Origin of the sequence: Marinomonas primoryensis, assembly GCF_013372285.1 — a bacterium.
Lineage (GTDB): Bacteria > Pseudomonadota > Gammaproteobacteria > Pseudomonadales > Marinomonadaceae > Marinomonas > Marinomonas primoryensis.
Genome location: NZ_CP054301.1, coordinates 2,397,170 through 2,512,512, shown reverse-complemented (window position 1 = coordinate 2,512,512; position 115,343 = coordinate 2,397,170). Strand labels below are relative to the sequence as shown.

Annotated in this window: 104 protein-coding genes and 7 tRNA genes (2 of these 111 running past the window's edge); 66 read left to right on the top strand and 45 right to left on the bottom strand. The window is 43.1% G+C overall.

Annotated elements, in window-relative coordinates; translation table 11 throughout:
* The 8 genes from MP3633_RS11660 to sthA all read left to right on the top strand — a co-directional run.
* Nucleotides 1–956 carry the 3' portion of an NADH:ubiquinone reductase (Na(+)-transporting) subunit B gene (locus tag MP3633_RS11660; RefSeq protein WP_176335666.1) on the top strand. Its footprint begins 241 nt before the window's first position, so only the last 956 of its 1,197 coding nucleotides appear in the window; the start codon falls outside the window, past its left edge; it ends in the stop codon at nucleotides 954–956.
* Nucleotides 949–1,749, top strand: a complete 801-nt coding sequence (locus MP3633_RS11655) for a Na(+)-translocating NADH-quinone reductase subunit C (protein WP_112138009.1) — start codon at nucleotides 949–951, stop codon at nucleotides 1,747–1,749. The genes MP3633_RS11660 and MP3633_RS11655 overlap by 8 nt, the downstream gene beginning before the upstream one ends.
* On the top strand, nucleotides 1,749–2,411 hold the full coding sequence (locus tag MP3633_RS11650; protein WP_112138011.1) for an NADH:ubiquinone reductase (Na(+)-transporting) subunit D: 663 nt from the start codon (nucleotides 1,749–1,751) through the stop codon (nucleotides 2,409–2,411). Before MP3633_RS11655 ends, MP3633_RS11650 begins: the two co-directional genes overlap by 1 nt.
* A complete protein-coding gene (gene nqrE, locus MP3633_RS11645) occupies nucleotides 2,412–3,020 on the top strand; it encodes an NADH:ubiquinone reductase (Na(+)-transporting) subunit E (RefSeq protein WP_112138012.1) in 609 nt (202 codons plus the stop codon).
* Nucleotides 3,021–3,062: 42 nt separating this feature from the next.
* Nucleotides 3,063–4,289 carry an NADH:ubiquinone reductase (Na(+)-transporting) subunit F gene (gene nqrF, locus MP3633_RS11640; RefSeq protein WP_176335665.1) on the top strand — a complete coding sequence of 409 codons (1,227 nt, stop codon included), beginning with the start codon at nucleotides 3,063–3,065 and terminating at the stop codon, nucleotides 4,287–4,289.
* Between the two features lie 63 nt (nucleotides 4,290–4,352).
* Entirely contained in the window at nucleotides 4,353–5,366 is a 1,014-nt protein-coding gene (locus tag MP3633_RS11635) for an FAD:protein FMN transferase (RefSeq protein ID WP_176335664.1), read from the top strand.
* Nucleotides 5,367–5,403: 37 nt separating this feature from the next.
* Complete coding sequence (nqrM, locus tag MP3633_RS11630) at nucleotides 5,404–5,637, top strand: (Na+)-NQR maturation NqrM (protein WP_176335663.1); 234 nt, start codon at nucleotides 5,404–5,406, stop codon at nucleotides 5,635–5,637.
* A gap of 21 nt (nucleotides 5,638–5,658) precedes the next feature.
* On the top strand, nucleotides 5,659–7,053 hold the full coding sequence (gene sthA / locus MP3633_RS11625; RefSeq protein ID WP_112138019.1) for a Si-specific NAD(P)(+) transhydrogenase: 1,395 nt from the start codon (nucleotides 5,659–5,661) through the stop codon (nucleotides 7,051–7,053).
* A gap of 81 nt (nucleotides 7,054–7,134) precedes the next feature.
* Here the strand turns inward: sthA and MP3633_RS11620 are convergent, their stop codons facing one another.
* Nucleotides 7,135–7,686, bottom strand: coding sequence for a hypoxanthine-guanine phosphoribosyltransferase (locus MP3633_RS11620; RefSeq protein ID WP_112138020.1), 552 nt, complete (start codon nucleotides 7,684–7,686; stop codon nucleotides 7,135–7,137).
* A gap of 53 nt (nucleotides 7,687–7,739) precedes the next feature.
* A complete protein-coding gene (locus tag MP3633_RS11615; RefSeq protein WP_112138022.1) occupies nucleotides 7,740–8,564 on the bottom strand; it encodes a YihY family inner membrane protein in 825 nt (274 codons plus the stop codon).
* Between the two features lie 326 nt (nucleotides 8,565–8,890).
* Between MP3633_RS11615 and MP3633_RS11610 the strand changes: the two genes are divergently transcribed.
* The 8 genes from MP3633_RS11610 to MP3633_RS11575 all read left to right on the top strand — a co-directional run bounded on the left by MP3633_RS11610 (nucleotide 8,891) and on the right by MP3633_RS11575 (nucleotide 17,401).
* A tRNA-Arg gene (locus tag MP3633_RS11610) sits at nucleotides 8,891–8,967 on the top strand.
* 117 nt (nucleotides 8,968–9,084) lie between these two features.
* A complete protein-coding gene (tig, locus tag MP3633_RS11605) occupies nucleotides 9,085–10,410 on the top strand; it encodes a trigger factor (protein WP_176335662.1) in 1,326 nt (441 codons plus the stop codon).
* Nucleotides 10,411–10,483: 73 nt separating this feature from the next.
* On the top strand, nucleotides 10,484–11,116 hold the full coding sequence (gene clpP, locus MP3633_RS11600; RefSeq protein WP_112138026.1) for an ATP-dependent Clp endopeptidase proteolytic subunit ClpP: 633 nt from the start codon (nucleotides 10,484–10,486) through the stop codon (nucleotides 11,114–11,116).
* A gap of 16 nt (nucleotides 11,117–11,132) precedes the next feature.
* A complete protein-coding gene (gene clpX, locus MP3633_RS11595) occupies nucleotides 11,133–12,413 on the top strand; it encodes an ATP-dependent protease ATP-binding subunit ClpX (RefSeq protein ID WP_112138028.1) in 1,281 nt (426 codons plus the stop codon).
* Between the two features lie 213 nt (nucleotides 12,414–12,626).
* The gene (gene lon / locus MP3633_RS11590) at nucleotides 12,627–15,020 is read left to right on the top strand and encodes an endopeptidase La (protein WP_176335661.1); all 2,394 of its coding nucleotides are present in this window, start codon (nucleotides 12,627–12,629) and stop codon (nucleotides 15,018–15,020) included.
* Between the two features lie 125 nt (nucleotides 15,021–15,145).
* Nucleotides 15,146–15,418, top strand: coding sequence for an HU family DNA-binding protein (locus tag MP3633_RS11585; protein ID WP_024022860.1), 273 nt, complete (start codon nucleotides 15,146–15,148; stop codon nucleotides 15,416–15,418).
* A gap of 7 nt (nucleotides 15,419–15,425) precedes the next feature.
* A tRNA-Asp gene (locus MP3633_RS11580) sits at nucleotides 15,426–15,502 on the top strand.
* A 75-nt stretch (nucleotides 15,503–15,577) separates the two neighbouring features.
* Nucleotides 15,578–17,401, top strand: a complete 1,824-nt coding sequence (locus MP3633_RS11575; RefSeq protein ID WP_176335660.1) for a SurA N-terminal domain-containing protein — start codon at nucleotides 15,578–15,580, stop codon at nucleotides 17,399–17,401.
* 216 nt (nucleotides 17,402–17,617) lie between these two features.
* Here MP3633_RS11575 and MP3633_RS19140 read toward each other — a convergent pair whose 3' ends face one another.
* The 7 genes from MP3633_RS19140 to MP3633_RS11535 form a co-directional block, all read right to left on the bottom strand.
* The gene (locus MP3633_RS19140) at nucleotides 17,618–17,806 is read right to left on the bottom strand and encodes a Dyp-type peroxidase (protein WP_176336795.1); all 189 of its coding nucleotides are present in this window, start codon (nucleotides 17,804–17,806) and stop codon (nucleotides 17,618–17,620) included.
* A gap of 596 nt (nucleotides 17,807–18,402) precedes the next feature.
* Nucleotides 18,403–20,220, bottom strand: coding sequence for a BatD family protein (locus MP3633_RS11560; RefSeq protein WP_176335659.1), 1,818 nt, complete (start codon nucleotides 20,218–20,220; stop codon nucleotides 18,403–18,405).
* On the bottom strand, nucleotides 20,214–21,965 hold the full coding sequence (locus MP3633_RS11555; protein ID WP_176335658.1) for a vWA domain-containing protein: 1,752 nt from the start codon (nucleotides 21,963–21,965) through the stop codon (nucleotides 20,214–20,216). Before MP3633_RS11555 ends, MP3633_RS11560 begins: the two co-directional genes overlap by 7 nt.
* The gene (locus MP3633_RS11550) at nucleotides 21,962–22,975 is read right to left on the bottom strand and encodes a vWA domain-containing protein (RefSeq protein WP_176335657.1); all 1,014 of its coding nucleotides are present in this window, start codon (nucleotides 22,973–22,975) and stop codon (nucleotides 21,962–21,964) included. The genes MP3633_RS11555 and MP3633_RS11550 overlap by 4 nt, the downstream gene beginning before the upstream one ends.
* Nucleotides 22,968–23,450, bottom strand: a complete 483-nt coding sequence (locus tag MP3633_RS11545) for a DUF4381 domain-containing protein (RefSeq protein ID WP_176335656.1) — start codon at nucleotides 23,448–23,450, stop codon at nucleotides 22,968–22,970. Before MP3633_RS11545 ends, MP3633_RS11550 begins: the two co-directional genes overlap by 8 nt.
* Nucleotides 23,450–24,361 (bottom strand): DUF58 domain-containing protein, encoded by a 912-nt coding sequence (locus MP3633_RS11540; protein WP_176335655.1) that lies wholly within the window; start codon nucleotides 24,359–24,361, stop codon nucleotides 23,450–23,452. Before MP3633_RS11540 ends, MP3633_RS11545 begins: the two co-directional genes overlap by 1 nt.
* 48 nt (nucleotides 24,362–24,409) lie before the next feature.
* Nucleotides 24,410–25,378 (bottom strand): AAA family ATPase, encoded by a 969-nt coding sequence (locus MP3633_RS11535; protein ID WP_112138041.1) that lies wholly within the window; start codon nucleotides 25,376–25,378, stop codon nucleotides 24,410–24,412.
* A gap of 129 nt (nucleotides 25,379–25,507) precedes the next feature.
* Between MP3633_RS11535 and MP3633_RS11530 the strand changes: the two genes are divergently transcribed.
* The 11 genes from MP3633_RS11530 (at nucleotide 25,508) to MP3633_RS11480 (ending at nucleotide 36,317) form a co-directional block, all read left to right on the top strand.
* Nucleotides 25,508–25,729 (top strand): DUF2835 family protein, encoded by a 222-nt coding sequence (locus MP3633_RS11530; RefSeq protein ID WP_112138043.1) that lies wholly within the window; start codon nucleotides 25,508–25,510, stop codon nucleotides 25,727–25,729.
* 52 nt (nucleotides 25,730–25,781) lie between these two features.
* Nucleotides 25,782–26,822 carry a quinone-dependent dihydroorotate dehydrogenase gene (locus MP3633_RS11525; RefSeq protein WP_112138044.1) on the top strand — a complete coding sequence of 347 codons (1,041 nt, stop codon included), beginning with the start codon at nucleotides 25,782–25,784 and terminating at the stop codon, nucleotides 26,820–26,822.
* A 115-nt stretch (nucleotides 26,823–26,937) separates the two neighbouring features.
* The gene (gene rlmKL / locus MP3633_RS11520) at nucleotides 26,938–29,106 is read left to right on the top strand and encodes a bifunctional 23S rRNA (guanine(2069)-N(7))-methyltransferase RlmK/23S rRNA (guanine(2445)-N(2))-methyltransferase RlmL (RefSeq protein WP_176335654.1); all 2,169 of its coding nucleotides are present in this window, start codon (nucleotides 26,938–26,940) and stop codon (nucleotides 29,104–29,106) included.
* Nucleotides 29,107–29,205: 99 nt separating this feature from the next.
* The gene (gene purU / locus MP3633_RS11515) at nucleotides 29,206–30,066 is read left to right on the top strand and encodes a formyltetrahydrofolate deformylase (RefSeq protein ID WP_176335653.1); all 861 of its coding nucleotides are present in this window, start codon (nucleotides 29,206–29,208) and stop codon (nucleotides 30,064–30,066) included.
* Between the two features lie 182 nt (nucleotides 30,067–30,248).
* A complete protein-coding gene (locus tag MP3633_RS11510) occupies nucleotides 30,249–30,509 on the top strand; it encodes a formyltetrahydrofolate deformylase (RefSeq protein ID WP_176335652.1) in 261 nt (86 codons plus the stop codon).
* A 1,047-nt stretch (nucleotides 30,510–31,556) separates the two neighbouring features.
* Entirely contained in the window at nucleotides 31,557–31,889 is a 333-nt protein-coding gene (locus MP3633_RS11505) for a hypothetical protein (RefSeq protein ID WP_176335651.1), read from the top strand.
* A gap of 116 nt (nucleotides 31,890–32,005) precedes the next feature.
* Nucleotides 32,006–33,079, top strand: coding sequence for an SIR2 family protein (locus MP3633_RS11500; protein WP_217909005.1), 1,074 nt, complete (start codon nucleotides 32,006–32,008; stop codon nucleotides 33,077–33,079).
* A 9-nt stretch (nucleotides 33,080–33,088) separates the two neighbouring features.
* Nucleotides 33,089–34,816 (top strand): ATP-binding protein, encoded by a 1,728-nt coding sequence (locus MP3633_RS11495; RefSeq protein ID WP_176335650.1) that lies wholly within the window; start codon nucleotides 33,089–33,091, stop codon nucleotides 34,814–34,816.
* Between the two features lie 117 nt (nucleotides 34,817–34,933).
* Entirely contained in the window at nucleotides 34,934–35,656 is a 723-nt protein-coding gene (locus tag MP3633_RS11490) for a DUF4365 domain-containing protein (protein WP_176335649.1), read from the top strand.
* 104 nt (nucleotides 35,657–35,760) lie between these two features.
* Nucleotides 35,761–36,018, top strand: coding sequence for a type II toxin-antitoxin system Phd/YefM family antitoxin (locus MP3633_RS11485; protein ID WP_176335648.1), 258 nt, complete (start codon nucleotides 35,761–35,763; stop codon nucleotides 36,016–36,018).
* The gene (locus MP3633_RS11480) at nucleotides 36,006–36,317 is read left to right on the top strand and encodes a type II toxin-antitoxin system RelE/ParE family toxin (RefSeq protein ID WP_176335647.1); all 312 of its coding nucleotides are present in this window, start codon (nucleotides 36,006–36,008) and stop codon (nucleotides 36,315–36,317) included. Before MP3633_RS11485 ends, MP3633_RS11480 begins: the two co-directional genes overlap by 13 nt.
* Before the next feature lie 172 nt (nucleotides 36,318–36,489).
* Here MP3633_RS11480 and MP3633_RS11475 read toward each other — a convergent pair whose 3' ends face one another.
* Complete coding sequence (locus tag MP3633_RS11475; RefSeq protein WP_244959614.1) at nucleotides 36,490–37,578, bottom strand: DUF3549 family protein; 1,089 nt, start codon at nucleotides 37,576–37,578, stop codon at nucleotides 36,490–36,492.
* 95 nt (nucleotides 37,579–37,673) lie between these two features.
* On the opposite strand from MP3633_RS11475, the gene MP3633_RS11470 reads away from it, so the two are divergent.
* The 5 genes from MP3633_RS11470 (at nucleotide 37,674) to can (ending at nucleotide 42,548) form a co-directional block, all read left to right on the top strand.
* Nucleotides 37,674–38,015: a YqcC family protein gene (locus tag MP3633_RS11470; RefSeq protein WP_176335646.1), complete on the top strand. Its 342-nt coding sequence runs from the start codon at nucleotides 37,674–37,676 to the stop codon at nucleotides 38,013–38,015.
* Complete coding sequence (locus tag MP3633_RS11465) at nucleotides 38,012–38,875, top strand: DUF1853 family protein (protein WP_176335645.1); 864 nt, start codon at nucleotides 38,012–38,014, stop codon at nucleotides 38,873–38,875. The genes MP3633_RS11470 and MP3633_RS11465 overlap by 4 nt, the downstream gene beginning before the upstream one ends.
* A 61-nt stretch (nucleotides 38,876–38,936) precedes the next feature.
* Entirely contained in the window at nucleotides 38,937–40,946 is a 2,010-nt protein-coding gene (locus tag MP3633_RS11460; RefSeq protein WP_176335644.1) for a putative bifunctional diguanylate cyclase/phosphodiesterase, read from the top strand.
* 120 nt (nucleotides 40,947–41,066) lie between these two features.
* Nucleotides 41,067–41,909, top strand: a complete 843-nt coding sequence (locus tag MP3633_RS11455; RefSeq protein WP_176335643.1) for a putative RNA methyltransferase — start codon at nucleotides 41,067–41,069, stop codon at nucleotides 41,907–41,909.
* Between the two features lie 6 nt (nucleotides 41,910–41,915).
* Complete coding sequence (gene can, locus MP3633_RS11450; protein ID WP_112138067.1) at nucleotides 41,916–42,548, top strand: carbonate dehydratase; 633 nt, start codon at nucleotides 41,916–41,918, stop codon at nucleotides 42,546–42,548.
* Between the two features lie 84 nt (nucleotides 42,549–42,632).
* Here the strand turns inward: can and MP3633_RS11445 are convergent, their stop codons facing one another.
* Nucleotides 42,633–43,586 carry a LysR family transcriptional regulator gene (locus MP3633_RS11445; RefSeq protein WP_176335642.1) on the bottom strand — a complete coding sequence of 318 codons (954 nt, stop codon included), beginning with the start codon at nucleotides 43,584–43,586 and terminating at the stop codon, nucleotides 42,633–42,635.
* A 92-nt stretch (nucleotides 43,587–43,678) separates the two neighbouring features.
* Complete coding sequence (locus MP3633_RS11440; protein WP_176335641.1) at nucleotides 43,679–44,884, bottom strand: AGE family epimerase/isomerase; 1,206 nt, start codon at nucleotides 44,882–44,884, stop codon at nucleotides 43,679–43,681.
* A 175-nt stretch (nucleotides 44,885–45,059) separates the two neighbouring features.
* Between MP3633_RS11440 and MP3633_RS11435 the strand changes: the two genes are divergently transcribed.
* Nucleotides 45,060–46,259, top strand: a complete 1,200-nt coding sequence (locus tag MP3633_RS11435; RefSeq protein WP_176335640.1) for an ROK family transcriptional regulator — start codon at nucleotides 45,060–45,062, stop codon at nucleotides 46,257–46,259.
* 40 nt (nucleotides 46,260–46,299) lie between these two features.
* Nucleotides 46,300–47,808: a TyrR/PhhR family helix-turn-helix DNA-binding protein gene (locus MP3633_RS11430; RefSeq protein ID WP_176335639.1), complete on the top strand. Its 1,509-nt coding sequence runs from the start codon at nucleotides 46,300–46,302 to the stop codon at nucleotides 47,806–47,808.
* Between the two features lie 41 nt (nucleotides 47,809–47,849).
* Here MP3633_RS11430 and MP3633_RS11425 read toward each other — a convergent pair whose 3' ends face one another.
* From MP3633_RS11425 to MP3633_RS11410, 4 genes are all read right to left on the bottom strand, one after another.
* Nucleotides 47,850–48,014, bottom strand: a complete 165-nt coding sequence (locus tag MP3633_RS11425) for a hypothetical protein (RefSeq protein ID WP_162690150.1) — start codon at nucleotides 48,012–48,014, stop codon at nucleotides 47,850–47,852.
* Between the two features lie 126 nt (nucleotides 48,015–48,140).
* On the bottom strand, nucleotides 48,141–48,962 hold the full coding sequence (locus MP3633_RS11420) for an HAD-IIB family hydrolase (protein ID WP_112138074.1): 822 nt from the start codon (nucleotides 48,960–48,962) through the stop codon (nucleotides 48,141–48,143).
* A gap of 142 nt (nucleotides 48,963–49,104) precedes the next feature.
* Nucleotides 49,105–49,455 (bottom strand): HopJ type III effector protein, encoded by a 351-nt coding sequence (locus tag MP3633_RS11415; protein WP_176335638.1) that lies wholly within the window; start codon nucleotides 49,453–49,455, stop codon nucleotides 49,105–49,107.
* A 31-nt stretch (nucleotides 49,456–49,486) separates the two neighbouring features.
* The gene (locus tag MP3633_RS11410) at nucleotides 49,487–50,680 is read right to left on the bottom strand and encodes a Bcr/CflA family multidrug efflux MFS transporter (protein WP_112138077.1); all 1,194 of its coding nucleotides are present in this window, start codon (nucleotides 50,678–50,680) and stop codon (nucleotides 49,487–49,489) included.
* Nucleotides 50,681–50,987: 307 nt separating this feature from the next.
* Between MP3633_RS11410 and MP3633_RS11405 the strand changes: the two genes are divergently transcribed.
* Together MP3633_RS11405 and MP3633_RS11400 are read left to right on the top strand one after the other, a co-directional pair.
* Nucleotides 50,988–52,865 (top strand): ABC transporter ATP-binding protein, encoded by a 1,878-nt coding sequence (locus MP3633_RS11405; RefSeq protein WP_176335637.1) that lies wholly within the window; start codon nucleotides 50,988–50,990, stop codon nucleotides 52,863–52,865.
* Nucleotides 52,866–52,896: 31 nt separating this feature from the next.
* On the top strand, nucleotides 52,897–53,226 hold the full coding sequence (locus MP3633_RS11400) for a DMT family transporter (RefSeq protein ID WP_112138080.1): 330 nt from the start codon (nucleotides 52,897–52,899) through the stop codon (nucleotides 53,224–53,226).
* A 70-nt stretch (nucleotides 53,227–53,296) separates the two neighbouring features.
* On the opposite strand, the gene MP3633_RS11395 is transcribed toward MP3633_RS11400, so the two are convergent.
* The 3 genes from MP3633_RS11395 to MP3633_RS11385 form a co-directional block, all read right to left on the bottom strand.
* The gene (locus tag MP3633_RS11395) at nucleotides 53,297–55,057 is read right to left on the bottom strand and encodes an alpha-amylase family glycosyl hydrolase (protein WP_176335636.1); all 1,761 of its coding nucleotides are present in this window, start codon (nucleotides 55,055–55,057) and stop codon (nucleotides 53,297–53,299) included.
* Between the two features lie 70 nt (nucleotides 55,058–55,127).
* Complete coding sequence (locus tag MP3633_RS11390; RefSeq protein ID WP_112138083.1) at nucleotides 55,128–56,354, bottom strand: glycosyltransferase family protein; 1,227 nt, start codon at nucleotides 56,352–56,354, stop codon at nucleotides 55,128–55,130.
* 64 nt (nucleotides 56,355–56,418) lie between these two features.
* Complete coding sequence (locus tag MP3633_RS11385; RefSeq protein WP_176335635.1) at nucleotides 56,419–57,240, bottom strand: HAD-IIB family hydrolase; 822 nt, start codon at nucleotides 57,238–57,240, stop codon at nucleotides 56,419–56,421.
* Nucleotides 57,241–57,379: 139 nt separating this feature from the next.
* Here MP3633_RS11385 and MP3633_RS11380 point away from each other — a divergent pair, with 139 nt between their 5' ends.
* A complete protein-coding gene (locus tag MP3633_RS11380) occupies nucleotides 57,380–58,261 on the top strand; it encodes a DMT family transporter (RefSeq protein WP_176335634.1) in 882 nt (293 codons plus the stop codon).
* Nucleotides 58,262–58,420: 159 nt separating this feature from the next.
* Here MP3633_RS11380 and MP3633_RS11375 read toward each other — a convergent pair whose 3' ends face one another.
* The gene (locus MP3633_RS11375) at nucleotides 58,421–58,972 is read right to left on the bottom strand and encodes a carboxymuconolactone decarboxylase family protein (protein WP_176335633.1); all 552 of its coding nucleotides are present in this window, start codon (nucleotides 58,970–58,972) and stop codon (nucleotides 58,421–58,423) included.
* Between the two features lie 134 nt (nucleotides 58,973–59,106).
* On the opposite strand from MP3633_RS11375, the gene MP3633_RS11370 reads away from it, so the two are divergent.
* Complete coding sequence (locus MP3633_RS11370; protein WP_176335632.1) at nucleotides 59,107–59,691, top strand: TetR/AcrR family transcriptional regulator; 585 nt, start codon at nucleotides 59,107–59,109, stop codon at nucleotides 59,689–59,691.
* A gap of 142 nt (nucleotides 59,692–59,833) precedes the next feature.
* Here the strand turns inward: MP3633_RS11370 and MP3633_RS11365 are convergent, their stop codons facing one another.
* Nucleotides 59,834–60,271: a DUF3010 family protein gene (locus tag MP3633_RS11365; RefSeq protein ID WP_176335631.1), complete on the bottom strand. Its 438-nt coding sequence runs from the start codon at nucleotides 60,269–60,271 to the stop codon at nucleotides 59,834–59,836.
* A 299-nt stretch (nucleotides 60,272–60,570) separates the two neighbouring features.
* Between MP3633_RS11365 and MP3633_RS11360 the strand changes: the two genes are divergently transcribed.
* Nucleotides 60,571–61,803, top strand: a complete 1,233-nt coding sequence (locus MP3633_RS11360) for a pyridoxal-phosphate-dependent aminotransferase family protein (RefSeq protein ID WP_176335630.1) — start codon at nucleotides 60,571–60,573, stop codon at nucleotides 61,801–61,803.
* Between the two features lie 43 nt (nucleotides 61,804–61,846).
* Here the strand turns inward: MP3633_RS11360 and yddG are convergent, their stop codons facing one another.
* A complete protein-coding gene (yddG, locus tag MP3633_RS11355; protein WP_176335629.1) occupies nucleotides 61,847–62,779 on the bottom strand; it encodes an aromatic amino acid exporter YddG in 933 nt (310 codons plus the stop codon).
* 325 nt (nucleotides 62,780–63,104) lie between these two features.
* Between yddG and MP3633_RS11350 the strand changes: the two genes are divergently transcribed.
* The 6 genes from MP3633_RS11350 (at nucleotide 63,105) to MP3633_RS11325 (ending at nucleotide 69,456) form a co-directional block, all read left to right on the top strand.
* Nucleotides 63,105–64,097 (top strand): Bug family tripartite tricarboxylate transporter substrate binding protein, encoded by a 993-nt coding sequence (locus MP3633_RS11350; protein ID WP_112138112.1) that lies wholly within the window; start codon nucleotides 63,105–63,107, stop codon nucleotides 64,095–64,097.
* 100 nt (nucleotides 64,098–64,197) lie between these two features.
* Complete coding sequence (locus MP3633_RS11345) at nucleotides 64,198–64,638, top strand: tripartite tricarboxylate transporter TctB family protein (protein ID WP_112138113.1); 441 nt, start codon at nucleotides 64,198–64,200, stop codon at nucleotides 64,636–64,638.
* A gap of 1 nt (nucleotide 64,639) precedes the next feature.
* The gene (locus MP3633_RS11340) at nucleotides 64,640–66,163 is read left to right on the top strand and encodes a tripartite tricarboxylate transporter permease (protein WP_112138115.1); all 1,524 of its coding nucleotides are present in this window, start codon (nucleotides 64,640–64,642) and stop codon (nucleotides 66,161–66,163) included.
* A gap of 107 nt (nucleotides 66,164–66,270) precedes the next feature.
* Nucleotides 66,271–66,954, top strand: a complete 684-nt coding sequence (locus MP3633_RS11335) for a response regulator transcription factor (protein WP_176335628.1) — start codon at nucleotides 66,271–66,273, stop codon at nucleotides 66,952–66,954.
* A complete protein-coding gene (locus MP3633_RS11330; RefSeq protein ID WP_112138118.1) occupies nucleotides 66,917–68,395 on the top strand; it encodes a sensor histidine kinase in 1,479 nt (492 codons plus the stop codon). Before MP3633_RS11335 ends, MP3633_RS11330 begins: the two co-directional genes overlap by 38 nt.
* Nucleotides 68,392–69,456, top strand: coding sequence for an ABC transporter substrate-binding protein (locus MP3633_RS11325; protein WP_176335627.1), 1,065 nt, complete (start codon nucleotides 68,392–68,394; stop codon nucleotides 69,454–69,456). Before MP3633_RS11330 ends, MP3633_RS11325 begins: the two co-directional genes overlap by 4 nt.
* Here MP3633_RS11325 and MP3633_RS11320 read toward each other — a convergent pair.
* Complete coding sequence (locus tag MP3633_RS11320; RefSeq protein ID WP_176335626.1) at nucleotides 69,440–70,162, bottom strand: AraC family transcriptional regulator; 723 nt, start codon at nucleotides 70,160–70,162, stop codon at nucleotides 69,440–69,442. The two genes, MP3633_RS11325 and MP3633_RS11320, sit on opposite strands and share 17 nt — an antisense overlap.
* A 107-nt stretch (nucleotides 70,163–70,269) precedes the next feature.
* Between MP3633_RS11320 and MP3633_RS11315 the strand changes: the two genes are divergently transcribed.
* From MP3633_RS11315 to MP3633_RS11285, 7 genes are all read left to right on the top strand, one after another.
* On the top strand, nucleotides 70,270–70,914 hold the full coding sequence (locus MP3633_RS11315) for a methylamine utilization protein (protein WP_244959611.1): 645 nt from the start codon (nucleotides 70,270–70,272) through the stop codon (nucleotides 70,912–70,914).
* A gap of 99 nt (nucleotides 70,915–71,013) precedes the next feature.
* On the top strand, nucleotides 71,014–71,880 hold the full coding sequence (locus tag MP3633_RS11310) for a DUF3034 family protein (RefSeq protein ID WP_176335625.1): 867 nt from the start codon (nucleotides 71,014–71,016) through the stop codon (nucleotides 71,878–71,880).
* A complete protein-coding gene (locus tag MP3633_RS11305; RefSeq protein ID WP_244959609.1) occupies nucleotides 71,880–72,305 on the top strand; it encodes a group I truncated hemoglobin in 426 nt (141 codons plus the stop codon). Before MP3633_RS11310 ends, MP3633_RS11305 begins: the two co-directional genes overlap by 1 nt.
* 171 nt (nucleotides 72,306–72,476) lie before the next feature.
* Entirely contained in the window at nucleotides 72,477–73,463 is a 987-nt protein-coding gene (locus MP3633_RS11300) for a permease (RefSeq protein WP_176335623.1), read from the top strand.
* 28 nt (nucleotides 73,464–73,491) lie between these two features.
* On the top strand, nucleotides 73,492–73,722 hold the full coding sequence (locus tag MP3633_RS11295) for a thioredoxin family protein (protein ID WP_176335622.1): 231 nt from the start codon (nucleotides 73,492–73,494) through the stop codon (nucleotides 73,720–73,722).
* Between the two features lie 85 nt (nucleotides 73,723–73,807).
* Nucleotides 73,808–74,149, top strand: a complete 342-nt coding sequence (locus MP3633_RS11290; RefSeq protein ID WP_176335621.1) for a carboxymuconolactone decarboxylase family protein — start codon at nucleotides 73,808–73,810, stop codon at nucleotides 74,147–74,149.
* Nucleotides 74,150–74,541: 392 nt separating this feature from the next.
* Nucleotides 74,542–74,817: a hypothetical protein gene (locus MP3633_RS11285; protein ID WP_176335620.1), complete on the top strand. Its 276-nt coding sequence runs from the start codon at nucleotides 74,542–74,544 to the stop codon at nucleotides 74,815–74,817.
* 148 nt (nucleotides 74,818–74,965) lie between these two features.
* On the opposite strand, the gene MP3633_RS11280 is transcribed toward MP3633_RS11285, so the two are convergent.
* Nucleotides 74,966–76,444 (bottom strand): RimK family protein, encoded by a 1,479-nt coding sequence (locus MP3633_RS11280; RefSeq protein WP_176335619.1) that lies wholly within the window; start codon nucleotides 76,442–76,444, stop codon nucleotides 74,966–74,968.
* Nucleotides 76,445–76,760: 316 nt separating this feature from the next.
* Here MP3633_RS11280 and MP3633_RS11275 point away from each other — a divergent pair, with 316 nt between their 5' ends.
* The 4 genes from MP3633_RS11275 (at nucleotide 76,761) to MP3633_RS11260 (ending at nucleotide 80,712) form a co-directional block, all read left to right on the top strand.
* A complete protein-coding gene (locus MP3633_RS11275; protein WP_176335618.1) occupies nucleotides 76,761–77,960 on the top strand; it encodes a GNAT family N-acetyltransferase/peptidase C39 family protein in 1,200 nt (399 codons plus the stop codon).
* A gap of 147 nt (nucleotides 77,961–78,107) precedes the next feature.
* Nucleotides 78,108–79,157, top strand: a complete 1,050-nt coding sequence (locus MP3633_RS11270) for a threonine aldolase family protein (RefSeq protein ID WP_176335617.1) — start codon at nucleotides 78,108–78,110, stop codon at nucleotides 79,155–79,157.
* 152 nt (nucleotides 79,158–79,309) lie between these two features.
* Complete coding sequence (locus tag MP3633_RS11265; protein ID WP_176335616.1) at nucleotides 79,310–80,248, top strand: SPFH domain-containing protein; 939 nt, start codon at nucleotides 79,310–79,312, stop codon at nucleotides 80,246–80,248.
* A 2-nt stretch (nucleotides 80,249–80,250) separates the two neighbouring features.
* Nucleotides 80,251–80,712: an NfeD family protein gene (locus tag MP3633_RS11260; protein ID WP_176335615.1), complete on the top strand. Its 462-nt coding sequence runs from the start codon at nucleotides 80,251–80,253 to the stop codon at nucleotides 80,710–80,712.
* 77 nt (nucleotides 80,713–80,789) lie between these two features.
* Here MP3633_RS11260 and arsJ read toward each other — a convergent pair whose 3' ends face one another.
* The 5 genes from arsJ to MP3633_RS11235 all read right to left on the bottom strand — a co-directional run bounded on the left by arsJ (nucleotide 80,790) and on the right by MP3633_RS11235 (nucleotide 86,115).
* Nucleotides 80,790–82,016: an organoarsenical effux MFS transporter ArsJ gene (gene arsJ / locus MP3633_RS11255; RefSeq protein WP_176335614.1), complete on the bottom strand. Its 1,227-nt coding sequence runs from the start codon at nucleotides 82,014–82,016 to the stop codon at nucleotides 80,790–80,792.
* 79 nt (nucleotides 82,017–82,095) lie between these two features.
* The gene (locus MP3633_RS11250; protein WP_176335613.1) at nucleotides 82,096–83,109 is read right to left on the bottom strand and encodes an ArsJ-associated glyceraldehyde-3-phosphate dehydrogenase; all 1,014 of its coding nucleotides are present in this window, start codon (nucleotides 83,107–83,109) and stop codon (nucleotides 82,096–82,098) included.
* A gap of 32 nt (nucleotides 83,110–83,141) precedes the next feature.
* Nucleotides 83,142–83,486, bottom strand: coding sequence for a metalloregulator ArsR/SmtB family transcription factor (locus MP3633_RS11245; RefSeq protein ID WP_176336791.1), 345 nt, complete (start codon nucleotides 83,484–83,486; stop codon nucleotides 83,142–83,144).
* A 223-nt stretch (nucleotides 83,487–83,709) separates the two neighbouring features.
* The gene (locus MP3633_RS11240) at nucleotides 83,710–84,561 is read right to left on the bottom strand and encodes a universal stress protein (RefSeq protein ID WP_176335612.1); all 852 of its coding nucleotides are present in this window, start codon (nucleotides 84,559–84,561) and stop codon (nucleotides 83,710–83,712) included.
* Between the two features lie 63 nt (nucleotides 84,562–84,624).
* Nucleotides 84,625–86,115: a SulP family inorganic anion transporter gene (locus MP3633_RS11235; RefSeq protein ID WP_176335611.1), complete on the bottom strand. Its 1,491-nt coding sequence runs from the start codon at nucleotides 86,113–86,115 to the stop codon at nucleotides 84,625–84,627.
* Between the two features lie 366 nt (nucleotides 86,116–86,481).
* Between MP3633_RS11235 and MP3633_RS11230 the strand changes: the two genes are divergently transcribed.
* Nucleotides 86,482–87,936: a retention module-containing protein gene (locus MP3633_RS11230; RefSeq protein WP_176335610.1), complete on the top strand. Its 1,455-nt coding sequence runs from the start codon at nucleotides 86,482–86,484 to the stop codon at nucleotides 87,934–87,936.
* Nucleotides 87,905–95,140 (top strand): VCBS domain-containing protein, encoded by a 7,236-nt coding sequence (locus MP3633_RS11225; protein WP_176335609.1) that lies wholly within the window; start codon nucleotides 87,905–87,907, stop codon nucleotides 95,138–95,140. Before MP3633_RS11230 ends, MP3633_RS11225 begins: the two co-directional genes overlap by 32 nt.
* 97 nt (nucleotides 95,141–95,237) lie before the next feature.
* Here the strand turns inward: MP3633_RS11225 and msrA are convergent, their stop codons facing one another.
* Entirely contained in the window at nucleotides 95,238–95,897 is a 660-nt protein-coding gene (gene msrA / locus MP3633_RS11220) for a peptide-methionine (S)-S-oxide reductase MsrA (protein ID WP_176335608.1), read from the bottom strand.
* A 267-nt stretch (nucleotides 95,898–96,164) separates the two neighbouring features.
* Between msrA and MP3633_RS11215 the strand changes: the two genes are divergently transcribed.
* The 5 genes from MP3633_RS11215 (at nucleotide 96,165) to MP3633_RS11195 (ending at nucleotide 97,073) form a co-directional block, all read left to right on the top strand.
* Nucleotides 96,165–96,241: transfer RNA gene (locus tag MP3633_RS11215), tRNA-Met, on the top strand.
* A gap of 110 nt (nucleotides 96,242–96,351) precedes the next feature.
* Nucleotides 96,352–96,428, top strand: a tRNA-Met gene (locus tag MP3633_RS11210).
* Nucleotides 96,429–96,573: 145 nt separating this feature from the next.
* Nucleotides 96,574–96,650: transfer RNA gene (locus MP3633_RS11205), tRNA-Met, on the top strand.
* 140 nt (nucleotides 96,651–96,790) lie between these two features.
* Nucleotides 96,791–96,867: transfer RNA gene (locus MP3633_RS11200), tRNA-Met, on the top strand.
* A 129-nt stretch (nucleotides 96,868–96,996) separates the two neighbouring features.
* Nucleotides 96,997–97,073 (top strand) — tRNA-Met (locus MP3633_RS11195).
* A gap of 636 nt (nucleotides 97,074–97,709) precedes the next feature.
* Here the strand turns inward: MP3633_RS11195 and MP3633_RS11190 are convergent.
* The 4 genes from MP3633_RS11190 to MP3633_RS11175 form a co-directional block, all read right to left on the bottom strand.
* Nucleotides 97,710–98,600 carry a nucleotidyl transferase AbiEii/AbiGii toxin family protein gene (locus tag MP3633_RS11190; protein WP_176335607.1) on the bottom strand — a complete coding sequence of 297 codons (891 nt, stop codon included), beginning with the start codon at nucleotides 98,598–98,600 and terminating at the stop codon, nucleotides 97,710–97,712.
* A 1-nt stretch (nucleotide 98,601) separates the two neighbouring features.
* Entirely contained in the window at nucleotides 98,602–99,126 is a 525-nt protein-coding gene (abiEi, locus tag MP3633_RS11185) for a type IV toxin-antitoxin system AbiEi family antitoxin (protein WP_176335606.1), read from the bottom strand.
* A gap of 377 nt (nucleotides 99,127–99,503) precedes the next feature.
* Entirely contained in the window at nucleotides 99,504–100,508 is a 1,005-nt protein-coding gene (locus MP3633_RS11180) for an alpha/beta fold hydrolase (protein WP_176335605.1), read from the bottom strand.
* Between the two features lie 173 nt (nucleotides 100,509–100,681).
* Nucleotides 100,682–101,308, bottom strand: coding sequence for an NADPH-dependent F420 reductase (locus MP3633_RS11175; RefSeq protein WP_217909004.1), 627 nt, complete (start codon nucleotides 101,306–101,308; stop codon nucleotides 100,682–100,684).
* A gap of 96 nt (nucleotides 101,309–101,404) precedes the next feature.
* Here MP3633_RS11175 and MP3633_RS11170 point away from each other — a divergent pair, with 96 nt between their 5' ends.
* From MP3633_RS11170 to MP3633_RS11160, 3 genes are all read left to right on the top strand, one after another.
* Nucleotides 101,405–102,289 (top strand): LysR family transcriptional regulator, encoded by an 885-nt coding sequence (locus tag MP3633_RS11170; RefSeq protein ID WP_176335604.1) that lies wholly within the window; start codon nucleotides 101,405–101,407, stop codon nucleotides 102,287–102,289.
* Between the two features lie 79 nt (nucleotides 102,290–102,368).
* Nucleotides 102,369–103,292, top strand: a complete 924-nt coding sequence (locus MP3633_RS11165; protein ID WP_176335603.1) for a LysR family transcriptional regulator — start codon at nucleotides 102,369–102,371, stop codon at nucleotides 103,290–103,292.
* A 129-nt stretch (nucleotides 103,293–103,421) separates the two neighbouring features.
* Nucleotides 103,422–103,619 carry a tautomerase family protein gene (locus MP3633_RS11160; RefSeq protein ID WP_024023255.1) on the top strand — a complete coding sequence of 66 codons (198 nt, stop codon included), beginning with the start codon at nucleotides 103,422–103,424 and terminating at the stop codon, nucleotides 103,617–103,619.
* A gap of 123 nt (nucleotides 103,620–103,742) precedes the next feature.
* Here MP3633_RS11160 and MP3633_RS11155 read toward each other — a convergent pair whose 3' ends face one another.
* The 11 genes from MP3633_RS11155 to MP3633_RS11105 all read right to left on the bottom strand — a co-directional run.
* Complete coding sequence (locus MP3633_RS11155; protein WP_176335602.1) at nucleotides 103,743–105,194, bottom strand: aldehyde dehydrogenase; 1,452 nt, start codon at nucleotides 105,192–105,194, stop codon at nucleotides 103,743–103,745.
* A gap of 45 nt (nucleotides 105,195–105,239) precedes the next feature.
* A complete protein-coding gene (locus MP3633_RS11150; RefSeq protein WP_176335601.1) occupies nucleotides 105,240–106,964 on the bottom strand; it encodes a GMC family oxidoreductase in 1,725 nt (574 codons plus the stop codon).
* A 120-nt stretch (nucleotides 106,965–107,084) separates the two neighbouring features.
* Nucleotides 107,085–107,786, bottom strand: a complete 702-nt coding sequence (locus tag MP3633_RS11145; protein ID WP_176335600.1) for a fumarylacetoacetate hydrolase family protein — start codon at nucleotides 107,784–107,786, stop codon at nucleotides 107,085–107,087.
* Nucleotides 107,787–107,830: 44 nt separating this feature from the next.
* On the bottom strand, nucleotides 107,831–108,862 hold the full coding sequence (locus MP3633_RS11140; protein ID WP_176335599.1) for a cupin domain-containing protein: 1,032 nt from the start codon (nucleotides 108,860–108,862) through the stop codon (nucleotides 107,831–107,833).
* 52 nt (nucleotides 108,863–108,914) lie between these two features.
* Nucleotides 108,915–109,556, bottom strand: coding sequence for a maleylacetoacetate isomerase (gene maiA / locus MP3633_RS11135; RefSeq protein ID WP_176335598.1), 642 nt, complete (start codon nucleotides 109,554–109,556; stop codon nucleotides 108,915–108,917).
* Between the two features lie 9 nt (nucleotides 109,557–109,565).
* Complete coding sequence (locus tag MP3633_RS11130; RefSeq protein ID WP_176335597.1) at nucleotides 109,566–111,509, bottom strand: TRAP transporter permease; 1,944 nt, start codon at nucleotides 111,507–111,509, stop codon at nucleotides 109,566–109,568.
* 42 nt (nucleotides 111,510–111,551) lie between these two features.
* Nucleotides 111,552–112,514: a TAXI family TRAP transporter solute-binding subunit gene (locus tag MP3633_RS11125; RefSeq protein ID WP_176335596.1), complete on the bottom strand. Its 963-nt coding sequence runs from the start codon at nucleotides 112,512–112,514 to the stop codon at nucleotides 111,552–111,554.
* Between the two features lie 93 nt (nucleotides 112,515–112,607).
* Nucleotides 112,608–112,922: a non-heme iron oxygenase ferredoxin subunit gene (locus MP3633_RS11120; protein WP_176335595.1), complete on the bottom strand. Its 315-nt coding sequence runs from the start codon at nucleotides 112,920–112,922 to the stop codon at nucleotides 112,608–112,610.
* Nucleotides 112,923–112,946: 24 nt separating this feature from the next.
* Complete coding sequence (locus tag MP3633_RS11115; RefSeq protein ID WP_176335594.1) at nucleotides 112,947–113,420, bottom strand: aromatic-ring-hydroxylating dioxygenase subunit beta; 474 nt, start codon at nucleotides 113,418–113,420, stop codon at nucleotides 112,947–112,949.
* 2 nt (nucleotides 113,421–113,422) lie between these two features.
* Nucleotides 113,423–114,679, bottom strand: a complete 1,257-nt coding sequence (locus MP3633_RS11110) for an aromatic ring-hydroxylating dioxygenase subunit alpha (protein ID WP_176335593.1) — start codon at nucleotides 114,677–114,679, stop codon at nucleotides 113,423–113,425.
* A gap of 108 nt (nucleotides 114,680–114,787) precedes the next feature.
* On the bottom strand, nucleotides 114,788–115,343 hold the 3' portion of the coding sequence (locus tag MP3633_RS11105; protein ID WP_176335592.1) for a 2Fe-2S iron-sulfur cluster-binding protein. 431 nt of this gene lie beyond the right edge of the window; 556 of the gene's 987 nt are visible here — the last part of the coding sequence; its start codon lies beyond the right edge, outside the window; it ends in the stop codon at nucleotides 114,788–114,790.

Genomic DNA, 115,343 nt, shown 5'->3' with positions numbered 1-115,343 from the left:
CCGCTATAGATGCAATGGGTGTTACGCCAGCGGACACTTGGCGTCATGCCGTTATTGGTGGTTTGACCAATTATGACGCATCAAGCATATGGGACAACATGATTTACGGTGCAATGTATTTCTTGCCTGTTTATCTTGTTACGTTTGCTGTTGGTGGTTTCTGGGAAGTGTTGTTTTCTTCTGTGCGAAAGCATGAAATAAACGAAGGCTTTTTTGTTACTTCCATTCTGTTTGCGCTTTCATTACCTGCAACGGTTCCTTTATGGCAAGTTGCCTTAGGGATTAGTTTTGGTGTTGTGCTTGCAAAAGAAGTGTTTGGCGGTACGGGCAAGAACTTCCTTAACCCTGCATTAGCTGGTCGTGCTTTCTTGTTCTTTGCTTACCCAGCTTCTATGTCTGGTGATGCGGTTTGGACGGCGATTGATGGTTTTTCTGGTGCAACAGCATTGAGCCAGCTTGCTGCTGATGGTATTTCAGGTTTGACTGTTGGTTGGTCTGATGCCTTCTTTGGCTTTATCCAAGGCTCAATGGGTGAAACGTCTACGTTAGCGATTCTAATTGGCGGATCTGTATTGTTAATAATGCGAATTGCTTCATGGCGAATCGTTGCTGGTGTTATGCTAGGCATGGTACTAACTTCTGCATTGTTTAACTCCATTGGCTCTGATACTAACCCTATGTTCGCTACACCATGGTATTGGCACCTTGTTTTAGGTGGTTTTGCTTTTGGTATGATGTATATGGCGACGGATCCAGTATCTGCATCGATGACGAATCGTGGTAAATGGTTCTATGGCGCATTAATCGGTTTAATGGTCGTGCTTATTCGAGTTGTTAACCCAGCGTACCCAGAAGGTATGATGTTGGCGATTTTGTTTGCGAATTTGTTTGCACCATTTATTGATCACTTTGTGATTCAGGCGAACATTAAGCGGAGGATTGCACGCAATGGCTAGTAGTAACGATAGTATTAAAAAGACCATTATAGTTGCCTTATCCTTGTGTTTGGTTTGTTCTATTTTTGTTGCTGTGGCAGCGGTAGGGCTTAAGCCAATCCAAAAGGCTAATAAGGATCTAGACCGTAAGCGAAACATTTTGTCTTCGGCTGGTATGCTTGTATCTGGTAAATCAGTAGATGAGATTTTCGAAACAGTAGAAACTCGCATCGTTAATTTGCAAACAGGCGCCTTCGCAACGCAAGCTGAAATTAAAGCAGCGGGTATTAACCCTGCTACTTATGATCAGAAAGCGGCCTCGAAAGATCCGCAGTTGTCTGTTGCTTTGAGCGGTGAGAATGATCCTGCTAGCATTAAACGCCGCGCGAACTTTTCAGCTGTCTACCTTGTTAAATCAGGTGATGATATAGACCGAATCATTGTTCCAGTTCATGGTTATGGCCTATGGTCTACTATGTATGGCTTCATTGCATTGAAAAGCGATTTCAATACTGTGATTGGCTTTGGCTTCTATTCTCAGGGTGAAACGCCTGGGTTGGGGGGGGAAGTTGATAATCCTAACTGGAAAGCGTTGTGGAAAGGTAAGGAGGTCTATGACGACCAAGGCGAAGCAGTGCTTCATCTTGTTAAAGGTAGTGTAGATAGCTCAGATCCAAAAGCAGCTTATAAAGTGGATGGTTTGTCTGGTGCAACCCTGACGAGTCGTGGTGTCACTAATCTTGTTCAATACTGGTTAGGTGAGGAGGGCTTTGGTCCTTTCTTGGCAAAACTTCGTAGCGAAGGAGTTCAATAATGTCTGAATTTAGAAAAGTCCTCTTTGGGCCAATTCTTGCGAATAACCCGATTGCTTTGCAAATCTTGGGTATTTGTTCAGCGTTGGCGGTAACGAGCAGTTTAAGTGTTAGTTTGGTTATGGCGATTGCCCTAACGTTAGTAACCGCTTTTTCTAGCTTTTTTATTGCGATCATTCGTAATCATATTCCAAACAGTATTCGTATCATTGTTCAAATGATCATTATTGCCTCTTTGGTTATTGTGGTTGATCAAATTCTTAAAGCGTTTGCTTATGAGATCAGTAAGCAGCTTTCTGTGTTTGTTGGTCTTATCATCACTAACTGTATCGTAATGGGCCGCGCAGAAGCGTTTGCCATGAAAAACGGTCCAGTGATGAGCTTTGTTGATGGTATTGGTAATGGCTTAGGCTACAGTGCTATGTTGATCGTGGTTGCTTTCTTCCGTGAATTACTCGGCGCTGGTAAGCTTTTTGGTGTTGAAATATTTGCCACTGTTCAGAACGGCGGTTGGTATCAGCCTAATGGTTTAATGCTGCTTCCTCCAAGTGCGTTCTTCGTGATTGGCTTGGTTATTTGGGTGTTGCGTTCTTATAAAACGGATCAAATTGAAGAGCCTGACTTTAAGATTGCAGCCCATTCGCGTGTAAGGGAGGCGTTCTAAATGGAACATTTAATCAGTTTGTTCGTTAAGGCCGTTTTTGTTGAGAATATGGCGTTGGCCTTCTTTCTTGGTATGTGTACTTTTTTGGCTTTGTCCAAAAAAGTTGATACAGCGATCGGTTTGGGCATTGCTGTTATTGTTGTTTTGGCAATTACAGTTCCATTAAATAACCTTCTCTATCAAAACCTTTTGGTTGATGGTGCTCTTGAATGGGCGGGTCTACCTGGCGTTGATCTGAGCTTTCTAGGTCTATTGAGTTACATCGGTGTTATTGCCGCTATTGTTCAAATACTAGAAATGGCACTAGATAAATATGTGCCTGCTTTATACAACGCATTGGGTGTATTTTTACCACTTATCACAGTGAACTGCGCCATATTGGGTGCTTCCTTGTTCATGGTTGAGCGTGACTATAACTTTAGTGAAAGTCTTGTTTACGGTGTGGGTGCTGGTGTTGGTTGGGCGTTAGCGATTGCTGCGCTGGCTGGTATTCGGGAGAAGCTTAAGTATTCAGACGTACCTGCAGGGTTACGTGGTCTTGGTATCACGTTTATTACTGTCGGTCTGATGAGTTTGGGCTTTATGTCATTTTCTGGTGTTCAGCTTTAATTTGCTGTTCAGTGGGACAACCAAGAATAAGGTTTAACTAACATGGTCAACTTAGAGATTATTCTGGGTGTGGTGATGTTCACGGCTATCGTACTGGCATTAGTGGCAATTATCCTTGCTGCTCGTGCTCGTTTGGTAAGCACTGGTGACGTTACAATTCGCATCAATGGTGAAAAAGAGATAACAGCCCCTGCGGGCGGTAAGTTATTGCAAACATTGGCTAACAGCGGCGTATTTCTTTCGTCTGCTTGTGGCGGTGGCGGTACTTGTGCACAGTGCAAATGTAAGGTGACGAGTGGTGGCGGTTCAATGCTATCCACTGAGCAATCTCATTTTACTCGTCGTGATGAAAAAGAAGGTTATCGTTTATCCTGTCAGGTTTCTGTGAAACAGGACATGGATGTAGAAGTGCCTGAAGAAGTATTTGGTGTTAAAGCATGGGAATGTACCGTTGAGTCAAACCCTAATTTAGCGACTTTTATTAAAGAGCTGACGCTAAAATTGCCTGAAGGCGAGAATGTTAACTTCCGTGCTGGTGGTTATGTTCAGCTTGAAGCACCTGCGCACACAGTGCACTACAAAGACTTTGATATCGAAGAAGAGTATCGCGGTGATTGGGATAAATTCAATCTTTGGAAGTTTGTTTCTAAGGTCGATGAAACCGTTATACGTGCTTACTCAATGGCAAACTACCCTGAAGAGAGGGGTATTGTTAAGTTTAATATCCGTATCGCTTCACCGCCACCGGGTAAAGATGATCTTCCTCCTGGTCAAATGTCGTCTTATGTATTCAGCCTTAAGCCTGGTGATAAGATAAAAGTATACGGTCCTTTTGGTGAGTTTTTTGCCAAAGATACCGATGCAGAGATGGTGTTTGTCGGTGGTGGTGCCGGTATGGCGCCAATGCGATCACACATTTTTGACCAGCTTAAACGCTTGAGTTCAAAACGTAAAATTACCTTTTGGTATGGTGCTCGTAGTATGCGTGAAGCATTCTATACGGAAGAGTACGATAAGCTTCAAGCAGAGAATGAGAACTTTGAGTGGCATTTGGCGCTTTCTGATCCTCAGCCTGAAGATAATTGGGAAGGTAAAACAGGGTTCATTCATAATGTACTTTATGAAAACTACCTCAAAGACCATCCTGCTCCAGAGGATTGTGAGTACTACATGTGTGGGCCTCCAATGATGAACGTTTCTGTGGTTAAGATGTTAGAAGATCTTGGTGTAGAAAAAGAAAACATTCTATTGGATGATTTCGGCGGCTAGCACCTAAATAAAGACCCACCTTCTGGTGGGTCTTTATTTTATTGGCAACTAGAAAGACTTTTTATGCGTAAAAAAATACTATTTTCTGCTTTCATATTTATCGTTATAGCGACGGTATATCGTTTTTCCATTTTTTCTCCTGAATTGGTGAGCTTCTCTGGCCCTACAATGGGCACTACATACACAGTAAAATTTTATACTACTGAAAATGTAAAAAAAACATCGGATTTAAAAGTAGGTGTTGATGCTGCCTTGGTAAGAGTTAACAAGCTAATGTCAACTTATGATCCAAACTCAGAGCTTTCAGTTTTTAATAAGTTACCTGAAAATCAATTTTCTAACATTAGCGAAGACATGGCTTATGTTATTGATAAGGCTTTATTGATTAGTGAAATGAGTGGTGGAGAGTACGATATTACCATTGGTCCTCTGGTTAACTTGTGGGGCTTCGGACCTGGAAATCGAGAAGATAAAGTGCCAAGCGAGTTGCTAATTGACGAGGCAAAATCACGCGTGGGTTATCATTACTTAAAGCTTGATGGTCGCCGTTTGACGAAAGAAAAAAACATCTATGTAGACTTATCTTCTATTGCAAAAGGGTACGGCGTGGATATGGTTGCGCAAGTGCTTCAGAGTAAGGGGGTGCGGAGTTATTTGATTGAGGTTGGTGGTGAAATTTTATCTAAAGGTGTGAAAGCTGATGGCGAATCTTGGAAAGTGGCAATAGAAAGTCCTGCAGGTGGTCATGAGATTGTTGAGCGAATCCTGTCGGTAACTGATGTTGCTGTTGCGACCTCTGGTGATTATCGGAACTATTTTGAAAAAAATGGTGTACGCTATTCTCATACGATAAGCCCTAAAACGGGTCGACCTATTACACATCGATTGGTTTCTGTTACCGTAGTAGATAAAACAACAACCATGGCCGATGGTCTTGCGACGGCAATTACGGTACTTGGGCCTGAGAAAGGATTCGAGTTTGCTCAGAAAAATGGTATAGCCGCTTATTTATTGATAAAAACGGATTTTGGTTTTGAAGAGCGCCCATCGGATGCGTTCAAACCGTATTTACAATAAGTGGTGTTTTTGATTTTTTGATTTGAGGAGAAACCTTATGTTGACGATTGTTTTGGCATTTGCCCTGATGCTTCTATTAGTTGCTGCTATGTCCGTGGGTGTGTTGATGGGAAGAAAGCCTATCTCTGGTTCTTGCGGTGGTATGAGTTCTTTAGGTATGGAAGTCGCTTGCGATATTTGTGGTGGCGATAAAGGTAAGTGCGAAAAAGAAACGAAAGAAAGTGCCGTTGAGAAAGTTTCTGATGACACGTTTTACGACGCATCTAAATAATTGAATTGTAAAGAGGGTATTATGACAACGAGACATTATGATGTGGTGGTTTTAGGAACAGGTCCGGCAGGAGAAGGCGCTGCTATGAGCGCTGCAAAAGCAGGAAAAAGAGTGGCTGTTGTTGAGGCTAGCTCACAAGTAGGCGGAAGTTGTACGCATCTAGGAACGATTCCTTCAAAAGCATTACGTCATGCTGTTAAAGAGATAATTGTCTTTAATACTAACCCTATGTTCCGTGATATTGGGGAGCCTCGTTGGTTTTCATTTCCTAAAGTGTTAGATCGCGCAAACCGAGTGATAGACCAGCAAGTTATGGGTCGTACTGAATATTATGCGCGTAACCGAATTGATATTTACTTCGGGCGTGGCAAATTTAAAGATGCGAATACCATAGAGGTTAATACCTACGAGAAAGGGCCTGAGTTGCTTGTGGCTGATAAAGTGGTCATTGCAACGGGTTCTCGTCCATACCGTCCTGCGAATATTGATTTTTCTCATCCTCGTATTTATTGTTCTGACACTATTTTAAGTCTTAGTCACACACCTCGTTCTTTGATCATTTATGGCGCTGGTGTTATTGGTTGTGAATATGCCTCAATTTTTTGTGGTCTTGGTGTGCGTGTTGAGTTGATTAATCCGGCTAAAAAGTTGCTTAGCTTCTTGGATGACGAGATCACCGACGCCTTAAGTTATCATTTACGTGATGGTGGAGTACTTATCCGCCATAATGAAACATACGACTCTGTTGAAACGACTGAACGTGGAATTGTCATGCATATGGCGTCTGGTAAAAAGTTGCGTGCAGATGCCTTGTTATTTTGTAATGGTCGTTCCGGTAATACAGATAATTTAGGATTAGAATCCATTGACTTAGAAGTGAATGGTCGTGGGCAACTCGCCGTTAATGATACCTACCAAACGCAAGTTGAAAATGTTTATGCTGCAGGCGATGTTATCGGTTGGCCTAGTTTAGCAAGTGCTGCTTATGATCAAGGTCGTGCTGTTGCTGCTAATATGTACGGGACAGAAGGTGCGGAGTTTATTAGTGAGGTTCCAACAGGAATTTATACTATTCCTGAAATTAGTTCTATTGGTAAAACTGAGGCTGAACTTACTGCGGAAAAAGTACCGTACGAAGTGGGCCGTGCTTTCTTCAAGAATACGGCTCGAGCGCAAATTACGGGTGAAGCGGTGGGGATGTTGAAAATACTCTTTCATCGAGAAACTCTAGAGCTATTAGGGATTCATTGTTTTGGGGACCAAGCCTCTGAAATCGTTCACATTGGTCAAGCTATTATGAAGCAGCCTGGTGAGCAGAATACGCTGAAATATTTCCTAAATACGACGTTTAACTACCCAACGATGGCGGAAGCCTATCGCGTTGCTGCATTAAATGGTTTTAATCGAGTATTTTAATTTTTATTGGTTATTAAAAAAGCGCTTATCATGATTATGATGAGCGCTTTTTTTTAATTCGATTTTGCTTTGGTATTCGAATTAACTGCCTTTTATGGCATAAATGCCTTTAACGTTTCGGAAAAAGCCTTTGTAATCCATACCGTAGCCGAATAAAAATCTATCCGCTACATCGGTTCCGACATAGTTCGGTATCATATTGGTTTTTCGGTCATGCAGTTTGTTGATGACGGTTGCTGTGTGTACGCTGCTTGTTTCTTGTGCTTCTAGCCATTGAGAAATGGCTTGTAGCGTGTGCCCTTGGTCAAAAATGTCGTCCACGACAAGAATGTGTCTATCTTTAAGCCTTGTTTGTGGGTAGCTGAGCCAGTTAAGAGAAGCGCCTTCGGTTTCCATTCCATAGCGTGTTGCGTGAATGTAGTCGAGTTCTAATGGGAAGTTTAGGCGTTCTATTAAGGCGGCTGTTGGTATTAAGCCACCATTCATAACGCACAAGACGAGAGGGAGTTTGTCAGCAAGATCAATAGTGATCTGGGCTGCCATTTTATCAAGAGCTTCATTCAGTTTTGCTTCGTCGACTAAGCAATCTGCCTCATCTAAGATTTTGTTTAGGTCATTGATTGTTTGCGTCATGGTGGGGCCTATTATAGAAAATTGCGGGATTTTACATTAATCCTGACCAGATGCTAAGTTTTTATATTATGCAGCGTTGCGCAAAGGCAGATCGAGGCAAGAACTATTAGCCACGAACTTTGGAGCCATACAAGAAATATAGGGATAGCGGCGAATGCTCCATATACAACTTGGTAGCTGGTAAAAAATTGGGCGAAGGAGCTGAATATGGTGTTTAGAATATATAGACCAACGCTACCTATCAAAGCAGATATCGAAGCCCATTTGATTGAGACATCAGCGTTTGGCGTCAGAAAATTCAATGTTAAAAGCATTAAAAAATAGAGTGTAATACTGCCTAGCTCTAATAAGCTGTTAAGCCAGAGGTTTGTCTCTACATTGCGTATTTGGATGGATATGAGGGTGCCATATAAGCTTAACGATGTTGCAAAAATAATTGGTCCCAAGGTGAGTATGGCCCAGTAGGTTAATAATCGCTCTCTTAGTTTACGTGTTTTTCTAATTTCCCAGATTGACTGTACGCTGCTTTCAAAGCTATTTAGTAGAAGGAGTGCTGTGATGAAAAGTGCGACTAATCCAGCAATGGGTAAGTTTTTAGTTTGTGCTGAAAACTTAATTAGATAAGGAAGCATTACATCACTAGAGCCTGGGGCTAAGTGTTGTTCAATAAGTCGAAATAGCTGGGATTGCATCGCTTCCAGTGCTGGGGTAAAGCTTAGTATGCCAAGAATGATAGTGATGATGGGGACGGCAGCGAGTAAACTTGAGAGTGTAAGTTGCGCTGCTTTTTGTGAAAGGTTGCTATTTTGGAATCGTGTTATTGTTAGATGTCCATAGCGTTTTAGAGCTAGAAAAAAATAGATTAGAGGTTCAGGCATAGTAACTGGGCTCGGTTAGATGAGTTATTACAATATCACAGCTTAAAAAAGATTATAAAAACTTCCTTCTAATGCACATTGCACAAAAAGAGTGCAAGGTGATGCGTTTTGGCGCATATTACTTGTTTTTACAATGACCTGCTTGTATTATTTGCCGTGTTCCTTTTGTGATATTTTTTCTGTTGAACGGCGAATATTAGCTATTCTCGGCTCATCAGTTACAAATAGTCATTTTAGCCCAGTTTACTGGGCTTTTTTATGTCTATCGGTTGACGATTGCTATTCCATCCCTATAATAGCCCACCACAAGAAATGTAATGAACATAGTTCCGTTAGCTCAGTTGGATAGAGCAACCGCCTTCTAAGCGGTAGGTCACTGGTTCGAATCCAGTACGGAGCACCATTTCAGTCCATTAGTTTAATTAATTTTCATTTAGGTTTTGTTGGCAGTAATTGAATAGATGTCTTGTTAATGACGAGATTACCAACAAATTAAAGCAAGTTCCCGAGAGGAAGTTTTATGCAAGTTTCTGTAGAGACAACGTCTCCAATCGAGCGCGTTCTGACTATTAGTGTTCCAGCTGCTCGTGTTGACGAAAAAGTAAGTTCTGAAGTGGCTAAAACGGCAAAGACTATTCGTATAGATGGTTTTCGCAAAGGCAAAGTGCCTGTTAGCGTTGTTAAAAAACGCTATGGTCAGGGTATTCGTATGGATGCTGTAGAGCAAATAATGCGTGATGCTTATGTTGAAGCGATTCAAAAAGAATCTATCCAGCCAGCTGGAATGCCTTCAATTGAACCTAAGAACTTTGCTGAAGGTGCAGATCTTGAGTTTGTCGTAAAAATAGAAGTTTACCCAGAAGTTACTTTGGCTGACAATGCCAGCATTAAAGTCGATCGCGTTGTATCTGATGTTACCGATGCTGACGTTGATGTTATGTTGGAAACTTTGCGTAAACAAAACGCTGAATGGACTGCCGTTGAGCGCGTATCAGCAGATGGCGATCAGGTTACAATCGATTTCGTTGGTTACTTAGGTGACGAGGCTTTTGAAGGCGGTGCTGCTCAGGCGCACAAATTGGTTCTTGGCTCTAACACTATGATTCCTGGCTTTGAGTCTGGCGTTATTGGTGCTAAAGCAGGTGAAGAGCGTACAATCTCTGTGACTTTCCCAGATGATTACCAAGCAGAAAACCTTAAGGGTAAAGAAGCAACTTTTAAGATCACTGTATCTGAGGTTGCCGAGCAAATTTTACCTGAATTAGATGACGCTTTTGTTGAAAAGTTCGGTCTTGCAGACGCAACTATTGATGCTTTACGTGTTGAAGTTCGTAAAAACATGGAGCGAGAGCTTAACCAAGCAATAAAAGCAAAACTTAAAAATGCTTTGTTTGATGGTTTATTATCTATCAATGAAGTTGAAGTGCCTTCCGCTTTGATTGATCAAGAAGTAGATGCGCTTCGTAAGCAAGCTGCAAGTCAGTTTGGTGGTGAGGGTTTTGATGCTTCTCAGTTGCCAGCAGAATTGTTTCAAGATGAAGCTAAAAAACGCGCTAAACTTGGTTTACTGATTTCTGAAGTCATTAAGAAAGACGAATTGAAAGTAGATGATGATCGTGTTCGTGCTTTCTTGGAAGATATGGCTCAGGCTTATCAAGAGCCACAGCAAGTTATTGATTTTTACTTAAAGAACAAAGAACAAATGTCGCAAGTGCAATCTGCTGTACTTGAAGAGCAAGTTGTTGATAAACTGTTAGAATCTGCCCAAGTTACTGAAGTAACATTGGGATATGAAGACGCTATCAAGCCAAATGCCCAAGCTGAAGAGGCTGGGGAAGAAGCATAAGACTCGTCTTATCTTTTTAATAAGGTCGACATAGCATTTGTTATGTCGACCTTTTTGTTTTAAGGAATGCGATATGAAGTTGACGAATCCAACTACCGGTCCAGTTGCGATCACAAGTAATGGCCTTGTTCCAATGGTTATTGAGCAGACTGCTCGTGGAGAAAGGTCATTTGATATTTACTCGCGCTTGCTTAAAGAGCGAGTGATTTTTTTGGTTGGTCAAGTTGAAGATCACATGGCTAACCTGGTTGTGGCTCAGTTGTTATTTTTAGAGTCAGAAAACCCAGATAAAGACATTCATTTGTATATTAACTCCCCAGGTGGTTCAGTCACCGCGGGAATGTCTATCTATGATACGATGCAATTTATTAAGCCAGATGTAAGTACCATGTGTATTGGTCAAGCGGCAAGTATGGGCGCTTTATTATTGACCGCTGGTGCTACCGGTAAGCGTTATTGCTTGCCAAATTCACGAGTAATGATTCACCAGCCGCTAGGTGGCTATCAAGGCCAGGCTTCAGATATTGAAATACATACACGTGAAATTTTAAGCATTAAGCATAAGCTGAATGAAATTATTTCTTTTCATACAGGCAAGCCGATTGAACAAGTTGCTATCGATACGGATCGTGATAACTTCATGAATCCGGAAACAGCAAAAGAATATGGTTTGATTGATGAAATTTTGCAAAAACGAAAAGTTTAAGAAAAGGGTGGAATAAATGTCGGATGATAATTTTAGCCGTGGCGACCACTCCGATCGGTTATTGTTTTGCTCTTTTTGTGGAAAGAGTCAAGACGAAGTAAAAAAACTTATCGCAGGGCCTTCAGTCTATATTTGTAATGAGTGCGTAGATTTATGCAATAACATCATTACACAAGAGCTTTCTCAGATTAATGAAGACGGTGAGTCTGCTGATGAGTTGCCAACGCCGTCAAAACTGAGTGCGGCACTGGATGATTATGTTATCGGGCAAGATAAGGCGAAACGAGTCTTAGCTGTGGCGGTTTATAATCATTACAAGCGATTGCGCCATCAAGGTAAAACCGATACGAGTATTGAGCTTGGTAAGAGTAATATATTGCTAATTGGCCCAACGGGTAGTGGTAAGACGCTCTTGGCTCAAACCCTTGCTCGTGTTTTGGATGTACCTTTTACTATTGCTGATGCTACAACGCTCACAGAAGCGGGTTATGTTGGTGAAGACGTAGAAAACATCATTCAAAAATTATTGCAGAATTGTGATTATGATGTTGAAAAGGCTCAACGAGGCATTGTTTATATAGATGAAATAGACAAAATCTCTAGGAAGTCTGACAACCCATCGATTACTCGTGATGTTTCTGGTGAAGGCGTTCAGCAGGCTTTACTTAAGTTGATTGAAGGCACGGTTGCTTCTGTTCCTCCGCAAGGTGGGCGTAAGCATCCTCAGCAAGAATTTTTGCAAGTTGATACGTCAAATATACTGTTTATTTGTGGTGGTGCGTTTGCTGGTTTAGAGCGCGTTATCAGTGATAGAACGGAAAAAAGTAGCATTGGTTTTTCTGCGACAGTGAAAAGTAAAGATGAGGGGCGATCCTTTTCTGAAGCGGTTCATCGTGTAGAAACTGAAGATTTGGTTAAGTTCGGTTTGATTCCAGAATTTGTTGGTCGTTTGCCGGTAGTGGCGACGCTTTCAGAGTTGGATGAAGAAGCGCTGATGACTATTTTGAGTAAGCCTAAAAATGCGCTTGTAAAACAGTATCAACATTTATTTGAGTTAGAAGGTGTTGAGTTAGAATTTACACCTGAGTCTTTACGTGAGGCGGCTGTTTTGGCGTTAGAGCGTAAAACCGGTGCTCGAGGGTTGCGTAGTATTTTAGAATCTGCTTTGTTGGATTGCATGTATGAGCTTCCTACTCGTAACGATGTTGTGAAGGTTGTTATGGATGGTCCTTCTATTCGTGGTGATTCTCCGCCTTTGATGGTGTTAGAAAAAGAAGAGTTGGCTAAAAACGCCTAAATCTTATTTTTTCAAAGTTATTGTGTAAGGCCGAACTTGAGTTTTATAACTTGATTTCGGCCTTTTTTGTTGTGTTTCGTATTTATAATCTTGTGTAAACTAAATTGAAATGCGTCTTGCGCTTGTAATTTAGGGCTTTGCCCCTATCTCTTTCCTAATCAACGTTGAAATATAAAGTGCGCTTTTCCTGATGCGCCCGGATTGGAAAAAAATATGTCAGATTCTTTGCTCCTGCCAATGCTGCCACTTCGTGATGTGGTTGTGTATCCCCATATGGTGCTGCCGTTATTTGTTGGTCGTGCTAAATCCATCGCAGCGTTAGAGTCTGCGATGGAAAATGATAAATATGTTTTTCTTGTTGCTCAGCAAGATGCTTCTAAAGATGATCCGATATTAGAGGATCTTTATTCTATTGGTACGACGGCGAAAGTCATGCAATTGCTGCGCTTACCTGATGGCACGGTTAAAGTTTTAGTGGAAGGTGCTAAGCGTGCCCGTCTCGAAAAGATGGAAGACGCTGATGGGTTTGTTTTGGGGAGTGTTGTTGAGCTTGACCTCCAAGAAGAAGATCAAACAGAGCATGGTGTGATTCGTAACGCCCTGCTTAAGCAGTTGGACGAGTATGTGGCGGGTAGTAAACGTATTCCTGCAGAGGTCGTGGCGTCATTAAAGTCCATCGATGACCTTTCTAAGCTGATTGACAATATTACTGGTCATATGAGTTTGAAGCTTGAAGATAAGCAAAAGGTATTAGAAGTTGATTCGCTGACTGGGCGCGGAGAATACCTTATCGGTTTAATGGATGGCGAGTTGGATATTGCACATCTTGAAAAAAGCATCCGTAGTCGTGTAAAGAAACAAATGGAAAAAAGCCAGCGTGAGTATTATTTGAATGAGCAAATGAAAGCCATTCAAAAAGAATTGGGTGATATGGAAGATGGCGGTAATGAATTAGATCTGCTTCAAGAAAAAATTACAGAAGTAGGGATGTCGGAAGAGGCAAGAGAGAAAGCTGAAGCGGAACTGAAAAAACTGCGAATGATGTCGCCAATGTCTGCGGAGGCAACGGTTGTTCGAGGTTATATTGATTGGCTAACGTCCTTGCCTTGGACGAAGCGCAGCAAAGTGCGTAATGATTTAGCTTACGCTGAGAAAATATTGAACCAAGATCATTATGGCCTGCAAGATGTTAAAGAGCGCATCTTAGAGTTTCTTGCGGTGCAGCAGCGTGTAAAAAAAGTTAAAGGGCCAGTATTATGTTTGGTCGGGCCGCCGGGAGTAGGTAAAACGTCTTTGGGGCAGTCTATCGCGAAAGCGGTTAACCGAAAATATATTCGTATGGCGCTTGGCGGCGTGCGAGATGAAGCTGAAATACGTGGTCATCGCCGTACTTATATTGGCTCTATGCCCGGTAAGTTGCTGCAGAAGTTGGCAAAAGTGAAGGTGAAAAACCCTCTATTCTTGCTCGATGAAATAGATAAAATGGGCATGGATCAGCGTGGTGACCCCGCGTCAGCTTTACTAGAGGTTCTTGATCCGGAGCAAAACCATACATTTAATGATCATTATCTAGAAGTCGATTTTGACCTCTCCGATGTCATGTTTATTTGTACTGCCAATAGTATGAATATACCAGGGCCGCTTCTTGATCGTATGGAAGTAATCCGAATTCCTGGTTACACCGAAGATGAAAAGTTGAATATTGCTAAGCGTTACTTACTGCCTAAGCAAATTAAATTGGCAGGTCTTAAAGAAAGTGAAATTCAGGTTACTGATGGCGCTTTAATGGATGTTATTCGCTATTACACGAAGGAGGCTGGCGTTCGTGGATTAGAGCGAGAGCTTAGTAAAATTTGCCGTCGAGTCGTTAAAAGACAAGCATTAGGTTCTAAAAAAGAATTGAAAGCGGTCGAAGTGACGAGTGAAAATCTGGAAGATTTTTCTGGCGTTCATAAATTTAGTTATGGAAAAGCAGAAGAAAAAAATCAAATTGGTCAGGTTACTGGGTTGGCTTGGACATCTGTTGGCGGTGAATTATTAACGATTGAGGCCGCTGGCGTTGTTGGTAAAGGTCGCCATGTGAAGACCGGATCGCTTGGTGATGTGATGCAAGAATCCATTCAAGCTGCCTTAACGGTGGTTAGAAGTCGAGCAATTGGTCTTGGTATTGATGAAGATTTTCATGAAAAAACGGATCTTCATTTACATGTTCCAGAAGGGGCAACACCAAAAGATGGTCCAAGCGCTGGTGTTGCTATGTGTGTTGCTATTGTTTCAGTGCTTACTAAGATCCCCGTTAAGGCCTCTGTGGCTATGACTGGCGAGATTACGCTTCGCGGAGAGGTGTTACCCATAGGTGGGCTAAAAGAGAAACTCTTGGCTGCTCACAGGGGGGGCATAAAAACGGTGATTATTCCGCAAGAAAATGCTCGTGATTTAAAAGAGATTCCTGATAATATCAAAGCAGACATTGAGGTCATTCCTGTTAAATGGATAGATGAAGTGCTGGATATTGCTTTAGAGTACATTCCTTCACCAAAAAAGGTAGAAACCTTACCTTCGAGTGAAAAAACTGTTGATGAACAAGAAACTGTGAGTCATCATTAAGAGCATATCCTGTGTTGACAGGGAGTAGGTCGGGCTTGTATAACTTCTCGCTCGGTCTTGTCGGTAGGCATTTATACTGCGCCGAAAAAAACTAAGGATCCAAGAAAATACTGAAGGGGTACAACGTGAACAAATCTGAATTGATTGATGCTATTGCGGCGTCTGCTGATTTATCTAAAGCTTCTGCAAATAATGCTCTTGACGCTACTTTAAAAGCAATTGAAGCGGCTTTGGCAAAAGGTGACCAGGTTACACTAGTTGGTTTTGGTACTTTTGCAGTAAAAGAACGTGCGGCACGTACAGGCCGTAATCCTCAAACTGGTGAGGAAATCCAAATTAAAGCAGCGAAAGTTCCTGGTTTTAAAGCCGGTAAAGGTCTAAAAGACGCTGTAAACTAATGTTTTTGGAGCAGTAGTTCAGTTGGTTAGAATACCTGCCTGTCACGCAGGGGGTCGCGGGTTCGAGTCCCGTCTGTTCCGCCATTAGACACAAAAGGTGTATTCCAAGTGGAATGCACCTTTTTTATTTGTCATTCATTAACTCATTTGGAGGCAGTAATGCTCCAGGATATCAGAGATAAGTCACAAGGCATTGTGGTAAAGATCATCGTTGGTTTTATCGTTGTGACGTTTGCTTTATTTGGAGTAGACGCCTTAGTCAACAGCTTTATTTCTTCGGACAGTGTTGCAAAAGTTGACGGGGTTGAGATTACTCGAACACAGATGTTGCAAGGAGCAGAAACTCAACGTCGACAATTAATTTCAATGATGGGTGGGCAAGTTAACCCTGCATTACTTGAAGATAATTTACTTCAACGTAGAGCTCTAGAGGAGCTGGTTCAGCGTGTTGTATTAGCCAATCAGGCTAAAGGGTTGGGTTTAGGAGTGTCAGATGCTCAAGTAGATGCTTATTTATTACAAGCTGAACAGTTTCAAGTTAATGGTCAGTTTGACCAAAATACATATCTTAACTTCATCCGTTCTCTTGGTTTTACGCCGCTCGCTTTTAAAGAGCGCATTAAGCAAGATGTTTTGATTCAACAGCCTCGCAATGCAATCTCAGGCTCAGAATTTGTTTTACCTTATCAAGTAGACAGCGTCTCTAAGTTGCAATCACAAGAAAGAACGTATGATTATGTTTCGTTCTCTTTGGCGGATGAGTCGGAAAACACCAGTGTGTCAGATGATGAGTTAAAAGCGTATTACGATGCCAATAAAGAAAGTTTTAAAACGCCTGAACAAGTTAAAGTTAATTACGTTGTAATTTCCAGTTCGGATTTTTACAGCAAGGTCAATGTGACGGATGCGGAGTTGCAAGATGCTTACCAAGCATCTATTTCAAGTTTTGTTCAAGAAGAAAGATCGGCGTCACATATTTTGATTGATACAGCAGATCGAAGTGATAAAGACGCTGAAAGTCGCCTTGAAGAAGTTCAGGCCAAGTTAAAGTCCGGTGAAGATTTTGCAGACTTGGCGGCTGAATATTCTGATGATATTGGCTCGAAAAATGATGGCGGTAATCTAGGTTATGTTGAAAAAGGCACGATAGATCAAGCTTTTGACGATGCGTTATTTTCAATGAAAAAGGGCGAGCTAAAATCTGTTAAGAGTGGGTTTGGTTATCACCTTATTAAATTGAATGATATTACTAAGCCAGACGTACCAACATTTGCGTCGAAAGAAGCAGAGTTGAAGCAAGGGCTATTGGAAGCTAAGGCAGTCGATGCGTTGTTGACTGCACATGAAGATATTACCGATCTAGCTTACGCTAGTGACAAATTAGATATCATCGCAAAAGAATACGGCGTAGACGTTCTTCAAAGTGCGTATTTCGGGCGTGATGGCGGTTCTGATGAAGTGACTAGTAACGCAGCGGTTATTGCGGCTGCATTTGGCAATGCGGTGTTGGAAGATGGCCAAAATAGTAACTTGATAGAATTAAATGATGACCAAGTTGCTGTGTTGCATTTGAATGATCATAAACAGGAAGCTTTCCAGTCTTATGACGATACGAAGGAGCAGGTTGCTTCGATAGTGGTTCAAAATAAAGCAGTTGCTTCTCTTCGTGTGAAAGCAGATGCGGCGAAAAGTGCACGTGCTACTGAATGGTCTTCTGTTGAAGGTGCTAAGCGTGGTCAAGATGAAATGACGTCATTGGCTTTCTCTTTGCCTCACCCAAACGGTGATCCTGTGATTGAAGTTAAGGGCTTATCAAACGGTGATTTGGCTTTGATTAGGTTGAATAAAATTGATGCTGGTAGTGAGTTGGTTTCTGATGATCAGAAACTTGTCTACGAGCGTTACTTGAATCAAACCCAAGCGAGTCTTAGTACCCAGGGCCAGCAGGACTTTTTAAAAAATAAAGCTGAAATAGAGCGATAAGCTTATTTTTTGTCTAAAAAAGCCACTCATATAGAGTGGCTTTTTTATTGTTCTATTATGTTAGTTTGAAAGTGATGTTAACCAATCATTTGCAGGTAGAAAGAAAGCTTGTGCCGTTGTTGCCCTAGGGTATTTCATTAAGTGAGCGGTATTACCCTTCTGATCACCTTTTATCATGCTTTTCAGCATAGTATTAAAGGTTGTCGGCGTCTTACTTTAGCTTGCAAACATAAGGCCTTTTTCTGTCAAAGATGCAAAAGGAATACTTCGCAATATTTCCATTGCACATTCATTTTCATCTTTTAGTGAGGTGCGTTTAGTGTGCGCCTGAGCAGATTTTTTAGAGGAAGGAGGTTCTTGGTTGGTGTGTTTAGTGCGACCATATACACATTGTTGCGTTTTCAGATCCTCTTTTTCTCACCTTTCTAAATTGTAAACGAAGCGAATTAAATTTGAATATGAGCCGATTTTTTTAAATCGGGACCTTCGTTACCTACCGGCGCGATTGTTTTACGTTGTTCGCCTTCAGTATTTTCGTCCCCATCTACAAATCCAGTTAAGTCTCGGTTATTCATGTATTTAAAACGGCTGACGTCTTCCGCTAATGTGACACTTGTACCGAAAGCTGAGTAAAGCGTACTTGGTAGGTAGCGTCATGGCGAGACGATCGACCGTGAAGGGCAAGATCGACTTCATGGATTTTACTTCCATTTCTTTGTCTACAATGTGGGGAAAGCCGTAGGCTGTCGGGAGCGTATTGTATCTAACTCATCCCATATTAAGCTGCTGAGGCCTATGACTACGTGCAAGTGTGTGTCTATAACACTGGTTATGAAGCTGAGTAATAAGGGCAGGAGCGACGGCTAAAGCGGCTTTAAATGCATCTATTTCTAACCTATTAAGATTGAGCGTAATTAAAAAGGGCGTCACTTGACGCCTGGGCGATAATGCCTGACTGGAATGGTGTCGTCATGGTGGCCCTTTTAGAAAACCCGGCGAAATTAAAAGTTTGGGTAAAGTGTTTTTAGCTGACTCGCCTGAGAGGGTTTGGCTTGGCCGCTGGTGTACTCTTCTAGTGCGACGGCAAGAAGTTCGCCTTGCCACTCATGGCTGGGGTTATTGGAGTACATCATCAATTCAGACTCCATTAGGAGTTGCGTGACCTGAACGGACGTTAATCGCTTTATATCATCGACGCTACGAATTTCATCGTCTCCCCATCGATGACGAGCCCACTCCAGCAGGCTTGATCTGAGTTGAGGTAGATTATTTTGCCGGCAGCACGTTATTAGCGTTTTATAGGCGCTTTGTTCATCCATTGTGCTAAGAGGTGCGAACTCTTGCAATGTTGGGACGTGGTTGAGGGTGTCAGGCTGTGCTTTTCTGCGTTTAAACCAGATGGTTAACCAAGCCCCCATTAGAAAAATGGCTAATAGTAATAAACCAATGACAAGGTAGTGACGAAAAGAGAAGTCTTGATCTGCTTGTGTCAGCTCAATGTCTAATTCACTCGGTTCTATTGTTTTAACGATCGGTTTTTTCGCTAATGAAATAGGGGCAACTGAGCGAGTTTGTGCTGGCAAAGGTTCACTGATGGTCGCTTTATCGGCTTCTTTTTTGACGGTTTCATTTGAGCTGTTTGGCAGTGGAGCAATGTTGATTTCTTTAGTGGATGCTGTCGCTGTCCTAATGATTCTTTGCTCTGTATCCCAATAAGCAATGTTGATATCGGGTAGTGCTAAGCTGCCTTCTTCGGTTGGCACGACTTCAACGATGATGGTTTGATTGCCTGTGACGCCATTGGCTGTTTTTTGATTGTCGAATTTGGGTGGTTTTGGGTAAAGCTTATAGTTAGGTGTGCTATTAAAGTCCAGTGTTGGGATTTGTTCAGGCAGTGCGCCTTTGGCATTAATATTAATGGTCCAAATGAGAGTGTCACCCACTCTAGGGGCGTCGTTTGTCTTGCTTAAAGAGGTTGATACTGTCACTTCTTGACTAGGCAACCAGGTGTCACTTGAATAGCTGGCTGGGATAGGCAAGACTTGTAGATTAAGAGGTTCACTTTGAACCTTGATCATCCTTCTACCCGTCGAGGTGTTGATCATCGCTTGTATGCTTTGTGGCGGTATAGTCAATATGCCACTGCGTTGGGGAAACGCCAAATAGTCGCGGGTTAATACCTGATATTGTGTGCCGTTGATGGTTTCGTAGTTCATTTGATCGTCAATCAGTCTTTCGATGACAAGGTCAGGATGAGAAGGTACGGAACGATTGGCATTTTGCATAGCGACTGAGGTGTACAGTTTGATGCTTAAAATGACTTCTTGTTGTAAATACGGTTCTATTTCAGACACTTCAGTTCTCATGATGACGGGAGGGTTACCGTTGCTGTCCATGAGTTGAGGAGAGCTTTTAATGACTAATCTTATTGGTTCAGATTCATGGGCGCCAATTTTAATGGGAGGGATTTCGACCGTACCAACGGATTTTGGCATTAATGAAACGACCCAAAAATTTAATGCCGTACTGGTGCCTAAGTTAAAGCTAAATTGACTGTTTTGGCTTTTGCCTAAGATATCAAAGTCACGTTGTAGTGGTGTGAGATCCGGGCCATTCCCAGTATCAGAAAAGTCCGCTCGTAATGTGAGTTGCACAACTTCATTTTCAATGGTGACTTCTTTGTTGAGAGACGCAGTAACGCTTGCTGCATGAAGAGAGCTTGATAAGGTGATAAAAAGCAGGGCAGCCATTAATGAGTAAAACAAACGGCTGAGCTTGTTTAGCGAAGTTAATGAAAAGAAGTATTGCTTTATTACCATGGGTTTTGCCCATCCTCTTGCGTAAATCGATTTTCATTGCGTTTTTCTTGATGCAAATACCAAAGTTTGCGCTGTAGAAGCTTTCCAGGGTCGTCTTGGATTTGCTTTAGCCATTGGTTTAATGCCTGCTCTTTTTCTTTGTCTAAGGTTGTTTTAGCTTGTTCATTCTTATTTTTGCTGTCTGAGTTTTTATTTTGTTCATTATCCTCAGGTGTTTTGTTGTTGTCTTGTTTTTCGTTCTTTTTATTGTCTTTTTTTGAATCAGATGGGTCTTTTGAGTCATTTTTATCATTAGAGTCAGATTGACTTGGCTGTTTGTTCTGATCCTTCTCTTCATTTTGTTTTGTAGAAGCCTGTTCATCTTTTTCTTGTTGCTCTTTCTTTTTTTGTTCTTGCTCTTGCTCTTGTTGTTTTAAGTATTCGAGGTTTTCTTTGGCGGCTTTTAAGGATGGGTCTTGCTCTAGCGCTGTTTCATACGCTTGCATCGCTTTCTTTGTGTCGCCAGACAAGGCCAACGCGTTACCTAGGTTGTAATTTTCTGCCGCGTTTTTGTCGAGTTTATCCAGTGCTTGTATTGCTGCGGGGTAATTTTTTAACGCATAAGACGACGCGGCCTTCCAGTTTGGTTGTTGGAAAAGGCGATCGGCTTTTTGCCAGTTTCCTTGATCAACTGCGTGCTGGCCTTTTTGGTCTTGAGTCAAAAACCAATCCAGAGGCGATGCTTGCAGCTTTTCAGCAGGCAAAGAAAATAAACCGATGAAAAGCATCAACACCATGCCCTTTCTAAACTGGAACGCGAGCCAGAACAGAAAGGGCAGCGCAAACCATTGTCCTTGTTCGGTCCAGTGAATGCTTTTATTTTGGGCCTTTTGAGTTTGTTCGTTATTCAGTGATGTGCTGGTTATTTGCGCAAGCTCACGAGACGTTAATCGCCCTTGGTGAAATGTGCCTCCAAGATTTGTGGTTAGCGCTTTTAAATCGGATATAGGCACTGTTGGAATAACATTCATGCCATTTTTTTTCAAAACTTGGCCGTCAGGAAGTTTAATTGGTCCGCCTTGTGGAGTGCCTACCGCAACTATATCCAACTGTATGTTGAGGCCTTTTAATAGTGTTGGAACCTTTTCTTTATCAAGCTGGCTAAGGTCATCGGTGAAAATGATTAGATGCAAAGGAGCTGAATCGTCTTTATTGAGTGATAAGGCGGTTGCGACTCCGCTGCTTAAATTGCCGCCATACACGGGCATAATAATGGGGTCGAGCGCCAACAAAAAATGCGTGATGGTCTCTCTGTCTTGGCTAAAGGGGCTAATAATAAAGCCTTCGCCTGCGAAGGCAACTAAGGCTATTTCGCCTTCTTTACTTTGCTCTAAAATGTCTCTAACTGTTTGTTTTAATTGGGTCTGTCTATTGGGTTTGATGTCTGTGGCGTACATAGACAAAGACTGATCAACAATTAAAACGGTTTTCTGGGTGTTTTCGAACATGGTTGTTGGGTTTTTTGTCCAGCTTACGCCAGCTAAGCCAATCCAACACAAAGTAAGCGCTATCAGTCCTAGCCACATATTCAGGTTATTGGATGCGTTTTTATAAACAAGGTGGTTGAGTAAGTTTGGATCAACCACTTTATGTAAGGTATTTTTCTTCGAATTGTTTAGGCGAAAGAAAAAAGCTACTAGCAGAGTGAGTGGGATAAAAAGAAGCCAGTAGGGGCGCTCAAAATGAACGACGTCAAAAAACATCATAAGCGATCTCCTTTACGCCAATTCCTTGTTCTCAAAGAAACTTGTCGACTGGCAAGTAACGACAAAGCTAGAAAAGCAACAGACCCAAAGCCTAACCAGTGAAACAGGCTGGTTAGCGGCCGCTGCCAAATATCTTCCGCTGGAGTGGGCTCTAACGCATCTAGGGTCTGGTAGATGGCTCGTAGGTCTTCGGTGCTTTTGGCACGAAAATACTCTCCGCCAGTTTGAGCGGCAATATTTTTTAACAAAGTTTCGTCTAGATCGCTGGAGGGGTTAATGGCTTTTGGGCCAAAGAAGCTTTGCACCATCATGCTATCAGCCCCTATGCCGATGGTGTGTATGCGAACATTTTGTGAAGCGGCAAAGGTGGCCGCTTGTTGTGGTTGAACTCGCCCTGCGGTATTGGCGCCGTCTGTCATGAGAATAAGTACTTTTTTGTCGGATGGTTTGTCTTCAAGTCTTTTAATGCCCAACCCGATCGCATCGCCGATGGCGGTTTGTTCTCCAGCAAAGCCAATTTGAGTTTCTTGGACCAGCTGATTAATGGTCTTGGTATCAAAACTCAACGGCGCTTGAAGGTAGGCTTTCGTACCAAAGACGATAATACCAATGCGATCACCTCGTCGTTCTTTTATAAAGTCGGACAAGACCGATTTAGCCGCTTCGAGGCGGTTTTCTGGTTGGTCATTGAGCGTCATATCGGTGACTTGCATGCTGCCCGATAAATCCAACGCGATAAGTAAGTCACGCCCAGATGGTGTGACTTTTGTTGGTTCGCCTAACCAGACCGGTTGAGCTATGGCCAATACCAACAAAAACCAGCTAAGTGCTATGCAGGCATATCTAAGTGTTGGGTTTCTAGGAAGAACGTTACTGCCCTGATGATGAATTAGTTGTGACGTATTACCCCACCAGATGCCATCGCCTTTCACTTTGGTTTTGGGAAGGAAATACAGGATGAATGGCAAGGGTAGAATAAGCAGAAACCAAGGCCAAGAAAGCTCAAGCATGGTGTTTCCTTATCCAGTAGCAAGTGACGTTTATCATTTCTTTCCGCTGTTCAGGGGTTAACTCAATATGGTCGCGGTATAGCCCATCTACGAAGTCAGAACCCAGTGCCGAAAAGTGATGTTTTTCTGGCATGGCGCTGTCAATTTTTTGTAGCAGCGTGGCGCTAGGTAAGGCCGCTATTTCGTTTTCCCCTTCACTTATCAGACATCGACGAATCATTTCATGACACAGTAAAATGCAGGCTTTGTCTGCCAATTCACTTGATGTTGCTCTGATGGTAGAAAGTGCTTCTCGACGATAGGCGTATTTTTGATGGCGTCGATAAAAGAAAATAATGACGCCAATTATCAATAAAACAATGGCAGCCAAGACCAACCAAGTCCACCAAACAGGCGGCCACATAGGGATAGATTGAGGCAGTAAGTAGGCTTTGTTGGGCAAATCTATGGTTGCCTGTACGGGAGCGGTAGGCATCAGTGTAGCGCTCCTTGAGACAGCAAATAGCGCGCTATTTTTTCTGGTGATTCAGTGATGTCAAATAGTTGGTGGCGAATACCAAACGCGGCCAGTTTTTTACGCATCAGCGCATTTTGTTCAAAAAAATCTATTTTTGCCTGCTGCATACTGTGTTTACTAATGTTCACTTGTTTGACGCCGTGACGGTCGGCCATCTGATATTGGCCTGCGGGCAGGTTATAAACATTGCTATCGATGATTTGTATCCAATGTACCGAATTGTGTTTGGCGAGCTGCATTAGTGTGCTTTCTTCGCTGTCGCTCCACGTTTGTTTGTCCGTCAGAATAATCACGTCTTTATTGTGCATCTTATTTGTTAGCAAGGTGTTTGACCAAATACTATCAGGGCGACTCTCATTGGTTCTGTGTTCTAGGTGAGACGCCTCTTTTAGTTGGCTTAATAGCGACGACAGGGTTCCAGATTTATTGCTGGCGTGTTCTTCCGAGCCGTAGGTTAAACGGTAGGAGAGCGTGTCGCCTTGCTGTTTTGAGCGCCATGCAATAATACCTGCCAGCTGGATCAGTCGTGTGGAAATAAAAGTGTGACGTGTTCCAAAGTAGGCGCTACTAGAAAGATCTAACAATAAAAGCCGCTGGTGATCGTTTTCCTGCGCGTAAAGCCGAGTATGTGCTTGACCGGTACGAGCCGTAACACGCCAGTCGATGTGTCTTAAGTCATCGCTGGCTTGATAGGCACGTAGTTCGAGCATTTCCATGCCGTGACCCTTTTGTCGAGAGCGGCGATCACCGGCATTCGTTGCAAAGCGAATGGCTTTTGGTGCTCGCCCTAAATGCTTAGCGTAATGTGCTAATAGGGCAAAATGGGCGTCATCCAACTCAGGAGACTCGGGTGATAATAATGGGCTCATCGTTTAGGGGGCCTTGTATTGCTGTTCTTTGAGTTAGTGAGCCTTGAGTTACAACGCTGGAACGTGACTAATCAATCGTTTTAATAGATCGTCAACGGATAACCCGGCGGCTTGGGCTTCAAAGGTAGTAATGATGCGATGGCGCAAAACCGGTAACGCAATTTGACGCACATCATCGGGCGTTACAAAGTCCCGTCCATCCAATAAAGCGTTTGCCCGTGCGCAACGATCGAGAGCCAATGTGCCGCGTGGGCTAGCGCCAAACTCAATTAAGTTCGTTCCTTTACCTGCATCGCCTAAATAAAGCTCAGGCTGTCTCGTGGCCATGACCAATTGCACTATGTATTGCTCGACACTTTCCGACATGTATAAGGACAAGGCTTTTTGTTGCAGTGCCAAAATATCACTTGGTTTACATAAGGGCTGAGAGGTACTTACGGATGTTTTATGAAGATCCTGTTGTCGCACTAATCTTAGTACTTCTAGTTCGCTAGCGGCACTTGGATAACCAAGGTTAATCTTCATCATAAAACGATCAAGTTGGGCTTCTGGTAACGGATACGTCCCTTCTTGCTCAATCGGGTTTTGTGTCGCAATAACAAAGAACAAATCCGATAAAGTGTAGCTATGGTTGCCCACTGTAACTTGTCTTTCGCCCATGGCTTCTAATAACGCAGATTGTACTTTGGCAGGCGCGCGGTTGATCTCGTCGGCCAGCACGATATCGTTCATGATAGGGCCAGGGATGAAACTGAACTGTCCGGTTTCTTGTTGGTAAATATCGGAACCCGTAACGTCGCCGGGTAATAAATCAGGGGTAAATTGAATACGTTGGAAACGGCTGTCGATGGCACTGGCCAACGCTTTGGCGGCGGTGGTTTTTGCGATACCTGGTGGCCCTTCTAGCAACACATGACCATTCGCAATTAATGCGACGAGTAATTCATGGGTTAAGTCTGGTTGGCCGACGACGGCGCGATTTAGGTGGTCTTTTAATTGTTCAATTACAGCTACCATCGAACCTAGATTCCTTATACTTCTGTCAAAAAAAGTGTCAACGCAATATAATAGTCTTCATCTTATCGGATTCAAATCTTTACGCACAGAGTGATATCTGTAAGGGTAATGTAAGCACAGGAAGAAAAAATGGCAAAAGTGGTTTTAAATGTGGCTTTGCCCGCTTTTAAATATGAGGCTATGTATGCTGGTTCAGCGAAAAATCTAGTCGCGAGTAGCCTAGATGGACGTAAAGTACAGTTGCCTTTGTCCGCCTTTCAGCGCTTTGTAACGCACCAAGGGATCTACGGTGTGTTTGAAGTAGAGTTTGATGACATGAATAAATTGATTGGCGTCACTCAAATTCGATAGCACAGCTAAGATACAGCATTCACCTAATCTCAATTGTCTAGGAGCCCTAACTATGTACCAACTTGCTCGCTCGTTACTTTTTAAATTAGACCCAGAAGTGTCTCATGAATTGTCATTGGATCTTCTTGCAGCAAGCAGTCGATTGGGTTTGAATAAGCTTTTAGGTGGATTACCATCTACGAAGCCCGTTGATGTGATGGGTTTGCGTTTTCCCAATGCAGTGGGTTTAGCGGCTGGATTGGATAAGAATGCAGACGCTTTTGAAGCATTAGGGGCTTTAGGTTTCGGTTTTGTAGAAGTCGGAACCGTGACGCCTAAAGGGCAGGCTGGTAATCCTAAGCCACGTCTTTTTCGGTTACCTGAGCATGATGCGATTATCAATCGCATGGGCTTTAACAACAAAGGCGTGGATCATTTAGTATCACGGATAAAGTCTCATCGTTATCCGGGTATATTGGGTGTGAATATTGGTAAAAACCTAACCACGTCTGTGGAAGATGCCGCGGCGGATTATTTAACGTGCTTAGAAACGGTTATTCCTTACGCCGATTATATTACGGCAAACATCAGCTCGCCGAATACACCTGGGTTACGCAGTCTTCAATTTGGAGAAAGCTTGGCGCAATTAATTGCGCCGCTGGTGGCGGCTCGAGATCGTTATGAAGCAGAACATGGTAAGCGTGTTCCATTGGCCGTAAAAATTGCGCCAGATATGAGTGATGATGAAATTAAAATGGTCGCCGATACATTAGTAGAACAGGGTGTTGATGGTATTATTGCAACCAATACGACGCTGTCTCGTGATGCTGTTTTAGGCCACCAGTTTGAAAAAGAAGCTGGTGGGCTGAGCGGCGCGCCAGTACGTGACGCATCGACTCATGTGGTTAAAGTGTTAGCGGAGCATTTGAAAGACACATTACCTATTATAGGTGTAGGTGGTATTTCAAGTGGCGCGGATGCGGTTGAAAAACTTCAGGCTGGTGCGAGATTGGTACAAATTTATTCTGGCTTGATTTATCAGGGTCCAGAATTGATTAAAGAAGCGATAGCAAGCACAGACGCTTATTATCGAGAGCTTGATTTAGGCATTTAAACAGATCGAATTGAAAAACAAGGTGTCCAGTGGGCGCCTTGTGTGGCAGGCGGAAAATGATTCCGCCTTCTTTTTATATCGAATATTCATTCAAATTTAAAAAAGTAATTTTAAAATGAGCACTATATTACAGACAACGGATTCAGCAAGTCAGGTTTACGCATTAGAGATAACCTGTCCTCTTGGATTGGAAAATGTCTTAGAAAAAGAACTGCATGATGAAGGCCTAACACAAACCCGTTTTGGCGAAGGGCAGGTTAAATTAACCACCGATTTAGAAGGCATGTATAAAGCGTGTCTTTGGTCTCGTGTTGCAACCCGAGTGATGCTGCCGATCGCGAACTTTAAAATCGATTCAGCCGATGAACTTTATGACGGTGTGAAGGCGATTAAGTGGTCTGATCATATGTCAGCAAGCGATACTATTGCCATTGATTGCCACGGTACTAATCATCATATTCGCAATACTCAGTTTGGTGCGGTGCGTGCCAAAGATGCGATTGCTGACTATTTCGTTGAGCTATCTGGTGAGCGCCCAAATGTTCAAAAAGAGCAGCCAGATGTGCGTATCGCTTTGCGTATTAAACGTGAAGTTGTCACGGTAAGCATCGATTTATCGGGCGAAAGTATGCATCGCCGTGGTTATCGTCAACAAGGCAGTATGGCGCCACTGAAAGAAAACCTCGCGGCCGGCCTATTGATGCGTGCTGGCTGGGGAAGAGATTGCGGTTTAACGCAATTGATTGATCCTATGTGTGGTTCCGCGACTTTCTTGGTGGAAGCCGCGATGATGTCTTTGGATATTGCGCCGGGGTTAGGGCGTCAATACTGGGGCTTTAAGGGCTGGAAACAGCATGACCATCGTATGTGGCAACAACTGATGGATTTTGCTAAAAATCGTAAAAAAGACCCTGCTGAACTAGGGTTGCGCTTTCAAGGTACGGATCGTGATCAGAGAGCGATCGCGGCGGCTCGTGAAAGCATTAAACGTGCAGGCATGGTTGGGGTGATCGATGTTGCAATGACACCTTTCCAAGAGCATGAATTTGATATTAATCCAGAATTACCAGGTTTAGTGATTACCAACCCGCCTTACGGTGAGCGGATGGGTGACGAAATGGCGCTGATTGCTTTGTATCGCCAATTGGGTGAATGGGTTGTCAGTCATGTGCGTGGATGGCAGTTTATGATGCTGACCAGCAATGACCATTTGGCTCGTCAAATCCCGGCACGACCTGAGAAAAGTACTCGTGTTATTAACGGTGGTATTGAGTGTCGTGCTTATATTTTCCCACTGTTAGAAGGTCGAATTAAAGAAGACGTTGTGGCGCAATCGGTTATGACTCCGGGTGCTCAGATGTTTGCCAATCGTCTGCAGAAAAATGTTAAAAAGATGAAAAAATGGGTCGATAGCAACAAAATTCAATGTTATCGCGTTTACGATGCAGACATGCCTGAATACGCCGTGGCGATCGATATCTATCAAGATTGGGCCCATGTACAGGAATATCAGGCACCGAAAAGTGTTGATCCAGAAAAAGCCAAACAACGTTTATTTGAAGTGATGTCTGCGATTCCAACCGCGTTAAATATCGCAGAATCCAATGTGATCTTGAAACAGCGTCAACGTCAATCAGGCAAAGAGCAATATGAAAAACTAGACCAGTCTAAGCACGAAATGATCGTTGAAGAATACGGCTGTGATTTCATTGTGAATCTAAAAGATTACCTAGACACGGGTTTGTTTTTGGATCACCGACCAGTACGAAAACTGATTCAAGATCGTGCCAACGGTAAACGTTTCTTAAATCTCTTTTGTTACACAGCGACAGCATCCGTTCATGCTGGTCAAGGTGGTGCTCGCAGCTCATTAAGTGTCGACATGTCGAATACCTATACAGAATGGGCGCGCCGTAATATTGAATTAAATGAATTCTCTGAGCGTAATCATCAAGTTGAGCGCGCTGACTGTATCGAATGGTTAAAGCAAAGTCGTGATGTGTTTGATTTGATATTCATGGACCCTCCGACTTTTTCAAACTCGAAAAAAATGGCCGATGTGCTAGATATTCAACGTGATCATGGCGATTTATTGCGTTTAGCGATGGCTAGATTGGCAAAAGGCGGAGAGTTAATATTTTCGAATAACTATCGTCGCTTTATTTTGGATGCAGATCTAGAGCAAGAGTTCGAAGTGAAAAATATTACTCATGAGACCTTTGATCCGGACTTTGATCGTAATAGCAAAATTCATCAATGTTATGTTATTAAGCACAAGTCTTAGACTTAAATTGTGGATTTGATGTAATTAAAAAAACAGTATGAATGCAGGTTGAAAGAACGATTTAACTTGCTGAAATTTAAAGGTTTAGAAGTTTTTACTATGAGAAAAAAAACATTTCGTCTGGTTATTAGTTGTCCTGACAGAGTGGGGATTGTGGCGGCGGTGAGCCAGTTCTTGAATGAGCGCCAAGGCTCTATCATTGAGGCCAGCCATCACACAGACATCGAGCAGAAGTGGTTCTTTATGCGTCATGATATTGACGCAGAAAGTCTTAAGATTACGGTTGAAACCTTTCGGGAAGAGTTTGCGTCTATCGCGGAAGAATTTAATATGCGCTGGTATGTTAAAGACAGCGAAGATCGTCCTAAAGTGATACTGATGGCGACCAAAGAATCTCATTGTCTTAATGACATCATGCATCGCTGGCACACGGGTGAATTGAACTGCGAAATTGTTGGCGTGATTGCTAACCACGAAGCGCTTCGCTCCATGGTTGAGTGGTATAAAATTCCATATCACTGCATACCTGTACCAAAAGAAAATAAGATGCCCGCGTTTCAGCAAATTGAAGCGTGTATCGATGACGCACAAGCGGACGCTATTGTGTTAGCTCGTTATATGCAAATTTTCCCAGAATATTTGTGTGAAAAGTATCGTCATCGAGTCATTAATATTCACCACAGTTTCTTACCGTCTTTTATTGGCGCAAAGCCTTATCATCAGGCGGCGGTTCGTGGCGTTAAGCTGATCGGTGCAACCTGTCATTACGTGACGGCGGATTTAGACGCTGGACCAATTATTGAGCAAGACGTCATTCGTGTACGTCATAGTCACGCTGCAGAAGACATGGTGCGCTTAGGAAAGGACATTGAGAAACTCGTACTGTCCCGTGGTTTACGCTATCACTTAGAAGATCGAGTGCTTGTTCACGGCAATAAAACCGTGGTGTTCGCCGAATAATACTCTTTTTTTACAAGTGTTATTTAAAGGGAAGGCTTGTGCCTTCCCTTTTTTGTGTCTGTTAGGTTTTTTATTGTTTCTTATCTTTTTGTAATCTTGGCGGCGTAAAATTTTTGTTATTGGAAAAAGTGTCTATAGTTAATGACAGTGATCAAAAAAGAGACGGCTTGGTGAGGTGGATTATGAAACTCAAGTTAACGCCAACTCAAAATCTATGTGTTGGCTATTTAGAATCTGGTTTTAAATTGATTCAATTAGGTGAACAATTTTATTTTATAAAAGGAGAGCGTCGTCAAAAGGTGTTGCCCAAAACGTTAGACGCACTGGTCAACAGAGGAGCACTTGCTCACACTGAGCATGGGCATTATATGTTGAGTGATGAATTTATCGAACATCGTAAACGAATGCGCGAAACGGCTAAGCCGAAACCAGTCCATCATTAATGGTAGTGTTCTTGGTCTTATTTGGGCCCCATATCTTCTTTGCGGAAAATAATGGGGCTCTTTTTTGTGGCAAAGACACATCTAAAATTGTTGAACACCAACTTATCTTGTAGGACTGCATGAGGGAGGAACGACCGTAATCAGGCGTTAAAGACTCGCAGCCACAGCCAGCCTAGTAATTATTCCCTCCCCTTATGTCTTCCAAGGGGAGGGCGAGGGTGGGGTTATTACTTTGTGACTTCGCCGCCCTTATTTTTATCACCTTGCTCCAAGTCATATGGCGTTTCTATTCGAAACTAAACGCCTACCTCATCGAAACGCCACATAACTTTCCACGACCTTCAATTATAGGCCTGCATGAGGGAGGAACGACCGTAATCAGGCGCTAAGACTCGCAGCCACAGCCTGCCTCATCGAAACGCTAAAACAGTCTTCGACCCTGAAATTTAGGTCGAGCCTTTAGGCCGACAACGTAATTATTCCCACCCCTTATGTCTTCCAAGGGGAGGGCGAGGGTGGGGTTATTACTTTGTGACTTCTCGGCCTATATTCGAGAACACCCAAACTCAACCAAACGGCATTTTTCCTCGAAACTTGTAGGCCTGTATAAGGGAGGAACGACCGTAATCAGGCGTATGTCGTCTAATAGTAATAACTGCGTAGCCATATCTCATGGCGAATAAAATTGAAAAAAGGGCTAGAAGACATCACTCACTCCTTGTGGATAATTGACGATGACTGTACAAATATATAGTTTATTTTTTTTGGTTGCCAATTTCTGGCTTGCTTTGTCTAAAAAATCATCACACTTTTGCGCGTTTGTACTGGTGGATTATAAAAAAGTCTTTTAGTATCAATGAATAAGAATATCAGCAGCCGAAATAACGCGCTGTGGACAAATGACATAACGCGCATGCTTTTTTTCCAGTTTTAGGTTTTGTTAATAGCTTAATAAAGTTCTTATTATTCATAGTTTTATGATGATATTTAGAGGCTTTACGAAATGTCTAAACGCGCATGCGCACTATTAAACTGTTAGGTTTTAAGATGAATCTCGACGATCTTATCAATTCAATAACGGAAGTGGAGTTAAAGGAAAGCCTTCCTCATTTTGTGTTGGAGTGGAAGGCGAACGAAAAAGACGTGATGAACTTAGCCATTCTTATAGAAAGATGGCTCGGAAGTGTTTGGTTTAAAAGCACAGATGAATCAAATAGTTTCTATGTTAGCTTCAATATGTTTAAACGCGAAGCAATTGATGGAATTGGTGGTTTAACTTTTAATGAAAGACTGTATTTGTTTTCATTTTTTAACGAATGGGATTCTTCAAACGAAAAAGCGCAACAGAGAATTAGGTGTAAGCTTCAAGCAAAAACCTAACAAAACGCTACACACGGACCCATTTTGCTACGCTCGTTTGTGTATGTCGCTTTGCTCCATTTTACACAAACGCTCTCCACAAAATGGGCCGGTGAGCTCGGCGTTAGGGCGAGTAAGTGCTGCCGACAGCTGCACAGTTAACTCAAGGATGCAGAGGCAAAAATAGCGAGAATGATATGCCTGATTTGAACTACCAAAAACAAGCGCAGGAATTCTATGGAAAGGTACCTGTCATCATTATGGGCAGCGGTGCTTCGGCTGCGCACGGAATGTCAGGGATGGGGAGGCTTGCACAGCATCTCGTTGCGCACACCGACGTTTCCGATCTGTCAGTTACTGAGCTGGAGGTCTGGGAAAAGTTCTGCCAGCTTTTGTGCGACGGAGTAGACCTAGAATCCGCTCTACACCAAGTAGCAGCTTCTGAAGAGCTGACGTCGAGAATCGTTAAAGCCACTTGGACGTTAATTAATTCTGAAGATATAAAAATTTTTCAGAAGAGCCTTCAGAATAATGCGATGTTTTCATTGAGTCGCCTTCTTGAGCATATGTTCAGAAGTAGCCTCAAGAAAATAAATATTATCACTACAAATTATGATCGCTTGGCAGAGTATGCCTGCGATCAGAGGCGCATTCATCATTACACCGGGTTTACGCACGGCTTCTTTCGCCAACTTGCAGCCCCTACAGAAATCACCTCTGCGCGCAGGGTTAATATCTGGAAGGTCCATGGATCTTTGGATTGGTTCCAGTCCCCTCTGGAAGATACTGTTGCCCTCTCAAATATCCAAGAGATACCGGACAACTACCAACCGCAGATCGTGACCCCTGGCACCCAGAAATATCAAAAAACGCATCTGGAGCCATTTCGCTCCATTATTAATAATGCTGATCTAGCTATCAGTGAAGCTGGTTCTTACCTTTGTATTGGCTACGGCTTTAATGATGAGCATATTCAGCCGAAACTGATGGTGAAGTGCCTTAGGCAGAAGACTCCTGTAACCATTATCACTTATGCGCTTTCTGATTCAGCGAAAAGGCTTATTCTGGAAGGTAACGCGCAGAACTACTTGGCAATAGAACGAGGGGAAACAGACGATCAATCCATCGTTTATTCTTCTCTGGACAAGGCTCCAATTACAGTAGAAATGAATATCTGGAGTCTTGAAGGCTACTTGTCGTTAATCATATAGGAAGAAGGTATGCCGATTTTTAAATTTAAGGATGAAGAGGCGCTTGGGAAAGTTGCATCCGTCGATACTACAAATGTGATCGTAGAGGTGGAGAACATCGACCAACTAAAAAGGTTGCAGGTTAACCATCTCGCTGTTCTGCAAAGCAGCAGGCCCGGACAGCACCTCATCGGCCTCATTACCCAGGTGACCCGCAAGCGCGGCACTGAAGACATTATCAACGATGGTATTAGCGAGCAGACATCAGAACTAAATTTTTGTAAAATCGCCCTAATTGGCACGATGTTGGATCGCGACGGAGAAAGAGAAAACGTCTTCCGCCGCACTCTGGAAAGCGTCCCAGAAATTGACGCTAATTGCTTTTCGCTAGATGGCGAAAATCTTACCGGTTTTATGCGTACCCTCTCTAGTGTCTCAGCCGATGGAAATGCTCTGGTTCTTGGTAAATACACACTGGACGAGCACGCGGTTGCCTACCTCAATGGTAACAAGTTTTTCCAGCGCCATGCCTTCATCGGCGGTAGTACCGGATCAGGTAAATCCTGGACTACAGCTACAATCATTGAGCAAATGGCAGGGCTCCCTACAGCGAATGCCATTGTTTTGGACCTCCATGGCGAATACTCACCGTTGGTAGGTCAAGGCATTCAGCACTTCAAGGTGGCCGGGCCAGGAGATATTGAGGCAAAACGTACCATTGATGATGGTGTGCTTTACCTGCCTTACTGGCTGCTTTCGTATGAAGCACTCGTATCCATGTTTGTTGATCGGAGTGACCAGAATGCGCCTAACCAAGCCATGATCATGGCGCGTGAAATCAATCAGGCGAAGCAAAAATACCTGGAAGATAATGATCAGAAAGAAGTGCTAAAGCACTTCACTGTTGACAGCCCAGTTCCGTTTAATCTCGATTTCCTCATGGACGGGTTGAATGGTATCAACGTCGAGATGGTTCCCGGCGCTCGCGGTGAAAAACAAGGTGATTTCAACGGGAAGCTGTCTCGTATGATTTCACGGCTTGAGAATAAAATCTCTGATAGACGCCTCGGTTTTATGTTTAATGGCGGTGGAGACGTCCTGGATTTTTCCTGGCTTGAAAAATTCACGACCGCCGTGCTTGGCAGTGGTGAGGAAAACGGCAAAGCCGGTATCAAGATCATCAATTTTTCTGAGGTACCCTCAGACGTTCTTCCACTAATCGTTTCTCTTGTTGCTCGGGTTACGTTTTCCGTTCAACAGTGGACACCATCCGAACTGCGTCATCCGATAGCGCTTCTGTGTGACGAAGCGCATCTCTACATGCCCCAGCGAAACATGGCCGATTCTGCCGACGACATCTCGCTTGATATTTTCGAGCGCATCGCGAAGGAAGGCCGAAAATATGGCGTCAGCCTAGTGGTGATAAGTCAACGTCCCTCCGAAGTAAATAAGACGATGCTTAGCCAGTGCAGCAATTTTGTTTCCATGAGACTAACCAACGCCGAGGATCAGGGAGTTATCAAGCGTCTACTTCCAGACAGTCTTGGCGGGTTTAGCGACATTTTACCTACACTCGATACTGGTGAAGCGCTTGTTGTTGGTGATGCTAGTCTATTGCCAAGCCGGATCAGAATTGATGAACCAAAAAATAGGCCAAATAGTGGCACGGTTGATTTTTGGGATGAATGGCAGAAACCAGTCAAAGATAAGCGTTTATCAATTGCTGTTGATAACTGGCGTAAGCAGAACATTCAATAATATCGAATTTACTAAGCCATTAAGCCCTAACAAGCGCATGTTGTCGGACTGGGTTTCCGCTGCGCTCCAAACCAGCCGCAAATGCGGGCGTTAGCAGCCAAATAGTATGGAGCACTAATGAAGTACGGTAAAACGAATATAAATGGAGATGCTGGAGAGTATTTCCTAGCTTACAAATTTACAAAAATACTCGGTTGGCCATGTCGATTATACGGACAAGACTTAGGTGTAGATGCAGAAATTGAAGTACTAGATGATGATAGTATTTCCAACGGCGACATTATCAAAATACAAATAAAAGCTGTTGATTCCATCAAATCAACAAGTTCAGTTTCAGTATATGTAGATGACAGACATATTGAGTACTGGAAGAAATTTTGCCTTCCTGTAATCGTATGTTGTATTGATCTTTCTACTGAAAAAATTTATTGGAAGCAAGTCACTGCAACGGAGGCTTATGATACACAAGGTGAATCTAAAAAAGTTTCATTCTGTCTAGAGCATAATATTTTCGATGACTCCTCAAAAGAGGCATTCAGAAAGCTTGTTTCACCTGAAAAAGCTAATTCAATAGAGGGGCTATTTGTGAAAGCCAAAGAACTTACATTGCAATTGCCTCAGAATACTTCAAATTTTTATGATCATGAAACGATTAATCAAGTAGAAGATGTTTGTAATAATATAACTACTATTGTTTCTGAAATAGATGAAATTTTAAGAAGTTTTCCTTGGAAGATTAGTGCTTTTGCATTGAGAGAGCTAAATTGGATGCGCGATATGGTTAGAGTTACAAAGATTGATATCAGTAGATCTATCTGTGATCTAGCAAATGGCGGCTAACAAATGCAGGCAAGCGACGCGGAAAGCGCGCGCCTGGTACAAGCGTTAGTCCTTTTCAAATTGGAGTGATACTATAGTGATACATTTTAATCTGAGGTGTCACTATGAGAACCGAAGTTGTTACTACACTAAAGAGGCAGGCAACGAAGCTGCTTGCTGATTTGCGTGAGTCAAAAGAGCCTATTCTCATAACCGAGCATGGTCAGCCATCAGCCTATTTGCTTGATGTAGCTGATTACGAATTGATGCTGGAGCGGATGAAAATCTTGGAAGGTATCGCAAAAGGCGAGCAGTCCATCCGTGAAGGTCGAACAATGGATATGACGCAAGCCAAAGAGAAAATGAGTAAATGGCTCAAATAATCTGGACTGAGCCTGCATTAAATAATCTGAACGATATTGCTGAGTATATTGCAGTTAGTAACCCGTACGCGGCGAGGCAACTAGTAGAAAGGGTTTTTAGCAAGGTGCAGAGACTCGAACAATTTCCTGACTCAGGCAGAATCCCTGAAGAAATTTCGACTCTAAATTATCGAGAAGTTGTAGTGAATCCTTGCCGTATTTTCTACAAAGTGGATAACGATTCAATCTATATTCTTCACTTATTAAGGCAAGAAAGAGATTTACGAAAGTTTTTACTATCGACCGAAAATGAAAACTAACTAATCTGGACTTCCCAGACTTTACTAGACAAAAAATTAACTTAGATAATGTTTACGCAGTAGATTTTGCTGTGGCATAAGTTTCTATTTTCCATGAAAATCGGAGTCTGTAGCGCCTTCTTATTTAAGGCGCCCAAGACTCCAATCTATCTCATTTCAATTCCTTTCCCACTCACTGCACGGATGGCGGTGTCTCTGTGAATAAATAACTCACTGCTTGTGCCAGTTTCGGGCTGACGTGTCCGCTGCGCAGTAATGCCCATAGTGGTTGTTTTGCTTCTGGGTGCTGGCTGAGTTCTGCTGCAATTTGTTTAAAGGCGATGTAGCCGTCTTCGCGGTGGGCTAGTTTTTCCATGATGATACGAAGCAGTTGAGGGTTCTGAGCTAACCAGTGAGGGCATTTTGCGGCCAACGCGGCGATAGGGTGAAGATCGTCATCGTGACATTCTGCTAGGCTACCAAGTAAACCAAATAGCGGCAGTAATAGCGTGTCGTTTAAATCGGCTCTTGATAAGGCGCGCAAGTAACTTGCCTGCATCAATGCGTCTTGTTCTATTTGCAGTTGTTGTATCAGCGTATCTTGTAACGGGTTGGACAGTGTTTCGTGTTCTAGGGCATGACATAAGGCGCTGACAACCGGTTTGGCGGCTTGTTGGATCGCTTTTTGTATGAGTGCTTGGTATTTGTCTTCGTTTACTCTGGCGGCGAGTTCCGCAATGCCTTGAAGTCCTAGTGTCTGCCAGCTGTCGTCTTGTTTTGTTAAGTCTGACGATAGGTGTTTCACAACGTTATCAAAGTAGTTTGAAGGGGCTTTGTGTAAGTCTTTACCGAGTTTTGCATGAAGGCTTGCCATGCGCTCTTGGTCAGGTTTAAACGCATAAGGGCTGTCTTCAAATGCTTCAGATAATCCCGCTTCTTCGCCTTTGTGCAGTATTTTATCGACGATGCTTTTAATGAAGTGATCGCGTGTTCCTAGGTTTAGGCAGCCAGCTTCGTCTAGAGGCAATTTGAGAAACCAAATCACGCCTTGTTCTACGGTGTCTTCTTTTGTCGCATTTTTGCTTTTTAACAAGCAAGCTAACCAAGCATGTTGGCGAAATGGAAAAGGGTAGGCTTGCTGTTTACGATCAAATTGCACGGCTTGTTGGGGCGTTATTTTGCTAATGCTGCGGCCTAGGTCGTAGTAGGTTACATCGCAACCGACCATGTCGAATAAGTCTGAAAGAGATTCAATGTTGCTCATGATAAAGTATTGGCTCATGTTGCCGATAAGCGCTTTAGTGTGCCGTTATCGGTTTGATTTTATATGTGAGTTAAAGATACGTTATCTTACCGCTTTTTAAAGGGGAAATCAGGTTGAAAGAAGCCTTTTCTGCTCATCATGTTTTGGCCGACTTGTTGATAGATTTGCAAGTGGCGATGCAAGACTGTGGCGTTTGGGAATGTGAAGCGCCCACTCAAGCTGATATGCAAAGTAGTGAGCCTTTTTGTATTGATACGATGGCTTTTGAGCAATGGTTGAAGTTTGTGATGATTGAACGTTTTAAAACAATGCTGGAAATGGGCGCTGATTTACCTGCGAGTTGTTATATATCACCGATGGCTGAAGATGCTTTTAAGGATCGAGACGAAGGAAAAGTGATTCATATCGTGAACTGTTTGAATCGAATTGATCGGCATTTAAGTGGTAGTTTGTGATCTCGGATCAGGTTAAAAATCCGTATGTAAAAGACCTTTGCTGGTTGGTGGAGGGGCATTATATTGAGCAAGATTTTAACCTTGGGCCGCATTGGGTGGCAGACGTTAATGTAAGGCTGCTTGAATTAGATCGCGACCCCCGTGCGCTTGTTGCTGCTATCTCAGCCTGCAAGTCTCATTTTCTTGGCAGTTATTTTGAAAGTTTGTTTTCCTTCGCTATAGCGAATTTATCCGATTTAGTGATTTGTTTGGAGCATTTTCAAATAGAGAAAGATGGGCAAACGCTTGGCGAAGTAGACATGTTAGTTGAAACGCCAAATGGAGAACTCCATCAATTTGAAATTGCGATTAAGTTTTATTTAGAACGGCTCGATCTCTATCCTCATCATTGGATTGGACCTAACAAGAATGACAGTTTGCTGAAAAAGGTATCGAGAGCAAGAGAGCATCAGTTATTGATTTTACAGACACAAAAAGGGCGTGAGGCGATTAGTCATGTTGCAAAGAATCGAATACCGCATACAAATTTGTTGATATTTGGACGTTTATATTCTGCTTTGACCAGTCGTGAAAATATTGATCAGTGGCTCTCGCAAAATGAGCGTGGTGGCTGGATACGAGTGTCTGACCTTTTTTTACTGATGCCATATTTTTCTTATTTTTTAACCTTAGAAAAGCCTCATTGGATGGCGGCTCCAAATATTAATGATGATTTTTCTTTCTTTTCTCTGCAATCAACCTACAATCTTGTAAGCTATTTCCTACGTGATGATCGCCCTAAACATGTTTTTTTATGCCAGTCGCTTAATGAAACCAGTACGGAAAAACGTAGTGTGTTTATTGTCCCTGACTTATGGTGAGAGGTTAGACAGAATCTAATATCAAAATGCATCGAATATATTTTAGTAGTATTAAATATAAATGACCGATTTATCAAAATTACTCCAATGTAAAATGCCATTAGCTGCTTGGGTAATAGATGTAGAGCAATCAAGTGTTCCGTGGTGCAATGGCGCTGCAGAGGCTTTATTGGCAGACTCTTTAGGTGAAATTAAATCAGGTCAGCGAATGATAGGGGAAGCGCTAAAAGAGCGTATTTCTCTTTATCTAGACGGAGTAGAGGAAGGCAAGTCATTAACGTTTGACTGGCCCTTTATTTCCAAAGAAGGCATTCATTACAGTTGTACTGGATCCGTTATTTCTCTAGGTCAGAAGCGTAAAGGCTTATCGGTTGAAGCTCATCCGGTTATGACACCTCGTCTTTCTAGAGATGATCAAGACGTTGGTCTTTTGGCTCAATTTGAAACCCTGTCTTTTGCCATTTTTGACGAAAATGGTGTGTATTGTGATTCCAGTAAGTGTTTCAAAACGCATTTTGGCAACATAAATAATGTTCGAGAGCTGTTTGCTGCGACAGACGCGGCGGATAGCTTTATGAGTCGTTTTACTCAGCAAGAAAGCTTGTCACAAGAAATTATGCTTTCCACTCTTAGGGGTGTGCGTTGGCATAGAATTGAGGTTTCCCAGAATAAATCCACTCAAAAAATCTACCTACTTACTCATGATATCCAAGAAGATAGAGATCATGAAGTCGCTCTTTATCGTCTAAATAATTACGATTGCTTAACAAACTTACCTAATAGAAATTTATTATATCATCAGTTAGAAAATGCTTTAGTCAATGCGAGCAAGCGCCAGCGCGCGTTTGGCATTTTGTACTTAGATCTTGATGGTTTTAAGATTATTAACGATAATTTTGGTCATCGAGTGGGAGATGAGCTTATTCAGCGGGTTGCTGAGCGTATTAAAGGAAGCATTCCATCTGGTGCATGTTTGTATCGCTTGGGTGGCGATGAGTTTGTGGTGGTGCTGGAAAATATTGATTCTATTGAAGATCTAGAAAACATTGCAAAAAATATTATGCAAAATGCCAGTAATACGTACCCCGTTGCGAAAATGGAAATGATGATTACGGCAAGTATCGGTATTGCTAGTTACCCTCAGCATGCAAATGACGTCGACAACTTGCTAAAGAATGCGGATGCCGCCATGTATCGTGCAAAATCCACTGCGCACAATATGTATTTTGTGTATGAAAACAAGATGGCGGATAACATCAATGCCCACCTTACGCTAGGTGGAGGACTACGAAAGGCAATAGAAGAAGAGCAGTTTGTTCTTCATTATCAACCAAAAATACGTCTTCCTGATGAATCGGTTGTTGGTGCCGAAGCGCTAATACGATGGTCTCACCCTGAGCTTGGCATGATCAGCCCAGATCAGTTTATTCCTTTGGCAGAAGAGAGTGGTTTGATTATTCCTCTGGGTGAATGGGTTATTTGCAGAGCGTGTCGTCAGTTGCAAGAGTGGAGAGAAGCGGGTTATCGTCCGATTAAGCTGTCTGTTAATTTATCCAGCAGACAATTTATGCAAGCAGATTTAGTCGATATGGTTCAGCGCATATTAGAAGAAACTGGTGTGGATCCTAAGTATTTTGAACTTGAGTTAACAGAAAGCATGTTGATGGCTGATGCTCAACAATCGATTGAAAAGCTGCATGGTTTTCGTAAATTAGGCTTAACCTTGTCCATTGATGATTTTGGTACGGGCTACTCATCGCTTGCGTATTTGAAGAAATTTCCAATACAAACATTAAAAATCGATCGGTCTTTTATTCATGATTTAGGATTGGATTGCGACAACGATGCTATCGTTAAAGCAACGGTTGCGATGGCGAATAGTTTGAACCTGAAAGTGATCGCCGAAGGGGTAGAAAATCGCACGCAAGTTGATATATTGAACAGTTACAAGTGCCAAGAAGTGCAAGGTTACTTGTTTTCCAAACCTTTAAACAGTGTAGATTTTGCCTTGTATATGGACATTCATGGTTTTTACAATGTAAGTGTTGCAGTAGAGAATGATTCTGTATGACCATAGCGTTATAATACTCATGATCTGCATGTTCTTGTTTTTGGACATTTTTATATTGTGCTTGTCATTAGTAGGTTATCCTACAGCATCAAGTGAAAATTAATAAACTATGGATACCTTGTGTCGACGCTCGAAAACCTTTCTTGTCCGATAGATGCTGCACCGCTAAGCCGTGTTGAACGAAGCTTAAAGTGTGAACATGGGCATACCTATGATCTAGCAAAAACCGGTTACGTGAACCTTCTTCCGGTGCAAAATAAACGTTCTAAAGACCCTGGTGATAGCAAAGAGATGGTGGCCGCACGGCAAACTTTCTTAAATCAGCAGCACTATTTTCCTATTGTTAAAACAATTTTATCCTCTTGGCCGAAAGGTGATTTGTTTCATGGCGTTCGTATCCTCGATGCAGGATGTGGAGAGGGCTATTATCTTAATGAAATTGGCAAAGCCTTACTTGATCAAGATATTAGTATGGAACGCACTGGTTTAGATATTTCTAAGTGGGCTATTACCGCGGCGAGTAAGCGTGACAAAGGCGTGAGTTGGTTAGTGGGAAGTAACGCCAGCTTACCTGTGCCAAGTGAACGCTTTGATGCCATCTTGTGCTTATTTGGCTTTCCTGTTTTTAGTGAATTTTCGCGGGTACTGAGCGAAACAGGTTTGCTTCTGCTGGTGGAGTCTGGACCTGATCATCTTATCGAGCTACGGGAAATACTTTACCCCTCTATTCATGATTACAAGCAAACTTTTTCTGAGGGAGTAGAGGGTTTCGAATTGGTGTTGGAGAAGGCTGAGACTTATGTTTTTACACTGAATTCTCAAACAGAAATCGAACAATTATTAAGTATGACGCCTCATATCCATAAGGCGTCATACGACGGTCGAGAAGCCGTTAAACAACTTAACTCTATCAACCTTACCGCAGATATTAAATTCCGCTGGTATCGAAAAAAATTGGGATAGTAGATTATGTCTAATAACTTAGATGAACTTTTTAGTAAAAATAGAGAGTGGGCGGCTAAGGTTACCAAAGAAGACCCTGATTTTTTTTCTACGTTATCAAGGCAGCAAATGCCAGAATACCTTTGGATTGGCTGTGCTGATAGCCGTGTTCCTGCGAACCAAATAGTAGATCTTTTACCAGGTGAAGTATTTGTCCACCGTAATATCGCGAATGTTGTCGTACATACCGACTTAAATTGCTTGTCTGTGATTCAATTTGCTGTCGATGTGCTGAAAGTTAAGCATATTATGGTGGTGGGTCATTATGGCTGTGGTGGAATCAAGGCGGCGATGGGCACAGAAGAACACGGTATGATCGACAATTGGTTGCGCCATATAAAAGACGTTTACCGCCTCCACAGAAAAGAAATTGATGCGATAGAAGATGAGCAGGTTCGATTTGATCGTATGTGTGAATTAAATGTGGTGGAGCAAGTGGCTAACGTATGTCAAAGCAGCATTGTTCAAAACGCATGGCGTATCGGACAAGAACTGCATGTTCACGGTTGGTGTTACAGCTTAGGCAATGGTCACATTAAAGACTTAGAGGTGACCGTTTCTAGTGCAGAAGAGTCCGCTGAAAGCCTGAATAACATGTAGAGAGGCGCTTGTTAGATACTCGTTATTAAAAACAAAAAAACGAACCGAGAGTTCGTTTTTTTGATTCTGGACTATGCAGTTGGACTACAAATTGTTGTTTTCAGCAATTGTTTTCGCACACCCTGCAATGGTTGAGCGTATCCAAATATGCCCCGGATCATGCTGTAACAAAGGGCTCCATAACATTTTTAATTCCACTGGTGGAATGTCGAATGGCGGCGGTAATACCACCACGCGGTTGTTGTCTTTCATCAATCGCGTCGCCAGTGATGGCAGTGTGGCGATTAAGCCAAGTTGCTCTGTCGCTCTCATGGCAACGTTATAGTTTCTGGTGAATAAACGAATATTACGCTTGAAACCTAAATCCGCCAGAGAGCCGTCTACCCAACCTAATTTTTGCACTTCTTCGGGCTGGATGCCAACACCAACACCAAAACCGGTTTTGCTTACCCATACATGACGAGAAGCCAAGTACGTTTCTAAAGAAAAGTTTTTTGCAATGTCTGAATCGGCAGGCACCAAGCAGGAAAAATGATCAACCCAAACAGACTTTTGATGGAAGGACTGCGGCAGAGTCTCGAATCGATTGATGACCAAATCGACTTTGCCTTTTTCTACATCATGAAAGCTCACATCACTTGGATTCATGACATCCAGTATGACGTTTGGTGCTTCATCTTGAAGTTTCTTCATAAGCGGTGGGATCAGGGTCGCTTCGGCGTAGTCACTGGCCATGATGCGAAATACTCGAGAGCTTGATTCTGCTTCAAAGCTTTGTCCAAGGTGAAGCACTTCATCTACCGATTGTAAGATGCTTTGTACGCGCGGTTGTAGCTGAATGGCCAAAGCAGTAGGCATCATGCCATCGCTGGTTCTTACTAATAATGGGTCATGAAATAGGTCTCTTAAACGACGTAATCCGTTACTCATGGCTGGCTGAGTGATACCAAGTTGATTGGCGGCGTGGGTAACGTTTTGCTCCCGTAATAAGGAGTCTAAATAACGAAGTAAATTAAGATCTATTTTGTCTAACTGCATAAAGGAAGAGGCCCGTGTCCACTAACGTAGGGCCTGCATCATACTTCATTTTGTATATGAATAGAATGATCTCAGTTTATTGAGTAAGAAGATCAAGCCGATTTAGAAAGTTGCTCTATGACTTCATAGCAAGCGCCCATGGTGTGATAGTCCGTTTTTCCAGCAGGGCTTTTGCAGTCGTCAAAGGCTTGGTTGTCTTGAGTTAAAATACGAAACCAAGCACCGTATTGATGATCAACCATGTGTGACCAGCTGTATTGCCAAAGTTGTTGATATTTGTCCCAATAGTGCTGTTCTTTGGTCGTTATTGCTAACATAGCCGCTGCAGCGAAGGATTCTGCTTGTACCCAAAAATATTTATCACCGTCACAAATGTGGCCTTTAGGGTCGTAACCGTAACAAAGTCCACCATTGGTTTCGTCCCAAGATTTATCCCATGTGGTGTCGAATAGTTTTTTTGCAGTTGGGATTAGCCATTCGAGCGGTGAGCGCTGGTGAATTAAAAGTAACAGTTTTGCCCATTCCGTCTGATGGCCTGGTTGGAATCCCCAAGGGCGAAATAAATGTTTTGGGTCTGCGAGATTGTAGTTCCAGTCGACCTGCCAATCCGTGGTGTAGTGTTCCCAAATCTCACCACCCGCTAGAGCGGCTTGGCGTAAGCAAATATTGCTAGCGAGTAAAGTGGCCCGTTCAAGATAATGGGGTGCTTGTGTTGCATCATAGGCGGCAAGAAGTGCTTCACAGCTGTGCATATTGGCATTTTGCCCGCGGTAGTCTGAAACGGTTTGCCAATCGCTGGAAATTTCATCTTTGTATAAGTCAAACTCAGCATCCCAGAAATGCAACTCCATTAGATCGAAGGTTTCTTTAATCCAAGGTTTGGCTTCTTCTACGCCAGCTTTATAAGCGGTGGCGTAAGCGAGCAGGACAAAGGCAAGCCCGTAGCAGTGATTGGTCTCATCTAGGTTTTGATCTTTGTTTAGTAACCAAACATAACCGCCATTGTTACGAAGATGGCGTTCTCTCAAATAGCGCAATCCATGACGAGTTGCTTCTAGGTAGGCTTGCTTGTTTTCTGTGTGTTGCTCTTCTGCTTGATACGCTTTTGCATAATTGAAAATGAAGCGCGTGCTGCTAACAAGGTGACGAGTATCGGTGTCGTAAATGTCGCCGTTGTCTTTGAAGAATTGAAAGAATCCACCGTCAAGATCAATGCAGTTTGGGTGATAAAACGCCATAGTAGACTGAATATGGCTGTTTAAAAAATTGGCAGATTGAAACGCTGGAAAAGTGGGCATAATGTCGTCCTTTGTGGGCGGCTTTGCTGTTTAAGGCAAAGAGCCTGTTTATTTTTGCTAGCGAGATCGGTATTTTGTGAGCGCTAACTCATCTTAATGAGTTATATTATTAAATCAATTAGATTTATTAAATATCAGTCGTTAGTTTACGAGCTTAAATATGAGGGTGAGTTGTATGAAATCGTCAGGTAGTACCTCTGAACAAAGCCGTGTTTATAATGAACGGATTATTCTCCACTTGGTTCGGCAACACCCAGAAATTTCTCGGGTGAGTATTGCTGAGCGCACAGGGTTGAGTACACAGACTATTTCGGTGATTACTTCTTCTTTACTTGAACGGCAGTTACTTACTATTGTGGGTAAGGTGACCGGTCGTCGCGGACAGCCCTCCATTAAGCTGAGTATTAATGAGAGCGGCGCTTATGGACTGGGTATCAATGTTGACCGGGATCATATCAGCGCGGCGCTGCTGGATTTTAGTGGCGCCTGTGTTTTGTTATTAGAACGAGAGGTGTCTTTTCCCTCTGAGGAACTGGCTAAAAAAATCGCCCAAGACCTTATCGAAGAAGTGAAAGCAACACTGGGAGCAAGTTGGAGTAAGGTTCAAGGCATAGGCCTCGCTAGACCTGATTATATGGACTCTTGGTTGGATACATTGGTCACCGACTCAGATCAAAGAGCCAATCTTGACGGGCTAAAAGCCGCATTAAAATATTGGCAGTCAGATGCTTTTGAATCATGGTTAGCGGAATTAACCGGTGTAAGCTGCTTCTGTGAAAACGACGCGGTGGCGGCGGCAACCAGTGAGTTGCTGCTTGCATCAGGTTCGCCTAAAAGACACTTCTTTTATCTTTTTGTCAGTACTGCTTGTGGTGGTAGTTTGGTGGCTAATGGTGAATGCTATTTTGGCGCGCATGGTAAAGCGGGCAGTTTTGGTTTAATTCCAACGGCGACTGGCAAACATGGTAAATGGATTCTTGAAGCGTTGTCCCTGTCCTCATTACGTCGATTTCTAATGGCAAATCAAGTCGTGTGGCCTGACAATGAAGGTTGGCATGATGATCAGTACGCAGGGCTTATAAATCAGTGGGCGGCCGAAGTGGCATTAGAAGTCACGCCGGCGCTGGCTTCCGTCATTGCGTTATACGATCCTGAAGCGGTTCTCATAGGTGGGCGTTTGCCCGCGCCTGTTTTAGCGGCTTTAATTGACCGTCTTGAAAGTACCTTGGCGTCCCATAGTATGCTGCCTCTTCCTGAGATCCGTGTTGCTCAAACTGGCTATACCGCAGGGGTGTTAGGGGCGGCTGTATTACCGCTATATGAGACGTTTGCACCACAGCAAAATTTATTATTATTGAGTTCAAAAGAGAAATAATGCGTTCCGAATTATTCGGTCGCTGCGTGAGAGAGTAAGCATGAGGTTAGAAATACAGTGCGAAGATAGAATCGGCATGGTGCGTGAAATCCTCGACTTATTCATACCGCATCAAATCGATATGCGTTTAGTGGAAATGGATACAAAGCGACGTTGTATTTATTGTGGTTTTTTAGATATTCCTTTTCTTCAATTGCAGCGCTTGCTTGCAGAAAATCGCCGTTTGGAGAGTGTTGAAGATGTAAAAACGGTCATTTTTACTCCTTTTGAAAGGGAGCATAATGCGCTTTATACCTTATTAGAAGCCTTACCGGATGGTGTCATTTCGGTGGATCTAAAAGGCGAAATTACTATGGTCACTGAGCTAGCGGCTGAGGACCTGAATGTTTCGATTGCAGACCTATTGCATAAGCCATTACAGCAATTCATAAAAGGAATCAGTTTCTCTAAAGAGACGTGGGCGAACCCAAAAGTGGGGATGAGTAAACGGATTCGAATTCGAAATAAAACGTTACTGCTTGAGACGAAACCCTTCTTTGTGTCCGATGATGATGGTATTGAAAACCCAGCGGGAACGGTCATTTATTTAAAATCTGAATTACGCTTAGATCGTCAAACAGCGAGTTTGAAACAGGCGCCTAATGCTGAATGCCATTTAGAAATATACTTCCAACCCGCTGTCATAAAAAGCGAGTCGATGAGGCGCACTTTAGCCGAGGCAAAAGCCTTTGCGGGAATGGCGATGCCGTTGCTCGTACACGGAGAAGTGGGAACAGGAAAGCGAGATTTCATCGAAGCCTTATTTCAGTATTGGCATAAACAGCAAGTGGACCCAGAAGCTCAGCTAATTATTCGTCACGCAAGAGACATGACATGCGATGCTATTGTTGAGCTAGATGCCTTGTCTGGATGGTTTGTAATAACCGATATTGAGTATCTAGATGAACAGGTACAGGTTGATTTGGCCAATTGGCTTACTCGACAACCGAGTGTTGTCAGCAGTTTTGATGCCAGTGTGCGTTTGATCAGTCTGTCTTCCTTAAGTCGGCAACAACTGTCGGACGGTACGACATTAAATAAGAGCCTTTATTTTGCTTTAGCCACTTTGCATCTTGCTATGCCATCCCTTAGGGAGCGTAGAGAAGATATCGATGGATTGGTTCAACAAGTTATTTTGGAGCAAACTGAACGTTATCGATTACCGATACCAACCGTATCGAAAAGCGCACTGACTAAATTGGCACTGTATTCTTGGCCGGGAAATTTAAAAGAGCTACAAAATATCTGTTTACAGGCGTTGTTGACATTGAAGGGTAAGGCATGGACAGCTGATGATTTGATGTTGCCAGAGTCTTCCACTATGCCGAGTTTGGAATTAATCAATGATTCATTGGAGATAACACTAAAACAATGGGAGGCGAACCTGCTAAGAACCTTGTACCCAAATTTCCCGAGTACGAGGCGTTTGGCAAAAGCGGTTGGTATGAGTCACAGCGCGATAGCAAATAAGCTGAAAGAATATGGTATTAATACGAAATTGCCAGATTGAGTGATACATCAACCTGGCAATCTTGGGTCAATTAGAAGAATTTAGTAATGACGCTTCTGACGAGGCACAGGGCGGCGCATTTTTTCTTCACGCTCAATTTTGATCGGTTTAAGCGTTTCTTTTGATTGCGCTGCGTGTTTCTGGATATTGGCTACCAAGAAAGCAATTGCTGCACAGGCGGCAATGAAGAGTAAAAATTCAAACATGGCATTTCTCCAAACTAATTATTCTTATAACAATCATGGAACATTATGATCATTGCGTAAAGGTGATTATGTTGTCTTTTAGTTAATGGAGGAGGATAAATAGAAATCAACCCCTTCTCTTTAATGTCACAAGTTATACCTTTTTCTTAAGTACCTTGCCACACCATCTTCGTCATGATGACCGATGACATTCGTTGCGGCCTCTTTCACGTGAATCAAAGCATTGTCTGTTGCAAACGCTTCATCTGATGCTGAAAACATAGACAAATCATTGTCGCCATCACCAAACACGATTAACCTTTCGGCACCAATTTCTGCCTTTAGTTCCATCAGAGCCGAACCTTTACACACGTTACTGTGATGAATATCCAACCAGAAGGCGTCTGGATGGTAAATACCACCGCCCGAATACGCGGTTAAATGACTGTGTTCTTGGCTGTCTTTGATGATGTTGTCGATAAATTCTGGTTGTCCCATCGCGCTTATATTGGTGATTCTTGCGTTATGAGTGAGCTCGGACAAAGGGTGAAGGCTCATGTTTTTATGGTTACCTAGTTCGTTGGCGATGTGATCGCTTAGGTGACCTTGTAGGGGCGAATGGTAGACTCGATGTGATCCATCATCTTCTAAGCAAAAAATGAATGGCGTGACGTCATTTTCTTCAAACGAAGAGAGCAAGTCAAGAATGTGGCTCTGAGACAGTAGGTTTCTGTGACGGTACTGGTTTTGTTGAGGATCCCACCATTCGACACCATTTTTGAAAATTTGCCAATTTGGAAATTGATGCTCCTCAATACAAGCCATCGCGGCAAAATGAGTGCGGCCTGTGGCGACAGTATAGAAAACCCCTGCAGATTTTAAGCGATCGAGGGTTTCGAGTGTGTAATCTGAAAGCCGTTGATGCCGATTAAGTAGGGTTCCGTCTAGATCAAATGCCACTAGTTCCATAACTACCTCATGCTTATTGTATTTGGCACTATCGCATTTTTTAAGTGGGAAGTTCAACAATTAAGACGTGTTTATTAAAAGGACTTTTCGTAATGGACTTGGGTCACAAGTTTATTGTTATAAGCCTTTGTGACCCTTTTAATCAGTTTTTATTGACTAAAGCTGTTGTTGTGAAGGCAATACCATTCCAGCCATTTTCAATGAACTGTCGAATGTTTTGATGATCGTTCGCGGCTGGATTTTCTAAGACATCAACACGATAAAAGTCACCAAATAAATGCAACGTTTGTGTTTCGGTTAATTCATGCATGGATGCAAAAGAGAAAAGCTTACAAGAACCATTATTTTCATTAATGGCATTGTTTTGTTTACCATTAGTAAAAGCCGCCGCGGTGAAATCGTATTCACGCTCGATAACATCAATGACTTCTTTAAATTGGACTTGTTCTGGTGTGTGTTTGATTTTCTCAATCAGCGTTTGCGTGCTTAGCATTGGAACTCCGTACTGTAGATTATGGGTAAAATTAGTCTTCTAATGGTGGTCTAGCGTAACGTACTGTGACCTTGAAGATAATAAAGGAAATTATACCGCAGGTCGCAATAGTACCAAGCATCGGGACGAATGTACCGTTGTGGAGGATACTGACAACAGCGCCTCCTACCGCGCCCATAGCGAATCGAGACGTACCCGCTAATGCCGTGACACTGCCATTGTGGTTGCCTGCGTTTTTCAGTGCGCCAGCCATGAACCCACTGCCCAGTATTCCCATTGGGCCAATAAATAACATGCTCGTAATAATGATAAAAGGGAGTGGTGGATGGTCAAAAAAAGTCAGTAAAATCATCAACGCTGAGGCGATCAAGGGAGCGTAAATGGCATACTTTGATAGTACTTCAGTCCCTAGTTTTTCTACGTATCGTCCATTAATAGTGGCGGCCAACATCATCATGATGACATTTACGCCCACTAAAAATCCAAAATTAGCAGGATCAATATCATAGATTTCAATATAGACAAAAGATGAACCCGTAATGAAACTCATCATACCCGCGAAATAAAAGGCAGAGGAAGCAACATAGCCCATCACAGACGCGTTTTTAACCAGTTTGCCATAGTTACGCGAGGCATTTAGAAAAGAGAAAGGAGTGCGCTTTTCGGGAGGCAATGTCTCAGGGATGGTGCGTAAAAATAACACCATGGAGATAATGGCTAATATACCCAAGAAAACGAAAATATAATGCCAGCTCCAAATAGTTAAGATGGCCCCGCCTAGAATAGGCGCGGCCAATGGTGCCAGCGCCATGACGAGCATGATCATCGACATTGTTTTGGCAAACTGATTAATCGACATACCATCTTTGACAAGGGCTGGGACGCTAACGGCCACGGCAGCACCGCCGAAAGCTTGAACCGCTCGGCCAACCATGAGCATTTCATAGCTCTGTGCAATAGCACAAAGGAAGCTACCAATAGCAAAAATGCCAAGACCGCCAACAACGACTTTACGGCGTCCGATAGCATCAGATATCGGCCCAAAAAGAATCTGCAAAAAAGCAAACACCAGTAAATACATACTCAGCGTCATTTGTATCAGGCTAATATCCGTATCTAGGCTTTTTGCTATGGTTGGAATACTTGGCAGATACGCATCAATTGCTAGCGGTGTCAGCCCAGACAAAAGACCGAGAACTAAAACAATGGGAAAAGTAAGTTTCATACAATGGCTTAATTGAAGGATTAATCGGATTGTTTGCAATAAATTAGGAAGCATATTGGTATGCGGGGTAATTATAATCCGTTTGTTTATTCTCCGCGGCTTTAATTGTGCAAACACTAAGTAAAGCTTATGGCTATGCAATTTGAGATGTGGATCTTTTCTGGTGTTCAATTAGGGAACGTGGTTCAATTTTGCCTCTTTTGGTTAATCAACAATGGATCTGCTTTTTTACAGATCTCTCGCTCTATTTTCTCGTTGTGTTTTATCTTCTGAGCAGTGTCAATTTTAGGGTTTAATAAGGAATACTATGTTACGTTTTTTTGAAAAATGGGTATCGGCTTATCCGGATATAGAAGCGATACAATCCCCTAAAACATTGCTCGCATTCTGTCGCTATTATTCAAAAGGCGTAGAACTACCACTTTTACTGATGTCGGTTCTCACGGCGACTATCGCTATTCTTGAAGTAACCTTGTTTAGTTTTATGGGCCAGCTGGTAGATTGGCTGATTAACAAAGACCCAAAAACCTTTTTTGCTGAAGAAGGCTCGCATTTATTGTGGATGTCTTTGATGATTCTGGTGGCCATGCCATTGGTGACGTTTGTGCATTCCGCCATTATTCATCAGACCTTATTAGGCAATTACCCGATGCGAATTAGATGGTTGTCGCATCATTATATTTTGCGTCAGAGCATGTCTTTTTTTCAGGATGAATTTGCCGGACGTATTTCCACTAAAGTGATGCAAACCTCCTTGGCAGTACGTGAAACCGTGATGAAGCTGCTCGATGTATTGGTCTATATCGGCGTGTACTTTATTTCCATGATTGTGTTGATTGCTAATGCGGATTATCGACTGATGATTCCAATGTTGGTCTGGTTGGCTTGTTATATATTACTGCAACTCTATTTTGTCCCAAAACTCAAATTAATATCCGCAGATCAAGCCGATGCTCGCTCTACCATGACGGGTCGTGTGGTTGATAGCTACAGCAATATTTCGACGGTAAAACTTTTTTCACATCACGAGCGTGAAGCGGAATACGCGAAAGATGGGATGGATGGTTTTTTACAGACGGTTTATAAGCAAATGCGCTTAGTCACAATGTTAAGTGTAGGCGTGCAAACCTGTAACTATGTATTGACGTTTGCAATCGCGGCGTTGTCTATTTGGTTGTGGACGGACAGTATTATCAGCGTGGGTGCGATTGCCATCGCGGTCAGTTTGGCGCTTCGCTTAAATGGTATGGCGCAATGGATCATGTGGGAAGTGAGTGCCTTGTTTGAAAACATCGGCATGGTGAATGATGGCATGAAAACCCTGTCACGGCCTATTGAGATAGAAGATACGCCAAACGCACCTGCATTATCCGTAACGCACGGTATAATTGAATATGACGCAGTGAATTTTCACTATGGCAAGCAAGACAGTAAGGTGATTGAAAACCTTGTCTTATCGATTAAAGCGGGCGAGAAAGTCGGATTAGTCGGGCGTTCTGGTGCAGGGAAATCGACCATCGTGAATTTATTGATGCGTTTTCATGATATTGAATCCGGTCAAATTCGAATTGACGGGCAAGACATCAAAGGTGTTAAGCAAGATTCTTTACGTGCTCAAATCGGCATGGTGACTCAAGATACATCCTTGTTACACCGAACGGTTCGAGAAAACTTACTTTACGGCCGACCAGACGCCACTGAAGAAGAAATGATCACCGCGGCAAAAAATGCCGAAGCGCATGAGTTTATACAAACCTTAACCGATCCATTTGGCAATGCTGGTTACGATGCCATGGTAGGAGAGCGTGGCATTAAGCTTTCGGGTGGACAGCGTCAGCGTATTGCGATTGCACGGGTCTTGTTGAAAGATGCGCCTCTATTAGTGTTGGATGAAGCGACATCCGCGTTGGATTCCGAAGTGGAAGCGGCGATTCAAGACAGTCTGTACAAATTAATGCAAGGCAAAACGGTTATCGCTATTGCTCATAGATTGTCGACCATTGCTGCCATGGATCGTCTTATTGTCTTAGACAAAGGCAACGTAGTCGAGCAAGGTAGCCATGAAGAACTCATTAAGCACGCGGGTATTTATGCGTCACTTTGGGCGCATCAGACCGGTGGTTTTTTGGCTGAAGACGTTGATCTTGAGAGTATTGAGACAGAAGAAAACTTGGCAGATAAATAGTGTATTTCACTGGCCCATTTAGAGAGATTTTATGACGTATTTCTTGTTGTTCTTAGCCATACTTGCCGAAGTGATCGCGACGACGGCATTAAAAGCGTCGGACTCTTTCACTAAATTGGGACCAAGTGTCGTGCTTGTTGTTGGTTATGGTGTGTCTTTTTATCTATTAACCATAGTGATGCGCTCGATGCCGACTGGTGTTACTTACGCCATTTGGTCTGGGTTGGGCGTGGTTTTAATTTCGCTGTTCGGCTATCTATTTGCCAATGAAAAACTCGATATGGCCGCTTGTTTCGGTATGTCATTGATTGTTACTGGTGTCGTAGTGATTAATGTTTTTTCTAAAACGGTGAGTCACTAAATTATTGCTGTTGTTTGTCATTTGGTAATAAAAAAATGCGCCCTCACATAGGGCGCATTTTTTATGCGTGCTAAGCGCTGCTTTTTATTTTGCCTTTCTTATTTGCCAGCCAAACAAATTGGTAGGGCATCAAGGTGACTTTTCCTAAACGGTCTTCGTATACTTGCTCTGAGACCAAATCTGTCCAATCATCGTTGGCAATAAGGTTAAGTTCTGACAAGTTAAAATGTTGTGGCTGATCCGTCATGTTATATACCGCAAACAGGCTTTGTCTTCTGTCCAAACTTTGACGCCAAAAAGCAAATAAGTTTTCTCCCATGTGCAAAATATACTGAGTCGCATTCGGGTGGAAAGCAGGTTGAGCACGGCGTATTTGAGTTAATTTGGTGACACTCTGAAACACTTTTTGATGATGTGTTGGTGTATTTAAAACGTGTTCTAACTCTTCCATGTCCCAAATATGACGGTTGATTGAGCGATAATGGCCCGTGTTATTCACTCGATCCAAATCATTTTCTGTACCAAATAAACTGTGAATATAAAAGGCAGGCACGCCTTCTAGCGCCATCATGACACCCACTGCGCAAAGGAAACGAGCAAATTGCCATTGATCTGGGCCTTGTTGCGCGGAACCAGACAAGGCATTCCACAGGCTTATGTTGATCTCATAAGGTTTGGCTTCGCCTTGCGGTGTAGTACGCGAACTTATTTTCCCACCAAAGCGTTTCATGGTGTTGATTAACGTTTCCAGCTCCCATTCAGAAAGCAGGCCCTCTGTAGGGCGTAAACCTATACCGTCGTGTGACGCCACAAAGTTCAGGTAAGTGGTGCCTTGCTGAGCTGGTGCCATGCTCATGAGCCATTGTTTTAAATGACTACAATTTCCCGTGACAAGGCTGTTAATAAGCAAAGGCGGTAATGAAAAGTTGTAGATCAAATGCGCTTCGTTGGCGTTACCAAAATAAGTTAAGTTTTCCTGATTGGGTATGTTGGTTTCGGTGATAATGACGGATTCTGGGGCGTAATGTTCGATCATTAGCCTTAATAAGCGAATGATTTCATGGGTTTGAGGTAGGTTAATACAGCTTGTGCCAGGGACCTTCCATAGAAAGGCCACCGCGTCTAAGCGGAACCAGCGAATGCCTTTTTCTAGATACAAATGAATGATGCGTAGAAATTCCAGCAGAACGTCTGGGTTTTCAAAATTTAAATCAACTTGGTCGTGGCTAAACGTACACCAAACGTGTTTTTCACCATTTTTGGTTTGCACTTCTCTGAGTAGTGACGAGGTTCTAGGACGAACAACGGCGCTCAAATCAGCGCTTGGGTCCGCCTCATAAAAAAAACTGGCTCCGGGGTTCACACCTGCTTTGTAGTTCTCAAACCATAAACTTCGACTTGAGCAGTGATTAATGACCAAGTCGCCCATGACTTTGAAATCTTTTGAAAGATTCGACACATGGTCCCACTTTCCACACGAAGGATTGACCGTCGTGTAATCCATCACACTAAAACCATCGTCTGAGCTGTAAGGGAAAAATGGCAGCAAGTGAACCGCAGAAATGGAGTCGGACAATTTGCTCTTTACAAATTTATGCAGTGTTTCTAAAGGCGCTTCTTCTTTTCTGCGCAAGGTGTCTGCATAGGTAATTAACATAATGTCAGATTGATCCCATAAGTTTCTATGGGGTCTCGGTGATTCTGTTGCCGGATCTAGGTGAAAAGTCGTTAAGCACCTTTCAGCCAGCTCTTTGGTGTCTAAATTCGGATAAATGGTCTGCAGATGAGCAATAAGTCGCTGTTCTAGAGGCGACAAAGGTGCATTTTCCATGTTTACCTGCCTGTCTGTTTTGTTAATGGGTGAAAAACAATGCTGTGTTGTTTAGCCTAGTCGAAACCAATTATTTAGGACCGAACTCGGCCATATCTAATTCAACCGCTTGTGCCAGTTGCGTCATAACCCCAGGAAAAGCACTTACCACGCGGTTCCAGCTCGGAATAAAAGGCGTTTCCATTGGGTTCTCTAAATACTGATTACCCGCTTTCATGATGTTGCCCGCAAAAAGCTCAACCGCTTGCTCTTCGGCGTGAACATCTAGCTTCAGTCCGTTGATTTCTGCGTCATTGCGATAGGTTTCAATAAAATCCAACGCCACACGGTAGTAGGTTGCTTTGATCGTTCGGAACGTTTCTTGATTAAAAATCGTACCATTTGTTGCCAGCTTTCTAAAAATGGCTTTGGTGATGTCGATCGACATTTTAGACAAGCCGCCATCGTCATTGTCGGCTGATAAGTCTTGGTGTTTATGATCGTAAATGTCGGCGATATCGACCTGACATAAACGGTTGGTCGAATAGTTTCGGTACATTTCACTTAATACGCCAATCTCTAATCCCCAATCGCTTGGTATGCGCAAATCGGTCATCACATCGCGGCGGAAGGAAAACTCGCCTGCTAGAGGGTAGCGGTAACTGTCTAAATAATCCAAATAATCCAAATGCCCAAAGACTTTTTTGAGTGAGCACAGCAGAGGTGTCACTAATAAACGACTGACTCGGCCATTCATTTTTCCATTGGCGGCGCGTGCATAAAAGCCTTTACAGAATTCGTAGTTAAAATTTGGGTTGGCAACAGGGTAAATAAGACGAGCGAGCAGCTCTCTATCGTACGTTACAATATCGCAATCGTGCATAGCGATGGATTCCGCTTTGCCGGCGGCTAAGTTGTAGCCCATACAGAACCAAACGTTGCGGCCTTTACCTGGGTCAGAAGGAGAAAGGTGTTCACCTTTTAGGACGCTGTCTATTTCTCTTAAGCGAGGGCCATCGTTCCACAGTACTTTGTAGTTTTGTGGCAAAACACTGAAAAATTCAAGCGCGTGTTTGTATTGTTCTTCTGTTGCTCGGTCTAATCCGATGATGATTTCAGACAAGTAAGGCACTTGTTGCAAATGTTTTAAAATATTAGGCATGGCGTCTGTTTCTAGTTCCGAGTACAGACAAGGCAGAATCAGAGACATAGGTCGCGTTTTTGCAAACTCGCACAGCTCTGCTTCCATTTCTTCTAGCGGGCGGTGCGCCAAATTATGAAGCGTCGTGATAATGCCGTTTTGATGAAAATCGCCCATGATAATTCTCCTAAATATTGTTATAAAAATAATGGCTGTTTGCGTTATATTCTTTTTTTGCGTGTTACAAAATACCTTGCTTGGTTAGCATTAAATTGATCGCTTGAGCCCAGCCCTCGGGTCCATACGCGTCACTAAGCCAAGCGTCGCTGCGATTTGGAATCTCGGGAGGCGCATGAACAGGTGAGCGAATTACCACCGGAATATCGGCTCTACTCAGCATGCCAACGTCATTTTCGCCATCACCTAAGGCCATGGTGGTAATGGCTTCGTCACTTTGTGTCTCATACACCTCTTTTAACCACAGCATGGCGTTTGCCTTGTCGCAGTGTTTGCCCATTAAATGGGAAAAACGGCCGCCTTTTTGGATTTGTATATCAAACTGCGCAAGGTGCTCTCTAAAATGATTTAGCGCGAGATGAGAGTCTGTCCATAGCATGGGTTCGGTGAACTCTCGCTGCATGGCTTGTTTGGCGCTTGCTTCGCTTAAGCCTGTGATTGACATCAGTTCTTGCCACGTCATGTCGCTGAAGCGTTTAAATGTGTAGTCGTCTTGTTTGTCGTTGGTGAGTTCGATCAATCTGTCACGTTTTGGCCCAAAGGCTTTTAACCAATATTCACCGCAATCTTCTAATGGCTCGTCTATCGTCAGCGCCAAATTTTTAGGAATATAGATGGCGGAACCATTTTCAACGATAAAAGGGTCTTGGTGATTAAGATCTTTTCTAAGGGAGAGAAGCTCGCTGAATGTCTTGCTTGTATTGATGATGCAAGGAATGGAAAAGGTCTTTAGCGACAGTAACGCGGATTGTGCTGCTTTAAAGCTATAAGTGTGATGGTCGAGTAATGTGCCATCTAAATCTGTGAATATTAAAAGTCTAGTCATGTAGATTCCATTTTTAGGTCCATCATAAAGTGACTGGTGGACGTTAGTATTAGGCTTGCAAATCTGGTGCCAGTGCGTAAAAGTAAGCCTTTCCTGATGAGGTGCTTGCCTAAGGTTAACTGGGCTGTTGAACAAATTGATGACAAGTTTGCTACGTTTATATTTCATTATTCTTCTTTCATTGTTCGCCTTCGCAGCGAACTCGGTTTTATGTCGATTGGCCCTTGCTGATGGCTTAATTGATCCTGCTAGTTTTACGATGTGGCGACTGCTGAGTGGCGCAGCCACGTTGGCGTTACTGTGTTTTTTTCAGTTTTTTAAAACAAAAAACACCTCGATCAAAATGATTTGGCTAGAAGGCAGTTGGCTGTCGGCGCTTTCACTGTTTATTTATGCGATGGGCTTTTCTTATGCCTATGTCACATTGGAAACAGGCATTGGCGCCTTGATTCTTTTTGGTGCTGTTCAGCTTACACTGATCTTATTCGCTGTTTGGGCGGGTCAGAAACTGGCCGTTATGGAATGGTTTGGACTGCTGGTGGCGTTTGCTGGTTTTGCGTATTTGGTGTTTCCTACTTTGTCATCGCCTTCTCTTGTTGGCTTTATTTTGATGACGTTAGCGGGTATCGCTTGGGGCTTATATACATGGCGTGGAAAAATCTCGTCTAAACCGCTGTTTGCGACCACCTCGAACTTTGTCCGAACCATACCGATGCTATTGATTGCATTAGCCTTTATTAATACAGAAGGGCTTAAAAGTGCGAGTACAGAAGGGATTGTGTTGGCGGTGATCTCTGGCGCATTCATGTCTGGATTGGGCTACGCACTTTGGTACGCGGTGTTGCCTCACCTTAGTGCTTCGTTGGCGGCTGTGTTACAGCTTTTGGTGCCTGTGATTGCGACAATTGGGGGCGTTATTTTTGCAAACGAATCCGTCACCTTGCATTTAATCTTGGCAACGTCTGGTGTGTTGGGTGGTGTTTTATTGGTGGTTATGGGAAGAAAGAAAATCCAACGCTAACGCCTCATTATGGTGCGAATATTGTCGTGCGCATCAAAAAAGACGCGTTGATGGATTAAAATGGACGTGGTTTTTTGGGTAGTAATCCGTCCCGCAGAGGATTAATAGAGAAACGGACACCACATAGCGCGGTGTCCGTTTTTTTGATTCATACTAAGGTTAAGATTTTGTCCAAGCAAACGGTTTAAACATGTCGTCTACAGGCGTTTTAGCGACGTGGTTTACATAGTTGCTGATGACTTTTTGGGACAAGCCAAGAATGATTTCCAGAACCTGCTTAGGCGCATAGCCTGCCGCGTAGAAAGTCTCAAATTGTGCGTCTGTTGCGTTACCGCGTTGGCGAACCATAACAAGCGTGAAGTCATGCAATGCTTGAAGTTTCGCGGTTGGCATTGGCTCACTGTTACGTAGGGCTTCTGTTAGTGCTGGGTCTACTTTCATTGAATGTGCAATGGCAGTATGGGCAGGAACACAGAAGTGACATTCGTGCTCAACGTTGATCGTTTGCCAAACAACGGTTAATTCTTCTGCATCAAAAGACGTCGCTGTAAACGCTTGGTGCAATTGAGTGTAGGCTTTTAAAATTTCTGGAGACTCAGCCATGACGGCATAAAGGCTCGGGATGGTTCCCATTTGCGCAACAGCGCCTTCAAGAATTTCTTTGCTGCCTTCAGGTGTTGTTTCTAAAGTGTGAAATTTAAATTCGCTCATTGTGTGGTTCCTATCCGTTAGTGTCTTATTTAAAGAGGGTTTCTGGTTAACGAGGAACAATTTAACTGGATTTGAACGATCGTTCAAGATATATTTGAACAATTGCTCAATTATGTTTTTCAAAAGGTTATGTCATGAGTAAAAAACCTAAGTTTAATCGCGATCAAGTGATCTCTAATGCGACCAATCTTTATTGGGAGAAGGGCTATCACGCTACGTCTATGCGTAACCTTCAAGACGCCATTGATATGAGACCTGGTAGTATTTATGCTGAGTTTGGTAGTAAAGATGGTGTTTTTAAGGCGTCTTTACAGCATTATGCTCAGCTTGGTATTGGTCAGCTACATAGCATAAGAGCGGAAACATCATCACCATTAGGTACGTTAAAAACCTTTGTTAAACAAGCTGTGATAGATACACAAGTAGGTGCGCCGAGCTGTATGTGTATGCTGGCAAAGACCGTGGCAGAGCTGACAGATGAACAAGAAGACTTATTAAACGTTGCAAAAGAGTCTCTTAAATCTGTAGAAAACGAATTTGCGAGTTTGATTGTTGAAGCGCAGAAAATGGGCGAAGTAGCTGTAGAAAAAAACGCCAGTGAATTGGCGCGGTTTGTACAGATTCAGATTACTGGATTACGAATGTATGCGAAGACAAATGATGACAATTTGCCATTAGAAAAAATGATAAACGAGCTTTTTGATCACTATCCATTTTAGAAAATCCTTTTTAATAGAGGTTATTTCAAGGCAACACTTTTTTTAAAATTCATAAGTATCGTCACTGGATATTCTAATGAAAAACGGACGCAGTTGAATATTGAGTCCGTTTTTTTTGTGTCTTTTAAATGAATGCTAGAGCTTAATCTTCAGAAAAATGCTCAGACAACGCGGCGTAAGCAACGGTAAAAGCGCCTTCTTGGTATGCGCGTAACCCTGTTGCTTTGAACGGAATCGGCATGGGGTTCTTTTGCAATATTTCTTTGGTTCTGTTGGCGTGGAATAAATCAACTTCAACTGCTTCAATCAATTGAATCGCCGCTTCGATTTTAAAACCAACAGAGCCGCCAGCAAATTTTCCTTTGGTTGGGCGTTCACGAATAACCACTTTTTTGACTTTGTAATCTTCGAACAATTTTTTAAGCATAAATTGAAATTTACGCATGCTCTCAGTGTCGTTTGGGTTGCTAAGCGTGTGTCGTGTTTGACGACAGTCGGTGATTTGGAAAAGTCCGTCTTCTTTAGACAGAAGGCATAGAATGACTTCACTGCCTTTGATTTCGATACCGCAAGTAATCATATAAAGATCCTGAATAGGGTGGTTTCGCGCATTATCGCACAGTTAATGGCGATCTTGCAGAGTAAAAAATACTGGTTGTGTAAGTTGAAACGAGTCAGATCTAAGGCGAAAGTAATCGCTTGTGGTTTATTACACTCTTTTGATTTTGCTGACTCTTATTTTTAAGAGGAATATTGTACTATTTCAAAATAATATTTTGTTAAAATTCAAATCACAACATTTTCTACTGTTAAAGTGTGAATATAACCTTTTTACGGTGAGAGTGTTTTTTTTCAATACTACTTATTAGGCTGCATAAAATGACCGCTTCATCGCCAATGGGCATTCCTCGTCCCCAGGTGAAATCTCTAGACGAAATCCTCCCTCATGAACCTTTACTTATGATGGGCGCTGGTCCAGTGCCAATTCCAGAACGTGTTGCCAAAGCCAACTCGATTGTCATTAATCATTTGGGTGGTGTAATGGCGCAAGTGATCGATCAAGTTAAATCGATGGCGCGCTATGTTTTTCAAACAGAGTCAAAATGGGTATTGGGTGTAGCGGGACCCGCCTCGGCCGCGATGGAAATGGCGGTTGCTAACTTGTTGCAACCGGGTGAGCGTATTCTATGTATCAATAATGGCTTTTTTAGCCATCGCATGGCGGAAATGGCGATTCGTGTTGGCGCTGATGTGCATGAACTGCATGTGGGCGTTCATGAAGCCGCAGACCCAGAGCGAGTTCGTAAAGCGATCGAAGAAACACGTCCAAAAGTGCTAACACTGGTTCAAGGTGAAACATCGAATACTGTGTTTAACCACACATTAGAAGACATTACTAAGATTGCTAAGTCTTATGGTTGCCTAGTGGTGGTGGATGCGGTGTGCACACTCAGTACCATGCCGCTGAAAATGGACGAGTGGCAGGTAGATGTTGTGATTACTGGTGGGCAAAAAGGTTTGTCATCCATTCCCGGTGTATCGCTTTTAGTGTTTTCGAATGAAGCATGGGCCGCGGTAAAAAATCGTACGCAGCCAACCGCGCAATGGTGTTTCGATGCGCAATTGGCAGAAAATTTTTGGCACAGAGATGGCTATCATTACACCGCACCAGTGTCTGGCATTATGGCATTGCATGAAGCGTTAAAACTAGTATGCGATGAGACGCTAGAAAATCGTTTTGCTCGCCATTTGCGTTGTTCAAAAGCACTTCAATCCGGTATTGAAGGTATGGGGTTGGAATTGTTTATACCCCCAGCTTCTCGTTTGAATTCCGTCGTGGGCATTAATATTCCAAATGGGCTAACAGCAGGGCAAATTTGTCGACACATTTCGGATGTCTACCGTGTTGAAATCGCAGGGTCATTTGGTCAACCGATTGTTCGTATTGGGCAAATGGGTGAGCAATGCCGGGAACACAACTTGTTCCGTACCTTGCATGCGTTTGGTAGCACCATGCGCGATCTGGGTGTGAGAGTAGATCAACCAAATGGCATGGCGGAAATGGAATCTTACTTGCAGCGTGTTCCTCGCACGCTTTATCAAGTGGCCTAACTAAATGTTAGTGAGTTAGGTTCTTCTAATGTTAAAAAAATGATTATATGCCCTTGGTTTTATTGGAAGCCAAGGGCATTTTTTTGTTTTTTAAATTTAGGCGTGGCATTAAGCTCGCAAACAGTGCACCTGCGGTTATAAGTAGGCAAGCGATGATCTGACCTGTGGTGAGTTGCGTGTCAGTAAAGAGGCCAAGCCAAGCGGTAGAAAGCGCTGGTGCAGTATAAGACAGCACGCCAAGCAGTGATAAGTTGCCTTTCTTGACGCCCATGTCCCAGCAGAAAAACGCCACGCCCACAGGGCCAAGACCCAGACCTAAAATCGCCATCCACGTTGTTATTGGAAAAGACCAGTTAGGATCTTCAAGCGATAAGTGCGACACGCCTGCTAATAACGTGGTAATTAGGCAATACCAAAGTACGGCGCTAGAAGGAACAGTTTGAAAGCGTCGGTTCGCGACGGAATAACTTGACCAAATCAACGCGCAGGAAAACGCAGCGGCGTATCCAGTCCAATGAAAACTTGTACTGTCTAGGTTGATCGCTTGTCCTTTGGATTGCAGCATGATGCCAGTGCCTGCAAACGCGATAATCGCACCAACCAAATGTGTCCATGACAGCGAGTTGCCTTTTGTCATTCCCGCCATTAATACGATAAGTAAGGGCCAAAGGTAAGCGATCAAGCCTGCTTCAACCGGTGGCGCATGCTGGAATGCATAAAAATAGAAAAAGTGATAAAAATAAAACCCTAGCCCACCCATGAACATGGCGCTCTTTGGTGTTTGCTGCCAAGACGTTTTCAATTCATTTTTTACAAAATACACCAATAAAAACAGTAGGCTTGCCACCCCAAAGGTCAAGGTGAGTAACAGCATTGGTGGTACCAGCTTGGCTTGCGTGGTGAAAAGAGCAAGGGCGCTCCAGAGTAAAATGGCGATGTTCCCAATAAGAGTGGCTTGCAGATTGCTTGTTGTCATCTTGTTGTTTCCTAAAACCTGTCCTAGTCTGATTAGGCAACAGGTTACCTTGTCCGTGTGTGAGAAACATTGTCAAAAATGCGTGACTTTGTTTGTCAGAAAGTAGTGCCTTTGTTTGTCAGAAAGTAGTGGCTTTGTTTATCAGAATTCAGCGGGTTAATTGGGTAAAAATAGACTTTTTATCGCAATTAAGTAAGAAAAGTTGATGGGTGACAGGGTAGTGACAGTTTTGAGGGGTAAGGTTTGGTGATTCAAGTTTACTGAAAACATTATTTTTAGAGCTTGATTGGGTAACAACAAAAAAAATAACAAGCAGGAGATAACTATGCTTAATACCATTTCTTTAAAGTCTGTTCTTATTTGTGGTGCCGCGGCACTTACTATCGCTGGACAGGCTTACGCCTATGAACCAGCTCGAAGTGCAGAATGTATTGCACCAGCTAACCCAGGTGGTGGATGGGACTTTACTTGCCGTAGCGTTGGTAAAGTATTAGTCGACGAAGGTTACTTTAAGGGTAATGTTCAGACGGTTAACATGTCTGGCGCTGGTGGTGGTGTTGCTTTTGCCCACACAATCAGTAAACGCGACACGGACGATAATTTAATCGTTGCCGCTAGTACAGCGACAACCACTCGCCTTGCTCAAGGCCAATTCCCAGGTATGAATTCAGACCAAGTTAAGTGGGTTGGTACATTGGGCGCTGACTACGGCATCATTGCGGTAGGCAAAGATTCAAAATATACCTCTCTTAATCAAATTCTTGATGCCCTTAAGAAAGACCCAGGTGCGGTTAAATTCGCCGGTGGTAGTGCTTCTGGTGGTTGGGATCATTTGAAAGTATTGATGACAGCGCAAAAAGCAAACGTTGAGAAATTGCCAAAAATTCGTTACTTGGCATTTAGCGGTGGCTCAGAAGCCTTGGTTCAAGTTGTTGGTGGTCACGTAGATGCGTTCACTGGCGATATTTCTGAAGTTAAAGGTTTCATGGAATCTGGTGACTTACGTGTTTTAGCCGTTCTTTCTGAAGAGCGCTTACCAGCACCGTTTGACTCTATCCCAACAGCAATGGAGCAGGGTATTGATTCTGTTGCACCAAACTGGCGTGGATTTTACGTACCTGGTAACGCAAGCGCAGAATCTTATGATTGGTGGGTAGATACCATGAATGAGCTATACACAACGCAAGAATGGAAAGACATCATGACTAAAAACGGTTTGATGCCATTCCACAAATCTGGTGCTGATTTTACGCAATTCGTAAAAAATCAAACACTCGATATTAAAATCTTATCTCAGGACATCGGTCTAATTAAATAACCTCAGACCGCTTTTAGGAGGGGACATTTGTTTTAACACAGTGGCCCCTCCTGTTTTTACCTAACTTCACCCTTATGATTCACTGATACGGAGCAGAGACATGCGTATTAACGATCGTGTGTTTGGCATGCTGATGCTTATTCTTGCCGTAGTATACGGCTGGGAAGCAACAAAATTCCCCATTCCTTTTGGCGGGCACGAAAGTGTCGGACCTGAAACTTTTCCTATTATTTTAGCCATCATTTTAGGTATTAGTTCTATCTATTTGATTGTTCGCCCCGATCCAGATGAGAAATGGTCGCCGACTGCCATGTTGATTGAACTTGGTGTTGTGGTTCTTTCTATGCTTGCTTTTGCATGGGCTATTGAGCCGATTGGTTTTATGCCTGCAGCAGCGCTTGTTGTGAGCTTTTTAAGTTGGCGTATGGGGGCAAGTATATCGAAGAGTCTTATCACTGGTGTGACGAGCTCGGTTATTATCTTTTTCCTATTCAATAATGTGCTTGAACTAGCACTGCCTCTAGGTCTATTGGAGTTTTAATATGGATACTATGAGCTTATTAATGCAGGGCTTTGCGGTCGCATTAACGCCAGAAAGTATTATGTTTGCGGTTATTGGTGCCATATTAGGTACCCTAATTGGTGCTTTGCCCGGTCTTGGCCCCGCAAATGGTGTGGCTATTTTGATTCCCTTGGCGTTTAGCTTAGGTTTATCGCCAACATCGTCTCTTATTCTATTAACGTCTGTTTATGCGGGTGCCATGTATGGTGGTCGTATATCTTCTATCTTGCTAAACATTCCAGGTGATGAACCTGCCATGATGACCTGTTTAGACGGTTATCCTATGGCACTTAAAGGGAAGGCAGCTGAAGCCTTAGCGATCTCTGCGATTGCGTCCTTTATTGGTAGCCTTATTGCGACGATTGGTCTGGTTATTTTGGCTCCGATTCTGGCGAAGTTTGCGCTGAAATTTGGCCCATCTGAATACTTTGCTTTATTCGCACTTGCCTTTGCGACCTTAGGTGGCATTACGGGCAAAAACCAGTTCAAAACCTTGATGGCCGCTGCCATTGGTCTGATGATTGCGACAATTGGTATCGACATTTCTACTGGTGTACAGCGTTTTACTTATAACACGCTTGAACTGTTCGAAGGTGTTGATTTCATTATTGCCATTGTCGGCTTGTTTGCGATCAGTGAATTGTTGTTCTTCCTAGAGCGTCACGCGGGTGATGGGCTAAAACAAGTCGCGATTAACAAACTTAAACTGACGCCAAGAGACATCATTCGAGTATTGCCAGCGTCTATCCGTGGCGCCGTACTGGGTTTCGTTGCCGGTGTATTACCGGGGGCTGGTGCGTCTTTAGGTAGTTTTATTAGTTACACGTTAGAAAAAAAGGTATCAGATAAAGACGGCACATTTGGTAAGGGCGACCCTCGCGGTGTTGCTGCACCAGAAGCAGGTAACAATGGCGCGGCGTCTGGTGCGCTGGTTCCAATGTTAACGCTTGGTGTACCGGGCAGTGGTACAACCGCTGTGCTATTGGCGATGTTGATCTCGTTGAATATCTCTCCGGGTCCAATGTTGTTCCAACAAAATGCGGATCTTGTTTGGGGTGTTATTGCGGCGATGTTCATTGGTAACCTTGTGTTGCTGTTATTGAACATTCCTATGGTAGGTATTTTTGTTAAATTACTAAGTATTCCACCCAAATACTTGATGCCAGTGGTGACCTTGATTGCGTCTGTAGGTATTTACTCTGTCAGCCACAGCCCGTTAGATTTGTACTTCATGGTTGGTTTTGGTGTGCTGGGCTATATCTTCCGTAAAGTCGATATTCCATTGGTTCCTATCATTTTGGGCATGTTGCTTGGGCCTGAAATGGAGAAGAGTCTTCGTCATGCATTAGTACTTTCTGATGGTGATTGGAGTGTGCTTCTTAACAGTGGGTTGAGCATGGGTCTTTGGACCGTTGCTGTTCTTGGTTTGATACTCCCTGTCATTGTCGGCCCGATTGTTCGCGCTAAGATGAAGAGATCAAAAGAAGCTGTTAAAGACGTGTAAGCCCTGCAATACTAACGGTATTGCGACAAAAAATTCGAGCAACTCACGTTGCTCGAATTTTGTTGTTTTTATGATGAAAAATAAAAAAACATAATGGCTAAATACGTATGCGAATTCTGGTGGTAGAAGATACTCAGGTCTTAGGGCAAGCGATCTGTGAACGATTAACAAGCCTAGGACATGGCGTAGATTTGATCGGAGATGGTAAGCGTGCGGATGAGCTTCTTAAATATCAAGCTGTGGATTTGATACTGCTAGACCTTAATCTGCCTGGCTTATCAGGATTGCAATTGTTGCAAAAGCTGCGACAGCGTGATGACGATACTCCCGTGCTGATTTTAACAGCGCGCGATCAAATAGAAGATCGAATACGGCTGTTAGACGAAGGCGCTGACGATTATTTAACCAAGCCATTTGATTTTGGTGAGTTGGAAGCACGCTGTAGAGCGTTATTGCGCCGCAAACAAGGCTACGCCACGAATGTCACTGAACACGGAAACATCACGGTAAATCGTGACAGCCGACAGGTGTTTATTGATGGCGAGCTGACCGCTATTACCAATCGAGAATTTCGCTTGCTGGAAATATTTCTCGGCCATTTAGGTCGTGTATTGAGCAAAGACGAAATCACCGATCACTTATTTAATTTTAATGAAACACCGGGCCCTAATGCGATTGAACTGTATGTTGGCCGTTTACGAAAAAAAATGGTCAAGGGTGATTTGGCGATCAGCACCCTAAGAGGAATTGGCTATGTGGCAGAAATCACTAAATCATCGAAACCTCAGTGAAGAGGAAGAAAGAAACGCCTTAAGAAAAGCGCCGTCACTGCGTGTTCGTTTTATCGTCGGCGGGGTGTTGGTCATTGGTATTATTGCCAGTTTGGCCATCAATTTGATTTTTGATTACAGTCAAAAGCTGGCCGATTTATCCTATGACCGCTTATTACGCAGCGCTTTGCTGCAAATGGACGAGAATGTCGGCCTAATACGTAACGAAGTGAGTATCGATATCCCGTGGTCGGCGTTTGCCACCTTGGCGCAAGCAGAAGAAGACCGAGTTTTTTATAAAGTCGAAAGTTTAGAGCAGGGGTTTATTACTGGTTATCAAGACCTTGATAGCATGCCGCCTAAACCACCGGTGCTAGATCAAATACAATTCTATAACCAAGAATATTCTGGTGAATTGGTGCGTTTTGCTTGGGTTGAACGATATCTTACTGATCCAGAAACGGCGCAAACTGTGCGTATCGTGTTGGGTCAAACGCGTTTATCAAGAGAAGAAATGGCGTCCGCTGTAACGCAAAAAGCCGTGGAGGTGGTGGTGTTTATTGCCTTGGTTGCGATCACCTTGATCATCATTGGTAGCCATCTTGTACTACGACCTTTGCATCGAATCGAGCGGGCGTTAGAAGAGCGAGCCATGGGGGATTTAACGCCAATAGACATTAATACCCCGAAAGAAACTCATCACCTTAAAGTTGCCATTAATCACTTCATGGCACGACTTCAAACCAACTTAGAGCAACTCGAAAACTATACTGCGGACGCGGCTCATCAATTGCGCACACCATTGGCGAGTCTGAGAGCGTTAGCGGAAAATGCACGAGACAATACATCAGCAGACAATACGTCGCCAGAACGACAATATCAGACGCTAGAAAACATCGTTAAACAGTGTGATACCTTGAGTCAAACGGTGACCTTGTTGCTTAATCAAGCGGTGGTCTCTCATCGTTTGCAAACACACCGATTGGAGCCTATTGAACTGCTGGAGCCGATCAAAGCATCGTGTCGAGAGCAGGCTGTGACAGCCTTGCATCAAGGCGTGCATCTTTCTTTAGATTGTGAGTTGCAACAAACCTTGATATTGGGCGACAGCTTTTCAATTCAGCAAATGATGCAAAATTTAATCGAAAATGCCGTGCGCTATAGTGGGCTAGGTGTTGAACACGCCACCGAAGTGATTGTCCAAGTAAACGAATTTGAGCGTTTTTATCGCATAAAGGTGATCGACTACGGCGGCGGTATTCCAGACATAGAAAAAGAGCGGGTTTTTGAGCGTTTCTATCGAGGTCGCTATGACATTGCCGGCAGCGGTGTTGGCTTGGCGATGGTAAAAGACATTGTTGACCATCACTCTGCCAGAATCAAAATACTGGACACAGAGCCAAAAGGCACCACGTTTCAAGTGGACTTTGCCAAATTTACGTTCAATGAGGGCACAACATGAAACGGTTTTTTTTCTGCATGAGCCTAATACTAAGTGTAAGCGGCGCTAAACTATGGGCTGAGGAGCCAGTGTGGTTTGGTAAAGAGGACGCGTTGCGAGTTTTATATATTAATTCTGCGATGGATTTGGCGTCCTTTGAACCCATTTTAACCGAGTTTGTTGCCCTTCACCCTGATGTAAGAGTGGCCTATCGAGACGTCAATACATTGGAGTTGTATTACCAGACGATCAAGGAACAAAAAAAGCCGCAAGCCAGTTTAGTTGTCAGCAGCGCCATGGATTTACACCTTAAATTAGTCAACGACGGTTATGCACAAACCTACCAGTCTAGTTTTACCGATCGCTTGCCTGAAGATTTTAAATGGCGAAACCAGCTGTTCGCATTTTCGCTGGAACCCATTGTGATGTTAGTCAATAAAAAAGCCTTTCCGGGTAATTTGCCAGAAGATCGGCAGTCGTTATTGCAAACGATTCGACAGAATGAAAAAGCCGTGACTAAGCGTATCGGTACTTACGATATTCGAAAAAGCGGAGTGGGGTACTTATTGGCAAGCCAAGACGCGCGCCAAGCCGATGTGACATGGGGTCGTTTACTGGAGGCTTTTGGCAGTCACGATGTTCAAACCTATTGCTGCACTCATGAGATTATCGACGATGTTGCGTCAGGTAAATTGGTATTGGGTTATAACCTGCTTGGTTCTTACGCATCACAAAGAGCGCGAGATGATGATAGGCTAAAAATGATTCTGCCAAAGGATTACACCCTAATGTTGATGCGTGTGGCTTTGATTCCTAAAAGTGCGCCAAACGCAGAAGATGCTGGTGTTTTTTTAGATTATTTATTATCCGACAAAGCGCAAGGAATGATGCAAACGCAAGGCTTGTTGTTTCCAATTCGTCCCGATTTAAACAACCCTAATGATCCTTATGTGGTTAATGCACCAGGGCCAACGGGTGTGATTGAATTGGATCAGCAGCTTTTGGTTGGGCGCGATTATGCCAAGCAAAAACGCTTTATTCGTAACTGGGAAATGGCGCTGGAAATCAGCGAGGACGATTAGCTCGATAGTACCCAGGCGTAATCTGATAATGTTTGGTGAATAAACGCACAAGGGCGCTGGCGTTGCTTATGCCGACTTTTTGGGCGATTTCTTCCAAGCTTTTATTGCTTGATGATAGCCATAATTTTGCTTCACGAAGGCGGCGCTGTAATATGTATTGCTTTGGAGTCATACCTAAATGACGCTTAAACAAAACGGCCAATTGGCTTGGGCTTAAATGAACCTCTGACGCCAACTTCGCTAAGTGCCATGATTCTTCAAAGTGGTGGTCGAGCAGCTGTTTTGCTTTTGCTAAACGAGCGTCGGCTTTGACAATTTTTTCTTGAGGAATTGGCAATAAATGTTCGAGTAAGTTAAGCGCTTGATGTGTTTTTAAACGGCTACTTGTGTCGCTTACCAAGCTTGATAAAAAAGGCAAATACGCCTGAGCTTGCGGTGTTAAATCGATAAAACTGAATTCGCTTTCAATCTTGCTGTCCCATATTGGCAGCGCGTTAAGCACCAAACAGAGATTATCTTCTTGCGCTAAATGGGTATGTGCTTGGCTAGTGGAAATAAAACAGGCTTGGCCACATTGCACGGTTTGCTGTTTATTCTCAACGTCTAAAATCAGACGCCCAGAAAGTGGCAATACAATTTGAGTATGATTATGTAAATGCGCGTTAGCGGTGTTTTGATAGGAAATTACTTCGATTGAGTCGCGCACGGCCATTGTTCCTTGTCATCTATTTATCGATTAATAGATAATCGTGTTACAGAAAGTATCATGATTTTATAACTACTTTGCTGTCATTATGACTTAAAACAAATTGAATGAAATCAAAAGGAAATATGATGCGTTATTTGATTGCTCTAATGTGTTTTTTTACCTTGCAAAATGTCTATGCTGACATGACATTAACCATCATGGATCAAGATAATAAACCGGTCTCTGATGCGGTCATACTGTTATCTAAAGAATCCGTGAGTACTCCTGACGCCGTCGCGATAATGGATCAAATTGATGAATCCTTTGTACCACGCGTTCTGGCTATACAAAAAGGTCAATATGTTAACTTCCCCAATAGTGATGACATTCGACACCACGTCTACAGCTTTTCTAAGCCAAAAGCCTTTGAAATTAAGCTCTACAAGGGGTCAGAGATTCCACCGATAGCATTCGATAAACCGGGTCTGGTGGTGTTGGGCTGTAACATACATGACGATATGATTGGTTATATTATCGTCGCTGACAATAGTTATGTGATAAAAACCGATAAAGATGGCAAAGCCAGCTTACCTGTTAAACAAGGTGACATAGTAACGCTATGGAGTGAAAGATTTATCGAGGGTGTTAATACGACAAAAGAAATCAACATCACCAATGACACAGAGCAAACCCTCTCTTTAGAGCTTTTGCCACCCATTGAAATAATGGATCACTCAATGGGTTACGGTTTTGGAAAAAAACAATGGTAAATCCAGCGGGCGTCATTGTATAAAAGAATCATTAAAAAGAACGTTAAAAGCAATATGAAAGAATCGCTAAGCAAGAAACGCTATAAAAGTAGGAACGTGATGAATAAAGTAATGATCAACGTGCTAGGCGTCAGTTTCGGATTGCTGTTCGCACTTCCTGTCCTGGCCTCTGACGGCAAACTTCTCGCTACAGCTGGGCTTTCACAACTAGAAGGCAGCGGTGGTGGTGGACTTGTTCCTTGGGCCACATTGGCGGGATATGACAGCCAAGATGATATTGCAGCGTCGGCATTTATGACCGATGTAAACGTCACCGATTATCGATTAACGTCCATTGGTGCTGCCGCCAGTTTTTATGATCGAGTAGAGCTTAGTTACGCTCAACAAACATTTGATTTGCCTGTTGGTTTAGTAAAAGCATTGGATACTGGTGAAATCAAACAAGACGTTATCGGCGTAAAAGTTCGCTTATACGGTGATGCGGTGTATTCAGCTTACCCTCAAGTCAGTGTCGGCTTGCAGTATAAACAATTAGACAGCGATGTTGTTGCGTCTTACCTTGGTGCAAAAAACGACAGTGGTACGGATTTCTATGTTGCCGCGACCAAAGTGCATTTAGCCGCTGTGGCTGGTTATAACCTCGTGTGGAACCTTACCGCTCGCGCTACCAAGGCCAACGAAATGGGCTTGTTGGGTTATGGTGGTCCAGATAACAACGACTACCAAGTCATGTTAGAAGGCAGTGTTGGGGTGCTATTATCACCTAAATGGGTGGTTGGCATGGAGTATCGTCAAAAACCGAACAATCTATCGAGTGTGGAAGAAGACGATTGGACAGACGTTTTTGTCAGCTACCTTCCAAATAAAAATTTCAACATCACCGCTGCTTATGCTGACTTGGGCACGGTTGCTACGAAGAAAGATCAAAAAGGCATCTATTTATCAATGACGGGGTACTTATGGTAATGCTAATTAAAACATCTTTATTTACCCTGTGCTTTTTCTTGGTTGCCTGCGCAACGCCATCGAAAGCGCCAGAAAGTCTGTACAAAGAAATCGGCGGACAAGCAACGATAGAAGCCATTACCAACAATTTTATTAAAGAGGTCAGCTTTAATGAAACCATTTATCGTTACTTTGAAAAATCCAACATCAAACGCTTTCGTGAAAAATTCAACGAGCACCTTTGCGTCAGTACCGGCGGCCCTTGTACTTACACTGGCGATACTATGTTGAAAGTTCATCAAGGCCAAAAAATCAACGAAACCGACTTCAATACCACGGTTGATTTATTGGTCAGCGCCATGGCAAAAGCCGGATTAACCTACCCGCAGCAAAACCGAGTGCTAAAAGTGCTCGCGCCAATGCGCGATGACATGCTTTATAAGTAAGTGAATTAGAACGAAATAGCATTCTTTAAAAAACGACCTTCGGGTCGTTTTTTTATTTGATCCTGGTCAGCTTTCATTCAAGCATACATAGTGTTGCTGGATGCATAGGCGTAGTGTGATAAGTGATCTTTGATCATTCATTACTAGATGACGTCAAATAAGAGGAATAAAATGCTGGCTTTATTTACTGAATTGGCCGACTGGCTTACGTTTGTATTATTTGGCTTATCACCGAATTCTAAACTTGGTGATGCGGTTCATTTCTTTATTGAAGACACTACGAAAATCTTTTTTCTCTTGATCATTATGATCTACTTTATCGCGTTGCTTCGTGCCTCTTTGAACATCGAAAAAGTTCGTGATTATCTCGCTAGTAAAAACAGATTCATCGGTTATATCACCGGATCCGTATTTGGTGCCATTACCCCGTTTTGCTCTTGTTCAAGTATTCCAGTATTTCTTGGTTTTACCTCGGCGGGCATTCCTGTTGGCATCACCATGTCGTTTCTTTTGACCTCGCCGCTGATCAACGAAGTTGCGGTGTTACTGCTACTTAGTTTGGTTGGCTGGCAAATAACCCTGATGTATATCTTGGTTGGCATGGCAGTGGGTATTATGGGAGGCGTGTTTCTTGATCTCATTCGTGCAGAAAGAATGCTACAACCCTTTGCATTAAAAGCTTATCAATCAGCAACCCCGCCAACGGCAAATATCAGCGGTGCAAGTACAAAGCCAAAGCTTTCATTCAGTGAGCGACACGACTTTGCTAAACGTGAGTTGTGGGACATTTTCACACGGGTGTGGAAATGGGTATTTATCGGTGTTGGGCTTGGCGCGGCGCTTCACGGTTATGTACCGGTATCTTGGCTGGAAGGTAACCTTGGAGACGGGCAATGGTGGTCTGTGCCGATGGCCGTTTTGCTTGGTATTCCTCTGTATTCAAATGCGACGGGCGTGATTCCTATTATGGAGAGTTTAATCACCAAAGGCCTGCCAATCGGTACCACAATGGCCTTTTGCATGAGCACCGTTGCCGCCAGTTTTCCAGAATTTATCCTACTTAAACAAGTAATGACATGGAAACTGATCTCCATCATTCTCGCGTTGTTACTTTTTTCCTTCACCCTCGTGGGTTGGATTCTAAATGTCATTAACTAAACATTGAGATAGAAAAAGGAGCACTAAAATGAAAGAAGTGAAAGTACTAGGCAGTGGTTGTAACAAATGCATAAAAACGGCAGAACTTATTAAAAACATTGCGGCTGAAAACGAAGTGCCTGTGAACATAGTCAAAGAAACCAATGTAGAAATCATCATGCAATATGGTGTTTTAAGTACCCCTGCCGTGGTAATAGACGAGGTTCTCGTTCACTCAGGTTCCATCCCAGATAAGAAAAAAATACAAAGCTGGTTTTAGACTAATTCGGCTACCAGTGTTTTTCTCGTTCTGGTTGAATCTATATATTGGGTTTTACTAATGTTTATTTAAACCAAGGAGCACTATGAAAAGTTATAAAGAGATCAACAAAGAGCAAAATGCTTTTGCCCGTGAATACCACAAGTCGTCACCTGAAATTTTAGATGGCTTTATGGCAATGCATAAAGCTGCCATGGAAGAGGGCGCACTCGAAGTGAAAGTAAAAGAAATGATGGCACTAAGCATCAGCATTGCTTCACGCTGCGATGGTTGTATCGCCTCTCACGCCAAAGCTGCACTACGTGCTGGTGCTACTCGGGAAGAACTGATTGAAACCATCAACGTAGCACTCATGATGGGCGGCGGCCCAGCGGTTATCTACGGCACACAGGCATTAAGCGCAGTCGATGAGTTTTTGGCAGGCTAATATTAGAGAAATACATTTAAGATGATGAAATGACTATTATGGTTTCATTCTCTTAAAATCTGTTTTACGTTGATCTTTTTCTTTTTCTTTTTGATAGAAGTTTTCGAGAGTACCGACTTATTTTGGTGCGAAGGCGCTTTCTAAGACGAGCTAACAAAAAAGGATAGGTGGGAGAGGAAGCGGGTTTAGACCGTACTTGGTGATTGTTCTATGTCACATCCACACGATCTAAGAATAGCCTTGTTTATGTGATTTATACATTTAATCTAGCTAAGGTAAAGGCAAATCTCATTGAAAGAAAATATGCGAGAGAGCAAGGGGTTATTGAGCTTTAAAGGTAGTTTCAGACGAGTTAAAAGGTCGGCTCTTTTTTTCTAAAAAAGGTAATATTTTTGAAAATCACTTTCTCTATCAGTGCTCAACACCTTACTTGGCTAGTCGTTACCATTATTTTGGGAATGACGATTGCTTACTTGTATACTGGCTGGCCTGTTATAGCTTTGTATTTTGGTGTGCCATCCGGCATTGTGAGTGCTTTAGGGTTCTTATTAGTTGATAAGTTTTTTCTGAAATACACGCAAAACTCTTTTAAACGGTTTTTGTTAAGAGTGCTTTGTATGCTTATTATCTCGGCGGCTGTCTTTGCAATGTTTGTGCTTTTAAAGTAATAAGTGTTAAAAATCGTGTCTGCAAACAGACGCACTTGTGCAAACAAAAGAACAACCCCATCCTGCGCTTTCCCCTTGAAGAAAGGGTAAGGAACTAATACAAGAAAGGCGACCAAGTGGTCGCCTTTCAAATATCTATACTCCCAGTTTAATAAGCTGGTTTATCGCTGCGTTTCATCTGCATGCGACGTAAAAACTCCGACATGATGTGCATGTAAAGTTCGTCGCCGAGGTATTTGTCTTCCACGCCACGGTCGATGCTTGGGTTGTCGTTTACTTCGATAACGTAACCACGTCCGTTGATTTCTTTTACGTCGACACCGTATAAACCGTCGCCAATCGGTTTGGTTGCGGCAATGGCTGCTTGCAATACGCGACGTGGCACTTCAAATGTAGGTAGTGTGTCAAAGCCGCCACTTTCGCTTGAGCTTTCACTGTGTTGGTAGATCTGCCAGTGGTCTTTCACCATGTAATAACGACACGCAAAAATTGGTTTGTTGTTGAGTACGCCGATACGCCAGTCGAATTCTGTGTACAGGTATTCTTGCACCAATAACAAAGACGATTTTTTGAACAAGGTGTTTAGGCTTGCGGTTAAGGCTTCGCGATTTTCTGCTTTGATTACGCCTTTAGAAAACGCGCCATCAGGGATTTTAACGACCATTGGGTAGTTAATAACGGCTTCTAAAGCGCCTTCTACGTCTTTTTCACCCTTGTGTACGATGCGTGTTTTTGGGCAGGGTACTTTGTGGGTGTTGAATAAGTCCGCCAAGTACACTTTGTTAGTACAGCGCATGATGGATTGCGGATCGTCCATGACGACCAAGCCTGCGGCTTCGGCTTTTTTGGCGAAGCGGTAAGTATGGTGGTCGATGTTGGTGGTTTCACGAATGAATAGACCATCGTATTCCGGCAAACGCATTATGTCTTTTGGACCGATCATGTCGACTTGAATACCAAGCTGTTTGCCCGCTTGCACGAATTTTTTCAGTGCTTGCATGTCACTTGGCGGCATGGCTTCTTCTGGGTTAACCAGCATAGCAAGGTCGAATTTTGCGGTACGCAACGCACGGCCTTTGCTCCAAACCTTGGTGCTGAATGCTTCTAGCGATTCGGCGAATAAGGTTTCTTCTTCGTCGTTCAAGTTTTTGTGCGAGGTGATTTGTAAATCACTCACTTGCCAGGTTTTACGGAATTTCAATTTTACTTCCAATACTGGGCAAGCAAAGGCTTCGAACATTTTTCGGGCGAATTCCTTCATTTCTGGCTGCGCGGTTTTACCAAATACGCAATGGAAACTGAGCTCGGTTGGCGCATCTGGTGTACCAAGTTTTTGTGCCAAAGCAGGCAATAGTTGTGCGACTTGCATTTCGTACAAGGTTTTTTTGCTGATGTCGTTCAAGACTCGCACGGATGGCATTACGTGGTGACCACGGCTTTCTGCCAGCAGAGAACAGTAATACCCATCGGACAGGTATTTGCTGCTTTTACATAGGTTGATGATACGCGTGCGTCCTTGGCTTTTGGTCGCCAAGTTTAGGTATTGAGTAAAAGTGATCACTCGATCACTGGGTAAAAACGCGGACCAATCTTTGGCCTGATCAACAACAATGTACGTCTGTGACATTGGCTTTGTTTTTCCTTCTAAATAAAATCAATAAAATCTGTTTGTGTTGCCTTGTTGAAAGGCGCTTCAGCGTTTTTTATGTGCTGTGGAATTTCGCGAATAGTGCGCTTGTTTTTGTGTTTTAACAATAGTCTAAAACACAAAAGAATAATTATTTTTTGGTTAAAAAATAATCTGTAATTTTAGAAAAGTTACGCTATCTTTTTAGTTATATTCGCCCTAGAATGCGCGAAAATTACCGTCGTTATTTTTCGGCTTTTATTGCCATAGAAATAGATGACCCTAGCGATCTTTTGCCCTTCTCTGAGGCGATTTAATGACCAAAACCAGCAATGCAGCGATTCCCCTTAATCCGACGCCAAATACGGAAGTCAAAACGCCGCAAAAATTGTCTTCACCTGTCGACATTCGTTCGGCCAGTGTGGACGATTTAAAAGCCTTGTTGACGCTTGAAGACAGCGCTTTTACTGGCGACCGTTTGAGTCGTCGTAGTTTTCGTCGGACGATTACCAGTACGGGATCGGCGTTATTGGTGGCGGTGGGGCAAGATCAAAATCTGCTGGGTTATGCGTTGTTGCATCTACGACAAGGTACGCGATTGGCGCGTTTGTATTCTTTGGCAGTGTCGCCACAAGCGCGAGGCTTGGGTATTGGCAAAGCCTTGATCCAAGCGTGCGAACAAAAAGCCATTAAAAAGGGCAAGATCTTGCTGCGTTTGGAAGTGAGTGATGTAAACCAGAATGCCATCGCGTTATATAACACCATGGGTTACCGAGAATTCGGCCATTACGATGCTTATTATGAAGACCAGACTGACGCCATTCGTATGCAAAAACGCCTTCGTCATGGGGCGAGCGAGCAAACCACGCGACCTTTGCCTTGGTTGGCTCAAGGTACGCCATTTACTTGTGGTCCGGCGTCGTTGCAAATGGTGCTGTCTGCGCTGCATCCTGAGTATCAAGCGACACCAGACGACGAGCTAGAAATCTGGCGTGAAGCGACGACGATTTTTATGACGTCGGGTCACGGTGGTTGTCATCCTATGGGCTTGGCGTTGGCGGCAAAAAAACGCGGTTTATCGGCGGATGTTTGGCTGAGCGAAGAAGGGCCGTTGTTTGTCGACAGTGTGCGTAACGAGCTTAAGAAAGACGTCATTACGCGTGTGCATCAAAGCTTTGTTAAACAATGTGATGACGCCGATGTGGCAGTTCATTATTCTGTGATGCCGTTAGAGCAGTTAATTGAAGCGTTCGACTCAGGCGCGCTGGCGATTATTTTGATTAGTACTTTTCGTATGGATGGTAAAAAAGCCCCACATTGGGTGGTGATGTCGGGTTACGACGAACATTGCATTCTTGTGCATGATCCCGATTTGGACGATGACACTAAATTGGCTGATGATCCGCCAAGTCCACTTGATTGCCAATTCGTTCCTATCGCACGCAATGAGTTCGAAAAAATGTCCCGCTTTGGACAAAGTCGTCTACAGGCGACGGTTGTTCTGAAAACGCAATAATTCACTTTCTTCTTTATCTGCAATAGAAAGGGGCTAATGCTATTAGCCCCTCCTACACCGTTTTACACAAGACTCTAAACACTTGGTTTTAAATGCTGGCATGGTATTGTTCGTTGATATGAAACGGATTAATCAAGGAGTGGTGTTATGAAGGTTGCGTTTACCAGTGACAATATTGCCGGTGCGTCTGATTCTGTATGGCAAGCCATGATGAAGGCATCCCAAGGTGATGCGATGCCTTATGGTAACGATGATACGACGGCGGAAGTCACTACTATGTTGTCGGCATTGTTTGAATGTGATGTCGATGTGTTTCTGGTGTCAACAGGGACGGCAGCGAATGTATTGAGCATCAGTGCGATGACGCCGCCTTGGGGTAGTGTGTTGTGCCATTCAGAAAGCCATTTATTGAATGATGAAAGTACCGCACCGGAGTTTTATACGGGCGGCGCTCGTTTTGTTGGTATTGGTGGGGCGGACGCCAAAATAGACCCCGTCATGCTTAAAAAAATGGTAAATCAAAAGGTTGGCGATGTGCATTCTTGTCAGCCGTCTGCGGTGAGTATTTCGCAAGTCACGGAAGTGGGCAGTGTTTATTCATTAGAGGAACTTCGAGCGATTACTCATGTCTCAAAAGAAGCGGGCTTGCTGGTTCACATGGACGGTGCTCGTTTTGCGAATGCTTTGCTGTCGTTGGATTGTACTCCTGCTCAAATGACGTGGAAGGCTGGCGTGGATATTGTGTCATTTGGGGCCACGAAAAACGGCACAATGGCGGCGGAAGCGATTGTGGTGTTCAACAAAACATTATCAAAAGAGTTAGGGTTTCGTCGTAAGCGTGGTGGGCATTTGCACTCAAAAATGCGTCTATTATCGTCGCAAATGAAAGCCTATTTGACGGATGATCTTTGGCGTAAAAATGCTGCACATGCTAACGCTATGATGGCTTTGTTGCAGGCCGGTTTGGCGACCATTTCGAGCGTAAAAATCAATACGCCAGCCCAAGCGAATATGCTGTTTTGTACCTTGTCAGAAGGTATGGCGGAGTATTTGTTGGCAGCAGGTTTTGCTTTCTACGGCGGTCGCTGGGAAAAAGGAGTGGTGCGTTTGGTGACGTCATTTAGAACGCCACAAGAAGGCGTTGAGGCTTTTATTGACTGTGCTCGACAATTTGAAGCTGGCACAGATCAAGGATAAAACCTGTTTATTAATGACTTTTGACCATGAAGAGTGCCTACTAGACGTGAAATAGATCTGTCTGGTTAGGCGAGAGCTATTTCTTTTTGCTGTTTTTTGAACGCAAAAATAGAAATGTATTTTTTATTTCGAATATTAAAGGGTTTATGGTTATGGAAGAGTTACTTCAATATGTATTGAACGTACAGGTTCTGGTACTCGTACTGGTGGTTGTTCTGCTAAAGAATTCAATCAAGTTTGTGCCACAGAATCAGGCCTACGTGATTGAACGATTTGGTAAATACCAATCTACCAAAGAGGCTGGGCTGAATTTTATCCTACCTTTTATCGATCGTATTTCATCGGATCGTACGCTAAAAGAGCAAGCTGTTGATGTGCCTGAACAAAGCGCAATCACCAAGGACAATATTTCTTTACGCGTGGATGGGGTTTTGTATTTCCGTGTATTGGATCCTTATAAAGCTACCTATGGCGTGGAAAATTATGTTTTCGCGGTGACTCAATTAGCGCAAACCACCATGCGTTCTGAATTGGGTAAAATGGAATTAGATAAAACCTTTGAAGAGCGTGATGTGCTGAACACGAATATCGTTGCGGCCATTAACGATGCGGCTGGCCCTTGGGGTATTCAGGTATTACGTTACGAAATTAAAGACATTGTGCCACCACAATCTGTCATGGAAGCAATGGAAGCCCAAATGAAAGCGGAACGTGTGAAACGTGCGCAAATTTTGGAATCGGAAGGGGATCGTCAAGCGGCGATTAACCGTGCTGAAGGTGAAAAAGCCTCTGTGGTATTAGCCGCAGAAGCGGATAAAGAAGAACAAGTGTTGCGTGCCGAAGGTGAAGCGAAAGCCATCGTTGCTGTGGCATCGGCTCAAGCCGAAGCCTTGCGTAAAGTGGGTGAAGCTGCGGCAACGGAAGAAGGGCAGAAAGCCATACAGTTGGATTTGGCGACAAAAGCCATTGAAGCGAAACGTGCCATTGCCAAAGAGTCTTCTGTTGTCTTGTTGCCTGATGGCGCGACGGAAGCATCTGCGGTTGTTGCACAAGCGATGACTATTATCCAGAAAATGACGAAAGGGAGCTAAGCATGGATTTCTTTACCAATAATTTGGCCCAAAGCCTTTTTGTTGTTGGTTTGATCCTCTTGGTTGTTGAAGTCACCGTATTGGGGTTTTCAACCTTCGTGTTGTTTTTCGTTGGTCTGGCTGCCATGGTAACGGGCGCTTTACTGTATCTGGGGATTTTACCTGACAATGTATTGAGTGCCATGTTTAGCATGGGTGTTTTGACGCTGTTGGCAGCACTTTTGCTATGGAAACCCTTGAAACGCATGCAATCAAAAGTGAGCTCTAAAAAAATCAAGAGCGACTTTATAGACCATCGTTTCATCTTAAAAGAAGCTGTGTCACCGACACAGTCTCCTAAGCACCATTATTCAGGTGTGGAATGGGCTTTAATCAGTGACGAGTCGATTGCAGCGGGAACGAAAGTAGAAGTGACAGAAGCCGAAGTCGGCAAGTTGCACATCAAAGCGGTCGAATCTGAGTAGAGAGATTTATTAAATAAAAAGCGCTAGAAAAACGCCAAGCGGGAGTAATCCTGCTTGGCGTTTTTTATTTTAATGCTCTATGACTGGCTTGTGTCTTTTGGCAACCAAAGTGAAATCAGACTGGCGAGCAGTAAAAAGCCGCAAGACACCCATAAGCAGCTGATTAAACCAAACTCCTGATAGACCCAGCCGGACAATAACGTTCCGATCAATCGACCCATGGCATTGGCCATGTAGTAGAAACCGACGTCCATAGAGACACCTTCTTTACTGGCGAATTGGACGATCAGGTAGCTGTGTAAGGACGAGTTAATGGCAAAGACCGCACCAAATAGAATGAGACCACCTAGCAAAACAATCAGCGGATAAAATGCCAGTTGCAGACCAATGGCGATGGCGGCGGGCAGGGCGGTCAATGCCAATGCCCAAAGCGTAACCATTTTGGCGCTGGGAACTTGATTAGTGCGTTTGCCAGTAATGTGCGGCGCTAGACTTTGCACTATGCCGTAACCAATCACCCAAAGTGCGAGGAAACCACCGACGCTCCAGTGATCCCAACCAAATTGACTGCTTAGATAAACCGGCAGCGCGACCACAAACCACACATCCCGAGCGCCGAATAAAAAGAGTCGCGCGGCAGAGAGAATGTTGATTTCTCGGCTTTTAGAAAAAATCTGTGAAAACTTAGGTTTGTTACTGGCTTTACCTAGATCACCGCCTAATTGCCAAAGACTAAATAGCCATACAACGCCAAGCGCGAGGGCCATGATAAGAATGGCGTGGTGGAAGCCAACCGTCGTCAACAACAAACCGCCCAAAAAGAACCCAATGCCTTTTAACGCGTTTTTCGATCCGGTTAATAAGGCGACCCACTGGTAAAGTTGACCGCTTTCGCCTTTCGGTACTAAGACTTTAATCGAACTTTTCGCACTCATTTTATTCAGGTCTTTGGCGATGCCAGACAGTGCTTGCGCGATCATGACCCAGACAACCGTAAGCCAACCTGCTGGTACGAGCAACATGCCGAGGGCGACAATTTGCAGACCAAGCCCTATGTTCATTGTGCGGTTTAAGCCCCATCGTGCGCCGAGCCAACCACCAAACAAATTCGTTACCACGCCGAATGCTTCATAGAAGATAAAGAGCAGCGCGATGTCTAATGCGCCGTAACCTAACTCGTAAAAATACAGCACGACCAACATGCGTAGCGCGCCGTCGGTTAGGGTAAAACACCAATAATTTCCAGTGACGATGAGGTATTGACGAACGTTGTTTGGCAACTGTGTTAATCGCTGTGAGAACATAAAATCGCTTTTTTGTTTGTCTTATCAGGAGCTGTCATCTTGTCTGTTGTTGTTAACAGTCAAGATGGCAGCGGTTGTATTAAGCCGTTTGGTCCAAGCGTCCTACTTTACGCATGAGTTCCGCGGTGCGGTTGGCGTAACCCCATTCGTTGTCATACCAGACGTACAGCTTCACTTGCGTGCCGTTGATCACCATGGTGCTTGGCGCGTCTATGATGCTAGAGCGAGGGTCGGTTTTGTAATCGACTGATACCAGAGGGCGTTCTTCGTAGCCCAATATGTCTTTCAATTCGTTTTCACTGGCGGCTTTTAGGATCTGGTTGATCTCTACTTCCGTGGTCGCGCGATTCATTTCGAACACGCAATCGGTGAGCGAAGCATTCGTCAACGGTATGCGTACGGCATGGCCGTTCAGTTTGCCTTTTAGTTCTGGAAATATATGTGTAATAGCGGTCGCGGAACCGGTTGTTGTTGGAATTAAACTGGTACCACACGAGCGAGCGCGACGTAAATCTTTGTGCGGCGCATCAATGATGGTTTGGGTATTGGTGATACTGTGAATCGTCGTCATGGAACCGTGCTTAATGCCAATTGATTCGTGCAGGACTTTTACTACTGGCGCTAGGCAATTGGTCGTACATGATGCGGCGGTGACGATAGGGTGCTGACTTGGGTTGTAATCTTGGTCGTTGACGCCCATGACAATGTTTAGCACGCCGTCTTCTTTTACGGGCGCTGTGACCACAATACGCTTTACACCTTGATCAAGGTAGGCTTGCAAAAGTGCTTTGGTTTTCATCACGCCGCTGGCTTCAATCACTACATCGCATTGTGACCAATCGGTTTCGGCAATAGAGCGATTTTGCGTACAAACAATGGTTTTGCCGTTGATGACAATGTTGTTGCCTTCGCTGGTAGCATTGTGGCTCCAGCGACCATGAACCGAGTCAAAGTTAACAAGGTGAGCGAGTGTGGTTGCATCCCCTTTTAGATCATTGATTTGTACGAACTCGATGTCGTCCCAGTCAAAGGCGGCACGAAATGAAAGGCGACCCATGCGGCCGAATCCGTTGATTCCTACTTTAATGGTCATGTCATTGTCCTCGTGAAGTTAATAAAATAAAATTAGCAACAGGCGCCTTTTCGTTCTGGTCGGCCGCCCATGGTTTCGAGTTGATCTACGTTGTCTTTCAGCCACAAGACTTGGTTGTCTAAGGTGGTTTTTAAGACCTTTATTGCCCAGCTTGGTAGTTCAGGGTGAAGTCGATAAAACACCCATTGTCCTTGTCTGCGATCGCTCAGAACGCCGCTTTTTCGAAGTTGGGCAAGATGACGAGAAATTTTGGGCTGTGTTTCATTCAGTGCCGCCATGAGCTCGCAAACACAAAGTTCATTATATTGGGTAATCAGTAATAAGCTTCGCAAGCGAGTGTCGTCAGCGAGCGCTTTATAGAATAGATCGGGTGTCATTTCAATTTGGCTCTTTTGCTGTCTTGTTTGAAATAAGTGTTTTGTTCGGATTTCATTGGCGATGATTGTATCTTCTAGATAATACATATGTAAAATCATATATTCGAATTTTCATATATTTAATCTAATTGTAACATTGTACGAATAAATCAAGGTGGCGGGCGTGGACACAAAAAAGGGCGAACTCCGTAGAAGTCGCCCTTTAAAAAGACTTGCTAAATGGTTAGCGAAGAATCAAAAGAGGAATGTCGCTTTCGATGATCATTTTGGTGGTATTGCTACCGACAAAGAACTGACGAACTTTTGAATGAGCGTAAGCCCCCATGGCCATAAGTTCGATTTTATTTTCTTCACGGTATTGGGTGAGTACTGGATAAATCTTACCTGGTCGAATGCTTGATATTACTTCGAAGCCTTCTTCTTCAAGAATGGTTTGCGCTTCTTCCAATTTTGCACGCCTTTCCGGTGTATCATCACCCGCCATAACAAGATGGCATGGTAAGCCTATCAATAATGGGCTTTGAGCAATGCGTGCAATGGCATTGTCTGCGGCTTCGCGACCATCGTAAGCAATCATAAAGTTTTTCGGAGTGGTAAATTTACCGACGCTGATTAAGATCGGTTTGTGCAAAGTACGCGCCACGCGCTCAATGTGTGAACCAACTGTGTGAGCGTCCATCGTATGGCTGATGCCGAGTCGACCTATAACAACCAACCTAGTCTCTTCTTCAAGATCAAGAAGGTTTTCAACAAGGTCGCCATGTCGTTGCAATTCCTCTACTAGTTTAGCGCCAGCTTTATTAGCAAATGCTCTGGCGTTTTCAAGCACAATTTTTCCGTGTTCTAGTGCCAGTTTTGCGCGTTTTTCATCGAGAGCGACAAGCTCATCTAACAGATGTTCTCGGCTGCCAAAGCCGATAGAGCCAGACAAGTCGTCATCTGTTCGCACGGCGTCTTTTTCTAAAGAGTGCAGCAAAGTTAACGAACAGCCCATTTGTTTGGCAGCCCACACAGATGCGGTGGTGACATATTCTGATAAAGCAGAACCATCAATACAGGCAATAATATTTGTCATTGTTGCACTCCTTCTTTTTCTTATTTAAAAGTGTAGAAAGTATTGTTGAGCGACCACTTATTATCAGTGTCCGCCCATGACTTTCTCGACTTCTTCCGGGTTGTTATGAACACCGAACTTATCGACAACCGTCGCGGTGGCTTCGTTCATTCCAATCAGCTCAACTTCAGCACCTTCACGGCGGAATTTGATTACCACTTTGTCTAAAGCGGATACGGCTGTAATGTCCCAAAAATGCGCATCGGTTAAATCGATCGTAACCTTTTTAACCGCTTCTTTAAAATCAAAAGAGCCATTAAACTGATCTGATGACGCAAAAAATACTTGGCCTATCACTTTATAAGTACGATGGTCAGTTTGTTTATCTTGATCGCTCTTCACTACCATAAAGCGCCCGATTTTATGGGCGAAGAACATGGCCGCTAATAGCACGCCAACAAACACGCCAATTGCTAAGTTGTGTGTTGCAACCACAATAGAAACCGTCGCTAACATTACAATATTAGTTGATAGTGGGTGTTTTTTCAGGTTGATGATGGATTCCCAAGAAAAAGTACCAATTGATACCATGATCATGACAGCTACTAACGCGGCCATGGGGATTTGACTAATCAGGTCATCCAAGAAAACCACCATGATCAACAATATTAAGCCGGCCATGAAGGTAGACAAGCGACCACGGCCACCAGATTTTACATTAATCACGGATTGACCAATCATGGCGCAACCTGCCATACCGCCTAGAAATCCAGAGGCGATATTGGCAACCCCTTGGCCTTTACATTCGCGATTTTTATCACTGTTTGTATCGGTGAATTCATCGATAATGGTGGCGGTCATCATGGACTCTAATAAACCCACAACGGCCAAACCAAGAGAGTAAGGCAGAATAATTAAAAGTGTTTCTAGGTTTAGCGGAACATCTGGCCATAGAAAAATGGGTAAGGTGTCTGGTAATTCGCCCATATCACCAACGGTACGAATGTCTAAACCATACATCATGGCGAAAATGGTCAATACAACAATGCAAACCAATGGAGAAGGTAGGGCTTTACCAATGACTGGAATTAACGGGAATAGGTAAATAATACCAAGTCCTGCGGCGGTCATGGCGTAGACATGCCAGGTTACATCCGTCAGTTCTGGTAATTGCGCCATAAATATCAGAATCGCTAAAGCATTCACAAAACCGGTCACCACAGATCGAGACACGAAACGCATCAGCGCCCCGAGTTTTAAGTAGCCCGCAATAATCTGAAAAACACCCGTGAGTAGTGTGGCGGCAAGCAAATATTCTAAACCGTGATCTTTCACTAATGTCACCATCAGCAATGCCATGGCGCCAGTTGCAGCAGAAATCATACCAGGACGACCACCAACAAAAGAGATAACCACGGCGATACAGAAGGATGCGTACAAGCCAACTTTAGGGTCTACACCTGCGATGATGGAAAATGCAATGGCTTCGGGAATTAAGGCAAGTGCAACCACGGTACCAGCGAGGGAGTCGCCTTTAATGTTCGAGAACCAGTCTCGTTTTATCGAATCGATCATTTATTACCTTCTGAATTTAAAAGAAAAATAAGCTGGAATTATTGTGCCATGTTTTGGCAAATGCATGACATTGCCATAAGGGCTTATTACTTGAGTCACGAATAGACTTAGAAATAGGTCACAGGATCTAATGAGGGTTGATAAAGCTAATGCCTGCGCCCAAAATTGCGTAAATTATAAAGATTTGATGTGTTTATAGCAATCACAAGCCCACCCAAGACCAGGGTCTTTAAATGGAAATTGGTATAAATAGGCAAATAAGCACGTCGACTGTACCAAGGTACAATAGATACTTCTCTTTGATTCTTCTATCTTGTCAGTAATTATAAATTTATTACGTCTTATCTAGAGTCCAGGAGATTCACCATGAGCGACAATCAAGTTCCTTTTGCAACGTTGGGTAATGCCATCGGTTTCATTACTAAATTAGATGGTTCTGTGACGGTTCAATCTATTGACGGGCAAGAGCGAGTTGTAAAGCTAGGTGATCCGATCTTCTTTGGCGAGACGGTTCTTACTGGAGGCAGCGGTAGCGTTACTATCGCATTTGTTGACGGCACTGATGTAGTAATTGGTGGGGACTCTATTGTAGAGATGACGGATGAAATTTATAACACAGGCGATAACGAAGACCTTGTCGCGGACTCTTCATCCGAAATTGATGCATTACAAAATGCAATTCTAGCGGGTGATGACCCGACCCTTATCCAAGATGCCCCTGCAGCGGGTAACACCCTAGCAGATCAGCAGCGTGTTGATGTGTCTATTGAGCGAAATGATAATAGTGCACAAGCGGGCTTTGGTAGTGATACACAAAGTAGTCTTCCGACCTATGGCTATGATACAGATAACGGCAGTAGTGGTCAGGCGACAGGAAGTGAATATTCTGCACCTTCCTCAGTTCGTGCGGTTAATCAAGCACCTGTTGTTGACAGCGAAAGCGTATCAGTAACAGAAGATTTTACTATTAGTGGTTCTGTCAGGGCTACGGATGTAGACCTTCCTGATGGAAAAGCGCTTTCTTTTAGCACTTCATCTACGGTTACAGGACTAATATTTAATAGTAATGGTACCTACAGTTTCGATGCATCTTCTTATGACTCATTAGTCGTAGGTGAAAAGAAAGAAATTTTAATAGATATTACCGCTACAGATGATCAAGGCAGTCAAGGTACAGGACAGTTAATAATTACAGTGACTGGAACGAATGATGCGCCTATTGCTCAAGCTGCTGCTGCAATAGTGCGAGAGGATTCCACTGTGAGCGGAGTTGTTACTGCGAAAGATGTAGATCTACCTGCTGGTGCATCACTAAAATTTGCTATTGCAGAAGAAGTTAAAGGTCTCACTTTTAATCAAAATGGATCCTATAAATTTAATGCATCCGATGAAGCTTATAATCATTTAGCTGCTGGTGAAAGGCTAACACTCAAAATCCCTGTAACGGTTACTGATGATCAGGGCGCAACTGATACTACAAGACTTACTATTAATATTGTTGGTACAAATGACGGTCCAGTTGCATTAGACGACACGGCGACAGGCACAGAAGACGGCGGCGTGATCACGATTGATGTGTTGGCGAACGACACAGATGTTGATGGCGATACGTTGACGATCACAGCAGCGACGGTTCCAGCAGAGCAAGGTACGGTAGCGATTGTTGACGGCAAGCTTGAGTTCACACCAGCAGAGAACTTCAACGGTGAAGCGACGATCAGCTACACGATCAGCGATGGCGAAGAAAGCAGTTCAGCAGAAGTTGCGGTCACGGTTGATGCGGTGAACGATGGTCAGTTTGCGATGGGATTCAGATGTTGATAGCGATACGTTGACGATCTGGCAGCGATTGGTTCCAGCAGAGCAAGGTACGGTAGCGATTGTTGACGGCAAGCGAGTTCACACCAGCAGAGAGAACTTCAACGGTGAAGCGACGATCAGCTACACGATCAGCGATGGCGAAGAAAGCAGTTCAGCAGAAGTTGCGGTCACGGTTGATGCGGTGAACGACAAAGCAGTGATCGGCGGTGACGTTTCTATAGCATCTGATGAAACAGATACGGCGTTGACCTTGGGCGGCACGTTAACGTCAAGCGACGTGGACAACGCAGACAACACCTTCACAGCGACAAGCATCGAAGGCACCAACGGCACGTTCAGCATCGCGGAAAATGGCGAGTGGACGTTCGTGGCGAACAGTGCGTTCAATGATATGAATGTTGGCGACAGCAAAGTCGAAAGCTTCACGGTTACGTCGGTAGACGGTACAGAACAAGTCGTAAAAGTGACGATCAATGGCACTAACGATGCGGCTACGATCGCAGGCGACACCACAGGTACTTTACTTGAGGATGACGAGACTAGTTTGTCGGTTGGCATTGTATCTACAGGAGGTAAGTTAACAATTACAGACGTTGATTCAGGTGATAATCCTTCATTTGATACTAGTCGTGTTGAGACTTCAGACGACACTCTTGGTAGTTTAACTATCTCTGCAGATGGTACTTGGTCTTATAAAGTAGACAACGACAAATTGCAGTCACTAGCACAAGTGGCTGAGCTTGTTGAAAGGTTTACTGTGTATGCGACTGATGGTACAAGTGAAGAAATTGTTGTTAAAGTTGGTGGTGTTGATGACGTTTCAGTAATTTCTGATGACAGTATTAACTCATTGACTATTGATGAAGATGAAACACTCACTCTATCTTTGCCGCTTGAAATTACTGATATTGATAATGGAGAAAACCCTTCTTTCCCATCTGGATCTATAAATGGTGCATTTGGTGTTCTTGTTATTTCTGACACATCGACGCCTGGTAATAGTACTTGGGAGTATCAGCTAGATACGACAAAAGCCCAATATTTGAATGATGGGGAATCTGTTCAGGAAAAAATTACAGTTACTGCTAGTGATGGCACTGACTATGAAATTATTGTGACTATTAATGGTACCAATGATGCTCCTACGGTAGATGCTGTTATCAGTAAATCTGTTTTGGAAGGTGGTGAGCTATTAACTGGCTCGGTTGATGCCAGCGATGTTGATAGTGATTCATTATCTTTTAGTGTTACCGGTTCTACGCCTTCAGGCTTTACTTTAAATACTGATGGGACATGGTCTTTTGATCCTAAGGATGCTGCTTATGACTCACTCGCGGTAGGCGACATTACAGACGTAGAAGTGACCGTCCAAGTTGCCGATGGCAAGGGTGGCACAGATACACAAACGATCACCATCACCGTGACGGGCACGAACGATGCTCCAGTGGCCACAGCAGATCTTGTTAGTACTTCTTCGAGTAATGCAGTAACGATTGATGCTTTAGCTAATGATACAGATGTTGATGGCGACACTCTGTCTATCTCTGATGCTTCGGTGGCAGTTCCTTCACAGGGTTCTGTATCTATTGTTGATAATAAATTGGTATTCACTGCTACCGAAGGTTTTAGTGGTACGGCGACAATTAATTATTCAATTAGTGATGGTAAAGGCGGTACTGATACTTCAACGGTTACTGTGAACGTAAATTTAGTAACAATTGATGCGATTACTCCTGATGACGTGATCAACGCGATTGAAGCCGACAGCACGATCGCCGTGACAGGTACCGCTTCAGGTGGCGATATCGCAGAAGGCGATACCGTGACCTTGGTGATCAACGGCACGACTTACACCACAAAAGTCGCTGAAAACGGCACTTGGTCTGTGGGTGTTGTAGGTTCTGACTTGTCAGGCGATACGGCCTTCGACGCGGTTGTGACGTCTTCAGACGCGGCTGGAAACACAGTTGAGAGTAAAGCGACTTCAACTCATACGGTTGATCTTAATATTGCTACGCCAGGTATTACCTTTGAGGATGCTGGTGTTGATGGTATTTATAACGCCGACGAAGTGGGCGAAGATAACACCATCACAGCGACTATCTCGGTAGCAGGTTCCGAAGTCGGTGATAAACTGTCTTACAGTGTTAATGGAGTAGAAACTACGATCACTTTGGGTGCTGATGATATTAGTAATGGTGTGGAAATTGAGGTATCACCAGGCGCTGAAGTTAAAGCGACTTTGTCTGATGCGGCGGGTAACCGTTCAAGTGAAGTGAGTAAAACAGCGGCGGATGCGGATATTTCTGTAGCACCTCCTATCATCACAAATATCACTGATGATTCTGATAGTTCTGATTACTCTACCGTAACTCTACATGGTACTGGCGAAGCCGGTGCTGTCATTACGTTGTGGGCTGTCTCTGGTTCAACCACAGCAGGGAATAACACTCAAACAGGTGAATATACCAAGTTAGCGAGCGTTACAACGACGGTATCTGCTGATGGATCTTGGACGTTAGATGTGTCTAATCTTTCTGATACACCAGTGAACGATAATGAGTTATTTAAGGTAACTCAGTCCGATGCGGCCGGTAACACAAGTGACTTCTCTAATACTGCGCATTATTGGCATGGTGATTGGGCTGCTGTTCAAACAGAAGCTGGTGATGATTATGTGTTAGCGGGTAGTGGTAATGATTCCATCACTATCAATGTGGATGATCAAAACAATGCCCTTTCTGTGGATGGTGGATCTGGTAATGATACTGTGATCTTCCAAAATTTTGATGTATCTAAGGCCATATTTACCCTTGATAACAATGGTAATCTGCAAATTAACCGTGGTGATACCAGTGATGTTGTTCTGCTTATTGACGTTGAGAATGTGAAGATAGGCGGTACGACTTACACCATCGACGCGTTGTTTACACCGACCGTGTCTATCTCGGATGATTTGAATGACGATGGTTATTTGAATGGTGGTGAAAGCGATGGCACTGTTACTGTGATTGTTACGCTGCCGATTGGAGCTAAAGCTGGTGATACTCTTTCTATTACGACAAATAATGGTGAGTCTAATCGTGTTATTACCTTATCTGATGAGGATATTTCTTTAGGCAGCCTTTCTGTATCAGGCATAGTAGAAACGGATGAAGGGACGACTCTTAGCGTAACAGCACAACTTTCAACGGGTTCTGTTGCAAGTACAGATTCCGTTATATTGGATACCGTGGCAGAAGTAGGGACAGTTACTGTTAATTTAATCACTGATGACAATAAAATTGATGGTATTGAATTAGGTCAAACAATTTCAATCTCTGGTAAGGCTGTTGGTGGTGATATTTCGGTAGGTGATGTCGTTAAAATGACCATTAACAATACTGAATACTCTACTACGGTTAAAGCTGGCGGCATCTGGATTATTGCTGGTGTATTGGGCAGCGATTTGGCAGCTGATTCTGAGTTTGATGTGGTGGTTACATCCAGTGATGCAGCGGGTAATAAGGTCGAAAGTATTGGCACTTCTACTCATAGCGTCGATCTTTCTGCAGAGGCAAGCTTTAGTTTAGCTGAGGGTCAACAACATATTTTAACCGATCTACCCGAAGGCTTTGCGTTCCCCGACGGTACGACTGAGGTTGTTACGAACTTTGGCGGGACGATCACGTTAGGTGATGATGGTGAGTATCGATACGATGCACCTGTTAGAGATCATGGTGACGCCGTTTCTGATAAAGACAGTGTCACTGTGACGCTTGAAGATGGTCGTACCTTTACTGTGAATCTTGATATTCAAGACTCTGCTCCAGTGGCCGTAGATGATCAAGATAGTATTGTTGTCCAGCATGAAGAATTTGAAGTGTCTGAAATTGCGGCAAGTTGGGTAAGTTATACCCATGGCGAATCGGTGACGACTTTTGATGGTACTTCTGATTTGGGTGGAGTCGATAATGATTCAGCTAAAGACCAAATTCGCTGGGGAAATCCTGCGGAGTCTAAGCAGTCCGGATATGGCTTTATTGATAACGATAGCAATTTAGAAGGACGGTTTGACCTTAATCAAGACATTAGTGTCGGTACTTTTACTCACTACAACTACCCTATTAATAGTGGCGGAGCGATTACTAGTGCGGAAATGTCTGTTGAATTTTTTGTTCTTGATCACTTAGGCGTCAGTACTCCAGTTACATTGACTGTTAACTTTGATCACAATGAAACCCCTAACACTAATGACGTTAATGCATCTCGCGATATCGTAACTGTTCAAAATACACATGTTACTTTTGAGCGGGATGGGGATATATACACACTCCAAATTGTTGGTTTCCGTGAAGTTGGTAATCCTGATGGTGAAGTCGTTACTTCTATTTATACCAATGAAAATGCGGCTACCAGTTATGAATTGGTTGTTCGTGTCGTTGAGGGTGATGGTTATAGCTTGCCTTCTACAGAAGGTAATATTTTTGATGACAATGGGTTGGGAGCGGACTCTCTTGGTGCGGATAGTTCAGTCATCGTCGTAGGTGTTGCTGTGGGTGCTACTGTCTCCTCAAATGATAGTGTGGGCCATAGCATAGAAGGTCAGTATGGTAATTTGGTACTGAATAGCGATGGTAGTTATGTTTATGAAGTTACAGCGAGTGTTTCTGATATTCCAGCAGGAGCGACAGAATCGTTTGCTTACTTAATACAGGACCAAGATGGTAGTACTTCTTCTGCTAACTTATCTATAAATGTTGGGACTAATACCGCTCCTAAAGCTCAAGATGACAGCACACCTGATTCACTGTTTGCTGGTCTTGTTGGGGAATATTATGGTACGAATTCCCAGCTTAATAACATTAGTGATTTTAGGACGCTTGTCGTCAACAAAGAAGCTGACGCAACGTTTGAAGCGGCAAATATCAGTTATGGACGAGGTTCTTCTGACGTAGCGAAAGGCACTCATCTGCAGGAGTTCTTAGGTTCTGATGCAAGCACATTAAGTACTGATCCTGGTGACAATACGGATGGCGGCATTTATCTTCAAGGTTACGTGTATTTAGAAGCTGGAACGTATAACTTCAAAGTAACAGCAGACGATGGATATGAGATAACCATTAATGGCTATCCTGTTGCGACGGTTGAAAGCAATCAATCTGTTCATACTGTTACTCATGCATCCTTTACTATCAGCGAGTCTGGGTATCAGGCTATAGATATGATTTGGTGGGATCAGGGTGGCGATTATATGTTCCAGCCAGTCTTGAGTTCAGACGGTGGGGATACATATTTTGTTCTTGATGCTTCTATTCTCAGCTCAACAGGTGAGACACCGCTTGCCACTTTAGCAGATCAAGCGTTAGCAATAAGTGTTGATAGTTTGCTTGAGAATGATACCGATGCTGATGGTGATGCTCTGACCGTCACAAGCATTAGTAATGTTCAGAATGGTTATGCGTATTTAAACTCTGAGGGAGTGATTCATTTCACGCCTCTACAAGGCTTTACTGGTGTGGCAACGTTTGATTATACCATTTCAGATGGCAAGGGCGGAAAGGATACTGCAACGGCATCAATTACTGTAACGGCTGATGGGGTTTTACCGACAGTTACTGTATCGACAGCAGAAAGTGCGCCTGATTACGATGTAAACGCATGGGAAGGACATGATAGTAATTTTGAGTCCGAAGTATTGGCTAACCATGGAAACTCTCAAGGTGGAAATGATACGTATTATTTAAATGGAGATTTGAATAATTCCGCTAGCTCTGGTGATGGTAGTGATGAAATAGTAATTACAGGTAATGTTAACCGTACTTTAACGCTTGATTCAGGTGATTTTTCTGGTGATGGTGATGATAATCTACTGGTTAAAGGTGAGCTGAATTCAAACGGATCAATATATAGTGGTGCGGGTAATGACTCTGTAGAAATTCGTGGGAATGCTAATGCAGATATTGATTTGTCTGATGGAGGTGATCGTTTAGCTATTGGAGGGAGTGTTAACTCTAATTCTGAAATAGATTTAGGTGATGGAAATGACTCTGTATACGTTGCACATGACCTAAGTGGCAAAATTGATGCTGGAGATGGAAATGATACTGTTGAAATTGGTCGAAATATCAACTCCAGCGGTGATGTTAAGTTGGGTAAGGGTGATGATGTATTATTAGTACAAGGCGACATCTCTGGAGAAATTAAAGGCGAAGATGGAAATGACGCGGTCATAATTCACGGTAACGTTTGGTCTGATGCTAAGATTGATTTGGGTAAAGGAGATGATGTAATCACTATAGACGGTAAGCTTTATAGTGATGTTGATGGAGGGAAGGGAGATGATTCCATTTACTTAGCTTCTTATACTAAAAATGATTACAACAATAACGTTGATAACATTAAGTCGAGAGTTATCAACTTTGAAAATGTTATGATGAGCGATGGTATTGTTAAAGGTGATTCTAGTGGCTTTAATAATGGTTCTGCTATGTTTAGTTATAGTGTCTCTGTTGAGATAGATAATGCGAATAGCACGACAGATACCTCCACGTTGACGCTGTTTGGTATTCCTTCAACAGCGACACTTACGCTGGACGGCGCGACGTTAACCGCTAATTCTGATGGAAATTATGACATTGAAATCACCAGTGATCAGACATCTATTGAAAACCTTAACGTATTAAGTAATAACCCATTGCCTGACTTAGAAATTACGACAACCGTTTCTTATAGCGCAAATGGCTCTAGTACGGTAGACGAAGCGGCAGATGATGATAACTATCTTGTCGGTACACAAGGTGAAGACACGTTAGTTGGAGGTTTGGGAGATGACATTCTATTTGGTGGTGATGACGAAATCACGGACACGCTAACAGGTGGAGACGGTAAAGATATCTTTATATTAAATGACACGACTGATGTATTAAATATAGATACGATTACCGACTTCAATGCAACAGAAGACGCATTAGACTTGACGGATCTATTAACAGGTATAGAAGGAAGCCCTGGTAAAGATGCTGATACGGATCTGATTACTGAGTTCTTGTCACAACATGTCAAGGTAACAGATGGGAATGTTAAAGTAGATGGTGAAGACGTTGCTACCTTTATAGAGGAGACATCTTCTTTCGATTCGAATAACGATGGCCTTGTAAATAGCTCTGATAGCATTAAAGTAATTTACAATAATGAAGAATACAGCATCAATATTGATGGCTAGGTGTTGCTAACGCCTAGATAAACAAAAACCGAATTAGGCCTTTCATAATGAAGAGTCTAATTCGGTTTTTTTAACGCTGCATTTTGAGGGGGAAAGGTTAAACGCTAAGGCCTATAGGGCAACTGACGCCGGTACCACTCAAACCGCAATAACCGTTTGGATTTTTGTGAAGGTATTGCTGGTGATATTCTTCCGCAAAGTAGTAAGTGTCTAGTGGTTCAATTTCTGTGGTGATCATGCCGTGGCCAGCGGCTAATAACTCTTTTTGATACGCTGCTTGGCTTGCTTGTGCAATCGCAAAATCTTGCTCGTTTTTGGTGTAAATAACCGAGCGATATTGGCTACCGATGTCGTTGCCTTGTCTCATTCCTTGAGTCGGATCATGGTTTTCCCAGAAAACGCTTAGGACACCTTCTAGTGTGATGATGGAGGTATCAAAAATAACCTGTACTACTTCGCTGTGTCCTGTTTGACCAGAACAGACTTCTTCGTACGTTGGATTTTTAGTGTAACCACCGGCATAGCCAACAGAAGTAACAAGTACACCTTTTATATTCCATAGCTTTCTTTCTGCTCCCCAGAAACACCCCATACCAAGAATCACTTCGGACTCTTTGTTGCTAGGCTGGCGGACAAAGGACTCATGATTTACAGCGTGTATTCCAGACACTTTTAAAGGCGTGCTTCTGCCGGGAAGGGCGTCTTTGTCAGTTGGAATGGCGGATTTTCGAAGAATGTCTTCAATCTTATTTAGCATGTTCATCTCCTAACATCGTAATCAAAACTATTGGATGGCTTTCTTTTACCTTGTGATAGCGACGGATTCAAGTACTTTAACGATGGCGGCCATTTTAGTAATGGGTTGTTTGTATTAAAGTTTTTTGAACTTATCGCATGTAAATACTCTATCTCTCTTGACTCCTACTTTAATCTACCTATAATACGCACCTCGTTGACACGGGTGAAGCAGTTTTGCCAACCTAATTAATTATTTAATAAATGATTAAAGTTAACGAAGATTAGTCGCGGGATGGAGCAGTCTGGTAGCTCGTCGGGCTCATAACCCGAAGGTCGTAGGTTCGAATCCTGCTCCCGCAACCATTTAAAGAAATTTTAGATGGCAGGTCGTAGGTTCACTTTATATTAGAAAAGTGCTCCCGCAACCAACTAATCGAATGAAATTGTCAGTGATCTATATAAAATTAATTTGTCGCGGGATGGAGCAGTCTGGTAGCTCGTCGGGCTCATAACCCGAAGGTCGTAGGTTCGAATCCTGCTCCCGCAACCATTTAAAGAAATTTTAGATGGCAGGTCGTCGTAGGTTCACTTTTAAATACAGAAAGGTGCTCCCGCAACCATTAAAATTAATTTGGTCACATAATTTCTTCAGCGCTAAAAGATAAAATCTAAACTATATCAATCGTTTAGTATGGCGCGGGATGGAGCAGTCTGGTAGCTCGTCGGGCTCATAACCCGAAGGTCGTAGGTTCGAATCCTGCTCCCGCAACCAATTAGGCTATAAGTAATGGGTCGTAGGTTCACTTTTAAATACACAAAGGTGCTTCCGCAACCAAAAATCTAGCGTTTTTGGCCACACAATTTATCTTTATTTTCTGCATATAAACTATATAAATCAATAGTTTAATCTGTCGCGGGATGGAGCAGTCTGGTAGCTCGTCGGGCTCATAACCCGAAGGTCGTAGGTTCGAATCCTGCTCCCGCAACCATTTCAGTAAAGGTCGTAGGTTCACTTTTAAATACAGAAAAGTGCTCCAGCAATCAAATATCAGATTTGGTCATACAAATATTCAGAAATACATCACTAAAAAGTAAGCTATATCAATAGTTTAACTTGTCGCGGGATGGAGCAGTCTGGTAGCTCGTCGGGCTCATAACCCGAAGGTCGTAGGTTCGAATCCTGCTCCCGCAACCATTTCAATAAAAGTCGTAGGTTCACTTTTAAATACAGAAAGGTGCTCCCTCAACCATTTCAATAAAGGTCGTAGGTTCACTTTTAAATACAGAAAGGTGCTCTCACAACCATTTCTTATTTATATTCCAATCCAAACTAAAAAATTTCCTGATCAAAATTGTTGTTTATTTTTTTTACTACTTCTTTGGTTATCTACTTTTTACTTGGAAAAGCTCATGTGGCTAATCTGTGGCCATATTGTGACCAAAATACATATTCACTCCTCAAAAAAATCATCAAGTTGTAAGTAAATGTCCTTATTTTACTTAAAATGAGGGAATCTTGTCGTTCGGGCATTTATGTACTGGATGTCTCTAAGTGGATCTTTGGTCATAAACCTCCTTGATAAAAATAGACCTTAATCACCTTCCACATTCTTTTATTTATCATTTTTTATCTCTAAGTATCTGTATCTTAAGGATATAAATTCATAATGGTCATTGGTTACTCGTTTGGTTTATAGATATGGAGCATGCGATTAAGGCTCGCCGTTCGACTTGATTGCATGTATCCCTAGATACTACTTAGCATGATTGATCTGGTGGTGAACGGCTTAACATCACTTATCAGCGTTTATATGTCTTATTTAATTATCGTTTAAAAGCCCATATCAAATTTCTTTGTCTGCAAATTAGGTTTGAGTATAGGGTCTGTCATGCTTTTAATTTCAAGTTGCACGTATTGCCAATACTCTGGATTATCGATTGTTCGTTCTTTAATTTGGCTTGGAATGAAACGGCTCATTTCGTTGTTAAAGTCGGCTTTTACCTCTTCTTCGTTCAGTAATTTTTCGACCTGAAGAGTAAGCGTCTCTATGAAGTTAGTTTTTGTTTTGCCTCTTGCCGCAAGTTTTTTGTTGATCAACTCTATGGATACGTCAATACCTCTTTGTTTGATCCAAAGAATATCCCAAACATCACGAGGCTTTATACGTCTCGCACGGTATGCTAAAGCGATGAATTTATCTGCCAAGGTTTCTTCTAATGACTGTACAGGGATCAACAGTCCTTCTGTCGGTACGACGACATCATAATGATTGATTAGTGGTCTTCTCTCAATGTCGAACGAAGGAATAGCACAAACATCTATATGCATTTTTTGACGTGGTAGGTCAGGGCGGTTTGCTTCTTTTTCGATACTAATTTGCCAAGAAGAAGTATCTCCTTGTTTGTCTTGGCTCGGCTTATTTACCCAGATTTGCGTTTCATATTTTTTTTGTATGTACTTTTGAATCTCGACTTCTAAACCATCAAAATCAGCAGGTTTAAAATCGTGCCCGCCATTAAAGTCTAAATCTTCAGATAATCGAGAGCTGTTGTGACATAAGCGAAGTGATGTGCCGCCAATAAAAGTCAGTGATTGCATAACGCCCTGTTTTACCATGACCGCCATAATATCATGGTGCAATATTTCTTTTTCTATAACAGGTGTTATCCCTGCATACTCAGGATTGGTGTTAATAATTTGCTTTATGACTTCTTTGAGCATGTTATGCCTCCAACATTTGCAGGTTTCGATTACAGTTTTTTAAATCCACAATAGCTTGGGATGTTCTGGCTCGATACATTTTGATGTCTGAATCGAAATAAATATTAGGGGCGATTGACTCGATCGTTTTTTTTGTATGTGTAAACTCAATGACTCCATAAGGTGTAGAAAAAATGCCACTTCTACCTTTTGTCATCACAGTGAGTCTGTCCATAACAATTTGTGAAATATCGCCAGTGTAGCTAAGTTGGCTCTCTAGGCTGATATAGTTAAGTACGTCTCCCCTGAGCTTATTTACGATCTTGTAAATTGCCGTTGATCCATCAGGCGGAGTAATTGTACTTTCAAAAATACCCGTTGCGACCCTTCGTAATACACCTTTTTGTACGCAATCTGTGAGAAACTTTGTGAAAGAAGGGGTATGTTTTTCGCCGAGCATAAACGCTATCTCTGTAGCCGTATGAACGCCTCCACCAGCTTTAGTAGCGTGAGATAGTACAGACAGTAATTTTTCTTTTTTTCTCATAAAGGTCTACGTATTATTACTCTATTGGTGTTAAATTGTAGACCTTATAGGTTGGATTGACAATATTTAGGTCTACAAAACATTACCTATAAAGTGTTTTTTTGTAGACCTATTGCGATGAGTAGGAGCTTTTAATTGTATAAAGCTCAATGTTAATTTGAATCAAAGTAACAAATTTGTCCAAAAACATGATTTGATTCGAAGGGTGGAGGTAGGTGATTCGAATTCGCCCTAGGGAGCGTCCCTGTCATGAGGAAATTGCTAATCCATATCGAAATAAGTCAGAGTATGAAACTTATTCTCGACATGGCTTTTGGGTATTAGAGCGTTTGGTTGTCGTCACTGATTTTTAGGTATCAGATATTGGTCTATTTTGATCATTTATTTCTTTCTATAAAGCTATCTAAATCAGACGTGAATTTTTTGGGATTTTTGAACGCTAAGAAATGATCACCTTCTTCTTTCTTTGTATAAATATAGAGCTGCGAATTGGGGATCACTGAGTTGGCCCATTGCTGGCTGCGTACGTTGTGGCTGTAATCACCGCTAAAAATGGCCGTAGGCACGTCTATTTTTTTACTGACAACATCACGCCAATCATTCATCGCATGATCGAACAGTACTTGGCTCATAGAGTCGAAATTGTTCTTTATGGCAGCGGATGCAAAGGCTTCTGAGTTTTGGAAATACAAAGAATCATTTGCGATGTATCGAGCCATGACACTCATGTCGACGATGTCTTCACTCGTTGGTGCACCTGAATAGGCGGCAATCATTTTTTCAGCAGAGGTGGTCATTCCACCGGCATTGAGTCGTTCTTCTTCTGACCAATTTGAGTGTATGTAAATGGAAATAGGCTCATCAATTAATGACAGTGTTTTTATTGATTGTGTGCCAAACAAGTCAATATAACCCCATAAGACTGAGGCGCCCATAGACCAACCGCTAAAATTCACTTTTGATAAATTCAGGTGATCGACAAATTGTTTTAGATCCATTGAATATCGGCTAATGCGATTACCGTATTTCACTCTTTGGGATAGACCTTGGTTTCTCGGGTCTAAAACGTAAACATGGTATTTTTTGCTCAGCAAATACATCACGTTTATGTATTCAGCGCCATTTGCAGACCAGCCTGGAATGAAAATTATTGGTTCCCCTTCACCCGCTTCCCAGTACGCTATTTTGACATCGTCGTTTGTCGTGAAATAATTAATTTCAAGGTCTTTGAAGTCTGAGAGTTTGGTCGGTAATCCTGTTATTTCATTTGGAAAAACAAAATCGTTTTGCAGTGCTTCTACTGCGGATTTTGCTTCAACGACAGGTGCAAAAGAGTAAAGAGAAGCCACAAAAAATAGAATTATTTTTTGACGAGTTTTCATGATGTGATTCCTTGGAAATGAAAAAATTGTCTGCTGAGTGTGTTGATTTTTCTTGTGAGCCTTTTTAGTGATTTTGTTTAATAGAAGGCGGTTTTGAAAAATAGAAAGGTATCGATGTATAAGGGCGCGAATGGCATTCCGAAACGGCCCTTATTCTTGTATTTATGTCGTGATTATAAATGCTTCCATGTTGGCGCAATGTTGGTGCCTTGCCCGAGGAAGAAACCAAATTGAATGTTCATCGCGCCAATTGGCTCTAAAAATCGAGCGTTCTTTAACGGACCGGCATCAATGGCGGTAAAACTTATCGATGAAGCAATCTCAGATATGATGACTTTTGCTGGTTCATTATCAGACGCTAAAAAAACTTGTAGATGTTGGTCATGACGGGCTTCTTCGGGAAGAAGTGGGGCAAAAATAGTATTGAATGCTTTGACGACATAAGCGTTTGGTACGATGGTTTGAATCTCTTCTGCTGCAGAGGTGGTATGTCCAAGAGAAAGCTGTTGGAAATCCTCTGTCACAGGGTTGGATATATCGATCAGTATTTTTTTATCCATATTAGAAGCGGTATTTAATACGTCTTTGATGGCGGAGAAAGGCAGTGCTAGTAACACGACATCCGATACTGCTATTGCGGCCGAAATGCCTCTGGCTTCTACGTCATAGGCTGATTTTTCAGCGAGTGCCGCGGCTTTCGCTTGATCTCGAGCGCCTATTGTTACTTTATATTTAGGCGCAAGAGCGTCAACGAAGCCCGCGGCCATATTTCCTGTACCAAGAATGGCAATGTTCATCATTATTTTCTCGTTGTCAGTTAAAAATATACTGTACAACTTGAAATGTATGAGGATAAATGTCTACTTTGTAGCTTTACTTGAAACAAGGTGTTTCAAATGGATCGTTTATTAAGTATTGAGATTTTTGTTAAGTCTGTTGAGCTGGGGTCATTCTCTGCCGTTGCTGAAGCAATGAATATGTCATCGCAATTGATTGGTAAGCACATTCGGTTTCTTGAGCAAAGTTTGGGTGTGAAATTGATTAATCGAACAACTCGTAGCCAGCATTTAACGGATATTGGGATCAGTTTTTATGAGAGGTCAAAAAATATTTTGGCTGAAATGGAGGTTGTTAGCGGTCTTGTTCAGGAAGTACGCGCGGTGCCAACTGGCAAATTGAGGGTGAGCGCTCCCGTTTCTTTTGGTGTGAATGCGCTTGCGTCATTGCTGCCAGAATATATGACAATGTATCCAGATATAAAAGTGGAAATGTCTTTAACCAACCGAACGGTCGATTTAATTGATGAAGGTTTTGATGTGGCTTTTCGTGTTGGAAACCTGTCTGATAGTGGTTTAATTGCGCGTGCATTGAGACCTTATAAGTTGGTTTTATGCGCGGCGCCACACTATATTCTTGAACATCCGACGATTTCTGAGCCCACAGATTTATTGGAGCATGAATGTTTAGGGTTCTCTCATACAGAGTTGCGTACCCATTGGACATTTCTGACTGAATCAGGGCCGATGTCGGTGCCTGTCTCAGGGCGCTTAATGGTAGATAGCGGGGAGGCTTTAATGAAAGCTGCGATTGCAGGGTTGGGTGTGATGCTTCAGCCGTTAGAGCTAGTTGAAAAGGAGATGGAAACAGGAAGGTTAGTAGAAGTATTAACGAATTACCCTGTTCCAACTAGGCCTATGCACTTGCTGTACGTACCGGATCGTAGAATGACGCCCAAATTACGCAGCTTTATTGACTTTACACTGAGCCACTTTGGGTCCTGATATAGTTTATATCAACGGGTTTTATGCCATAGACTGGATGTTAAATTATCAACCATGAAGAGTCGATAGGGTTCTTAAAATGACCAATATTCCGATAGTAGCCGATTCAATACGTTCAATTATTTACTTCGTCGCCGCGGCGAAAGCTGGCAGTTTTACAACAGCGGCGGATGAATTAGGCATTTCCAAATCTGCGCTAGGCAAAAGCATTGCAAAGCTAGAGTTGCATTTATCCACTAAATTATTTCATCGGACGACTCGCAAGCTGAGCTTAACAACCGAAGGCGAAGCGTACCTAGCAAGTTGTGAGTCGGCGTTGACAATATTGGAAGCGGCGGAGCTTAGTTTGAAAAACAAACAACAGCGACCAAGTGGCAACGTGCGTATTGATGTGCCTTCCGCTTTTGGAAGGCAAGTTGTCATGCCTCTATTATTGAAAATGGCCGCGCAATACCCAGAGTTGAAGCTGACGATTACCTTTAATGACAAGTTGATCGACCCATTAGATTCTGGGTTTGATTTGGCATTTCGTTTCGGCGCTTTAAAAGACAGCGGTGATCTAATTGCAAAGCAGCTGAACGAACAGCGTCTCATATTATGTGCTTCGCCTGATTATCTGGCACAGTTCGGCTTGCCTGTTTCGTTAGAGGAATTAAACGCACACCGCTGCGTGATGGCTTGGCGAGGAGGGCGACCGCTGCCATGGTTAGTGAAATCAGATTCAGGTGATGATGTGTACTGTCACGCCACACCGCATCATCAAATAAGTGATGGCGATGCCATGGTAGATGCCTGTGTTGCTGGGGCGGGCATCATACAATTTCCTGAGTCGTTATTGCGTCCTTTTATTGTGGCGGGAGAACTGGTTCCCATTCTGCCCGCTCTTACACCGTCGTTGACGGGCTTGAACCTCATTTGGCCAAGCAATCGACATTTGATGCCAGGTGTTAGATTTATTATTGATGAGTTTGTCCGTATTTCAGCGGAAGGAAAGTTTGCTTAATGATTGTTGAATAATTCGCTACACAGAATGGAGTCAGAGCGTATTTATTCGCCAATGCTCCTCACGTTACTATGTTTTTCATCAAGTGCAGAGATGCAAAACTAAAATGTAGACCAATGAGGAGTTACCATGCCAGTTGTAAATATTCAGATGTTTGAAGGTCGTGATAGTGCGAAAGCTCAGATCGCTAAAGACGTTACAGAATCAATAGCAAAAAACGCAGGTGTTGATCCGCAGTATGTTTATGTCATTTTTAATGATGTGAAAACGGAAGATTGGGCAATTTCCGGTGAACTGTTTTCTGAGACCGTCAAGAAATCTGGTTGATTTAACCTGTGCTGATTTTGATCTAGATTCTTTATCAGTGTTAAAAAATGTGTGAATTTTCCATATGTTTTTTAAATAAAACCTTAGGGCCACTTTGTTTCGGTGGCTCTAAGGTTTTCTTCTTTAGAATGGGTATTGCTGAGAACTATCTTCTATTGTTAGCCATTTAAGTTCAGTAAACTCGTCAATAACTGCACGACCATCAAAACGTCCATAGCCGCTCGATTTTGTTCCACCATAAGGTGCACTTGCTTCATTTTGAACAGTAGGGCCATTGATATGGCAACTTCCAGTTTCAATACGTTTTGCAACATTTAGAGCCCGTACGATGTCCTTGCCATATACCGCTGACGAAAGTCCAAACTCTGTATCATTTGCCACATGAATTGCATCTTCAGTGTCTTTTACGCGAATTATTGAAATAACTGGACCAAATGTTTCATCTTTGTAAACCTTCATATCAGAGGCTACATTGTCGAGTATTGTTGCTGGATACTGTGATGTATCTGATTTGCCACCAATAACCAACGTCGCTCCCTTAGATAAAGCATCCTCAATTATTGTATTCAATCGGTTGGCAGAGTCCTGACTAATAACAGGTCCAATAATGCACTCTCCTAACGTCGCAGCAGAACCAATACTGAGTTTCTTAGCTCTATCTGCAAATTTTGAAACAAATTCATCAGCAACCTTCTCATCGACAATAATTCGATCAGTCGACATGCAAATTTGCCCTTGATATAAAAACGAGCCAAATATCGCAGCTGAGACTGCATCATCTATTTCAGCATCATCTAACACAATTAGTGGCGATTTATCGCCAAGTTCCAATAGACAGCGTTTTAGGTGTTTGGCAGACTTTTCTGCAATGATACGGCCAACAGAAGTGGATCCAGTAAAATTAATTCTTCGAATGGCTGGGTGCGAAATTAACGCTTCTATCACTTCAGGAGCATCTTCTGGCGCGGTTGTTATAAAGTTCAGTACGCCTTCAGGTAACCCTGCTTCATATACGGCATTGGCGATAAGTCGATGAGTCATTGGGCTTACTTCTGAAGCTCGAAACACAACCGTATTGCCACACACTAGAGGGTAGGCGATTGCGCGAGCGGCAAGTACGACAGGGCCATTCCAAGGTACGATGCTTAAACAGGGTCCAACAGGTTGACGAATTGTCATAGACAGTGAATTAGGCTTATCCGTTGGGATGGTCTCACCTTGAATTTGAGTAGCTAACGACGCCGCCTCTCTAAAAAGGTTAGCGGCCAACATTACGTTAAAGCCGGCCCATAGATCACTTGCACCTACTTCCGCTTTCATCGCAGCAATAAAGTCCCCCATTTTAGCTTCTATTATATCGGCCGCTTTCAATAGCAGCGCACGTCTCTCAGAAGGTGGAGAGGCAGACCAACTTTTAAAAGCCACTCGTGATGATTCGGCTACAAGCAGAGCGTCCTTGACACTTGCCGCAGCACAAGTTGAAACGGTCAAACCGGTCAGTGGATCTTTACGTTGATGTGTTCTACCGGTTTCAGAAGGCATTTCTTTATTATCGATTACTAATTGAGTATTCATTATTCACCTCGTTATTTGAATTTTTTTTAATTATTTTATAACCAGTTAAGCCAGTAAATCCGAAGCTCTTTCTCCGATAAGAACGCATGCTGGCATTGTTGGAACCGATACAATTCTTGGCATAATAGAGCTATCTGCTATTCGTAACTTCTTAAGTCCGTTAACACGTAATTCATTATCAACAACGGCTAAATCATCATTGCCCATTCGACAGGTGCCACTGGCATGAAAATAAGTAGTGGCCCCATTTCTAACAAAGTCTTCCATCTCTTTACCTTTTAATTTCTTTCCAGGTATGACTTCTCGTTTAACATATTTTTTCAGCTCTTGGGTTGAGCCAATCTCTTGACATAGTTCTATGCTTTTAATTAAAGAGGCGACGTCATCTGGATGATCTAGAAAGTTTGCATCAACAATCGGGCGGTCAGAGGGGTTGGAGGATTGGAGTGTGACTCGACCGCGACTTTTAGGTGTTACCATTCCGCCACAAAGAGCCCAGCTAGACGATGGTGGATTATATTCTTTACCAATAACGTCACTGACATATGGCAGCTCTATCTGCACAACACTAATATCAGGAAGGTCAAGAGTACTGTCACTTTTTAAGTATCCTGAAACTTCAGCACCAGAGTTACGATGACTCATTTGAACTGGAGATTCAAATAATACACCACCATGTAGAATGTGATCCTGCATATTTTTTCCGACTTCAGGGGAGTGTACTACGGTATTAATATTATGCTTTTTGAGTTCTACTTCATCACCAATCCCACTCAGCATTAAAAGTTTTGGTGTGTTGAAACCACCACCAGACAGTATCGTTTCCACGTCTGCTTCAACGATAATTCTACCTTTTGATCCTTCAAGCTCGATGCCTTGAACAGTGGTGCCATCAATTACTAATTTATTCACATGGGTATTAACCAAAACAGTCACATTCTTCTGAGCCATAACGGGATACAAGTAAGACCGAGCCATATTCTGGCGCTGGCCATCCTTTATTATGTGATTCATTAACGCGAATCCTTCTCCTGTCACTTCACGTTCACCATTCAAGTCATCTTTAACCGGTAGGCCGAGGCCTCGACATGCATCGAGCATGGCCGTCGCAACAGGTAGCGGGTTGTCAGCAGGCTGACACCATACCGGACCGTTTTTACCTCGATATTGGCTATTTTCTTTTCCGTTCCAATTTTCAATTCGTTTAAAAATCTCAAGAGAAGATTCGTAGTTCCATCGACTATCACCTGTCATTTTGGCCCAATGATCCATATCCGCTTTAAATGGCCGAGCCCAAATAGAGGCATTAATGCTGCTGCCTCCACCTAAAACGCGTCCAGTATGTTCCGCTATAGCTCGTCCATTAACCCCGTGAGAAGGAAGAGACACGTCTCCCCATTCACGTTCAGTTCCTAAATTGGTAAACCAAAGCCTGGGGTCTAGAATCGATGGCGCTGTATCCCAGTCTCCTGCTTCGATTAAAAGAATATTTTTTGATTTATCAGCAGCTAAACGTCCAACAAGAGCACAACCTGCGCTTCCAGCCCCAATTACGATGTAATCGTATTTCTTTTTAAGAGAGGCTCCTCTTTGACGTTGATTTTCTCTTATAGCGTCGAGCTCTTCAGCCCAAACCCTAGCCGCCGTTAATGACAATAAACCTGCAGCACCGGCAAACTGAATAAATTTACGACGGCTAATTTGCCCTTTTAATAAACTGGTCTCCAATTTTTCTAACATTAATCCACTTTTAATGCTTTTATTATTCATGTTAGCTATTCCTTCTGTTTTTATTTTTAATGTGAAAGTATAGGGTTACTTATTTAATTGAATTTTTTGTTATTCATTCTATATGTACGATAAATAGAATGAATAATTTAGATCTTTATTTTATATGGATATTTTCAAATCTATTTTTCCAATATTAGATATTGACCCTGTTATATGATCTCCTTTTATTACAGGGCCAACACCGTCAGGAGTCCCTGTGTAAATTAGATCACCCGGCTGTAAGTGATAGAATTTAGATAAATGTGCGATTATTTCACGTACATTCCATATTAATAAGTTTAAGTCTGAAGACTGTTTTATTTCGCCATTTACGGCCAGTTCTATTTTGCCTTCTGTTAATACTCCGGTTTTAGCAATAGGAACAATTGGGGCAAGAATAGAAGACTCTTCAAAGTCTTTTCCTAAATCCCATGGACGACCGGTTTCTCGAGCTTTTAATTGAAGATCGCGACGTGTCATATCTAGCCCACAGGCGTAACCAAAGATAAGACTTTCTGCTTGATCTTCGTTGACATTAAAACCTGCCTTACCAATGGCAACAACAAACTCCATTTCATAGTGATAGTTGGCAGTTTGTGGTGGGTATTCAATGCTGGAACCACTTGCTACATAGGTACTTGAATCCTTTAGAAAATAAAAAGGCTCTTGGGTAGATTTGTCGACAGTGACACCCATTTCAGTCGCGTGTGCATGATAATTTCGTCCAACACAAAAAATTCGATGCACGGGAAATAGGCTATCAGAGTCAGCTATTTTGGCTAAAACGGGTTCTTTAGCTGGGAATGCGAGTTTGTTAGTCATAACTTTTTCCTTTTCTTAAATATAATTAAGGGTGAATAAACAGATCAAAAAATACCGAGATAACGATGTAAGGGCGCTTCGTCGGCCGTTATGATGAAGGCCGGTTTAGTGGTTGAATGGTTGCAGAGAGATATGTCGGTATAACCTGGGGCGCTTAGCGTGTCTTTTTCTGTCCATAGAATGGCATCATTGGTATCGACCTTTAGGGAACCTTCCCCTTCAACAATATGAAACACACAAGCTGTCGTACGTTTTGGCAAGGACAAGGTTTCGCCGGGGCGCAACATCATGGCACCGAAACCAATACTCGGGAATAAACTGGCTCCGTTTTCAGGATTTACATAGGCAATGCGAATAGGGCGATCGCTATAATGCTGAGCCATTTCAACAAGGCAGGCGCGGGTTTTTGTCCATGGATAACGCAACATAGGTGAGTTTGTGCTTTCTCTATGGAAATCAAATTCAGGCACAACTCCCGCGGCACTGTATTCCGCGAAGGACTTGTCTCGCTCTAGGGTATTGGTTTGTGTTTTTCCTTCTATCGCCCAAGAGCCTTCTAATTGGTAGATTAACGGCAGGTCCAAAATATCCAACCAAATGATAGGGCCGTCGCCTTCATGTTGGTGTTCATGCCATTTTCCTGACGGCGTCAGAATCAAGTCTCCACGCTCCATCACGCAGGGCTCGCCATCCACAATGGTTGTCGCCCCTTCACCTTCTATAATGATGCGTACCGCATTTGGTGTGTGGCGATGATTGGGGGCGGTTTCACCGGGCAAAATTAATTGCAGTCCCATATAAATACTTGGAGTGGCTTGCATGTTAGTGAGTCCATGCCCTGGATTTGCCAAGACTAAAACGCGACGCTCAGCTTTTTCCATTGGTGTTAAATCGCCAGCTTCAATCAGCAATGGACGAAGCTTATCAAAACGCCAATTTAACATTTGTGTTTTTCGACTCGGGACTTTATGGGGTAAAACTGCCCGCATATTTGGCCACAGTGGGACCAGATTTAATTCTGTTAATTTGTCACGATAGGATTGAGGTAAATCCTCTAAAGTGCCTAATGATTGCATGTGGTTCTCCTCGTATTCGTTTTTATGTTTTATCTTGGCTAAGCAAGGTGATTTAACTGATGTAATCTGGTTGTCGATTTGGCGCCGCTTTCAGAAAAGCGGGTTGCTGCTGGCAATGTTCATAAATCGCCAGCACTTTGGTGAACGCGGTTAAATCACATCCAAAGCGCAAAGCATTAGCGACTTGAGGTATTAAGCAGCAATCGGCCATCGTTGGTTGATCTCCAAAGCAATAGGAACCATGACCGTATTCAGTAAGTAAGCTTTCTAGGGCAACGAATCCCTCTTCAATCCAATGCTGATACCACGCTGTTTTTTGCTCTTCTGACACATCGAGTTGTTTCTTCAAATAGCCAAGAATTCGCAAATTATTTACTGGGTGCATATCGCAAGCAATGAGATTAGATACTTCCAATACTCTCGTTCTTGTTAACAGATCATCTGGTAGCAAGCAGGGGGTTGGATAGGCCTGTTCTAGGTAATCTAGGATGGCCATTGATTGAGTGATCTTGTTTCCTTCATCGGTAATCAGCACCGGTACGCCTTTGGCAGGATTGAGCTTTATATGGTTTTCGGTCGCTTGCTCGCCAATACGAATGTTGACACCATGATGCTGGTAATCGACTTCCTTCAAAGCGAGTGCAATGCGCACTCGATAGGAGGTTGAGCTGTTAAAAAAGTTGTATAGCTGCATGGTTTTTTCCTATGGCTGAGTAGAGTTAGGTGATAGCTGTGATGTTGTTTTTTTCATGAAAGAAGCCACTAGAAGTAATGCAACTAATAACCCTAGACCCACTACTTTTGGTATGATTGATGTATCGCCGCCTTGTAAATTAGGAAACAAAAACAAGCCTCCAGAAATCACAAACCCTACTCGCAAAATGAAGTTAAGTTTGTCTTTGAAATAACCTGCAAAACCAACAGATATGGCCCAAACACCTACTAATGCACTTATTACTGTAATGACAATTTGTGATGTTTCTCCAATGAGCAAGAGTGATGGCGTTGTGACAAATAAGAAGGGAATAATGTAAGCAGTCCAACCAAGTCGCATAGAGGTAAGTGCCGTTTTCATCGGGTTTGCCTTCGCAATGCTGGCGGCAAAGAAAGCACCAATAGCAATCGGTGGCGTTACCATGGACATCATACCCAGATAGAAGATGAACAGATGAGCCGCAATTGGCTCTACGCCGACTTGAATCAGAGAAGGTGCGACTAAAACCGCGAGCAGCAGATAGACGCCAACGGTTGGCATTCCCATCCCTAGTACGATGCAAACCACAGCCGAAATGACTAATAATAAAAATAAATTGCCTTGTCCTAATTCCACTAAGAAATAGGTTAAGCCGAAGCCCAAGCCTGTGATGTTTAGAATGCCAATAATGAAACCTGCTGCCGCGCCAATCATGATGATATCAACAATGGAATGCCCGGTTTCTTCTAGACTGCCTAAGATATCTTTGGCCCCCATGCGTTTGCCCTTATAGCCTTTCAATACGCCAACAATCAGTGCTCCAAGAGCCCCCCAAAGGGCGGCCGTTTCTGGACGTTGGTTAAAGCTAAAGAGGGCTAAAATGACAGCTGCAAAAGGAACTATGAAAATCCAACCCTGTTTGAGAACCTTTCTTTTAGAAGGAATAAGTGCTGGGTCAATCGGCATAATTTGTTCTTTAGCCGCTTCAAGATCGACCTGAATATACAGCGCTGCATAATAAAGAATGGCAGGGACTAAGGCAGCTAATACGACGTCGCTATAGCTAATCTGTAGGAATTCAGCCATTAAAAACGCTACTGCGCCCATGACCGGTGGCATAATCTGTCCACCTGTCGACGCTACTGTTTCTATGGCAGCGGCGGTATGTGGTTTAAAGCCGCCTTTCTTCATCATTCGTATGGTAACGACCCCCGTCGCTACTATGTTGGACACAACGACACCAGAAATGGAGCCAAACAGCGCCGAAGCGATAGTGGCAATTTTGCCTGAACCGCCTTTTCTTTTGCCCATCAGTGAAAGGGCAACATCATTGAAAAAATCAGCTCCGCCTGAGCGCAGTAAAAGTTGTCCAAATAGAATGAAACCAATCACGATTGTAGCGGCGACGTTTAGGGTTAACCCCAGCATTCCATTGGTATCAACACCGAGATAAACGAAAAGTCTATCTAGACTGATTTCACGGGTTTGTAAAGGTCCAGAAAGATGATTACCAATGAGAGCAAACGTCATAAAAAGTAAGACGACAATCACTAAGGTAATACCCACCACACGTCTTAGCCCTTCTAGTACAAGAGCAAATAGAATGGCTGAAACAGTTAAAGAATCTAAAGTAAGATCAAGTTGTCGCTCAACAAGATCAGGATATTGCACAGCTAAATATAGACTGGTGATCAAACCCAGTAGCGCAAGTAGCCCATTTAGGCTTCGTTTTAGTTGACTACTTTGAGGTTTTATAAAAACCAGCGCCAAACTGATTCCCAAGATCGCTGCTAAATATTGCTCGGTATAAATGGCTATTCCTAAACGGCTGAATAGGTCAGCAGCAAAGGCAATGGCAGCCAAGGTGATTAGTACCCCAAGGCTATTTCTTAATGCCGGCATTATTGCCGGCTCGGTTGTTAGTACTTCTTGGGTAGAAGATTCAACGTTCATTTAAAACACCTTTTACAGAGAAAAAAGTTGAGAGATGAAAAATCATTTCTCCCAGAGACCCTTTTCTTTGAAATAACGAACCGCACCAGGGTGATATTGAATGCCTGGGTAATTTTTATTCGGCGTGTTGACGGCGAGCGCTTTAAAACCGGGAAAAATTTGTATTAAAGCCTCTTTATTTTCAAGGATGGCTTTTACTAATTGATAAACATTTTCGTCAGATACTTTATCGTTGACGATTAATACGTTATCCCACGTCAGCATTTGGGTTGGTTTGTCTATGCCTACCAAGTGTGGTGCGGGTTTCACTTCAGAAAAATAAAATGCAGGGCGTATTTTAAGAACCGCATTAAGTGCCGATTGATCTGCTTTGACGGGTAAGAACTTCACTCCGCCCACAGAAGCATCAACTTCTGCTACTTTAGGTCCGCCAACGGCAAAGTAAGTGGCGTCAAGGCGACCTGATGAAAGATTGTCTGCGGCGCGGATGAGATCAGGAACAGGGATGTTTTTAACGTCATCCCAAGTTAATCCTCCTGTGGCCAGCATGGCTTCCATGTGAGGGCGGCCGATTGGGAAAGCATTCCAACCTGAAGCAACGCGTTTACCTTTGAGGTCTTCAATACGGTTGATTCCAGAGTCCTGGCGTACAAAAATACCGATGGGTTGAGGGCTAATACGTAAGGCCACTCTTAAATGACTGCGTTTTTTGCCTTTGTAATCGGCTACTCCTTGTACCGCGACAATAGCGTCGTTGACATCATTAATAGCAAATTCAGCAAGCCCTTGGTTGACGGCATCCATCATGGCTCGATTACCGCTGTAAGGTTGAACGACTAAGTTGATGTTGGCTTTAGAGCGTCCTACATTGGCAATACCGTTGCTCATAGTATTCCAAACTGAGCCTTGTGGTGGTGAGGCAATAGACAAAATTTGTGCAGATGCATTGGCTGATATCAGTGTGATAGAGCAGGCCGTAATAAGTGGTAATAGTAATTTTTTCATTATTCTCTCCAGTTCATTTATATTTATTGTTGCTGCTGGCTAGCGTATTTTTTATGACGGTTTAAAACGTCATAAAAAATAGAAAAAGTGTTATTAACTAAATTTGAGGAAAACCTGCCCGTCTTCCATTCGAGTCGCGTATGTTTTGATGTCTTCTGTAAGTGGCTCGCTCATGGCCTTACCACTTTTTATACAAAACCTTCCTTGATGAAGTGGGCATTCAATCTCCCCATCTTCCAAAAAACCGTCACTTAACAGGGCGTGCCCGTGTGTGCAAATATTGTCCGTAGCAAAGATTTCATCCTCTACTTTATAAAATGCTATTTGATGGCCGTTTACAGTAACTCCAATAACATCGTCTTCAGGGATATCGTCAATGCTGATTGAACTTATCCAGTTGTCGCTCATGGAAAATCTTCCTCTTTTCGAGTGTTAAATTGGGTAAATCAATGAATTAAGAATCATCTCGTTGTCAAAGATGCAGAGCCGAGACTCAATCTGAATCCCTTTTTCTGTTATGCGTAAACGGTCTAGATAACGGCCTACGTTATAAATTTCTGCAATGCCGTCGTTCTTAGTTCGGAAGACGGTGTAATTGGCCTGAGATTCAATAACACCATTGTCAGATTCGCTTAGTATCAATGGCGATGAGACCATATGTAGTTGATGGTAAGGGTCGTGAAAGATGGTTTCGGTAATGCCATAAATACGGTCTTTCAACATGCCTTTACTTGTGAGTGATAGCGCCGCCATGGGCAGGTTTCGATCAAAGTTTTCACGGGCCTGAACTTTGTAGACACACTCTTCGACAAACATGTCGAGCCACTCGCTCCAATTGGCTTGGTCAACTACCGCTGCATAGTTTTGGTAGAACTGAGTCAGTTTTAGATAGTTATCTGTTTTCATGGTTATACTCCCATCACTTTTCGCCAGTAGGCATACATGCCACGGATTAAGGTTTCGGAGACCATATGATCGGTTTCTTCTATTTCTTTGCCGCCAAGTTCTGCAAGTGATCTATGGAAGGGTTTTTGTTCAAAACCCTGTTGGGAAAACTCAATAACTTCCCCATCATCAGCCGAGACAAACCCTGCTGGACCAAAAAGATTGGCTTGTCTTAAGCGCCGTTCAGTCATTTCTTGTGTGTCGTCTTCGTAACCGAAATGAGTCCAGACAAAATCGAATGAGCCATGACCATTAGGTTGAATGTGGCGAGTACTGACGCTATTGACTTGTTGTTGCAAAATGACACTTGGGAACAGTGTCATCATCACTGCTGTCGGGCCTTCCCACCACGGCTCCACTTCAACATCTAAAAAGCTAGGGTCATTGAGTTGCATGGATTCTTTAAAGCTAGAAACATTGGTGGTTTGTGAGTCTTTACCACCTGAGCCACGAGTCGAAATCATCGCGGCATGACGAAAATGCTTATCCATTTTCAACTCAGAACGGTTATCGGCACGCCATAAGCCAAAAGTAACAAACCAAGTGTGTAATAAACCGGGATGGTAAGGGTCTTTGATGTTTTCTTGCATTAGCTTCCAGTTGCCTGGAATACGTTGTTTGTTGTAACCCAATAAAGTGAGTTTTCGGCCATTAAACATGCGGTCGAAATAAGACAGCATGGTTGGTCCAAGAAAGTCTTCAAACGACTCTATATCGTGATCGAAGCTGGCAAAAACTACGCCGCCTCGTACTGCGACTAAAAGTTTGGTTAAACCATGATCTGAGGTTTTGAAGTCTTTCGACATACCGCCTTTTACTTTACCGTCTTGTTTAACTCCGCGGCGGAAAGGAACGCCTTGAAGATTGCCTTCTAAGTCGTAATTCCACTGATGATAAGGACAGGTAAAGCTTTTAGCGTTGCCATGTTTTTCGCGACAAAAGCGCATGCCGCGATGGGCGCAAACATTTTCGACAACATAAATACTATTATCTTCATGGCGAACCATGATGACGGAGCGTTCACCAATAACAGTACGTTTAAAATCGCCCGGTTGTGGAATTTCGGCTTCTAGTCCGACATAGCACCAATGGTCTTTATAGAAAAGTTTTTGAAGCTCCTGCTTGTGTATATCTTCATTTGTATAGGCCCAAAATGGAATGCGACTGGTGTCTTCATGGTTCCAAATTGGCGTCACGGGAATGCGATTTTCCTGACTCATTTTGCTCACCCTTTTTTGTCTTTATTGTGGGTTGAATGTATCCCTTTAAGGAAATGACTGGCTTCCTATAAGGCATTGTTTAAATGTAATAACGCTAGATAAACGGCTTTAAACCCCGCTTGGGTAGAAGGCATCGGCATATATATGCTCAATATCTGCACCACGATGAGTGCAGGCCAAAGAGGCCGCCTCAACCATCGCGGGAGCACCTGCCAAATAAATTCGCCAGTTTTTCAGCTCGGGAAAATCGGTTGTAATGGCATCGGTAACCAGACCACGGAAATAGGTGCTATTAGGTTTTGTGTGGTCCAGAGCAACTTTGTATTGGAAGTTTTTATATTCAGAAGCTAAACGGTCCAAATAGTCTAAACCGTATAAATCTTCTTCAGTGCGGGCGCCAAATACCACATGAATACGGTTCTTCATGCCAGACTCTAATGCACCACGAACAATTGAAATGATGGGAGCAAGTCCTGTACCTGTCGCAACACAAAGCATAGGGTCGGCGTTTTTACGGCGTAGGTAAGAAGCACCAAGTGGGCCATTTAATTTGATGGCGTCGCCGATTTTGATGTTGTCGTCAAGTTTTGACGTAACCCGCCCATTCGGAATAAGGCGAATGTGAAATTCCAGCGTGTCATCTTCTGTTACTCCGGCCATCGAA

Excerpts from the sequence above, each read along its gene's own strand:
- MP3633_RS11175 (WP_217909004.1), bottom strand. The coding sequence starts at position 101,308 with ATGATGAACATTGCCATTCTTGGTACAGGAAATATGGCCGCGGGCTTC.
- MP3633_RS11360 (WP_176335630.1), top strand. The coding sequence starts at position 60,571 with ATGACCGCTTCATCGCCAATGGGCATTCCTCGTCCCCAGGTGAAATCT.
- MP3633_RS11290 (WP_176335621.1), top strand. The coding sequence starts at position 73,808 with ATGAAAAGTTATAAAGAGATCAACAAAGAGCAAAATGCTTTTGCCCGT.
- MP3633_RS11155 (WP_176335602.1), bottom strand. The coding sequence starts at position 105,194 with ATGAATACTCAATTAGTAATCGATAATAAAGAAATGCCTTCTGAAACC.
- MP3633_RS11445 (WP_176335642.1), bottom strand. The coding sequence starts at position 43,586 with ATGCAGTTAGACAAAATAGATCTTAATTTACTTCGTTATTTAGACTCC.
- MP3633_RS11460 (WP_176335644.1), top strand. The coding sequence starts at position 38,937 with ATGACCGATTTATCAAAATTACTCCAATGTAAAATGCCATTAGCTGCT.
- MP3633_RS11560 (WP_176335659.1), bottom strand. The coding sequence starts at position 20,220 with ATGGTAATAAAGCAATACTTCTTTTCATTAACTTCGCTAAACAAGCTC.
- MP3633_RS11165 (WP_176335603.1), top strand. The coding sequence starts at position 102,369 with ATGACCAATATTCCGATAGTAGCCGATTCAATACGTTCAATTATTTAC.
- MP3633_RS11350 (WP_112138112.1), top strand. The coding sequence starts at position 63,105 with ATGCTTAATACCATTTCTTTAAAGTCTGTTCTTATTTGTGGTGCCGCG.
- MP3633_RS11365 (WP_176335631.1), bottom strand. The coding sequence starts at position 60,271 with ATGATTACTTGCGGTATCGAAATCAAAGGCAGTGAAGTCATTCTATGC.
- nqrF (WP_176335665.1), top strand. The coding sequence starts at position 3,063 with ATGGTCAACTTAGAGATTATTCTGGGTGTGGTGATGTTCACGGCTATC.
- sthA (WP_112138019.1), top strand. The coding sequence starts at position 5,659 with ATGACAACGAGACATTATGATGTGGTGGTTTTAGGAACAGGTCCGGCA.
- MP3633_RS11310 (WP_176335625.1), top strand. The coding sequence starts at position 71,014 with ATGAATAAAGTAATGATCAACGTGCTAGGCGTCAGTTTCGGATTGCTG.
- MP3633_RS11510 (WP_176335652.1), top strand. The coding sequence starts at position 30,249 with ATGAAACTCAAGTTAACGCCAACTCAAAATCTATGTGTTGGCTATTTA.
- MP3633_RS11615 (WP_112138022.1), bottom strand. The coding sequence starts at position 8,564 with ATGCCTGAACCTCTAATCTATTTTTTTCTAGCTCTAAAACGCTATGGA.
- MP3633_RS11370 (WP_176335632.1), top strand. The coding sequence starts at position 59,107 with ATGAGTAAAAAACCTAAGTTTAATCGCGATCAAGTGATCTCTAATGCG.
- rlmKL (WP_176335654.1), top strand. The coding sequence starts at position 26,938 with ATGAGCACTATATTACAGACAACGGATTCAGCAAGTCAGGTTTACGCA.
- nqrM (WP_176335663.1), top strand. The coding sequence starts at position 5,404 with ATGTTGACGATTGTTTTGGCATTTGCCCTGATGCTTCTATTAGTTGCT.
- MP3633_RS11110 (WP_176335593.1), bottom strand. The coding sequence starts at position 114,679 with ATGAGTCAGGAAAATCGCATTCCCGTGACGCCAATTTGGAACCATGAA.
- MP3633_RS11635 (WP_176335664.1), top strand. The coding sequence starts at position 4,353 with ATGCGTAAAAAAATACTATTTTCTGCTTTCATATTTATCGTTATAGCG.
- MP3633_RS11475 (WP_244959614.1), bottom strand. The coding sequence starts at position 37,578 with ATGAGCCAATACTTTATCATGAGCAACATTGAATCTCTTTCAGACTTA.
- MP3633_RS11120 (WP_176335595.1), bottom strand. The coding sequence starts at position 112,922 with ATGAGCGACAACTGGATAAGTTCAATCAGCATTGACGATATCCCTGAA.
- MP3633_RS11555 (WP_176335658.1), bottom strand. The coding sequence starts at position 21,965 with ATGATGTTTTTTGACGTCGTTCATTTTGAGCGCCCCTACTGGCTTCTT.
- arsJ (WP_176335614.1), bottom strand. The coding sequence starts at position 82,016 with ATGTTCTCACAGCGATTAACACAGTTGCCAAACAACGTTCGTCAATAC.
- MP3633_RS11240 (WP_176335612.1), bottom strand. The coding sequence starts at position 84,561 with ATGACAAATATTATTGCCTGTATTGATGGTTCTGCTTTATCAGAATAT.
- MP3633_RS11260 (WP_176335615.1), top strand. The coding sequence starts at position 80,251 with ATGGATTTCTTTACCAATAATTTGGCCCAAAGCCTTTTTGTTGTTGGT.
- MP3633_RS11410 (WP_112138077.1), bottom strand. The coding sequence starts at position 50,680 with ATGAAACTTACTTTTCCCATTGTTTTAGTTCTCGGTCTTTTGTCTGGG.
- MP3633_RS11535 (WP_112138041.1), bottom strand. The coding sequence starts at position 25,378 with ATGGTAGCTGTAATTGAACAATTAAAAGACCACCTAAATCGCGCCGTC.
- MP3633_RS11420 (WP_112138074.1), bottom strand. The coding sequence starts at position 48,962 with ATGGAACTAGTGGCATTTGATCTAGACGGAACCCTACTTAATCGGCAT.
- MP3633_RS11490 (WP_176335649.1), top strand. The coding sequence starts at position 34,934 with ATGAAGTACGGTAAAACGAATATAAATGGAGATGCTGGAGAGTATTTC.
- MP3633_RS11140 (WP_176335599.1), bottom strand. The coding sequence starts at position 108,862 with ATGCAATCATTAGGCACTTTAGAGGATTTACCTCAATCCTATCGTGAC.
- MP3633_RS11505 (WP_176335651.1), top strand. The coding sequence starts at position 31,557 with ATGAATCTCGACGATCTTATCAATTCAATAACGGAAGTGGAGTTAAAG.
- MP3633_RS11190 (WP_176335607.1), bottom strand. The coding sequence starts at position 98,600 with ATGCTCAAAGAAGTCATAAAGCAAATTATTAACACCAATCCTGAGTAT.
- MP3633_RS11230 (WP_176335610.1), top strand. The coding sequence starts at position 86,482 with ATGAGCGACAATCAAGTTCCTTTTGCAACGTTGGGTAATGCCATCGGT.
- lon (WP_176335661.1), top strand. The coding sequence starts at position 12,627 with ATGTCAGATTCTTTGCTCCTGCCAATGCTGCCACTTCGTGATGTGGTT.
- clpP (WP_112138026.1), top strand. The coding sequence starts at position 10,484 with ATGAAGTTGACGAATCCAACTACCGGTCCAGTTGCGATCACAAGTAAT.
- MP3633_RS11170 (WP_176335604.1), top strand. The coding sequence starts at position 101,405 with ATGGATCGTTTATTAAGTATTGAGATTTTTGTTAAGTCTGTTGAGCTG.
- MP3633_RS11330 (WP_112138118.1), top strand. The coding sequence starts at position 66,917 with ATGTGGCAGAAATCACTAAATCATCGAAACCTCAGTGAAGAGGAAGAA.
- MP3633_RS11150 (WP_176335601.1), bottom strand. The coding sequence starts at position 106,964 with ATGAATAATAAAAGCATTAAAAGTGGATTAATGTTAGAAAAATTGGAG.
- MP3633_RS11385 (WP_176335635.1), bottom strand. The coding sequence starts at position 57,240 with ATGACTAGACTTTTAATATTCACAGATTTAGATGGCACATTACTCGAC.
- MP3633_RS11245 (WP_176336791.1), bottom strand. The coding sequence starts at position 83,486 with ATGACACCCGATCTATTCTATAAAGCGCTCGCTGACGACACTCGCTTG.
- MP3633_RS11485 (WP_176335648.1), top strand. The coding sequence starts at position 35,761 with ATGAGAACCGAAGTTGTTACTACACTAAAGAGGCAGGCAACGAAGCTG.
- MP3633_RS11620 (WP_112138020.1), bottom strand. The coding sequence starts at position 7,686 with ATGACGCAAACAATCAATGACCTAAACAAAATCTTAGATGAGGCAGAT.
- MP3633_RS11235 (WP_176335611.1), bottom strand. The coding sequence starts at position 86,115 with ATGATCGATTCGATAAAACGAGACTGGTTCTCGAACATTAAAGGCGAC.
- MP3633_RS11540 (WP_176335655.1), bottom strand. The coding sequence starts at position 24,361 with ATGAGCCCATTATTATCACCCGAGTCTCCTGAGTTGGATGACGCCCAT.
- maiA (WP_176335598.1), bottom strand. The coding sequence starts at position 109,556 with ATGCAGCTATACAACTTTTTTAACAGCTCAACCTCCTATCGAGTGCGC.
- MP3633_RS11275 (WP_176335618.1), top strand. The coding sequence starts at position 76,761 with ATGACCAAAACCAGCAATGCAGCGATTCCCCTTAATCCGACGCCAAAT.
- tig (WP_176335662.1), top strand. The coding sequence starts at position 9,085 with ATGCAAGTTTCTGTAGAGACAACGTCTCCAATCGAGCGCGTTCTGACT.
- MP3633_RS11130 (WP_176335597.1), bottom strand. The coding sequence starts at position 111,509 with ATGAACGTTGAATCTTCTACCCAAGAAGTACTAACAACCGAGCCGGCA.
- MP3633_RS11345 (WP_112138113.1), top strand. The coding sequence starts at position 64,198 with ATGCGTATTAACGATCGTGTGTTTGGCATGCTGATGCTTATTCTTGCC.
- MP3633_RS11340 (WP_112138115.1), top strand. The coding sequence starts at position 64,640 with ATGGATACTATGAGCTTATTAATGCAGGGCTTTGCGGTCGCATTAACG.
- MP3633_RS11115 (WP_176335594.1), bottom strand. The coding sequence starts at position 113,420 with ATGAAAACAGATAACTATCTAAAACTGACTCAGTTCTACCAAAACTAT.
- MP3633_RS11395 (WP_176335636.1), bottom strand. The coding sequence starts at position 55,057 with ATGGAAAATGCACCTTTGTCGCCTCTAGAACAGCGACTTATTGCTCAT.
- MP3633_RS11545 (WP_176335656.1), bottom strand. The coding sequence starts at position 23,450 with ATGCCTACCGCTCCCGTACAGGCAACCATAGATTTGCCCAACAAAGCC.
- MP3633_RS11650 (WP_112138011.1), top strand. The coding sequence starts at position 1,749 with ATGTCTGAATTTAGAAAAGTCCTCTTTGGGCCAATTCTTGCGAATAAC.
- MP3633_RS11390 (WP_112138083.1), bottom strand. The coding sequence starts at position 56,354 with ATGGGCGATTTTCATCAAAACGGCATTATCACGACGCTTCATAATTTG.
- MP3633_RS11380 (WP_176335634.1), top strand. The coding sequence starts at position 57,380 with ATGACAAGTTTGCTACGTTTATATTTCATTATTCTTCTTTCATTGTTC.
- MP3633_RS11280 (WP_176335619.1), bottom strand. The coding sequence starts at position 76,444 with ATGTCACAGACGTACATTGTTGTTGATCAGGCCAAAGATTGGTCCGCG.
- MP3633_RS11550 (WP_176335657.1), bottom strand. The coding sequence starts at position 22,975 with ATGCTTGAGCTTTCTTGGCCTTGGTTTCTGCTTATTCTACCCTTGCCA.
- MP3633_RS11435 (WP_176335640.1), top strand. The coding sequence starts at position 45,060 with ATGAAATCGTCAGGTAGTACCTCTGAACAAAGCCGTGTTTATAATGAA.
- MP3633_RS11125 (WP_176335596.1), bottom strand. The coding sequence starts at position 112,514 with ATGAAAAAATTACTATTACCACTTATTACGGCCTGCTCTATCACACTG.
- MP3633_RS11530 (WP_112138043.1), top strand. The coding sequence starts at position 25,508 with ATGGCAAAAGTGGTTTTAAATGTGGCTTTGCCCGCTTTTAAATATGAG.
- MP3633_RS11430 (WP_176335639.1), top strand. The coding sequence starts at position 46,300 with ATGAGGTTAGAAATACAGTGCGAAGATAGAATCGGCATGGTGCGTGAA.
- can (WP_112138067.1), top strand. The coding sequence starts at position 41,916 with ATGTCTAATAACTTAGATGAACTTTTTAGTAAAAATAGAGAGTGGGCG.
- MP3633_RS11225 (WP_176335609.1), top strand. The coding sequence starts at position 87,905 with ATGGTCAGTTTGCGATGGGATTCAGATGTTGATAGCGATACGTTGACG.
- yddG (WP_176335629.1), bottom strand. The coding sequence starts at position 62,779 with ATGACAACAAGCAATCTGCAAGCCACTCTTATTGGGAACATCGCCATT.
- msrA (WP_176335608.1), bottom strand. The coding sequence starts at position 95,897 with ATGCTAAATAAGATTGAAGACATTCTTCGAAAATCCGCCATTCCAACT.
- purU (WP_176335653.1), top strand. The coding sequence starts at position 29,206 with ATGAGAAAAAAAACATTTCGTCTGGTTATTAGTTGTCCTGACAGAGTG.
- MP3633_RS11315 (WP_244959611.1), top strand. The coding sequence starts at position 70,270 with ATGAAATCAAAAGGAAATATGATGCGTTATTTGATTGCTCTAATGTGT.
- MP3633_RS11250 (WP_176335613.1), bottom strand. The coding sequence starts at position 83,109 with ATGACCATTAAAGTAGGAATCAACGGATTCGGCCGCATGGGTCGCCTT.
- MP3633_RS11425 (WP_162690150.1), bottom strand. The coding sequence starts at position 48,014 with ATGTTTGAATTTTTACTCTTCATTGCCGCCTGTGCAGCAATTGCTTTC.
- MP3633_RS11160 (WP_024023255.1), top strand. The coding sequence starts at position 103,422 with ATGCCAGTTGTAAATATTCAGATGTTTGAAGGTCGTGATAGTGCGAAA.
- MP3633_RS11375 (WP_176335633.1), bottom strand. The coding sequence starts at position 58,972 with ATGAGCGAATTTAAATTTCACACTTTAGAAACAACACCTGAAGGCAGC.
- MP3633_RS11405 (WP_176335637.1), top strand. The coding sequence starts at position 50,988 with ATGTTACGTTTTTTTGAAAAATGGGTATCGGCTTATCCGGATATAGAA.
- nqrE (WP_112138012.1), top strand. The coding sequence starts at position 2,412 with ATGGAACATTTAATCAGTTTGTTCGTTAAGGCCGTTTTTGTTGAGAAT.
- MP3633_RS11145 (WP_176335600.1), bottom strand. The coding sequence starts at position 107,786 with ATGACTAACAAACTCGCATTCCCAGCTAAAGAACCCGTTTTAGCCAAA.
- MP3633_RS11655 (WP_112138009.1), top strand. The coding sequence starts at position 949 with ATGGCTAGTAGTAACGATAGTATTAAAAAGACCATTATAGTTGCCTTA.
- clpX (WP_112138028.1), top strand. The coding sequence starts at position 11,133 with ATGTCGGATGATAATTTTAGCCGTGGCGACCACTCCGATCGGTTATTG.
- MP3633_RS11325 (WP_176335627.1), top strand. The coding sequence starts at position 68,392 with ATGAAACGGTTTTTTTTCTGCATGAGCCTAATACTAAGTGTAAGCGGC.
- MP3633_RS11575 (WP_176335660.1), top strand. The coding sequence starts at position 15,578 with ATGCTCCAGGATATCAGAGATAAGTCACAAGGCATTGTGGTAAAGATC.
- MP3633_RS11295 (WP_176335622.1), top strand. The coding sequence starts at position 73,492 with ATGAAAGAAGTGAAAGTACTAGGCAGTGGTTGTAACAAATGCATAAAA.
- MP3633_RS11525 (WP_112138044.1), top strand. The coding sequence starts at position 25,782 with ATGTACCAACTTGCTCGCTCGTTACTTTTTAAATTAGACCCAGAAGTG.
- MP3633_RS11305 (WP_244959609.1), top strand. The coding sequence starts at position 71,880 with ATGCTAATTAAAACATCTTTATTTACCCTGTGCTTTTTCTTGGTTGCC.
- MP3633_RS11265 (WP_176335616.1), top strand. The coding sequence starts at position 79,310 with ATGGAAGAGTTACTTCAATATGTATTGAACGTACAGGTTCTGGTACTC.
- abiEi (WP_176335606.1), bottom strand. The coding sequence starts at position 99,126 with ATGAGAAAAAAAGAAAAATTACTGTCTGTACTATCTCACGCTACTAAA.
- MP3633_RS11480 (WP_176335647.1), top strand. The coding sequence starts at position 36,006 with ATGGCTCAAATAATCTGGACTGAGCCTGCATTAAATAATCTGAACGAT.
- MP3633_RS11415 (WP_176335638.1), bottom strand. The coding sequence starts at position 49,455 with ATGCTAAGCACGCAAACGCTGATTGAGAAAATCAAACACACACCAGAA.
- MP3633_RS11400 (WP_112138080.1), top strand. The coding sequence starts at position 52,897 with ATGACGTATTTCTTGTTGTTCTTAGCCATACTTGCCGAAGTGATCGCG.
- MP3633_RS11495 (WP_176335650.1), top strand. The coding sequence starts at position 33,089 with ATGCCGATTTTTAAATTTAAGGATGAAGAGGCGCTTGGGAAAGTTGCA.
- MP3633_RS11180 (WP_176335605.1), bottom strand. The coding sequence starts at position 100,508 with ATGAAAACTCGTCAAAAAATAATTCTATTTTTTGTGGCTTCTCTTTAC.
- MP3633_RS11335 (WP_176335628.1), top strand. The coding sequence starts at position 66,271 with ATGCGAATTCTGGTGGTAGAAGATACTCAGGTCTTAGGGCAAGCGATC.
- MP3633_RS11300 (WP_176335623.1), top strand. The coding sequence starts at position 72,477 with ATGCTGGCTTTATTTACTGAATTGGCCGACTGGCTTACGTTTGTATTA.
- MP3633_RS11440 (WP_176335641.1), bottom strand. The coding sequence starts at position 44,884 with ATGCCCACTTTTCCAGCGTTTCAATCTGCCAATTTTTTAAACAGCCAT.
- MP3633_RS11270 (WP_176335617.1), top strand. The coding sequence starts at position 78,108 with ATGAAGGTTGCGTTTACCAGTGACAATATTGCCGGTGCGTCTGATTCT.